General features: G+C 43.6%; 89 protein-coding genes and 7 pseudogenes (2 of these 96 cut by a window edge). 67 read left to right on the top strand and 29 right to left on the bottom strand.

Annotated elements, in window-relative coordinates:
- From ABR335_RS15155 to ABR335_RS15120, 8 genes and pseudogenes are all read left to right on the top strand, one after another.
- Window positions 1-778: pseudogene (locus ABR335_RS15155) on the top strand (ADP-ribosylglycohydrolase family protein) (it extends 141 nt beyond the left edge of the window).
- Between the two features lie 928 nt (window positions 779-1,706).
- On the top strand, window positions 1,707-2,318 hold the full coding sequence (locus ABR335_RS15150) for a hypothetical protein (protein WP_350346344.1): 612 nt from the start codon (window positions 1,707-1,709) through the stop codon (window positions 2,316-2,318).
- 51 nt (window positions 2,319-2,369) lie between these two features.
- Window positions 2,370-2,726: pseudogene (locus ABR335_RS15145) on the top strand (xylose isomerase); the annotation flags it as partial.
- 59 nt (window positions 2,727-2,785) lie between these two features.
- Window positions 2,786-4,285 carry a xylulokinase gene (gene xylB, locus ABR335_RS15140; protein ID WP_350346343.1) on the top strand — a complete coding sequence of 500 codons (1,500 nt, stop codon included), beginning with the start codon at window positions 2,786-2,788 and terminating at the stop codon, window positions 4,283-4,285.
- 342 nt (window positions 4,286-4,627) lie between these two features.
- Window positions 4,628-7,963 carry an Ig-like domain-containing protein gene (locus tag ABR335_RS15135; RefSeq protein WP_350346342.1) on the top strand — a complete coding sequence of 1,112 codons (3,336 nt, stop codon included), beginning with the start codon at window positions 4,628-4,630 and terminating at the stop codon, window positions 7,961-7,963.
- Between the two features lie 259 nt (window positions 7,964-8,222).
- Entirely contained in the window at window positions 8,223-8,582 is a 360-nt protein-coding gene (locus ABR335_RS15130) for a helix-turn-helix domain-containing protein (protein ID WP_013858322.1), read from the top strand.
- Window positions 8,521-9,333, top strand: coding sequence for an ImmA/IrrE family metallo-endopeptidase (locus ABR335_RS15125; RefSeq protein WP_225620947.1), 813 nt, complete (start codon window positions 8,521-8,523; stop codon window positions 9,331-9,333). The genes ABR335_RS15130 and ABR335_RS15125 overlap by 62 nt, the downstream gene beginning before the upstream one ends.
- On the top strand, window positions 9,330-9,971 hold the full coding sequence (locus ABR335_RS15120; protein WP_017551431.1) for a hypothetical protein: 642 nt from the start codon (window positions 9,330-9,332) through the stop codon (window positions 9,969-9,971). Before ABR335_RS15125 ends, ABR335_RS15120 begins: the two co-directional genes overlap by 4 nt.
- 381 nt (window positions 9,972-10,352) lie before the next feature.
- Here ABR335_RS15120 and ABR335_RS15115 read toward each other — a convergent pair whose 3' ends face one another.
- The 3 genes from ABR335_RS15115 to ABR335_RS15105 all read right to left on the bottom strand — a co-directional run bounded on the left by ABR335_RS15115 (window position 10,353) and on the right by ABR335_RS15105 (window position 14,179).
- Window positions 10,353-11,702 carry an MFS transporter gene (locus ABR335_RS15115; protein WP_341289421.1) on the bottom strand — a complete coding sequence of 450 codons (1,350 nt, stop codon included), beginning with the start codon at window positions 11,700-11,702 and terminating at the stop codon, window positions 10,353-10,355.
- Between the two features lie 117 nt (window positions 11,703-11,819).
- Window positions 11,820-13,358: an FGGY-family carbohydrate kinase gene (locus tag ABR335_RS15110; protein WP_035191022.1), complete on the bottom strand. Its 1,539-nt coding sequence runs from the start codon at window positions 13,356-13,358 to the stop codon at window positions 11,820-11,822.
- Between the two features lie 44 nt (window positions 13,359-13,402).
- Window positions 13,403-14,179: an SDR family oxidoreductase gene (locus ABR335_RS15105; RefSeq protein ID WP_350346341.1), complete on the bottom strand. Its 777-nt coding sequence runs from the start codon at window positions 14,177-14,179 to the stop codon at window positions 13,403-13,405.
- Window positions 14,180-14,421: 242 nt separating this feature from the next.
- On the opposite strand from ABR335_RS15105, the gene ABR335_RS15100 reads away from it, so the two are divergent.
- The 7 genes from ABR335_RS15100 to ABR335_RS15070 all read left to right on the top strand — a co-directional run bounded on the left by ABR335_RS15100 (window position 14,422) and on the right by ABR335_RS15070 (window position 21,625).
- On the top strand, window positions 14,422-15,546 hold the full coding sequence (locus ABR335_RS15100) for an ROK family transcriptional regulator (RefSeq protein ID WP_326244528.1): 1,125 nt from the start codon (window positions 14,422-14,424) through the stop codon (window positions 15,544-15,546).
- A 284-nt stretch (window positions 15,547-15,830) separates the two neighbouring features.
- Window positions 15,831-16,970 carry a zinc-dependent alcohol dehydrogenase gene (locus tag ABR335_RS15095; protein WP_350346340.1) on the top strand — a complete coding sequence of 380 codons (1,140 nt, stop codon included), beginning with the start codon at window positions 15,831-15,833 and terminating at the stop codon, window positions 16,968-16,970.
- Between the two features lie 223 nt (window positions 16,971-17,193).
- Window positions 17,194-17,658, top strand: coding sequence for an NAD(P)H-dependent oxidoreductase (locus ABR335_RS15090; protein WP_350346339.1), 465 nt, complete (start codon window positions 17,194-17,196; stop codon window positions 17,656-17,658).
- Window positions 17,618-17,815 (top strand): hypothetical protein, encoded by a 198-nt coding sequence (locus ABR335_RS15085; RefSeq protein WP_350346733.1) that lies wholly within the window; start codon window positions 17,618-17,620, stop codon window positions 17,813-17,815. The genes ABR335_RS15090 and ABR335_RS15085 overlap by 41 nt, the downstream gene beginning before the upstream one ends.
- Window positions 17,816-18,326: 511 nt before the next feature.
- Window positions 18,327-19,259, top strand: a complete 933-nt coding sequence (locus ABR335_RS15080; RefSeq protein WP_179234181.1) for an alpha/beta fold hydrolase — start codon at window positions 18,327-18,329, stop codon at window positions 19,257-19,259.
- Window positions 19,260-19,738: 479 nt separating this feature from the next.
- A complete protein-coding gene (locus ABR335_RS15075; protein ID WP_014096851.1) occupies window positions 19,739-21,016 on the top strand; it encodes an IS110 family transposase in 1,278 nt (425 codons plus the stop codon).
- A 387-nt stretch (window positions 21,017-21,403) separates the two neighbouring features.
- The gene (locus tag ABR335_RS15070) at window positions 21,404-21,625 is read left to right on the top strand and encodes a hypothetical protein (protein WP_017552069.1); all 222 of its coding nucleotides are present in this window, start codon (window positions 21,404-21,406) and stop codon (window positions 21,623-21,625) included.
- Window positions 21,626-21,910: 285 nt separating this feature from the next.
- On the opposite strand, the gene ABR335_RS15065 is transcribed toward ABR335_RS15070, so the two are convergent.
- The 3 genes from ABR335_RS15065 to ABR335_RS15055 form a co-directional block, all read right to left on the bottom strand.
- Entirely contained in the window at window positions 21,911-25,318 is a 3,408-nt protein-coding gene (locus ABR335_RS15065; RefSeq protein ID WP_350346338.1) for an SH3 domain-containing protein, read from the bottom strand.
- A 381-nt stretch (window positions 25,319-25,699) separates the two neighbouring features.
- Window positions 25,700-27,922, bottom strand: a complete 2,223-nt coding sequence (locus ABR335_RS15060) for a glycosyltransferase family 39 protein (protein ID WP_350346337.1) — start codon at window positions 27,920-27,922, stop codon at window positions 25,700-25,702.
- Between the two features lie 81 nt (window positions 27,923-28,003).
- Window positions 28,004-28,984 carry a glycosyltransferase family 2 protein gene (locus ABR335_RS15055; protein ID WP_350346336.1) on the bottom strand — a complete coding sequence of 327 codons (981 nt, stop codon included), beginning with the start codon at window positions 28,982-28,984 and terminating at the stop codon, window positions 28,004-28,006.
- Between the two features lie 399 nt (window positions 28,985-29,383).
- Here ABR335_RS15055 and ABR335_RS15050 point away from each other — a divergent pair, with 399 nt between their 5' ends.
- Window positions 29,384-30,859: a PTS transporter subunit EIIC gene (locus tag ABR335_RS15050; RefSeq protein ID WP_350346335.1), complete on the top strand. Its 1,476-nt coding sequence runs from the start codon at window positions 29,384-29,386 to the stop codon at window positions 30,857-30,859.
- Between the two features lie 5 nt (window positions 30,860-30,864).
- Here ABR335_RS15050 and ABR335_RS15045 read toward each other — a convergent pair.
- From ABR335_RS15045 to ABR335_RS15030, 4 genes and pseudogenes are all read right to left on the bottom strand, one after another.
- Window positions 30,865-31,086: pseudogene (locus ABR335_RS15045) on the bottom strand (PTS sugar transporter subunit IIB); the annotation flags it as partial.
- Between the two features lie 1,042 nt (window positions 31,087-32,128).
- Window positions 32,129-32,209: pseudogene (locus ABR335_RS16830) on the bottom strand (YjcZ family sporulation protein); the annotation flags it as partial.
- Between the two features lie 152 nt (window positions 32,210-32,361).
- Window positions 32,362-32,619: a hypothetical protein gene (locus ABR335_RS15035; protein WP_026684945.1), complete on the bottom strand. Its 258-nt coding sequence runs from the start codon at window positions 32,617-32,619 to the stop codon at window positions 32,362-32,364.
- Window positions 32,620-32,749: 130 nt separating this feature from the next.
- Window positions 32,750-33,532 (bottom strand): annotated as a pseudogene (locus ABR335_RS15030) (DUF2268 domain-containing protein).
- Window positions 33,533-33,658: 126 nt separating this feature from the next.
- Here ABR335_RS15030 and ABR335_RS15025 point away from each other — a divergent pair.
- The 6 genes and pseudogenes from ABR335_RS15025 (at window position 33,659) to ABR335_RS15000 (ending at window position 40,533) form a co-directional block, all read left to right on the top strand.
- The gene (locus tag ABR335_RS15025) at window positions 33,659-34,372 is read left to right on the top strand and encodes a class I SAM-dependent methyltransferase (RefSeq protein WP_035191120.1); all 714 of its coding nucleotides are present in this window, start codon (window positions 33,659-33,661) and stop codon (window positions 34,370-34,372) included.
- A 323-nt stretch (window positions 34,373-34,695) separates the two neighbouring features.
- Entirely contained in the window at window positions 34,696-36,111 is a 1,416-nt protein-coding gene (locus ABR335_RS15020; protein ID WP_014095994.1) for an ISLre2-like element ISBco6 family transposase, read from the top strand.
- Window positions 36,112-36,512: 401 nt separating this feature from the next.
- Window positions 36,513-37,220 (top strand): annotated as a pseudogene (locus ABR335_RS15015) (Rpn family recombination-promoting nuclease/putative transposase); the annotation flags it as partial.
- A 201-nt stretch (window positions 37,221-37,421) separates the two neighbouring features.
- Entirely contained in the window at window positions 37,422-38,660 is a 1,239-nt protein-coding gene (locus tag ABR335_RS15010; RefSeq protein WP_017552079.1) for a DNA methyltransferase, read from the top strand.
- Between the two features lie 15 nt (window positions 38,661-38,675).
- Entirely contained in the window at window positions 38,676-39,827 is a 1,152-nt protein-coding gene (locus ABR335_RS15005; RefSeq protein ID WP_017552080.1) for a DUF262 domain-containing protein, read from the top strand.
- Window positions 39,814-40,533 carry an MAE_28990/MAE_18760 family HEPN-like nuclease gene (locus tag ABR335_RS15000; RefSeq protein ID WP_017552081.1) on the top strand — a complete coding sequence of 240 codons (720 nt, stop codon included), beginning with the start codon at window positions 39,814-39,816 and terminating at the stop codon, window positions 40,531-40,533. Before ABR335_RS15005 ends, ABR335_RS15000 begins: the two co-directional genes overlap by 14 nt.
- A gap of 314 nt (window positions 40,534-40,847) precedes the next feature.
- Here ABR335_RS15000 and ABR335_RS14995 read toward each other — a convergent pair whose 3' ends face one another.
- From ABR335_RS14995 to ABR335_RS14965, 7 genes are all read right to left on the bottom strand, one after another.
- Window positions 40,848-41,117, bottom strand: a complete 270-nt coding sequence (locus ABR335_RS14995; RefSeq protein WP_230090509.1) for a hypothetical protein — start codon at window positions 41,115-41,117, stop codon at window positions 40,848-40,850.
- A 401-nt stretch (window positions 41,118-41,518) separates the two neighbouring features.
- Window positions 41,519-41,947: a PTS sugar transporter subunit IIA gene (locus ABR335_RS14990; RefSeq protein ID WP_014096203.1), complete on the bottom strand. Its 429-nt coding sequence runs from the start codon at window positions 41,945-41,947 to the stop codon at window positions 41,519-41,521.
- Between the two features lies 1 nt (window position 41,948).
- Window positions 41,949-42,770 carry a PTS galactosamine transporter subunit IID gene (gene agaD / locus ABR335_RS14985; protein WP_035182531.1) on the bottom strand — a complete coding sequence of 274 codons (822 nt, stop codon included), beginning with the start codon at window positions 42,768-42,770 and terminating at the stop codon, window positions 41,949-41,951.
- Window positions 42,754-43,554: a PTS galactosamine transporter subunit IIC gene (gene agaC / locus ABR335_RS14980; RefSeq protein WP_014096201.1), complete on the bottom strand. Its 801-nt coding sequence runs from the start codon at window positions 43,552-43,554 to the stop codon at window positions 42,754-42,756. The genes agaD and agaC overlap by 17 nt, the downstream gene beginning before the upstream one ends.
- Before the next feature lie 13 nt (window positions 43,555-43,567).
- Entirely contained in the window at window positions 43,568-44,038 is a 471-nt protein-coding gene (agaB, locus tag ABR335_RS14975) for a PTS galactosamine transporter subunit IIB (RefSeq protein ID WP_014096200.1), read from the bottom strand.
- A 217-nt stretch (window positions 44,039-44,255) separates the two neighbouring features.
- Window positions 44,256-44,960 (bottom strand): glucosamine-6-phosphate deaminase, encoded by a 705-nt coding sequence (locus ABR335_RS14970; RefSeq protein ID WP_017550174.1) that lies wholly within the window; start codon window positions 44,958-44,960, stop codon window positions 44,256-44,258.
- 55 nt (window positions 44,961-45,015) lie between these two features.
- A complete protein-coding gene (locus ABR335_RS14965) occupies window positions 45,016-45,744 on the bottom strand; it encodes a GntR family transcriptional regulator (protein WP_014096198.1) in 729 nt (242 codons plus the stop codon).
- A gap of 363 nt (window positions 45,745-46,107) precedes the next feature.
- Here ABR335_RS14965 and ABR335_RS14960 point away from each other — a divergent pair, with 363 nt between their 5' ends.
- The 23 genes from ABR335_RS14960 to ABR335_RS14850 all read left to right on the top strand — a co-directional run bounded on the left by ABR335_RS14960 (window position 46,108) and on the right by ABR335_RS14850 (window position 73,633).
- On the top strand, window positions 46,108-46,650 hold the full coding sequence (locus tag ABR335_RS14960; protein ID WP_014096197.1) for a helix-turn-helix domain-containing protein: 543 nt from the start codon (window positions 46,108-46,110) through the stop codon (window positions 46,648-46,650).
- 45 nt (window positions 46,651-46,695) lie between these two features.
- A complete protein-coding gene (locus ABR335_RS14955) occupies window positions 46,696-48,726 on the top strand; it encodes a hydantoinase/oxoprolinase family protein (RefSeq protein WP_035182528.1) in 2,031 nt (676 codons plus the stop codon).
- Between the two features lies 1 nt (window position 48,727).
- Window positions 48,728-50,470 carry a hydantoinase B/oxoprolinase family protein gene (locus ABR335_RS14950; RefSeq protein ID WP_017550171.1) on the top strand — a complete coding sequence of 581 codons (1,743 nt, stop codon included), beginning with the start codon at window positions 48,728-48,730 and terminating at the stop codon, window positions 50,468-50,470.
- A 103-nt stretch (window positions 50,471-50,573) separates the two neighbouring features.
- Window positions 50,574-51,935, top strand: coding sequence for a purine-cytosine permease family protein (locus ABR335_RS14945; protein WP_014096194.1), 1,362 nt, complete (start codon window positions 50,574-50,576; stop codon window positions 51,933-51,935).
- 186 nt (window positions 51,936-52,121) lie between these two features.
- Window positions 52,122-54,872 carry a sigma 54-interacting transcriptional regulator gene (locus ABR335_RS14940; RefSeq protein ID WP_350346332.1) on the top strand — a complete coding sequence of 917 codons (2,751 nt, stop codon included), beginning with the start codon at window positions 52,122-52,124 and terminating at the stop codon, window positions 54,870-54,872.
- 131 nt (window positions 54,873-55,003) lie between these two features.
- Window positions 55,004-55,444, top strand: a complete 441-nt coding sequence (locus tag ABR335_RS14935; RefSeq protein WP_179234186.1) for a PTS sugar transporter subunit IIA — start codon at window positions 55,004-55,006, stop codon at window positions 55,442-55,444.
- A complete protein-coding gene (locus ABR335_RS14930; protein ID WP_014096187.1) occupies window positions 55,422-55,904 on the top strand; it encodes a PTS sugar transporter subunit IIB in 483 nt (160 codons plus the stop codon). The genes ABR335_RS14935 and ABR335_RS14930 overlap by 23 nt, the downstream gene beginning before the upstream one ends.
- Window positions 55,905-55,925: 21 nt before the next feature.
- Window positions 55,926-56,726 (top strand): PTS mannose/fructose/sorbose/N-acetylgalactosamine transporter subunit IIC, encoded by an 801-nt coding sequence (locus tag ABR335_RS14925; protein ID WP_014096186.1) that lies wholly within the window; start codon window positions 55,926-55,928, stop codon window positions 56,724-56,726.
- Window positions 56,719-57,525 carry a PTS system mannose/fructose/sorbose family transporter subunit IID gene (locus ABR335_RS14920; protein WP_014096185.1) on the top strand — a complete coding sequence of 269 codons (807 nt, stop codon included), beginning with the start codon at window positions 56,719-56,721 and terminating at the stop codon, window positions 57,523-57,525. Before ABR335_RS14925 ends, ABR335_RS14920 begins: the two co-directional genes overlap by 8 nt.
- 20 nt (window positions 57,526-57,545) lie before the next feature.
- Window positions 57,546-58,601, top strand: coding sequence for an SIS domain-containing protein (locus tag ABR335_RS14915; RefSeq protein WP_350346331.1), 1,056 nt, complete (start codon window positions 57,546-57,548; stop codon window positions 58,599-58,601).
- 203 nt (window positions 58,602-58,804) lie between these two features.
- A complete protein-coding gene (locus tag ABR335_RS14910) occupies window positions 58,805-60,817 on the top strand; it encodes a BglG family transcription antiterminator (protein ID WP_350346330.1) in 2,013 nt (670 codons plus the stop codon).
- A 5-nt stretch (window positions 60,818-60,822) separates the two neighbouring features.
- Complete coding sequence (locus tag ABR335_RS14905; RefSeq protein WP_052749680.1) at window positions 60,823-61,338, top strand: PTS sugar transporter subunit IIA; 516 nt, start codon at window positions 60,823-60,825, stop codon at window positions 61,336-61,338.
- Window positions 61,339-61,344: 6 nt separating this feature from the next.
- Window positions 61,345-61,620, top strand: a complete 276-nt coding sequence (locus tag ABR335_RS14900) for a PTS sugar transporter subunit IIB (protein WP_035182513.1) — start codon at window positions 61,345-61,347, stop codon at window positions 61,618-61,620.
- Between the two features lie 26 nt (window positions 61,621-61,646).
- Window positions 61,647-63,038 carry a PTS galactitol transporter subunit IIC gene (locus ABR335_RS14895; protein ID WP_350346329.1) on the top strand — a complete coding sequence of 464 codons (1,392 nt, stop codon included), beginning with the start codon at window positions 61,647-61,649 and terminating at the stop codon, window positions 63,036-63,038.
- A complete protein-coding gene (locus ABR335_RS14890) occupies window positions 63,035-63,259 on the top strand; it encodes a hypothetical protein (protein WP_341289349.1) in 225 nt (74 codons plus the stop codon). The genes ABR335_RS14895 and ABR335_RS14890 overlap by 4 nt, the downstream gene beginning before the upstream one ends.
- Window positions 63,259-64,224 carry a 1-phosphofructokinase family hexose kinase gene (locus tag ABR335_RS14885; RefSeq protein WP_350346328.1) on the top strand — a complete coding sequence of 322 codons (966 nt, stop codon included), beginning with the start codon at window positions 63,259-63,261 and terminating at the stop codon, window positions 64,222-64,224. The genes ABR335_RS14890 and ABR335_RS14885 overlap by 1 nt, the downstream gene beginning before the upstream one ends.
- Window positions 64,214-64,849: a class II aldolase/adducin family protein gene (locus ABR335_RS14880; RefSeq protein ID WP_061086412.1), complete on the top strand. Its 636-nt coding sequence runs from the start codon at window positions 64,214-64,216 to the stop codon at window positions 64,847-64,849. The genes ABR335_RS14885 and ABR335_RS14880 overlap by 11 nt, the downstream gene beginning before the upstream one ends.
- 218 nt (window positions 64,850-65,067) lie before the next feature.
- Window positions 65,068-66,729 (top strand): sigma-54 interaction domain-containing protein, encoded by a 1,662-nt coding sequence (locus ABR335_RS14875; RefSeq protein ID WP_071452354.1) that lies wholly within the window; start codon window positions 65,068-65,070, stop codon window positions 66,727-66,729.
- Between the two features lie 223 nt (window positions 66,730-66,952).
- On the top strand, window positions 66,953-68,062 hold the full coding sequence (locus ABR335_RS14870; RefSeq protein ID WP_350346326.1) for a DUF917 domain-containing protein: 1,110 nt from the start codon (window positions 66,953-66,955) through the stop codon (window positions 68,060-68,062).
- A complete protein-coding gene (locus tag ABR335_RS14865; protein ID WP_350346325.1) occupies window positions 68,046-69,599 on the top strand; it encodes a hydantoinase/oxoprolinase N-terminal domain-containing protein in 1,554 nt (517 codons plus the stop codon). Before ABR335_RS14870 ends, ABR335_RS14865 begins: the two co-directional genes overlap by 17 nt.
- A gap of 15 nt (window positions 69,600-69,614) precedes the next feature.
- Window positions 69,615-70,931, top strand: coding sequence for a cytosine permease (locus ABR335_RS14860; protein WP_017550153.1), 1,317 nt, complete (start codon window positions 69,615-69,617; stop codon window positions 70,929-70,931).
- 30 nt (window positions 70,932-70,961) lie between these two features.
- On the top strand, window positions 70,962-72,056 hold the full coding sequence (locus ABR335_RS14855) for a DUF917 domain-containing protein (RefSeq protein ID WP_350346324.1): 1,095 nt from the start codon (window positions 70,962-70,964) through the stop codon (window positions 72,054-72,056).
- Window positions 72,056-73,633, top strand: coding sequence for a hydantoinase/oxoprolinase N-terminal domain-containing protein (locus ABR335_RS14850; protein ID WP_014096173.1), 1,578 nt, complete (start codon window positions 72,056-72,058; stop codon window positions 73,631-73,633). Before ABR335_RS14855 ends, ABR335_RS14850 begins: the two co-directional genes overlap by 1 nt.
- Window positions 73,634-73,802: 169 nt before the next feature.
- Here the strand turns inward: ABR335_RS14850 and ABR335_RS14845 are convergent, their stop codons facing one another.
- The 3 genes and pseudogenes from ABR335_RS14845 to ABR335_RS14835 form a co-directional block, all read right to left on the bottom strand.
- A complete protein-coding gene (locus ABR335_RS14845; protein ID WP_179234193.1) occupies window positions 73,803-74,786 on the bottom strand; it encodes an NAD(P)H-dependent flavin oxidoreductase in 984 nt (327 codons plus the stop codon).
- A 2-nt stretch (window positions 74,787-74,788) separates the two neighbouring features.
- Complete coding sequence (locus tag ABR335_RS14840) at window positions 74,789-75,145, bottom strand: MmcQ/YjbR family DNA-binding protein (protein ID WP_014096171.1); 357 nt, start codon at window positions 75,143-75,145, stop codon at window positions 74,789-74,791.
- A 750-nt stretch (window positions 75,146-75,895) separates the two neighbouring features.
- Window positions 75,896-76,413, bottom strand: a pseudogene (locus tag ABR335_RS14835) (DUF1648 domain-containing protein).
- Window positions 76,414-76,701: 288 nt separating this feature from the next.
- On the opposite strand from ABR335_RS14835, the gene ABR335_RS14830 reads away from it, so the two are divergent.
- Window positions 76,702-78,027 carry a ComEC/Rec2 family competence protein gene (locus ABR335_RS14830; RefSeq protein ID WP_350346732.1) on the top strand — a complete coding sequence of 442 codons (1,326 nt, stop codon included), beginning with the start codon at window positions 76,702-76,704 and terminating at the stop codon, window positions 78,025-78,027.
- A gap of 15 nt (window positions 78,028-78,042) precedes the next feature.
- Window positions 78,043-78,255: a DUF3006 domain-containing protein gene (locus ABR335_RS14825; RefSeq protein ID WP_026684799.1), complete on the top strand. Its 213-nt coding sequence runs from the start codon at window positions 78,043-78,045 to the stop codon at window positions 78,253-78,255.
- Window positions 78,256-79,279: 1,024 nt separating this feature from the next.
- On the opposite strand, the gene ABR335_RS14820 is transcribed toward ABR335_RS14825, so the two are convergent.
- Entirely contained in the window at window positions 79,280-79,798 is a 519-nt protein-coding gene (locus tag ABR335_RS14820; protein WP_061574755.1) for a hypothetical protein, read from the bottom strand.
- A 684-nt stretch (window positions 79,799-80,482) separates the two neighbouring features.
- On the opposite strand from ABR335_RS14820, the gene ABR335_RS14815 reads away from it, so the two are divergent.
- The gene (locus ABR335_RS14815) at window positions 80,483-82,138 is read left to right on the top strand and encodes an APC family permease (protein WP_350346323.1); all 1,656 of its coding nucleotides are present in this window, start codon (window positions 80,483-80,485) and stop codon (window positions 82,136-82,138) included.
- A gap of 126 nt (window positions 82,139-82,264) precedes the next feature.
- Here ABR335_RS14815 and ABR335_RS14810 read toward each other — a convergent pair whose 3' ends face one another.
- A complete protein-coding gene (locus ABR335_RS14810) occupies window positions 82,265-84,481 on the bottom strand; it encodes an Ig-like domain-containing protein (RefSeq protein WP_350346322.1) in 2,217 nt (738 codons plus the stop codon).
- A gap of 477 nt (window positions 84,482-84,958) precedes the next feature.
- Between ABR335_RS14810 and ABR335_RS14805 the strand changes: the two genes are divergently transcribed.
- Both ABR335_RS14805 and ABR335_RS14800 read left to right on the top strand, forming a co-directional pair.
- Window positions 84,959-85,927 (top strand): LCP family protein, encoded by a 969-nt coding sequence (locus ABR335_RS14805; RefSeq protein WP_014096162.1) that lies wholly within the window; start codon window positions 84,959-84,961, stop codon window positions 85,925-85,927.
- 341 nt (window positions 85,928-86,268) lie between these two features.
- Window positions 86,269-86,634 (top strand): DUF5684 domain-containing protein, encoded by a 366-nt coding sequence (locus ABR335_RS14800; RefSeq protein ID WP_014096161.1) that lies wholly within the window; start codon window positions 86,269-86,271, stop codon window positions 86,632-86,634.
- A 137-nt stretch (window positions 86,635-86,771) separates the two neighbouring features.
- Here ABR335_RS14800 and ABR335_RS14795 read toward each other — a convergent pair whose 3' ends face one another.
- Window positions 86,772-87,689: an aldo/keto reductase gene (locus ABR335_RS14795; RefSeq protein ID WP_014096159.1), complete on the bottom strand. Its 918-nt coding sequence runs from the start codon at window positions 87,687-87,689 to the stop codon at window positions 86,772-86,774.
- A 182-nt stretch (window positions 87,690-87,871) separates the two neighbouring features.
- Between ABR335_RS14795 and ABR335_RS14790 the strand changes: the two genes are divergently transcribed.
- From ABR335_RS14790 to ABR335_RS14780, 3 genes are all read left to right on the top strand, one after another.
- Window positions 87,872-88,783, top strand: a complete 912-nt coding sequence (locus ABR335_RS14790; protein WP_350346321.1) for a DUF4351 domain-containing protein — start codon at window positions 87,872-87,874, stop codon at window positions 88,781-88,783.
- A 1-nt stretch (window position 88,784) separates the two neighbouring features.
- The gene (locus ABR335_RS14785) at window positions 88,785-89,048 is read left to right on the top strand and encodes a hypothetical protein (RefSeq protein ID WP_014096156.1); all 264 of its coding nucleotides are present in this window, start codon (window positions 88,785-88,787) and stop codon (window positions 89,046-89,048) included.
- Window positions 89,049-89,178: 130 nt separating this feature from the next.
- Window positions 89,179-89,502 (top strand): DUF3870 domain-containing protein, encoded by a 324-nt coding sequence (locus ABR335_RS14780; protein ID WP_014096155.1) that lies wholly within the window; start codon window positions 89,179-89,181, stop codon window positions 89,500-89,502.
- A 268-nt stretch (window positions 89,503-89,770) separates the two neighbouring features.
- Here the strand turns inward: ABR335_RS14780 and ABR335_RS14775 are convergent, their stop codons facing one another.
- The gene (locus ABR335_RS14775; protein WP_350346320.1) at window positions 89,771-90,982 is read right to left on the bottom strand and encodes an acyl-CoA dehydrogenase family protein; all 1,212 of its coding nucleotides are present in this window, start codon (window positions 90,980-90,982) and stop codon (window positions 89,771-89,773) included.
- A gap of 4 nt (window positions 90,983-90,986) precedes the next feature.
- On the bottom strand, window positions 90,987-92,165 hold the full coding sequence (locus tag ABR335_RS14770) for a CaiB/BaiF CoA transferase family protein (protein WP_061577481.1): 1,179 nt from the start codon (window positions 92,163-92,165) through the stop codon (window positions 90,987-90,989).
- Between the two features lie 725 nt (window positions 92,166-92,890).
- Here ABR335_RS14770 and ABR335_RS14765 point away from each other — a divergent pair.
- The 7 genes from ABR335_RS14765 to celB all read left to right on the top strand — a co-directional run bounded on the left by ABR335_RS14765 (window position 92,891) and on the right by celB (window position 100,870).
- On the top strand, window positions 92,891-93,904 hold the full coding sequence (locus tag ABR335_RS14765) for an NADP-dependent oxidoreductase (RefSeq protein WP_014096152.1): 1,014 nt from the start codon (window positions 92,891-92,893) through the stop codon (window positions 93,902-93,904).
- Window positions 93,905-94,442: 538 nt separating this feature from the next.
- On the top strand, window positions 94,443-95,642 hold the full coding sequence (locus tag ABR335_RS14760; protein ID WP_017550182.1) for an MFS transporter: 1,200 nt from the start codon (window positions 94,443-94,445) through the stop codon (window positions 95,640-95,642).
- Between the two features lie 158 nt (window positions 95,643-95,800).
- Window positions 95,801-97,651: a BglG family transcription antiterminator gene (locus ABR335_RS14755; protein WP_350346319.1), complete on the top strand. Its 1,851-nt coding sequence runs from the start codon at window positions 95,801-95,803 to the stop codon at window positions 97,649-97,651.
- A gap of 124 nt (window positions 97,652-97,775) precedes the next feature.
- Entirely contained in the window at window positions 97,776-98,108 is a 333-nt protein-coding gene (locus ABR335_RS14750; RefSeq protein WP_350346318.1) for a PTS sugar transporter subunit IIB, read from the top strand.
- 17 nt (window positions 98,109-98,125) lie between these two features.
- Entirely contained in the window at window positions 98,126-98,455 is a 330-nt protein-coding gene (locus ABR335_RS14745) for a PTS lactose/cellobiose transporter subunit IIA (protein WP_350346317.1), read from the top strand.
- 33 nt (window positions 98,456-98,488) lie between these two features.
- The gene (locus tag ABR335_RS14740) at window positions 98,489-99,574 is read left to right on the top strand and encodes a DUF871 domain-containing protein (RefSeq protein ID WP_350346316.1); all 1,086 of its coding nucleotides are present in this window, start codon (window positions 98,489-98,491) and stop codon (window positions 99,572-99,574) included.
- A 12-nt stretch (window positions 99,575-99,586) separates the two neighbouring features.
- Window positions 99,587-100,870 (top strand): PTS cellobiose transporter subunit IIC, encoded by a 1,284-nt coding sequence (celB, locus tag ABR335_RS14735; protein ID WP_017550177.1) that lies wholly within the window; start codon window positions 99,587-99,589, stop codon window positions 100,868-100,870.
- A gap of 62 nt (window positions 100,871-100,932) precedes the next feature.
- On the opposite strand, the gene ABR335_RS14730 is transcribed toward celB, so the two are convergent.
- From ABR335_RS14730 to ABR335_RS14720, 3 genes are all read right to left on the bottom strand, one after another.
- On the bottom strand, window positions 100,933-102,345 hold the full coding sequence (locus ABR335_RS14730) for a glycoside-pentoside-hexuronide (GPH):cation symporter (RefSeq protein ID WP_350346315.1): 1,413 nt from the start codon (window positions 102,343-102,345) through the stop codon (window positions 100,933-100,935).
- Between the two features lie 282 nt (window positions 102,346-102,627).
- Window positions 102,628-102,804, bottom strand: a complete 177-nt coding sequence (locus ABR335_RS14725; RefSeq protein WP_350346314.1) for a hypothetical protein — start codon at window positions 102,802-102,804, stop codon at window positions 102,628-102,630.
- Window positions 102,805-102,813: 9 nt separating this feature from the next.
- Window positions 102,814-104,232 carry an amino acid permease gene (locus ABR335_RS14720; protein WP_350346313.1) on the bottom strand — a complete coding sequence of 473 codons (1,419 nt, stop codon included), beginning with the start codon at window positions 104,230-104,232 and terminating at the stop codon, window positions 102,814-102,816.
- A 478-nt stretch (window positions 104,233-104,710) separates the two neighbouring features.
- Here ABR335_RS14720 and ABR335_RS14715 point away from each other — a divergent pair, with 478 nt between their 5' ends.
- The 7 genes from ABR335_RS14715 (at window position 104,711) to ABR335_RS14685 (ending at window position 114,961) form a co-directional block, all read left to right on the top strand.
- Complete coding sequence (locus ABR335_RS14715; RefSeq protein ID WP_350346312.1) at window positions 104,711-107,017, top strand: helix-turn-helix domain-containing protein; 2,307 nt, start codon at window positions 104,711-104,713, stop codon at window positions 107,015-107,017.
- Window positions 107,018-107,204: 187 nt separating this feature from the next.
- Window positions 107,205-108,395 carry a glycine C-acetyltransferase gene (locus tag ABR335_RS14710; protein WP_179234202.1) on the top strand — a complete coding sequence of 397 codons (1,191 nt, stop codon included), beginning with the start codon at window positions 107,205-107,207 and terminating at the stop codon, window positions 108,393-108,395.
- A gap of 69 nt (window positions 108,396-108,464) precedes the next feature.
- The gene (locus ABR335_RS14705; RefSeq protein ID WP_014096140.1) at window positions 108,465-109,442 is read left to right on the top strand and encodes an L-threonine 3-dehydrogenase; all 978 of its coding nucleotides are present in this window, start codon (window positions 108,465-108,467) and stop codon (window positions 109,440-109,442) included.
- 377 nt (window positions 109,443-109,819) lie between these two features.
- Complete coding sequence (locus ABR335_RS14700) at window positions 109,820-110,248, top strand: MarR family winged helix-turn-helix transcriptional regulator (protein WP_017551894.1); 429 nt, start codon at window positions 109,820-109,822, stop codon at window positions 110,246-110,248.
- Entirely contained in the window at window positions 110,245-111,444 is a 1,200-nt protein-coding gene (locus tag ABR335_RS14695) for an MFS transporter (RefSeq protein WP_017551895.1), read from the top strand. Before ABR335_RS14700 ends, ABR335_RS14695 begins: the two co-directional genes overlap by 4 nt.
- 338 nt (window positions 111,445-111,782) lie before the next feature.
- Complete coding sequence (locus tag ABR335_RS14690; protein ID WP_017551896.1) at window positions 111,783-112,769, top strand: LacI family DNA-binding transcriptional regulator; 987 nt, start codon at window positions 111,783-111,785, stop codon at window positions 112,767-112,769.
- A 194-nt stretch (window positions 112,770-112,963) separates the two neighbouring features.
- On the top strand, window positions 112,964-114,961 hold the full coding sequence (locus ABR335_RS14685) for a beta-galactosidase (RefSeq protein WP_350346311.1): 1,998 nt from the start codon (window positions 112,964-112,966) through the stop codon (window positions 114,959-114,961).
- 285 nt (window positions 114,962-115,246) lie between these two features.
- Here the strand turns inward: ABR335_RS14685 and ABR335_RS14680 are convergent, their stop codons facing one another.
- On the bottom strand, window positions 115,247-115,343 hold the 3' end of the coding sequence (locus ABR335_RS14680) for an ABC transporter permease (protein ID WP_035182477.1). Its footprint extends 581 nt past the window's final position; 97 of the gene's 678 nt are visible here — the last part of the coding sequence; its start codon lies beyond the right edge, outside the window — the gene reads right to left on this strand; its stop codon occupies window positions 115,247-115,249.

Raw genomic sequence — 115,343 nt, 5'->3', positions numbered from 1 at the left:
CGATACGGCCAAATCAATGAGATTATCGGCGAATTTAAAACCCGGTGAAACGGCTGATGACACGGATATGACGATCTGTGTTTTGAAGGGGATCATTGCAAATCCCCAAAATCCAATCGGGGAAATCGGCAAGGAATTTACGCGTTGGTGGGAGTCGGACCCGAAAGATATTGGCATTACGGCCCAAACGGCTTTCAATTGTTATCAGGGCGATTGGTTTCAGGCAGCGGAAAAAGCCCATGATGAACTGGACAGGAAGAGTGCTGGAAACGGGACATTAATGAGATGCTTGCCTGTTGCGCTTGCTTATTCGGATCCGCAAAAAATAGATGAAATCTCAGCCTTGCAATCCAAAATGACGCATTATGACGATCTGGCATCTGAAGCATGTGTCATTTATAATCACATCGCCAGCAGGCTGATAAATGGTGAAGCGTTAAATCCAGCCATTCAGGCGGAAATCAAGCATACCAGGTAAGCATCAAGCGGGATGCAGCAACCAGACTGTCCGCCGGATGGATATGTCGTTCACACAATGGAATGGGTACTCAACTGGCTGCTGTCTTCGCACTCATTTGAAGAAGTTGTCACGGGTGCCGCAAACATGGGGAATGACAGTGACACCATCGCCGCAATCGCAGGCGGCTTAAAGGGAATGGAAATCGGATTTCGGCAAATCCCGTATCGGTTCACGGAAAAATTGTTATTGAAGGACGATCTCCATGCTTATCTAAAACGCCTGTATGAGATGAGGAACCAGGACTCACATGCCATGTAGGCAAATGGAGAAGGAGTAAACGAATTTTGACCGGCAGTTATTTTTTGCTTAGATGTTTCTGATATCCGAAATTTGACGGCGTTGACTGTCCTGAATTTGATGCGTATAATTATCCATTACTACAAAAAAACCTTTGATTAGGTTTGGTAAATGCTCATTAAAAAAAGTTCGGGATGCTAAGCTTGTTCATGGTTTTTCTTTTCAAGCGAATTAGATAGAAGAGCATATTCTTTAGATCATTTGAAAAAGTCTTTCAAAATAGACATTTCATCTTATTCAGCATGCACACCGTTTGCCGAATTCTGTATATGCCGAGGATCATGCAGGATGGTTTACGCATACCAGAAGATGGAACACGGAAAACATCTTTTAGAGAAAGCAAAGGAATGGTAGTCATTTTATGCTTAACAGCAGCAATAAAGTTTATATGTTCAATATTTCTCATTGTGAGATATAAACTGCATCATTTTATTTATTTAACAAGGTGGAGGAGGCCCTTTCTCTTGCGCCTAAGGGTAAAACGAGAGGACATTTTACTCGTCAAATTCAGGACATGCACTGCTGGCAACTTATAACGATTTCAGTAACAAGACTACCGTAGAATTCATTTTATGGGAGTTTGGCAGTTATCATTGTAACTATCCTATGGGTAAGGAAGACGAAATGATCGGGGTTCGTCGATATACTTCTTGTAAAAAAGTAACTGTCCTTTGAGACGGGGCTGTTAGTATCACCAGGGCGGTTAGAATAGGAAGCGAACTTATTACAAAGCAGAGTTTTTCTGGAAACTATTGCTAAATCTCGTTTTCTTCTATTTTAAAAAAACATAGACTTTGAAAGTTGAAACGCATACAACAAATTTATAAACATCTTGGGAGAATAGTCCTGCTTGAGGTGATTTAATTTTGGAAGAGAAGGGGGATATCAAATGGATTCCAACACTAGGCAATCAGGACAGAAAAACAAGAACAAAAAGCTTGTGATTTTAGTAAGCGGTTTCGCTTTAATAATTGCCGCTGTCTTTGCACTCGTAATATACAATAGTATTCAGCAGGAAAAAGCAAAAAGAATTGCTGCTGATAAAAAATATGTGCATGCTATGCATCAGTTTGTATCGGATGGATATAAAGCAGGAACAAAAGCTGAAGAAATGGTAAAAACACTTCAGGATGTGTGGCATGATGCTATTTTTGAAGCGACATATGAAATCGATGGGAAAATTCACGCTTCCGGTATGGACTTTAATGACGCAATTCAAGCACAATATACATCATTCGAAAAGAATGGAGACCTATCAAAACTGGAAAGTCATCAGGCTGCGTTAGAAGTTGATATGGATAAATTGAAAAATCCACCAGCAAAGTATAAAGATATTTACCAGGATATTGTTGACGCATACGGGTCTTTAAAGGAATTTACTGAAATGGCTGATGACCCAAGTGGTTCTTTGGACTCTTTTACAGACAAGGCCAATGAATTAGATAGCGAAGTTGCCAAGAAACTAAATGCTGTAGATGTTCAATTACCAGAAGAAAAGTAAAGGCTTGCCCCGTATTTTAGGCAGTATCATTCTTAAACCAGTTTTTTATTAGGCGGCCTTGGCAGGGGCGGATTGAACTTTGATGCGAAAACACGCCGCGCCTCGTTCACAGATGAAGATCTGTTTTATGCCCATATTGCCGGTATGGACAGCTTTGCCCTTGGATTAAAAGTAGCGAACCGGCTGATTGAAGACCGGGTATTTGATGCCTTTATCGAAGAACGGTACAGCAGTTATAAAGAAGGCATCGGCGCCGATATCATTTCCGGCAAAGCTAATTTCAAATCACTTGAAAACTATATTATTGATAAAAAAGAAATTACAAACCAATCCGGCCGCCTAGAACAACTGAAAAACACGCTGAACCATTACATTGTGCAAGAAGCCTATCAAAGTGTAAATGCATAAAATTCCGAACCGGTCTGCCTGGATGAAGGTCGGCCGGTTTATTCAATGGGGAGATTAAGATGAAATATGCAATCGGTGTCGACCTTGGGACAAGTTCTGTTAAAGTATTGCTTGTTGACCAAAATGGACAGGTGGTTTCATCTGTTTCCAAATCCTATCCGTTAATGCAGCCGCACCCGGGTTACAGCGAACAGGATCCGGAACAATGGGTCGAAAAAACAGTTCAGGCTTTGAAAGAACTAACGGAAAAATCCGAAGTATCCCGCGATGAGATTGAAGGACTCAGTTTTTCTGGCCAAATGCACGGGCTTGTGCTGCTGGACGAAAATCTGCAAGTCATCCGCAATGCCATTCTTTGGAATGACACAAGAACAACGGAACAATGCAAAAAAATCGATCAAGTACTGGGTGGTAAGCTGCTGGAAATAACAAAAAACCCGGCTTTGGAAGGATTTACACTCCCGAAGATGCTTTGGATCCAGCAGTACGAACCGGAAAATTTCCGGAAAACGCGTGTCTTTCTCCTGCCAAAAGATTATCTCCGTTATCGGTTAACCGGAACGATTGGCATGGATTACTCGGATGCAGCGGGCACCCTGTTGTTAGATATCGTTAATCAGTCGTGGAGCACGGATATTTTGCGCACATTTGACATCCCGGCCGGCATTTGCCCGCCGCTTGTTGAGACGGAAGCAGAAGTCGGCACATTATTGCCGGACATCGCTGCGACGTGCGGTCTTTCTCATGCGACCAAAGTGTTTGCCGGTGGGGCGGACAATGCCTGCGGTGCAATTGGCGCCGGCATTTTAGAAGAAGGCAAAGCACTTTGCAGCATTGGCACATCCGGTGTATTCCTTTCATATGAATCAGACAGCAATAAAAACTTTGGCGGCAAAGTGCATCTTTTTAATCATGGACAGAAAGATGCTTACTATACAATGGGCGTTACACTCGCCGCCGGATACAGTCTGTCCTGGTTTAAGGATACATTCGCAAAAGGCGAAGATTTTGCAACATTGCTGGAAGAAGCCGCGCATTCTTCGATCGGGGCAAACGGCCTGCTTTTCACGCCGTTTATTGCCGGGGAAAGAACGCCCTATGCCGATGCAAAAATCCGCGGCACTTTTACAGGCATTGACAGTTCACACACCAGGCGGGATTTTACCCGTGCAGTGATGGAAGGTATTGCCTTCTCTATCAATGAAAGTGTTGAAATTTTTCGGAACTATGGCAAGAACATCGATACCGTGGTATCCATCGGCGGCGGTGCGAAAAGTGACCTGTGGCTGCAAATTCAGGCTGATATTTTTCAAGCAAAAGTTATCAAACTTCAAAATGAACAAGGTCCCGGGATGGGCGCCGCCATGATTGCAGCAAGCGGATTGGGATGGTTTTCTTCCCTCAAAGATTGTGCAGCCGCCTTTATCCGGACAGGCCGGACATTTGAGCCAATACCGAAAAACGTCAAGCGTTACCGGGATTTTTACCAGGTTTATAAAGATGTTTATCCGCACACCGTCGCGATCAATCACCAGTTGTTTGATTTAAGGAAGGAATGAGGGGGCTGCAGCACATTCAACTTGATAAATGTACCGTATGTTGGCTTTTTTTCGAAAAATAGTCGTTTTACCCTCTTTTATCCGTTGAAACAGTTTTCAAGTGAAAAGTATTTCTGTAAAAAATTTACATTCGGTATTTTTCTAATCCCTGGGATTTTTTTCAAATTCCGGGGTTTTTGTTTATCCTATCTTTAAAAATTAAAAGGGGAAATTTGTGATAAACCCTAGACAATATTTAGAAAATATCGTAAACTTTAAACAAAGTGGTTTTCATTTCTTTTTTAATATGAAAGGGTTCTGCAAACTTGGGAGTGAGATCCACCAGATTAGGGGGGGAGTTATATGAAAAAAGTGAGATTCGTACTCTATGTATTGTTAACGTTCTCTTTGATCATTGGGTTGCCGGTAGGGGCACAGGCAAGCAGCGGGGATACGAATTACTATGAACTCATCAGCAATGAATTTCCTGATGGTTCAAACTCTGAATATACCGGTTCTTTCCGTATTAATAATGATGCCTATGCCGACAGCAAAAATCTCAGCCCGTCTGCATATCGTATGGATTATGTGGCACCGTTTGACACAGAGAAAAACCAAAATAAAGCTTTGAAAAAAGAGACAAAGTCGATTAAAAAAGACTATGTGAAAGGGGATAGCAAATCATTCTACGTCCAAAACATGGAAACCAACGATTTTTCATCCATTTCTGCAACGCTTCTTTATAGTGGCGCTCATGCCAACGTTTGGGTGAACAACAACGATATTACAGAGGATGAAGCAGCATTACTTGGAAAGGAATTCGATAATAAAATCTATCAATCAGATGTCGACAACTTTGGAATGCCATCTGATGTCGACCAGAATGGGAAGGTCAATATATTATGCTATGACATTCAAGATGGATTTAGTGGAAGCGGCGGTTATGTGGCTGGTTATTTTTCTCCGCGCGACCTGTATCAATACAGCTATTCCAACCAGTCGGAAATTTTTTATATTGATACCTATCCATTGATGGGTATGTCTGCGACGAAAGATGTTTCGCAAGCTTATTCTACCCTGGCGCATGAGTTTCAACATATGATTAATTTTAACCAGAAAGTATTTGTACAAGGATTGACCGATACGGATACTTGGATGGATGAGGGCCTCTCGATGGCGGCTGAACAAATTTACACCGGTGCGCCGTTGAATGACCGCATTGATTACTACAATGAAGATGCGGACATTACAAAAGGCCATTCGCTCCTGTATTGGGATTATGAGGGTGACACATTGGCAAACTATTCTTTATCATACCTGTTTATGGAATATTTAAAGGCCCAGTGTGGACAAGGAAACACGATTTATAAAGAATTGATTAGTGATCCACATACTGATTATCAAGCAGTGCAGAATATCATCCACAAATACATTGATCCGAACCTTAGCTTTGGCCAGTTTATGACAGATTTCCGTGCTGCACTTGTCTTGAAAGAAGACACCGGCCTTTACGGATTTAAAGGGGATACCGCTTTTGACGGGCTGAAAGTAAAAACCTACAGCGGCTCCTCAATCCATATAAAAGGCGGCGGATCCATCGTCAAAGCTTTAAGTTCCAAGGATGATTTTCAAGTTCCTTCTGACAAAGGAGACGATGTTACCTATACGCTTCTTGAAAAAGGTGATGCAGGCGCTGTAACGTCTCTTTCAAAACCGTCCGTTCAAACGGTGGGGGATAATGACACAGTGGTTACCGGTACGGCAGATCCGAACGTGGCCGTGAAAGTAGCGGTGAACGGAAAGGAAATTGGTTCCGATTCTACTGATTCAAATGGAAATTTTTCGGTCAGCATTCCTAAGCAAAAGGCTGGAACAGAACTGCATGTATATACAGAAGATGGCAAGGGCAATCAGAGTGAAGAAACCGTCGTCACTGTTCAGGACAAAACGGCTCCGGCAGCTCCGAAAGTCGGAGAAGTAAGCGAAACAAGTACTGCGGTTACAGGAACAACGGAAGCGGGGGCAAAAGTTACAGTAAAATCGGGCTCGAACATCTTAGGCACGGCAAAGGCTGATCATACCGGTGCATTCAAGGTAACCATCGCAAAACAAAAAGCGGGGGCGAAGCTTGTAGTCTATGCAGAAGATACAGCAGGGAACAAAAGCGCTGAAACGGTAGTAACGGTCATTGATAAAACGGCTCCGGCAGCGCCAAAAGTGAAAGAAGTAAGCGATGCAAGTACTGTGGTTACAGGAACCACAGAAGCAGGGGCAAAAGTTACTGTAAAATCCGGCTCAAACATTTTGGGTACGGCAACGGCTGATCATACCGGTGCATTTAAGGTAACCATTGCAAAACAAAAAGCAGGAACGAAGCTTGTCGTTTATGCGGAAGATGCGGCAAGGAACAAGAGTGCTGAAACGGTGGTAACGGTCATTGATAAAACGGCTCCGGCAGCGCCAACGGTTCAACCATTTGGCGATAACCAAACAGTGATTACAGGTAAAGCCGAGGCTGGGTCAACCGTAACGATTAAATCCGGAAAAACGATTTTGGGTACAGCCACAGCAAGTAGTAAGGGTAGCTTTTCAGTCAAAATCAAATCGAAGCAAAAGGCAGGAACGACTCTGACAGCTTACGCAACAGATAAAGCGGGAAATACAAGTGCAGGCAAATCGTTCAAAGTGGTAGACAAAACAGCACCATCAGCCCCGTCTGTCAATTGGTTTGGCGATAATCAAACAACGATTACCGGTAAAGCAGAAGCCGGCGCCAAAGTGACGATTAAACGTGGTAAAACGGTGCTGGGGACAGGGACAGCAAACAGTAAAGGCACCTTCTCAATCAGGATCAAATCGAAGCAAAAGGCAGGAACGACTCTGACAGCCTATGCGACAGATAAATCGAGAAATACAAGTGCAGGCAAATCGTTCAAAGTGGAAGACAAAACAGCACCATCAGCCCCGTCCGTCAATCGGTTTGGCGATAATCAAACAACGATTACCGGTAAAGCAGAAGCCGGCGCCAAAGTGACGATTAAACGTGGCAAAACTTTGCTGGGGACAGGGACAGCAAGTAGTAAGGGTAGCTTCTCAGTCAGGATTAAATCGAAGCAAAAAGTAGGAACGGTTCTGACGGCCTATGCGACAGATAAAGCGGGAAATACAAGTGCAGGCAAATCGTTCAAAGTGGAAGACAAAACAGCACCATCAGCCCCGTCCGTCGATCGGTTTGGTGATAATCAAACAACGATTACAGGTAAAGCAGAAGCCGGCGCAAAAGTGACGATTAAACGTGGTAAAACGGTGCTGGGGACTGGGACAGCAAACAGTAAAGGCAACTTCTCAATCAGGATCAAATCGAAACAAAAGGCTGGAACGACTCTGATGGCCTACGCGACAGATAAATCCAAAAATACAAGTGCAGGCAAATCGTTTAAGGTTGCAGATAAAACCGCCCCTGGCGTTCCAACAGCAGGAAAGGTCACTTACAAATCAACAAAGGTTTCCGGTAAGGCGGAAAAACATGCTACGGTTTATGTTTACAACGGTAGCCATTACGTCGGCAAAGCAACGGCAAATTCAAAAGGAACCTATTCGGTGCATATGAAGAAGCAAAAAAGAGGTTCCACATTAAAGATTTATGCAAAAGACAAGGCAGGGAATAAAAGCAAATACCGATATGTAAAGGTGAAGTAAGACGAAACGGCCTCCAGGTAGGGGGCCGTTTCTCCATATCCTGGAATGATAGATCGTTTTAGGTGAAAATTCCATCGCCTTCAGCTGGTGTTTTAAGCTGGGGATATTGGTCAATTATTACCAAATGCAATGAATAGTGTATTCGTATAAGGTATCCCAAACAAGGGAGATACTATGCTGCAACTTTTGTAGACGTCTACACTTTTTGCGTGGTTTTGTATATAATAAAGATATAGGAATAATTGAGGGAGTGTAATTCATGAATAAAGCCAATGAAGCGGCAATCAAAAAAGTGAGAGATTGGCTTGACACGGAAGGAAAATCCATTCAAGATCTTGCTGAGGAAGTAGGAATCAGTAAATCCTTAATGGGACATATTTTAACAGGAAAACGGCAATTTCTTCCAAACAGAATGGCTCAAGTCGCAAAAGTTATGGGGATTACCGTTGAAGAATTGTTAGCTGAAGATCGTTCAGAAAAACCTTATGTACTTTCTTTACGCGGGAAAGCCAATTCGAGGGCTGCCAAACGCCAGTTGGAAAATATGTTATTTGCAATTGAAGATTGTTTACGGATTGAGGAGATCAATCGTGCTACTGGGGAGAAACCATATGAGTAAGCTGAAGTTACAGTCGGAACAAGTTGGTGAAGCTTTCGCCGGGCAATTTTTAACTGATCATTTTGGCGCCGAAATATTTATCGGCCCGGGGATTGAGTTAAAACTTCAAGAAATATCACATGTTATTTTTCAAGATGTGCCGGACAACGAATATTTCGGCGCTACTGTAAATGTTGATTCGGAACAAGTTTTTGTGGCCATCAATACCCGGCAGCCTTTACGCATAAGATATTTTACAGTTGCACATGAATTTTGGCATTTATTAGGATATAAAGAAGTCATTAGTGAAGAAATTGACCATGAAAGAGCAGCTGACCGGTTTGCTGCAGCGGTAATGATGCCTGCCTCGCTTGTCCGTCTGCTATGGGGAAGACTGAAACAGGACTTTGGAGAAGAAAAAGCGATCATCATGATTGCTGACATGGCCGCAGCACCATACGAAGCTGTGGCAAGACGGATACTCGAATTAAAGTTATCAAAATCCCGCCGCTTGATAGCAATAAAAGAAAAAGAGTGGATTTCACTTCGTAAAGCACACCATCTCGCAAACAGCCCGCTTGATGAGCCTTTTCCCATTAAAAGCTTTAGCAAATATGAAAGCGTTATCGCTGAAGCTGTTGAAAAAAGATTATTAAATAAAGCAGAAGCATCTGGAAAATTGGCTCAAATCTCTCCGGAAACGGCGATAAGGTATCAAACGGAAACAAATCGTGAACGCACGATCTCACAGGAAGAGGAAGAAGATTTGTGAGAAGAGGGAAAGTCTTTATTGATACCAATATTATTCAACTCGCGGCTGTTTATAAAAAAAGCGATGTCATCGGGTGGATTAATCAGCTTTACGAGGATGTATACATCCATATCTCAGTTTTGAATGAACTCCTATTGAACAGATCAGTGGCGGAAAAACAAATTCATGAACAAAGGTGGCAACTTTTTGATCCGGATGATGTACAATGTCTTTCTCACGATGAATTTGAAATATATCGTTACTATGAACGATATATTGGAGAGAGCTTTAAGAGGCTTTATGAAAAAAAGAGAAATCTTGGAATGATACTTAAAAGCACAAGCAATCTTGGTGAAATTCACACATTGGCTGCTGCAATGTTATTGCAAGCTAGAATCATTTGCAGCAATGATTATGAGATACGAGAAATTATCCATGATGAAGAAATATGCACAGCAGCCAGTGAATACGATACCCCCGAGCTCATTATACAAGATACACTTGAAGATTTTTGTTTTTTTTGCGTACAACACAAAGTTGCAACCAAAAAGGAAGTGAGGCAACTCTTTAAAGTAGCTAATGCTGAAGATAACGAACCTAAGCGCCAAAGAAAGCTAAATGCTTTAAATGCAAGATTGAATGAACTGTCCGATTCATGAACTAGGGTTTGCTGAACGGATCTGATTTTGGCTTACATCCCATTTGTCAGCAAGCTCTGCCTTAATATATAAAAGAATACATCGGCGAAAATACTTGGTTATTCTTTATGCATTCAATCAGCTTTCAAATGCAAAGTTCTTTTAGTATTTTCTATATAACCCTTGCATTGAATATTTACTAAAGCCCTTCAAGTTTTTGCTAAGTCTAAGAGAATGTAAAATATTTTGTGTAAATGAATAAGTGAAGGTGAACTAGGGCGAAGCGGCCTCCGATAATGGGGGCCGCCCCAGTACAGATAAATCAATATGCGTGCTTGTGCCCTGTCACCGCTTGAAAATATCCCCCTTTGAAAATGAGGGGGATATAGAAGAAAAACCGGGTTATACTGTTTCTGCCGATTGAGAGTTAAAGATTTGACGGCGGCGCTCCAGTTCGATACTCATTTTTTCCCGTTGTTGGTCCAGTTTATAGAAACAGGTCGTGATGCCGATAAGCAGGCAGATCAACATGGGAATCCATATAAATGAAGCTTCAATATATTTTAAAGCAGTCGGGGTTTGTGTTGCGTTCGGGACATAGCCGCCCATTTTTAAGAATATCCCGATCAGCGCGCTTGCCAGCCCCATGCTTAATTTCACACAAAAGCCCTGAAAAGCAGCAATCATACCAGATATGCTTCTTTTTTTCTGATACTCCGAGTAGTCGATGACATCTGGTTGGATGGCAAATGTTGTCCCAAAAATGCCGTATATTCCAAGACCCGTTACGGCTAACCCGGCAATCAGTACAACTGGGAATGCGCTTCCAAAGTAGATCATTAAATCGCCGATAATGTAAATCGCTGTGCTTAACAGCAAGCAAGCTTTTTTTGATATTTTTTTCTGTAAAAATGGAAGAACAAGCAGCATGGGCAGGCCGGACAAAATACCGAAAAGCCCTACAAAAGTTAACCAGCTGGAACGGCCCAGATTATAGGTAAAATAATAGATAACCGTGGTATTACGGATCACAAATAATGCAAAGTAAAGAAAGTTTAAGATAAAGAACAGGATGCTCTGGCCGGTTAATCCTTTTAGATCCTCCAAAAACGAATGTTTTTCCTGTTTGACAGCCGGGGGTACAACTTCCTCTGTGTTCATAAAGGTAATCACAAATATCAATAAGGCGAGAACAGCATATAACGACATCGTAATGAGAAAACCTTTTTGTGTGCTTCCTTGCCCGAACAGGTTTACAAGTGGCGTTGTAATGGACATCACCAATGCTGTTCCCAATAAAGCGCAAATCATTCTGGTCGTTACAAGCCAGTTTCGTTCATGCACGTCTGAAGTCAGTCTTGGAACGATCGTGTTTAACGGAATATTGACAACGGTATATGCGATATTCAGCAAAGTAAACGTCACATAGGCCCAGACCAATTTTCCAGTCATTCCGGTAGCCGGCACGATAAACGTAAGGATGGTAAAAACAGTAAAAGGAACAGCTCCGATGATAAAATAAGGCCTCCCCTGGCCCCATCTCGTATGGGTCCGGTCAACGATCAATCCCATTCCGGTATCCGCAAATGCATCGATAATTTTCGTGACGAGCATCAATGTGCCGGCAGCGGCTGCTGTAATGCCAAAGACGTCCGTATAGAAAAACATCAGATAAGATGCCATTGTCCCGAACACAAGGTTACAACCTAAATCTCCTACACCATACCCCATTCTTTTTTTCCATTTCTCCATTTAACTCACATCCCCTTTTTTGAATTTCCGTTGGGCCGCTGTATCGTAATGGCGCCACAACTGGACATGATGGCGAGGCTGGAAAACCAGCCAATAAGCAAATCATGTCCGCTCTGTCTATCTTGTTGGTGATTCAACAAGGCGGGATATCGCTTTCATATCTTGTTTTAAATGTTGATAGGCAGATTGATAAACTTGATAGCAGGCATTATATTTTTCATGGTTTTCCGGATTTGGCAGGATCTTTTCATCTAACACCTGCCATTTTTTTGCGTCTTCGTAACTTAAAAGTCCTGTTCCGATTCCGGCAAGAATTACATCCCCCATATTGGCTTCAACATCATGGAGCGGGCAAATGACAGGGTAGCCGGTTACGTCCGCAAAAATTTGCCGCCAGACTTTAGATTTTGTTACCCCGCCGGCAATGTAGATGGAATTCCCCACATTTTCACCGGTTGCTTCCATGGCATTTCTTAAAGAATAGGCAACTGCCTCTAAGAATGCACGATAAAGATGTGCTTTTGTATGGGCAAGCGAGAGCCCAATAATTGTGCCCTTGGCATCTGAATCCCATATTGGGGCTCTTTCCCCCATAAAATACGGAAGGACGATAAGGCCATTACTGCCGGCAGGAATTTTCGATGCCTGTTCATTTAAAATATCATAAGCATTTCTGCCGCCGTGTTTCTCTGCTTCCAATTCAAACTGGCACAGGGTTTGCTTGAACCATTTGACGATCGCGCCTGCCGTATTGGCTCCTGCAAAACAATACGATAATCGTTTGGCGTCATATAAATAAGGCCAGACAATCAAACCTTTTCCTTTCGCAGGCTGGTCGGAGATAAGTGCAGCACACATCGAAGTGCCGATAGAAGCGGCGTAAATGCCGGATTCCAATACCCCCAGCCCGATGTTTGCGGCGCCGCAGTCGATTCCGCCGGCGATGACGGGCATACCTTCAGAAAGCCCCAGTTCTTCTGCTGCTTTTTTCGTCAATCCGCCAACGATATCCGTTGACTCTACAATCCTTTGCGGCATCATCGACATAGGAATTCCCATTTGATCCATTAATGTTTTTGACCATGTCCTTGTATTCATGTCAAAGATCCCGCCAATATTGCCTGCCGAAGAATAGTCAATCGCAATTTCACCAGTCAAATGGTAGATGACGTAATCGTTAGGCGGAAGAAAGAGTTTCGTTTTTTTCCAGTTTTCCGGTTCATGGCGCTTCATCCATAAAATTTTTGTGTAGCCGTAATATGGATCTGCCCCGTTATAAGTGATTTCCTGCAAGTTTTCTTCCCCGATATGCTCGAGCACCCATTTCGTTTCTTCATCAGCTCTCCTGTCCATCCAGATCATGCAAGGCCTTACAGGTTTCATGTTTTCATCCAGCGGTATGCCGGAACCTCCGTAAAGCCCGCTAATTGCAATCCCGGCAATCTTTTCTTTTGAAATGCCGGATTTTTGCACCGTGTTGCGGATAGAGGCTTTGGCTGCGTCTAGCCATACGTCCGGCCACTGCTCCGCCCATAAAGGCCTGGGGGTGATAATGTCATATTCTTGCAAGTCCTGGGCAATCAGATGGCCTTCTGTATCCATCAGCACTGTCTTTGTTCCTGAAGTTCCAATGTCTGTCCCAAGTAAATAATTCATTAAAAATAAACTCCTTTAATAATAGAATCAAAGTTTTGCAGGCATTAAATACAAGTGAAGGCGCCATCTACAATAAAATCAGCACCGGTTGTGAAGGTGCTCGTGTCACCTGCAAGGTATACACAAATCGATTGCAATTCTTCCGGCTTTCCCATCCGGTGAAGCGGTGCCATCTTGTTCCATTTTTCAATTAAAGGCTTCAGGCTTGGGGAGTTTAATGTCAGTTCTGTGCCCATATATCCCGGGCTGATACAGTTGACCCGCACATTTTTGTCCGCCCATTCAACAGCCAATGATTTCGTCAATTGGATAACGCCTGCTTTAGAAGCATTGTAGGAGCATTGCGGCTGCGGTACGTTGACAATATGTCCGGACATGGATGCTGTATTGATAATTGAACCGCCGCCTTGTTGAATCATTACTTTGCCGGCTGCCTGCGCAGTTAAAAAGATCCCCGTAAGGTTCACATCGATGACTTTTTTCCATTGTTCGAAGGCCATTTCTTCAGCCGGGACATTCAGGCAAATCCCCGCATTGCAAAACGCAACATCAATCCGCCCGAATGCATCCAATATTTTTGTGATCATTGCCTTTACATCCTCTGGTTTTGTCACATCGGCTTGTACTGCAATGGCCTGGACCGGATGATTTTCTTGCAGTTCTCTGGCGGTTTTTTCTGCTTCTTTTAAATCCACGTCAACAATTGCGATGTCTGCACCCGCTTCAGCAAAAGCAGTGGCAACGCTTTTACCAATCCCTCTTGCGCCGCCTGTTACGAAAATCTTTTTTCCATCCAATCTCATCTTTTCAATAATCCCCATTTGTGCTTACGCCCCTTTGATAAGTTATTTTATAAAATCATTTTATAAAACTTGTTTATATAATAAAACGCTTTTACGGGAGTGTCAATAGAAAGCGCTTAAAAACTGGATCCTAATATTTTAAAAAATTCTCAAAAATATCTGTACGATGCCATTCCTAAGTTGTGAGGCATTTGTCTGTATGTTATAGTGAATTTAAACAACTGTTTTTATAAATCGTATTTATATAATGGGGTCATCACATGGCGAATAGCATGACATTGAAAGATATAAAAAAGAATAATTATTCCTTGATCTATCACTTGATTTATCAGCATAAAAAACTTTCCAAACAAGAAATTGCGAATATGCTTCATTTAAGTCTGCCGACCGTTAGCCAGCATTTGACGCAGTTGGAGAAGAAAAATCTAATTCAAAAAAATGGATACTTCGAATCTTCTGTTGGCAGGCGGGCTGCAGCTTATACCATATGTCAACAGGCACGTATTGGGATCGGAGTTGAAATCCAAAAAGAGAAAGTCCGCATTTTGGCGGTTGATTTACGAGGCACAGTCTTTCAGCAAAAAGAGCTGTATCTGACTTATGCAAATGACGACCATTATTTTAAACAAGTTAGCCAGGAAGTACAGGCATTTATCGATCATTTTGATTTTAAGAAAGAGCAAGTGCTGGGAATTGGATTTGCAGTACAGGCCCTGACTTCTAACGACGGAGAAAAAATTTTGTACGGCAAAATATTGGATTGTACAGGATTGGATATCCATGTTTTTGCCCGGCATCTTGACTATCCTTGCAAGTTCTTGCATGATGCAAAATGTGCGGCTACAACAGAGCTTTGGATGAGAAAAGACATTGGAGATGCAGTATATTTATCGATCGGGACGCATCTTGGCGGGGCGATTATTATCAATGACCAAATTTATATGGGGAAAGATGGGCACAGCGGGACTGTCGAACATATGACAATTGATCCGAATGGTTCTTTGTGTTACTGCGGGAAAAGAGGCTGCATGGAAACGCTCTGTTCCATCCATGCACTATTAAAAAAAGAAGAATCCCTGGCATTTTTCTTCCAGCAAGTTCGTTCAGGGGTGCCTTCCTATGTGGAGAGATGGCATACTTTTATAGAACATCTGGCTTTTTCCATTAATAATATTCGCCTTGTAATCAACCGGGATTTTATTTTAGGCGGGTATATTTCCCCGTATTTAAAAGATGAAGATTTACAAATTCTCCATGAAAAGGTAAATGAGAAGACAGCTTTTCCAAGTGAAGAACCGTTTATTTTTATTAGCCGTTCCAATGAAGACGGTGTTCCGGTTGGTGCGGCCATTCCGTTTATCCAATCGTTTCTGGACAGTATTTGAAACAGGTGGAAAGTCAAAAACCATGTTGAAAATTCAAGATGAAACGGCCTCCGGATATGGGAGGCCGTTTCAGTATGAAAGAAATATGCTTGGGGTCTCCTATACAGAAAACTTATGCCCTGTACAGATTCAACCTTGGATGTCAAATGTTGTCCCGAAAATGCCGTATTTCCAAGATCGGTTAGATAATCAGGAATGCGCTTCCAAATTGATAAAAATCTCTTGATATACATAAGAATGAAAGAACATGGGTATAGGTCTGTATATAAAAGGAGGTTATGGCAGTGAAGGCAGTTACATTTCAAGGTGCGAAAGACATACAGGTAAAAGAAGTTGATGATCCGTCATTAAAAAAGCGGGATGATATTTTAATCAGGATTACCTCAACGGCCATTTGCGGATCTGATTTGCATATTTATAACGGAGCTTTGCCGGCGCGCCCGGGATTTGTGATCGGGCATGAACCGATGGGAATCGTTGAAGAGGTCGGCTCGGAAGTCACAAAAGTAAAAAAAGGCGACCGGGTTGTGCTGCCGTTTACGGTTTCGTGCGGGCATTGCTATTACTGCCAGCACGGGATGGAGTCCCAGTGTGACAACTCGAATCCGAATGAAGAGGTCGACACAGGCGGTTTATTTGGTTATACAGAGCGGTACGGAGATATTCCGGGCGGGCAGGCTGAGTACCTGCGTGTACCGTTCGGCAATCAAATGCCGTTTGTGATTCCCGAATCTTGTGAGTTGGAAGACGAGGCGTTGCTGTTCTTGTCGGATGTGCTTCCAACGGCATATTGGAGTGTTGAAAATGCTGGTGTGAAACAGGGAGACACGGTCGTTGTGCTCGGCTGCGGGCCGATCGGCTTGATGAACCAGAAATTTGCATGGCTGAACGGGGCCAGCAGGGTAATTGCAGTTGACCATGTGCCATACCGGTTAAAGCATGCCAAAAAAATGAATAGAGTCGAAGTTTATAATTTTAAAGAATACGATGAGATGGGAAAGTATTTACGTGAGATTACCAATGGCGGGGCTGATGTAGTGATCGATTGCGTCGGCATGGACGGAAAAAAATCGGCGATTGAAAAGATCGAGCAAAAGCTGAAGCTGCAAGGTGGCACAATCAGCGCGATTCAAATTGCGATGGAAGCGGTCAGGAAGTTTGGCACTATCCAGCTGACAGGGGTATACGGTTCGATTTACAATGCATTCCCGCTTGGCAGGCTGTTCGAACGCAATATCACCCTGAAAATGGGACAGGCGCCGGCTGTACATCTGATGCCGAAACTCTTTCAAGACATTACAGAGAAAAAGTTTGACCCAACTGAAATCATAACCCATAAAATTTCGCTGGATAAAGCAAGCGAGTCCTATCAATTGTTCAATGATCATAAAGATGGCTGCATTAAAGTCGTATTAAAACCATAAAAAATGCCGGCTCCGTATGTTTTCTTAAAAGCGGGGCCGGAATTTTTTTGAGATGCCTGTCACCACCCGATTTTGCCGGCAGTTGCCAACAGAACAAGGACCCAATTGGAAAAGGTATTCATGTCGTACTCCGTGTGAGTGCGTGGATGAAATAAATAAATAGATTGAATTTGAAGGCGCTTACCCATAAAATAATAGTAAAACATGTAAAGGAGCCTCAAAAATGTCGAAAGTATTGGTTGTAAAAGCCCATCCGTTTTCCGAAGAATACTCGCGTACAATGAAAGTGACGAATGTTTTTTTAAAGTCTTACCGGGAGCATCATCCAGACGATGAAATAGAAGAAATCAATTTGTATGATATCACCATTCCTGAAATTGACAGGGACCTGTTGGAAGCGTGGAATAAATTAAAACAAAAGGTTCCTTTTTACTCATTATCAATTGAACAGCAACACAAAGTGACGCTGTTTGATTCTTTTACTGCAAGTTTTTTGGAAAAGGATAAAGTAGTTATTGCAAATCCTTTGTGGAATTTAAGCGTGCCCACTCGTTTAAAAGCTTGGATTGATACCATTACAGTGGCAGGGAAAACCTTCAAGTACACAGACCAGGGATCTGTTGGGTTAGTGGAAGGAAAAAAAAGCACTGCACATTCAATCAAGCGGAAGTGTCTACAACGGCAGTGACCCTGCAAGCCAATATGTAAAAACGTTATTCACTTTCTTGGGCTTTAAAGATTTTCAACAATTATTTGTTGAGGGAATGGACCACTTTCCTGAACGGGCTGAAGATATTATGGAGGAAGCTATCAAAAAGGCGGTTGAAATGGGGAAAACATTTTAATGGTTATTTGGCTTGCTAAATAACAGGATCTGGCAAGGATTCTGATCACTCTTCCTGAAAGCTGAACCAATAAATAGAGCAGCTGAATCTTGCATTTTCATAAGTGCATGATTCTGTAATATTGGGACAGGTTATGCTGGAAAATCGGATTCGTTCAGCAACCCGGTAAAAGTACGGGAAAGAAGAATTTTTATGTTTTTTTCAATTATGCCAGAGGCTCAGGGTATCTTTTCATTTTGAGCAAATGTTAATTTTTATAAGCACGATTGAAAATTGTTTAAATGGAAATGTTTTTTGAAACAAAAGACATAAAGGTTTTATTAGATGCCTATGTCGTAGTGAACGCGCGGCATCAACAGAAAAATGAAAATCAGCCGGTGCATATTATTAGAGTTAGGGAAATGGAATTTTAGACCAAAAAATTTTGCAAGTCAAACCCAGTAGTATGTTTCTAATATTTTAAAAGTTTGATAAAAAGAAATTTAATGAGATGAGCAAAGGAGGGGTTGGTTTGGCTTTTCAAGAGTTGAGTTTTCAATCATTTAACGGAAAAGACAACGTAAAAGCGTGGATTTACACACCGATCCGTAAACCGCGCGGGGTTGTCCAGGTCGTTCACGGTTTTGGTGAACATTCACGGCGGTATTTACATATGATTTTAAAGTTTAATGAGGCTGGTTTTGTCGTTGCTGCAGATGATCATGTCGGCCATGGAAAGACAGCGTATGATTCCGGCAACTGGGGAGACTGGGGAGATAAAGGTTATATGACGATGGCGGAGGACGAGCATACGCTTCGAAAGATTGTACAGGAACAATATCCTGATTTGCCTTATTTCATGTTTGGGCACAGTATGGGGTCCATGATTGCCAGGGGTTATGCTGCTACCCATGGGGCTGGCTTGTCCGGTTTAATTCTGTGCGGGACTTCAGGCAGGTTCCCGAATGCAAGCAAACTGCTCCCTGTTTTGAAGAACCTGATCGATGAAGGCAAGGGGAAAGAAACCGATCCTTCTTATTTGGAAGAACTGATGGGCTGGATGACGGAACGGATTGAACAACCGAAAACGCCAAACGACTGGATAAGTTCCGACCCGGATATTGTGGCAGACCACGCAAACGATCCGTTTAATAATTTTACAACTCCGCCAAATATATGCTCACTCTACTATTTTGTCCAGATGATGGAGATGATTGTCGGAACGGAGTGGGCAGAAAAGGTGCCGGTATCGATTCCTGTTTATAACATTGCCGGTGACCAGGATCCGGTGGGACAATATGGGGAAGGGGTATATGCTGTATCGAACTGGCTTGTTCAAACCGGACATCACGTAAAAACAAAAGTTTATCCCGGACACCGGCATGAAATTCACAATGACCGGGATATCCGGGATGAAGTGGAAGAGGGCATCATCAGCTTTATCAACGGGATCATCGTAAAATGACGAGAACGGCGGTATAGAAAATAGAAATCGTTTTCTGTACCGCTTTTTTTATTTCCGATTTGTTTCCGCCAGAGGTCAGGGTGAAAATGCTTTGTTGGAGGTGGGAAAAAGAGGGGCCCAGGCCCGGCATCCAATAAATGTGCGCAATGAGAAAACAACGGCCGTAATGAATGATAAATGAATTGTGGTAGGAGAAGATCACATTGACTCAATTAAATCTGCGAAGAAAATAAGGTGAATAAGAGCCAGGTTGTACTTTTTATCCTTTGGGAAATGGAAGATGTTTCATTAATCTCTTTTTAGAATCCATTTCTAATAAGTTAACATTGAAAATGGATTAAACTTTTCATTACTTCCATAAGGAGCATTCCTGTTAGAAGGACTTTCGGGGACTTGAACAAAAAGAGCCCTCCTGGTATGATGCGGGGTGTCATCTCTTAACGAATGACCCCTAATTTGTAACCAAGGAGGACTCCATAATGGATTTTAAACAAAATCAGAAAATTAATCAAGTCACTGAACAAACACTTGTAGTGGGAATTGATATTGCCAAGCGTACGCACTACGCTTGCATTGTAGATGACCGTGGGCGAGTGCTCCAAAAATCATTTTCTGTGCCCCAAGCAGGAAATGGATTTGAACTGTTCTATCAGCGCGTTTTAGCCGCAATGAAAGAACACGAGAAATCGGAAGTCATTGTGGGAATTGAACCCACAGGGCATTACTGGCTCAATTTGGCCTACTTTCTTGAGGAAAGGGGTATCCCCTTGGTCATGGTAAACCCTATGCATGTAAAGCGATCAAAGGAGTTGGACGACAATTTGCCAACCAAGCATGACCGCAAAGATGCATTGGTTATTGCCCGTTTAGTTAAGGATGGACGTTTCAGTTACCCACGTATCTTAAAAGGCATGGAAGCCGAACTTCGCGTTGGGTCGACGTTCAGGAGTAAATTGACAGAGGAATTAGGGGCTGTCAAAAACATGATTATTCGTTGGTTAGATCGCTATTTCCCAGAGTTTGTACAGGTGTTTCCGTCTTTTGGGAAGATGGCTTTAGCTGCACTTGAATGTACACCATTTCCAAGTGATCTTTACCAGAAACAGCCCGATGAAGTTCTATCCCTTTTTCGTAAGGTTGAGGGGCTAAAATCCCCTCAAAGACCAAAAGCAGTCCGTCTTATTGAAGTCGCGGCTGGCTCTATCGGAGTAACAGAAGGACTTGAGATGGCCCGTATTGAAATTGCCACACTTGTCCGCCGTTACCATCAGCTAGAACAAGATATTGAAAGTATTACAGGGCAGTTAATTGAGCTTGTAAAAACATCTGTAGAGTATGAATGGCTATCAACGGTACCAGGACTTGGAGATACAACGATTGTCGACTTATTAGCTGAAATCGGAAGCTTTTCACATTATCAAGATCCACGCCAATTAATTAAACTCGCGGGATTAACGTTACGTGAAAACTCCTCCGGTCTGCACAAAGGGCAAAAACGCATCTCCAAAAGAGGCAGAAGAAAACTGCGTGCCCTCCTTTTCCGGGTAATGATGCCGATGATTCGCCATAATGAGGCCTTTAGAAAGCTGCATGAATACTACACGAACCGTCAGGTTAATCCGTTACGCAAGAAGCAATCCATTGTGGTTCTATGCGGTAAGCTATTAAAAGTGTTACACGGAATTAGCACGAAGCACAAACCGTTCGACGCACAGCGAATGATGAGGGATATTCCTGGTCTCGCAGAGGCTGAATAAGGCCTCACATCCTTAGTAAGACCTAGACAACAGGATGACACGGAGAAGCTGGCACTATTTTTTCCATTCGACCTCGAGTCCCTAAAGGAGCTTCGCTAGCCTCTGCCTTATGACTAGACCGAACGAAGGAATGTAGGCACACAGATGCCCAGAGACATGGGAGGGTACGTCATCATAAGTTACGCAGAGATCCATTGTGCATCGTATAATTTCCTATCACTACTTCCCATTATTATCCAGTAGTGACCGCGTAGCGTACCCGTATGTTGGAATAGTTTCACATAATATAAAAATTTTGTTAGGAAGCGTGTCAAAAAATATTTTTTTGACACCCCACAACGGCTTAAACCGTTGATACATCAACATTTTTAGAGGGAGGAATGCTGATTGGATGAAGACAGGAAAGAACTCTTAAAGCAATTAGACAATTTAAAAAAACAAATAAAAGAAGCAGAAGAAACCATAGATATTCTTCAGCGAGAGAACGATGAACTTAGGGGAGAAATTATGGCTCGAGATGAGCGTAATGATTTGGTTGTTGAAGAAATAGGATCAAAAATTGATAAACTTTTAGATTTTTTAATAGAGAGAAACAAAAATGAAAAATAAACGGGTATGTTTTATTTGAAGGAAAACCCATCATAGGCCGTTGACGGCAATGCTGGAAAAGGGCACTGAAAAAGTGATGTTTTATTTTTATCTATACAAGATATAGGACAAAAAAACGGTGAGACACTATGAATGCTGGTGTCTCGCCGTTTTTATGTTTTCTTTTGAACTTTTTCAGCGGCTTCCCAAAAAGGGAGAAGCTTTTACCATTTGTCATGCTCTTTACAAGGTCTTGAATAGCCTTCATTCGTAAATCCTTATGAACAGCTTAATGGCTGCAGGCAGTTACTGATAACTTGGAACTTCCAATGTGATATTGTAATTGTCTAATAGGTTGTATAAGTTATAGATTTCATCCACTTGTTTGTAAGCCCAGCCAATGTCTGTTGCATATTGATGGGAGGCATAGCCATATGTTGCAGCGACATCTGGATTCCATCTCATTTTATACAAGGTATCTTGACCGGCGCCAAGGTAATTGCTGCTGATAAATTTAGCTCCGCCAATGATGGCCGCTTCCGGGGTCGTCCAACCATGTTGATAGGCATACCTGGCTCCATTTTGGACGGCATTGCCATCATTCGCCCCAGTCCCATACATATTATAAACTGTCTTGCCATTATACTTGACCCCATTTGCCAGCTGGGAAGTGCCATTTCCTGTTTCAAGTAAGGCATGAGCAATCAGATAAATTTCATTGATACCATTTTGTTTTGCTGCAGTTAAAAATGCAGATGCTTTCCCGGCTAAAATGCCTTTACCCGCAAGAATTTTTTGGTTCACTTCTGTTGCATTCAGATTGGCGGTCGAAGTTAATTTCAAAAATTGAAGTGAGCGGACTGGATCCGAAACAAAGTTATTCGGATTTAAATAGTATTTCACTTCATTTTTCGTGGCATTTTTCCATGCTTTGTTATAACTGATTTGATACCATGTATAGCCGTCATCCCCTTTTACGGTGGATAGGATGGTGACCTTTGTGCCTTCTTTAAGCGTTTCGCCGACTTCATGATTCTTTGTACCCGCACCATCTCTGATATTCCAGCTTCCGTTTTGGACAACACCTGTTGTATGGCTTGTCAGCTTAATGGCATCACTTCTGATATATCGTTCATTTGTATCTGTTTGAGGCGAAACTTTCATTTGAATATTTGCAAGTTCATCCAGTGAAAGATCATATTTTTTTACAATCGATGTCACCTTGCTATTGGATTGTTGCGCATCGGAACTATTATTGCTGTCATCTGCTGTGCTTGCATCAGGGTCTGCATTTGACAGATAGGATGCGAGCACATAACCGGTTATGCCTCTCGCTTTCACTTTTACCCACGGGCCGGAAGCGGTGTAAACCGTCACTTTTTCGCCTCTTTGCAGACTTGCTAATATTTTGCCACTTCTGGAGGCTTTGGAACGCAAAACCAGATGGGAACCTTTGTCCACATTGACATATTTCGTCGTTGTTTGGACTGGGGTTGAAGTGCCTGCATTGCTATCGGGATTTGAGTTCGTCAAAAAAGATGCATGAACATAGCCCGTTTTGCTGCCGGCTTTTACTTTTGCCCACTCCCCGGAAATAGAGTACACCGTCACCTTTTCGCCTCTTGCCAGGCTTGCTAAAATGCTGGCCGTTTTGGAGGCTTTCGAACGTAAGATTAAATGGGATCCTTTATCCACATTGACATACTTCGTCGTTGTTTGGACTGGGGTTGAAGTGCCTGCATTGCTATCCGGATTTGAGTTCGCCAAAAAAGATGCATGGACATACCCCGTTTTGTTACCGGCTTTTACTTTTGCCCAAGCCCCGGAGATTGAGTAAACCGTCACTTTCTCGCCTCTCGGCAAGCTTGCTAAAATGCTGGACGAAGTGGAGGTTTTCGAGCGCAATATTAAATGGGAACCTTTGTCCACGTTGACATACTTCGTCGTTGTTTTGGCCGGAGTTGAAGTGCCTGCATTGCTATCCGGATTTGAGTTAGCCAAAAAAGATGCATGGACATACCCCGTTTTGCTGCCGGCTTTTACTTTTGCCCAAGCCCCGGAGATTGAGTAAACCGTCACTTTCTCGCCTCTCGGCAAGCTTGCTAAAATGCTAGACGAAGTGGAGGACTTAGAACGCAATATTAAATGGGATCCTTTATCCACATTGACATACTTCGTCGTTGTTTTGGCCGGAGTAGAAGTGTCTGCATTGCTATCGGGATTTGAGTTCGCCAAAAAAGAGGCATGAACATATCCCGTTTTGCTGCCGGCTTTCACTTTTGCCCACTCCCCGGAAATAGAGTACACCGTCACTTTTTCTCCTCTTGCCAGGCTTGCTAAAATGCTGGACGAAGTGGAGGCTTTGGAGCGCAATATTAAATGGGAGCCTTTGTCCACATTGACATACTTCGTCGTTGTTTTGGCCGGAGTTGAAGTGCCTGCATTGCTATCGGGATTTGAGTTCGCCAAAAAAGAGGCATGAACATATCCCGTTTTGCTGCCGGCTTTCACTTTTGCCCACTCCCCGGAAATAGAGTACACCGTCACTTTTTCTCCTCTTGCCAGGCTTGCTAAAATGCTGGACGAAGTGGAGGCTTTGGAGCGCAATATTAAATGGGAGCCTTTGTCCACATTGACATACTTCGTCGTTGTTTTGGCCGGAGTAGAAGTGTCTGCACTGCTATCGGGATTTGAGTTCGCCAAAAAAGAGGCATGAACATATCCCGTTTTGCTCCCGGCTTTCACTTTTGCCCAGTCCCCAGAAATGGAGTAAACCGTCACCTTTTCGCCTCTAGCCAAGCTATCTAAAATGCTGGCCGTTCCGGAGGCTTTCGAACGTAATATTAAATGAGAGCCTTTGTCCACGTTGACATACTTCGTCGTTGTTTTGGCCGGAGTAGAAGTGTCTGCACTGCTATCGGGATTTGAGTTCGCCAAAAAAGAGGCATGAACATATCCCGTTTTGCTCCCGGCTTTTACTTTTGCCCAATCCCCGGAAATAGAGTAAACCGTCACTTTTTCGCCTCTTGGTAAGCTGTCCAAAATGCTGGACGTTCCGGAGGCTTTCGAGCGCAATATTAAATGGGAGCCTTTATCCACATTGACATACTTCGTCGTTGTTTTGGCTGGTTTTGAAGTACTTGTATTGCTGTCTGGATTTGAGTTTACCAAAAAAGATGCATGAACATAGCCCGTTTTACTTCCGGCTTTTACTTTCGCCCAATCCCCGGAAATAGAGTAAACCGTCACTTTTTCTCCTCTAGCCAAGCTTGCTAAAATGCTGGACGAAGTGGAGGTCTTCGAACGCAATATTAAATGGGAGCCTTTGTCCACATTGACATACTTCGTCGTTGTTTTGGTTGTGCTCGTTGTCGTTGCCGTACTGCCGGGTTTTGTGCTGGTTAAATATTCCGCGCTAACATACCCCGTTTTTGTCCCGGATTTTACTTCTGCCCAACCATCAGACACATTGTATACCAATACAGCTGTTCCTTTTTTTAAGCTGTCCAATTTGGCGGCACTTTTTGAAGGCTTTGCTCTTAATGTCAAGCTTGAATTCGCATCAACATTGACATATTTTGTCTCTGTTTTTGCTGCGGCTTGTACACTTGAACTATGTAGGAATTTTGTCAGTGAAGCGCCCTGTACCGTTTTATCAAAAGCAGGAGTGGATAATACTGCAAAACAAAGTGGTATGACTAAGCCTTTTTTCATTTCAATCTCCTTTCCAATTGGATCTTTTGCCAGCTCCAGGGTTCCTGAAATTTAAAATTTCATTCTTTTGGCCCTTGTTCTATCAAAATACCCTAAATCCTGTCAAATCCGTCTAGTAAAATTATCGTCTTTTTTTGGTATTTTTCAAGGGGGACAGGCCAATTTCATTGAAAAAATAAACCGAAAGTCGCAAAGTGTGAAAAAATCTCTTTTGGCAAATGCCGGGAATCATCCTCCCAGCGTTGAATTGGAAGAAACCCCATTAAGAAAAACAAGAATGCATCAGTGATCATTAGCCAGTCATTAGACTAAAAGACGGTGAACGCAATGAATGACAGCGTTCACCGTCTGTAACTTTTTGGATAGTCTTCACGATAGAGCTTACTTCGATTTTGGCTGTGTCAAATCATAAAGGGTAACGCCATCAACTGTTTTTGATTTAAAGTTCTTTTGAACCCAACTGGTGATCGATGAGCTTGTATTGGAACCTCTGCCCATGGCGCCATTTGGGGCATTGTTTTCAACCTTTTTGCCATTTGTATTGCCATCTTGCAAGTTTTTGCCCATTTGTTTCATATTGCCGAAGGAGCCTCTTCCATTATTGATAAAGTAGTGGATCTTCCCTTGCCGGACATATTTTTTAAACGCGGAAAGGGTCGGGGCCGGGTCACTTCCTGTAAAACCGCCGATGTCCATCACGGGTTGATCTGTTGCAAGCTGATAAGTAGCCGAAGATTGCGCACCTACCGTTGCAGCGACCCAAGTGTATGTTGAAGCACCTTGTTTTAACAACTTCACAACCTTTTTACTTGTAGATTCAGACCCTCCAGGAGATCCACCTCGTTGCGCGTTTCCATTATTCTTGGAATTGCTGGATCCCGGCATTTGCGGTTGCCCGGTATTGGCGTTGCCGGCGTTCGGTGGTTGCCCGCCGTTCGAGTTGCCGCCGGAATTCGGTGGCTGCTGCTGTCCGGTATTCGAACTGCCGTCGTTTGGTGGCTGTGGTTGTCCGGCATTTGAGTTGCCAGAGTTTGGTCCAGCATTCGAACTGCCGGAATTTGGCATTTGTGTCTGCCTAGTATTTGAATTGCCAGAAGGCCCCTGATTTCCTCCAATATTTCCGCGGGAACTGCTGCTTATGTTCGGGCCGGCAGATGGCATCGATCCGGTATGAGCGGTGCGAATGGTCTGAATCGTATATGCCAAAGGTCCCGCGAGACAAGCGATGAGCGCAGCGACAACAGCACCGGAAGCCATCCTTTTGCCAAGAGATGGCCCGAACGCAATGGCGATTGCAGCTGCCAGGCCAATGATAAGGATGGCAAAGCGCAGCCATGGCAGCCAGGTTGGTGTACGGTTTAGCAAGACAAAAGCCCAAACGGCCGTGAATAAAGTTGCAACAGATAGCGCCAGACGGCCTGCCCATTCCTCGCGCCGATCCCAAAGAACGTCAGCACTGATCCCTATGATGGCACCAATAGAAGGCGCAAGTGCAACGGTGTAGTATGGGTGAATGGTTCCGGACCCGAAACTAAACAAAATGCCTGTGACGAAGAACGTAGCCGCCCATATCAGGAGAGCCGGCATGGCCCGGTCACTTCTCCAGTTCCGGCGGATAACCCACATGGAAACAATCAGAAGAATGAGGGCTGCGGGAATAAGCCAGGAAATTTGTCCGCCCATTTCCGAATGAAACAGCCTTGTAAATCCGGCGCTTCCACTGAAGCCACCGCCTTGCCCGCCGCCATTTCCGGATCCATTCCCGGTAATCCGGCCGAAGCCATTGTAACCGAAAATAAGATCTAGTACGCTGTTTTTCTGGGAACTGCCAATAAACGGGCGATTCGCAGCCGGCACAAGTTCCACAATCGCAACCCACCAGCCCGCGGACAGGATAACGGTGATGGCACTTACAACGATTTGGGCCAGCCTTTTACGTACGGATACAGGCGCAAAGAGCAAATAGATGGCAACAAATCCCGGAATGACAAAGAAACCCGCCAGCATTTTCGTTAAAAAGCCAAAGCCAATGAGAACAGAAGACCATACAAGCCACTTGGTTTTTCCGTCTTCCAGTGCCCGTGTGAAAAAATAGGCGCTGGCCGTGAGTAACAGTGTGAGGAGGGCATCCGGATTATTGAAACGAAACATCAGTGCTGCGACCGGCGTGACCGCAAGGATTCCTCCGGCAAGCAGGGCTGCGCGTGCGCTGAACCAACGTCGGACCGTTATATAGAGGATCCATACGCATGCAACGCCTTCAAGTGCTTCGGGGACAAGGATGCTCCAGGCATTCAGCCCGAAGATCCGTGCTGACAGATCCATTACCCATAGAGCAGCCGGAGGTTTATCCACGGTGATAAAATTTGCCGAATCAATTGAACCGAAGAAGAAGGCTTTCCAGCTCTTTGTTGCTGCTTGAACAGCGGCACTATAAAATGAATTAGACCACCCTGATTTGTTAAGGCCCCATATATACGCAACAGCGGTGAAAAGCAGTAAGACAAAGAGAGCAGGCCGTTCCCAAGCCGGATCCCCAGGCCGCCCCCGAAGTAATGGATAAAATTTATTTCTCCTATTTTTTGATGCAAGTGATTGTTCCATCTTTGTCTTCCTTTCTATCTTGAATGTCCCTCGTTTTCTAAAAAACGTTTTTAAAAGGAGATTAGGATTTTTTTATACGATTCACCCATTTGATGGCTTCTCCAAAGTTGCTTCTAAATGGTACTTCGGGCGGCGTTTTACTTCTTTGTAAATTTTTCCAATGTATTCACCGATGATTCCTAAGCATATCAACTGTATACCGCCAATCAGCCAGATTGATGTCATGAGTGACGTCCATCCGATTACGGTGTGCCCCATCATATCTCGTACAAATGAATACAGGCTTGCGATCAGTGAAATAAAGAATATGGCCAGCCCGATGAATGTAATATAACGGATTGGTATGACACTGAGTGACGTGATCCCGTCTAAGGCAAAGGCCAGCATTTTTTTCAAGGGATATTTTGACTCCCCTGCGAACCGCTCTGAACGGTCATAGTAAACTTTAGTGGATTGAAAGCCAATCATTGGAATGATACCGCGCAAAAAGAGATTCCGTTCTTCGTATAACGACAGCTGCTCGAGCACTCTTTTGCTTGTTAGCCGAAAATCTGCATGGTTATATACGATATCTGCTCCCATAATTTTCATCAAGCGATAAAAGCCTTGAGCTGTAAATCGTTTAAAAAAAGGATCAGTTGTGCGTTTTTTCCGTACACCATAAACGACATCACAGCCCTCGTCATATTTTTTGATCATCTCTGGTATCACGTTCACATCATCCTGAAGGTCAGCATCAATTGAAATCGCGATATCTGCATGGTCTTTTGCATGCATAAGACCCGAAAATAGTGCATTTTGATGGCCGGCATTATGGGCAAGTTTTAATCCCCTGACAAAAGAATTGGGATGGAAGTACTGCCTGATTAATGCCCAGGTCCCGTCCTTGCTTCCGTCGTCCACCAATAAAATCGCACTGTCTTTGGCAATGGAACGGTCTTTCATCAATTGGCGCATCACCGAGGAAAGCCGGGATATCGTCTCTGGCAGGACGTCCTCCTCGTTATAGCAAGGAACCACAATATAGAGAACCGGGATTGTGCCATGCGCGTTGGAATGCATTTCGCTCCCTCCCTTTAAGTTTTGAGGTTCATTACAGAAACCTAGTCTAGAGGACTTCTTTTAAATTTTTCTTAATTTCATCTGAATGTTTCGGTAGGAGGGTTGCATTAAACTGAATTTCTCTGCAAGAATGATAGATTGATGCGGAGACGAAAAAACAAGGAAAAAAGGCAATACTCAACTCCTGATCATGCTAAGCACGGGATCATCGTAATTTGATATGGATGTCCAGATCTCTATGATCGAACACTTTTACCTTATTGGCTGCCGGCATTTCCTCAATCACGCCGTTCATTTTGCCAGGCAGGACCGGTACAGGATATTTTTAAAAAAATATAAGCACACAATCATGAGAGCCCGTTTATTATGTTAAAATACTTTTCAAAGGGGCCATGATCCATGAAAGAAAAAATGTTGAATGCAATGCAGACTTTTTCGAGAGCCATTGTGGTTCCAATCATGTTTTTGCCTGTTGTCGGGATCCTATTAGCGGTCTCTTCGATTCTTTCTAATCCGGCAGTTGTTGGAGCACACGGGTTTTTGATAAAAACAGGCAATTTCATTGGAAACGGTCTTTGGCCCATTTTAAATAATCTGAGCCTTGTTTTCTGTGTAGGGATGGCAGTGGGAATGGCCAAAGAAAAGAAAGCGGAAGCATCGCTGATCGCTTTATTTTCCTATTTGGTTTTCCTGGGTGCGAATCATGATTGGCTGTCTTTAACCGGTAAGTTAATCAAATATCAAGCAGCTTCGGATTTAGTTGGTACCGGGCAAACGGTTATTTTAGGATTTCAAGTCATCGATATGGGCGTTTTCCTAGGGATCATAATGGGTGTTGTCGTGGCGCTTGTTCACAACAGGCTGTATGATAAAGAAATGCCAGGAGCTTTTGGGGCATATGGCAATACCAAACTTGTCTTTATGGCATTGGTTCCTCTCGTGCTTTTTTTAGCCGTCCTTTTGAACTTTATTTGGCCGTTTATTCAAAGCGGGATTACGGCGGCAACAAAATCCATCAATCAGTCCGGGTCTTTCGGTTTGTTTATATACGGGTTTTTAAATCGCTTTTTAATCCCGACCGGCTTGCATCACTTAGTCTATACCCCGTTCAGTTTTTCCAATATTGGAGGGGAGCTTACCATCAATGGCAAGCCTTATTTCGGGGCTACAAATATATTCATGGCGCAGTTAACCGACCCCCATATCAAGGTATTTGATGCCTCATCCAAATATTTACAATACGGAATGGTCAAAATTTTTGGCCTGGTTGGTGCCGCCATCGCGTTTTATCGGACAGCCAGACCGGAAAATAAAAAAAGGCTAAAAGCCATTTTGATTCCGTCGGTTGTTACATCCGCCGTGGCCGGTATTACGGAACCATTAGAGTTTACATTTTTATTTGCCTCCCCATTCCTCTGGTTCATTCATTCTGTCATGGACGGATTATTTCAAGTCATTACGGTGCAATTAGGGGCAAGGACATATGGGGCAGGCGGATTAATCGATTTTCTATCGTATAACTTGCCGGCCGGCATTTCGAGAACGAGGTGGCCTGTATATTTAGCTGTCGGTGTCGTGCAATTGGCAACCTATTACATCGTGTTTGCCGTTTTGATTAAAAAGTTCAACCTGAAGACGCCAGGAAGGGAAAACGCAAAAACAGAATTATCCATCGAAAAAGATGGCCGCTCTAAAAAATCCGCGGATGGTCGGCATTTGGCAGGCGAAATTATCCGCGGGCTTGGCGGGGCTGAAAATATAGAATCTGTTGGAAATTGCTTTTCCCGCTTGCGGATAAATGTAAAAAATAGCGGAATTGTTGATGCTAGCTTCAGCAAAGTTTCAGGTTCGCGGACAATGAGCAACACATTATGACTGTCATATTTTCCCGCTTTGAAGTTAGCGATAGCAGTGTCCGTATCAATAATCGACATTCCGGTACCTGCAGGCTTGCTCATCCGCATCGCCGCTTTTTGAACTTCATCTTTACTGACCTCATCGTCGACGACCATCAACCGTTTTGCTTTTGTATGTGCAGCCCATTGTGTCACAACAATTCCGTGAATTAAACGTTGATCTATACGTGCCAGTACTAATCCCATTTTTATAATCTCCTTTTGTGAATTCGTTTTCTTCCTTGGTACATTTCAAGACTACCACCTTAAGAAAACGCCAACAATACATTCAAGCGATGTTAGGAAAAGGACGGGAGGATGGGGAAAAGTGTCGAACGGACGGGAAAATTCCCGATCCCAGGGGTCTCGTCCACCCAATCATTTAATGGGCATTTTGATAATAAGAAAACCCTGGAAACAGAAACCGGGAGCACAATGTGTACCCCCGGATCCGTTCCGTCTCTCATGATAAGCTGTATAAGGCAGCCAGTCCCTTTTTCCGTGCAACGGCGAGCATGTGAGGGGGGCATGGAAAACGGGCTTTCAATGCCGGAGATCCTTACTTCATTGAACGGCTTACCAAAATGAGATGACAATTTGATGATAAGAAAACCCGGAAAACAGAAACCGGGAGCACAATGTGTACCCCCGGTTCCGTTCCGGCTCTCATGATAAGCTGTATAAGGCAGCCAGTCCCTTTTTCCGTGCAACGGCGAGCATGTGAGGGGGGGCATGGAAAACGGGCTTTTAAATGCCAGAGACTCCTACTTCATTTAACGGCTTACCAAAATGAGATGACAATTTGATGATAAGAAAATCCGGAAAGCAGAAACCGGGAGCACAATGTGTACCCCCGGATCCGTTCCGGCTCTCATGATAAGCTGTATAAGGCAGCCAGTCCCTTTTTCCGTGCAACGGCGAGCATGTGAGGGAGGCATGGAAAACGGGCTTTTAAATGCTGGAGACTCCTACTTCATTTAACGGCTTACCAAAATGAGATGACAATTTGATGATAAGAAAACCCGGAAAGCAGAAACCGGGAGCACAATGTGTACCCCCGGATCCGTTCCGTCTCTCATGATAAGCTGTATAAGGCAGCCAGCCCCTTTTTCCGTGCAACGGCGAGCATGTGAGGGAGGCATGGAAAACGGGCTTTTAAATGCCGGAGCCCTTACTTCATTGAATGGCTTACCAAAAACAACCGCCGTAGCCCATATCCTCCATATCCGCCACCGTAACCACCGACATATGAGGCACCGATGATGATCAACAGGATAAACAATACGACGACTAAAGCGAAACCGCCACTGTAAACGCCGCCATCAGACATATTTTTAACCTCCTTTCGAAATTGCCATAACATACTATGTGAAATTCTCCATAAGGGAAGGGCGTTTTCCGTAAATGCGCAGACGGCTTAACCCGATTACCCGGCCGGGCTGCGCGAGTTCTATCTGCTCCTAAAAATACTGTAAAAACTTCTTACCAGAAGAAGAAAGGAATTAAAGCCAAAGCAGCGATTGAACCGATGGCGATGCCCCAGCCAAATCCCCATCCCCAACCCCAGCCTCCGTAGCCAAACCCGCCAAGATTGCGGGGGCTTCCAAGCGGCCGAAGGAACACTCTGTTTCCGCTCACATGATGAATAATGCCTCTATAGATCCGTCCATCAACCGTCCGAATTTGGACCGCTCTGCCCCTGTATCGATGGCATAATGCATGGAAGTGACGAAATGACATAAACATATCCTCCAATCCTTTAGGAATGGTACAGTATATGATTTTTGCCGGCGGATACGGTGGACAAAACGATCAGACTTTTTGTGGAATTATCGTGCGGGATTTTGAAACCCGGGTGCAGGGATGAAAATTACATGGAATCGATTTGTGCCAAAACCTTTGCATCGGTTTTGAGCACATCTTTTACGGAGAGGCCGGTTTTTTCAAGATATTGCTTGACGAGTTAGTATCCGACGCAATAACCGGACATTTTCGGATAGACACGTGAACCGTACAAAATCTCTTGATGTTGCTGTTTTGTTTTTTTAAGGTTTCTATGCGGGTACACGTATTGTCTCCATATCTTTTCCATTTCGTCATTGGAATAAGAAAAGGCCCAGGATGAAACGTATTTACGCCCGAATTTTTCCCTAACTGCATTTTCTGCCAGCCCTTCTAAAATAATCGTATCCAATAAAACATAATCGGCCTCCTCTTTCGGGTATTTTGTAAGCCGGCAAACATGGTTATACTCATGGACAAATAATGACCTGATTTCTGTTTCGCTGTTCCGGGCCGAAACAAATAAAAATAATTGATCTTTAAAGGCTAATCCTGATTTTCCGTTAAATTCTTTTTGAATCAGTAAATTGGCGGAGTCAGACGGAAAAATATAGATCGGAACATCCGGCCCATTCCATTCTTTTTTGCAGCAAAGAAATTCATTTTTTACGATTTCCCAAACATGCCGGTTTTGCAATTGCCGGACAATCCCGGCTCCGTTATCTTCCGGCTGGTACATGCCATGATAAGCCAGGTAGTCATAAATTTCCGCAGCACTTGCGCCTTTAAAATGCGCTTTAAACTTTTCGCAAATCGCTACAGGCTGGTGATATAATTGGCGCAGCCACTTGTCCGTTTTAACAACCCCCATATGCCTTCCTCCATTGCTTTTTCTTAACCAAAGTATGTTTTTAAACGATAACGGTTACCGATTTCTGCAATGGTACATACGGTATATAAACGAGCCAGCTGTTTGAATGGCAAGGGAGGGGTTAGAGTGGATCGGGAATATACTTACCTGAATTGTTTAGCAGAACTGGGAGTCGGCGGAGCGCATCCAGGCGGTTTCAAGCTGACACAGGATATATTATCGACTGAACATATAGGAAAAAAAACAACAGTGCTTGATGCGGGCTGCGGCACCGGCCAAACTGCTGCATACGTCGCGCAGCAGTACGGATGCCAAGTGACAGGGCTGGATCATCATCAATTGATGGTGGAAAAAGCCAGGAAAAGAGTCCGGTCATTAGGTTTGCCGATACAAATTGTGCACGGGAACACAGAGGCTCTCCCGTTTGCAGACAGTCAATTTGATTTGGTATTGTCAGAGTCGGTGATCGTTTTTACCGATATGCCCAAAACGGTTCAGGAATTTCAGCGGGTGCTGAAGCCCGGCGGATGTTTAATTGCGATTGAAATGGTTTTGGAGCAGCCTGTTTCGCCCCAAAGATTAGCACACATCAAAGACTTTTATGGAGTATCCCGAATTTTAACCGAGGAACAGTGGGTGCAGCTTTTTCAAGAAGCAGGGTTTCAATCCATCCATTCTGAAAAATATGATTTGCAATTTGGAGTTCAAAATGTCCCTGATTTTTCATTGTCGGAGGGCGTGGATGTGCAGTATTTTGAGATGCTTGAGCATCATATGATTATGTTTGAGTCAACCAAAGAGATCCTCGGCTTCCGGATTTTCAGATGCAAAACGGTTTAGGGTGCCGATCTGGATGGCAAGTTTTTCGACACAAAATAAGGAAGCTGGAATATTTGCAGGTTTGTCTTTTTAGGAGCCGGAGGAGTACGCGTGCATACCGGCTCCTTCATTTTTCGGTCCGTACACTTTTTATGGGCAATTTCAAATTCATAGATGGCCCGTTTGAGGAGAAATATTTTATGGGGGATGGGGGCGGACCGGATGGCATTGGAAGTATGTGTAAAATTTTACTCGAAGGGGCAAATGAGTGGAAAAAAATGGGAAGACGCTCTATCATCTAATTGTACACTTCAAGATGAACATCTAGAGAGAGAGGTCTTCCCATGGATATTATATCAATAATTGCTGGATTATTAAAGGATACAAAGAGTCTTATCGAATTTGAAGAACAGCTTAAACTTCTGATGCAGAAGGCTTTTACACAATGGGTTGGGGAAATATTTGAAGAGTTAGATAAAACAATTAAACAGGAGAAGTTAGAGGAGGGCTGGGTGTACTGCCGGAGTGATAACAGAAACATTCAGTTTCTATTTGGAAGTGTGACCTTTAAACGCTCATTAATGCATGACAAGAGAGGAAATTCCCATTATCCTCTGGATGAATGGTTAGGGCTGGTACCACACCAACGATACAGCCCGTTAGTGGAATTAAAGGTGGCAGAGTTGGCAAGTGAGAACACCTATCGGGAAGTAGCTGATATTTTAAAAGAGTGGACAGCAGTGAGTCTTAGTCACACAACTGTAGGGAACATGGTAAAACACGTAGGGAAAACTCAGGCGGAAGCCGATAAGGCACTTGTAGAAGAGCTAGAAATAGCTGTTTCCCTGCCTGAGGGGAAGAAGGTAGACTACCTGTTTTCTGAAGCAGATGGTGTATTCGTTCGGGGACTAAAAAAGAAACAGAGTATGGAAGTCCACCACGCCATTCTCTATGAGGGATGGGAAACCAATGGAAAAAGGGTCTCCCTGCGTCAGCCCACAGTCATCATGACGACGGAAGACATTCAGACATTTTGGGATGAAGTCCAAGCCACAGCTGCCAACACCTACTCCCTCGAAAAAACGCATGTCATTACAAACAGTGATGGAGGTGCGGGATACACAGCTGAACGGTTTCAAACAGCTTTCTCACAGTCGGAATTTCCGGTGCTCAACCAGCTGGATACCTACCACGTTGCACAAGCCATCATAAGGACATTTGGGGGCGGAAAGAGCGAGATCAAGGAGCAAATTAGAAAAGCGATTAGAACGCATGACCTGGACCAATTCACGTTATATTTGGATACGCACGAAAGCACCTTGACGGATAAAAAGGCTCTCAAGAAAATCAAGGAATTCCGTTCGTATATCTTGAAAAACTGGGACCGCATTTTTGACTGGAGAGACAGGGTGAAAAACGTGCCGGAAGGTGCGAGAGGCCTAGGAGCGATGGAATCGAATCAAAGGCATATCTCCTTCAGGATGAAAAAAAGGGGCATGCATTGGAGTGAACTTGGCGCAGAAGCCATGGTGAAAATCAAACAAGGCATACTCAATGGGACATTGAGAGAAGCCTATCTGAAACACCGTTCAAGAAGCGAGAGAAAGCAACGGAACTTGAAACAATTCATCAGGATGTCTCAACTACTCAAGCAGCCTGTACGCCCGTCAGTGGGCGTAAAGCACGGATCAGTTGCCCTGCATTCAAGCAGTTCATCGGCAATGGGACATTTAAGCAAAATATTAGAGCTTTCGTTTTAAGCCTGGATCAGTGGTGACTGATCGTTGAGGCGCGCGAAATTTACGAGACTCCTGCGGGAAAAGCGAGCCAGGAGAGACCCCGCAGCGAGGTACGAGCGAGGAGGCTCACCGGTCGCCCGCGGAAAGCGAGTGAATTTCGCGCGCCTCAACATCCCCGTTATCCATCTTTATACGGAAATATTACATCTTTTCCGAAAATTACACCGAGCAAGTAAAGCACGGTAGCCGAAAGTGTACAAAAAGAGTGTCTTGGAATACCCGATATTTAAACCTTGTCGAGAAAAACTTGACACATACCATTGTAAAAAATGGTTGACATCAGAAAAGGTTTCAAATAATATCAAATTAATAGATTTATTCTATAAAACCCTCGCAAAACAACCTCGAAAGGAAGGATCCTCATGACAAAAGAATACCTTGATCTCAAAATGGACTTTATGTTCAAACAGCTTTTCGGTCACCCGAGCCGGAAAAACATCACCATCGCCTTTTTGAATGACTTGTTGAACCGGAAAGGGCAGGACAGAATTGTCGATGTCCAGTATGAGAACACCGAACTCATTAAATCTGACCCGGACGGCAAAACAGGTCTGCTTGATATCCTCGTTTACACATCCAACCATGAGAGAATAAATGTTGAAATCCAGGTGGAAAATCAGCACAATATGCGGGAACGAGTGCTTTATTATTGGACAAAACTTTTCTCTTCCACGTTAGAGGCCGGACAAAATTATACAGAACTTGTTCCTACAATCATGATTTCTATCTTAAATTACCTGCTTTTCCCGCACCAAACCAAACGATTCCATAACCGCTTTCATGTTTATGAGGATTTGGAGTTTTTTATGTGGAGCCCGCATCTGGAATTTCACACATTTGATTTGACAAAGTTCAAGTCAAAGTGGAAAAAATATAGACGAGGGATGAAAGCGAAACCACCGGCAGCCTATCCATGGCTGATGATGCTTTCTGCTGCAGATTACCGGAAAAAGACGATAGACACCGACATTTTGCAGGAATTGGAGGAGTTAGCGATGAATGAGCAGGAAGTACTTGATGCGATCAAAGAGTGGGAAAGCTTAAGTGCGAATCGGGAAAACAAAGTGATGTTAGTATAGTTTTATGGACGTCCCTTAGATTTTTATTGAGTAAACAAGAGGAATTATTTAAAATACAGCTTAAAGACAGGGAAGAATCTGCTCATTTTTGGTGAAGGAAGATGGATCCGTGTTCAGCATATTGTTCTTAAAAATTAAAGGGATATGGTACACTATAGTGAAGAAATAAGTTGTAGATTTGAGGTTGATTCCATGAAAAACTTTCCTCGAACAACGAAATTAAAGAACAGAGATAATACTATATATAAATATTACCCGGGTTTTTCTGAGGATTTTGTTGAGGATATCATAAAGATTTTAAAAGTAAATACTAATGGAATTATTCTTGATCCTTGGAATGGGAGCGGAACAACTACTTATGTAGCATCAAAATTAGGGATTCCATCTATTGGTTTGGATATTAATCCGGTTATGAGTATTATTGCTTCTGCTCGTTTATTTAACATTGAAACCAACCCCTATAATGCAAATTATCTTTTAAAATCATCGGATAAATTTAGAACAAATGTAGAGGAAAATGATGCATTATGTAATTGGTTTCATAAAGATACTGTAAAAATAATTAGAAATATAGAGCGAACTATATTTAATGGCAAATACCTGAGGGAAGTCATCGTGAATAATGATTATTCAAATTTACAAGCATTTTATTGCTTAATCCTTTTTAATGTTTTAAAACATTTAGCCCATGATTTGAAATCTTCCAATCCAACTTGGATAAAGAAGCCAATATTAACAGAAAGGAAGAGTTTTTCAAAAGCAGAAATAGACGAAATATATCTGAATGAATATAACCGTTTAGTTCAAGTATATGAGCATAATAACGTCCATCAAAAAGTGAAACCAAAAATAATCATTGGCCGTTCAGAATCGATCCCATTAGATAATTCGAGTGTTGAAACAATAATTACTTCACCTCCATATTGTACTAGAATTGATTATGCAATTATGACCAGTTTGGAGTTAGCTATATTTAATATTAGTGAAATTGATTTTGTTAAATTAAGACATTCTTTGATTGGCGCGCCTGTCATTCATAAGCAAACACCGAAAGCAATTCGAGAGTGGGGACCAACATGTTTGGAAACATTATCAAAAATAGAAAATCATCATTCCAAAGCTTCCCGAACTTACTATTTGAAAACATATTTACAATATTTTCATTCCATTTTTCTATCTTTAAAAGAAATTGATCGAGTAATGAAAAATGAAGGGAAATGTATCATTGTTATTCAAAATTCCTATTATAAGGATATCTTTATAGATTTGAAACAAATTTTTATAGAAATGATAAAATACTTAGGTTGGCGATTAGTGGGTACTTATGAATTTATTAATCCAAATAATTTGGCTGAGATTAACCCAAGAGGGAAAGAGTATAGAGAAAGCTCGATAACAAAGGAATACGCCGTTATTTTTAGAAAATGGTAAAAAGGAAGTGAAAAAATGTCACAAATAGAACTGCTAACGATAATTGACGATAAAATTGAACAAGTACGTACAAAAAGCTTGGATTTATCATTTAATGAAATAGTGGATATGTATCGCGACGGAGAATTTGAAATTTCTCCGGCATATCAAAGACTTTTCAGGTGGTCAGAAGAAAAACAGTCTCAATTTATAGAATCTTTAATATTAGAAATGCCTATCCCACCTATTTATGTTATAGAAAAAGATGAGGGTCAGTATGAATTAATTGATGGTTTGCAAAGAATATCAACATACCTACACTTTAGAGGGGAATTACCTAATCCCAACAACCATTCAAATGATAAAACGGAAGAAGAAAACGTCGGTTTTTTAACATTAACCGGCTGCGACATTGTAAAGGAATTAAATGGGTTAACATATGAAAAATTGCCAAAAACCTTACAAATAAGACTAAAAAGAAGTTTTGTGCGAGTAGAGGTTATTCGGAAAGGGAGCGACCCGAGGCTAAGATATTATATGTTTAAACGTTTAAATACTGGCGGGGAACTTTTAAGTGAACAAGAAATCCGTAATTGTACAATTCGTTTACTAGACGATACTTTTAATGATTTTATTATCAGGTTAAGTAGTAATAAGCACTTTCAAAATACTATCAGTCATTTGAATGAGGAAAAAATCGAAAAAAAGGAGGATCAAGAATATGTTCTTAAGTATTTCGCATATAAATTGGATAGGGAAAATTATAAAAAGAATATAAGTTCTTTCCTTACAACTTTTATGGAAAAGGTATCTGACGAAAGCCATGAAGAGCATATCAAATTTGATTATGAAAAGGAGAGAAAAGAGTTCGAGAAAACTTTTGGAATATTAGATTTGTCTCTAGGAGAATACGCTTTTGATAAACTTCGAAAGGGAAAGTATATTTCTGGAATTACTTCCACTCATTTTGATGCTTTTACAATGGGAATTCAATCCTACTTAAATATTATTGATACAGAAGATAAACAATTAATGGAACAGTTGGGTGAAGTATTTAAGGCTATTAAGTTAGATCAGGAATTTCTGGATAATGCCTCCGGTGGGGGTAAAAATACAAAAAATTATTTATCTAAGAGAATTGAAGTAGTGCAAAAAAGAGTTGGTGAATTCTTAGATGGACGAAGCTAAAATAATAAATATACGTGAAGAACTTGAGAATGAATTAACTTGGAGAGAAAATGAACTAAAATTGCTAAAGAATCAGTTAGTAAAAATTCAAACAAAAAAAGAACAAAACATTTATAGAAAGTCACTTGTAGTTATGCTGTATGCTCATTATGAGGGGTTTTGCAATTTTGCCTTTCAAACCTATATTATGGCAATTAATGAAGAAAGTTTATTACGAAAGCAAGTGAATAATTATTTAGTAGCAGCATCCATGCATCAAGAATTTACATTGTTTGAAAACGAACAATTTAAAGAACAAACATTTAAGAAAATTTTTGGTCAAAAACCAATTGAAGATAGAAAACTCTTTAAACTGTCAAAAAGAAAATATTTGCTTGATGCATTGGAAAATTTTCTTGAACAAAAAATAATAATACCCGATAAAGTAATAAATACGGAAAGTAATCTTCGGCCCTTGGTACTTAAAAAGCTACTATATAGTCTTGGATTACCTGAAAATTCCTTTTCTAGATACGAAGAACATATCACCGAATTGGTGAATATCAGAAACGCAATCTCACACGGTCAGAAAAAAGGTGGGATAGATGAAAGTACATTTGAAAGATTAGAGAAAACGACAAGGGATATTAATAACGCTATTATTATATTAATATATGATGCATTGAGAAAGAAATTATATTTAAAAGACCATTCCATTGTATTTTAACGAAGAAAAAACAGGAAGTTTCATTAGAGCCTCCTCTGCCAAAAAATAAACCCTTGAGCGAGGCTCTGGAAATTTATTATCTCGGTTTTATTGGCCTTTTTCCGGATTTTCAAATTCACTAGAAATAAAACGGCCATTCTTTTCCAAAAAAGGTATATGTATCTTTTCCTCACAAATGGGTGTTTTTTTCACTACTCTTTGTTGAAAGGAGAAGCTACAAATTATTCACATATCCCCCTGTGAATAACTTAATTCGCTGGTACACCATATTTGCCATGATATGCATAGATGCAATGATTATCATCCGTAAAGATTCAGAGGCAGTCGTAATCACCTTCGAAAGAAACCGTCTTTCTTGTTTTATTCAACGTTGCTTCTGCCTCTATATGTGATGTATCCACGGCGGCTGCTTCCTCAACCGTTTCAACCACGCCTTCCCCTTTATTATATTCAACCACCAATAGCCGGGCTTTTTCCCAAAGATCATTTGTTGCCATGATTTGATCAAAGCGAGCAAAGGAACGGTAACTCGGAATTTTCTCCGTAAATCCACACATGGCGGCAAATAGCGGGTTTGATTTCACTTGTAAATAGACGCTCTCAACCATCACTTCAATATTGAAAAGGGCCAGTTCAAAAGCACGAAAAACGGGCATGAAAGGATGCGGTTTTCTCCCTGCAGGAAAAAAATCCAGCGGGAAAAAGAGCGGAGACATTAATGTTTCCCTAAACTGGAGGAATGGGCGTGAATGAGCAGGAAGTACTTGATGCGATCAAAGAAATCCCCAAATTTTAAATGAACCCGACCTTAAAGGTGCCCTTCTTTTTGGTTTAAAGTATCTCTTCAAACTCAACTATAAGATGTTTGCGGTGAACAAAAAAAGCGTACCCACCCCATTGCCGGTTGTTGGGAACGCTTTTTGTTTATAGGAATTTATTTGCTTTTAACTGCTTTGGCATTGATATAGCCTATCCCCGGTCTTTTTTAAATCCCTTCACCTTCTGATGATTCTGCAGCTGTTGCTTTTTTCTCGCCAAAATAGGTGGCCGCTTTCCTGCTTAATTCGACAATTTGACGGGCTATTTCTATAGCTGGATTTTCCTCATTTACAAAGATGCTTTCCAACAGTGCCCCCACATTGCAGCCGGCTGTAACAGCGGCATCTTTCCGGTTAGCAGACAGAGTGGCCGCCTCTTTATAAGGGGTGCCGCCTGCCAAGTCGCAGAAAAAGAGATATGTGTCATACCGGTTGTCTTTTAGTTCCGCCTCCAATTTTTCCCGCAGGTTTTCGTTTGACTCACCTTCCGGGAAATCAATGTAAGCGATGTTTTCCTGGATGCCTACCAACAGTTTGATGGTGGATTGGATGCCGGACGCAAAATGGCCGTGACCGGTGACGATGAATTTTATCATTTTACAACACTCCTAAGAAGCTCAGTACAATCGCCATGATAAAAGTGGCAATGATCAAAATAACTGGGCTGATTTTTTTAGCTTTTAACAGCCAATACATCAGAAACGTATAGGCGAATGGCAGCAGTTTCGGGAAAATCCGGTCAAGAAAGTCTTTTTGCAGCGAAATCGTATGGCCGGCGCTGACTGGAATTTTCGGCGCAAGTTCGATATTGACATATGTTGCGATTAAGCCGCCAATGACTGTTACGCCGAGAATCGTTGCTGCTTGAGAAATGACGCTTGAATTTTCCCGGATTTTGCTGATTGCCCTTGTTCCAAGTGAATAACCGATACGTGCCCAGAAAATGCGGCACAGGAAGATGGCGACATAAGCAAGGAAAAAGACAATTGGGCCGATCAAACTACCTTGTTTTGCAAATGAGGCGGTAATCCCGGCGAGAATTGGCAGGATGGTAAACCAGAAAATTGCATCGCCAATTCCTGCAAGCGGTCCGAAAAGTGCAACTTTCAATCCTTTAATGGTCGAACGGCTTTCTTTTCCTTCTTCGAGGGATAAAAGCAATCCCATCAGAAAAGGAGATGTATGGCAGTTCGTATTGATGAACTCCAGATTATCCTTCATCGTATTGGACAATCCTTCTTTATCGTTTTTATAAATTTTGCGCAAAGCCGGCAACATGGCAAGAAGCCAGCCCGCTGCCTGCATTCTTTCATAGTTGAACGCCGATTGAAGCAAAATGGAACGCAGGCCGAGTTTGGTTAAGTCTCTTTTCGTTAAGGCTTTTGTTTGTTTGGTTTGTTGATTAGATTCCATCTTCATCGTCACCCCCAAAGCGGGCTGCATTTGCAATTTGTTCCTGCAGTTCGCGTTTTTCCCGTGAATGAAAGTACTCGTAAACCGCGGCTGCAACCCCGATTACCGCAACTGGCAGGAGGTTGCTGAAATTGATAAAGCAGGCAGCTAAAAATCCAATCAATAAGTAAGGCATGTAGTTTGCTTTTAACATGACTTTTAGCAGCAACCCAAACCCAACAGCTGGCAAGATGCTTCCGGCAATGCCAAATCCGTGGCTGAGCCAACCCGGCATCGCTTCGACGAGCATTTTCATTGGAGTTTGTGCCAGGTAAGCACTTAAAAACACGACAACACCGTAAGTCAATCCGACAAGTAAAATTGGTAGCAGCGTTAGCCTGGTATAAGCTTTAATATTGGCTTCAGCTGCGTATTTGTCTGCTTTTGCCATGAAGACGGAGAAAATTGAATAATAGAATAAAATAATATATTGCATTAAGAAACTGAAAGGCAGCGCCAGGCCGATTGCCGTGGCAGGGCTTTTTCCTGTCGTGTGGGCAATGACCACTGTCATAACCCCTGCCAAAATGGGGTTTGGCGGCTGGGTCCCGCCGGCCGGTGTTAATCCGGCAAAAGCAAGTTCGGTCAGACCCGCTGCGATAAGTCCCATTTTAACATCGCCCAAAATGATCCCCGTTACGGTACAGACAATCATCGGTCGGAAAATATACAAACCTTCCAGCCAGAAATCGAAACCTGCGATAATGGCAAAAATGGTAATGAGTATGCCTTGCGTTAATGTGATGTCCATTTAGAGCAGCTCCTTAAAAGGTGTATTTTTTCTCACCGGGGACGTCTTGAATATAAACATTTACACCTAATGCCTGGATCGCTTTTAAATCTGCTTTGTCCTGTTCGTCCATATATACTTTTTTCGTAATTTCATCCTTTCCTTGTGAGAAGTGCATATTGCCGATATTCAGTTCTTTTATTGGCACACCGCCTTCGACAAGCTTTCTTGCGGATTGCGGTGTTCTTACAACTATAAAAATTTTTTGGCGTGGTGAAGCTTTTCCAATAATATCGATCGTTTTTTGCAAGGTGAAAAAGCGAATCGAAACGCCTGCAGATTCAGCAGTGGCTGACATTAATTCCTGCTGAAGCGGGTCATTTGCAGTTTCGTCATCCGCAACGATCAAAAGATTTGCACCCAAACTCGATGTCCAAATTACGCCAACCTGTCCGTGTACGAGGCGATTATCAATTCTTGTCAATAAAATATTTGGTGTGGCCATTTCTATTCTCTCCTTTGTCGTTTTATCATGTTGTCATGACAAGTAGTTTTATAAGGTGAAGCTGGTAGTAAATTGCTTTATCTTTTGTTTTATCCAAATAGCCGATAAAGCTATTTACTTGAAGAACTGTAAAATTGATAAAGAGCATTTGCTGTTACAGGTATTGGCAAAGCTTTTTAAACGATCTTTTGTCATGTTGTCATGACAAGTTATCCCGTTATTGGAACCGGGAAGCAGCTGCTTCATCCAAGACAACGGTAAGAGCCGGATGAAGTTGCAAAATTGATGCAGGGACACTTTCCGTTACGGGCCCTGTGAGTGCTTTGTGAATCATTTCAGCTTTTTCCGGGCCGTTTGCGATGAGTAAAATGCGTCTGCTGTTCATAATTGTTTTCATCCCAATTGTGAGTCCGTGGGAAGGGACGTTTCCCACGCCACCAAATTCATCTCCATGCTGTTGTTTGGATGCTTCTGTTAATTCCATGCGGTGTGTAACTGAACCAAACGGCGTGCCCGGTTCGTTAAAAGCAATGTGGCCGTTTTTTCCAATGCCGAGCATGCAAAGATCCAATCCACCTGCCTTATGAAGGTTTTGTTCAAAGAAAGGAAAAGTTTCTGCATACAGACGATGAATTTGATTTTCCGGAATATTTAATGGTCCGTAAAAACGCTCCTGCAAGTATGCATTGCAAGTGCCTTCTAAGTCAATTGGAACTTGATCATATTCATCGATGTTAAAGAAATGCCAATACTTCGGCAGCTCATGTTTGGAAAAGTATTGGACCAATGTATCATAACATTCTATTGGAGAGTTGCCGGTTGCAAGCCCGATATTTGCATGTTCTGATTTTAATAAATCCAAAATGGCTTCAGCCGCCGCTTTCCCAACGCCTTTTTTGCTTTTTACAATGTTAATTTTCATCTCAATCCTCTCTCTCATCAAGGTTAGAATGTTTAAGAAAACTCACCTCCTTTAGTTATGTATCCAGTAAGTACAGCGGAAGCTCACCTTTCACGATGGCTTTTGTAAACTCAAAAGGGTAGCCGCCAGAGAGACCTTGAGTCATCATTTGCATCGCCGGATCTCCTTTTTCAGCTTTTAACATTTTTGCCTGTTCTTTATTCAGGAGCACTGCACGGAATTCCCGTTTAAAGGACATGTTTAATAGATGGTAGTTTCTTTGTAGAATATGGTGCAGACTTTCCGACTCAAGATCCTCATTTTCAAGTCCCGAAAAACGGTCTGCCGGCAAGTACGTTTCTTCCAACATAACAGGGTCCCGGTCGGCCAACCGGATCCTTTTGATCGCATATATTTTTTTCCCGACTTTATATTCCAGGGCGCGTGCAATGTCTATTTCTATTAAATCTCTAATCTGGAAATCTGCAACAATTGTGGAAGGTTTTCTTCCCATCTTTTTGATCGCTTCAACGACATTGATAAAGTTGACTTTATTTTTAGACGCCTCATTTTCAAATGGAGCGACAAAACTTCCTTTTCCTTGTTGTTTGTAGATTCTTTTCATCTTTTCCAATTCATCGAGTGCCTGGCGTACAGTCGTCCGGCTTACCTGATAACGTTCACACAATTCTTTTTCAGTCGGGAGCTTATCATGCGCCTTCAACTTTCCGCTGTCCATTTGTTCTATTAAAATATCCAACAGTTGTGCATACAGCGGCACATAACTTTTTTTATTAATTGGCATTCGCCTCTCTCCTTTTATTGTTATGTTGTCATAACAACTGGCTAACTTTATTAAAACGCTTTCTTGCAGAAAAGTCAATGGATTTTTATTAGAATGCTGGCAGTGGCAAAAAGCAGCTTACTTTCGGCCCATCCAATTTCAATAATTCGCCCCGCTTCATTATGCTGATTTCCAAATGACTGCGGCAAACCTGTACGGTTCTTTTTGCCAGCACCATTTACATGGGGAACAAAAATATTGGTTCAAAAAAGATAAAATATATTGACATTTTTATCTGTTGTGATAATATGGACTACAAATAATTTTAGTTATACTTCATTTTTTTTAACCTGACTAAACATCGACAGATCAGAGAGGATAATCATGATTGAAATTCACAAAAAAATTCGTGAGCTAAGGTTACAAAAAGGACTGACTCTAAAACAATTAAGCGAAAAGACTAATTTAACCATTGGTTTTCTTTCACAAGTTGAAAGAGGGACATCTTCACTTGCCATTACTTCTCTAAAAAAAATTGCAGATAGCTTGGGCGTGGAAATTTCGTACTTTTTCAACCCGACCATCACAGCGCATTATGCCGTAAAGAAGGAGAACCAGAAAACTTTTACAGTGGAAGGGAATGCAACAAAATATATCCGGTTAAGCGGAAACTTTCACAATCGAAATTTGGAGTGTATGCTTGTCACGCTGCAGCCATTTCAAAAAGATGATCAGACATTCAGCCATATGGGCGAGGAGTTTTATTATGTTTTAAAAGGTGAAGTGATATTTAAAATTGACAACAATGAATACCACCTTATGGCAGGTGAATCCATTCACTTTCCTTCTGAAAAAACCCATCAGTGGGAAAATCCGACAGGCGAGGAAACAGTTCTTATAAGTGTATTAACTCCGGTTCTTTTTTAAGAATTGGAGATTTCAATATACCTTTGAAAGGAGCGTTCATATTTTATGAAAGTTGCAACGGATATTGGGGGTACGTTCACAGATCTTGTATACGTCAATGACAGAGGGGATTTAGGTATTGCAAAAAGCCATACGACGCCGCCAAATTTTGAACAAGGTGTAATGGACGTTATACAGCAAGCCGGAATAGAACCGGACGCCATCAAGACATTCATTCATGGAACAACCGTCATTATTAATGCACTGACAGAAAGGAAAGGAGCTAAGACAGGCCTTATCACGACAAAGGGATTCAGAGATGTATTAGAGATTGCGCGCGGGAACAGGCCTGATCTTTATAATGTAAGGTATCAAAAACCAACCCCGTTTGTTGAGAGATATCTAAGAAAAGAAGTAGAGGAGAGGTTAAATTATAAGGGAGAAGAATTAACACCGCTTAATAAAAATGAAATCAAAGAAATTGTAGATTTTTTTAAGAAAGAAAAAGTTGAGGCCATTGCAGTATCTTTTCTGCATTCTTACGCGAATCCAGTCCACGAACAAGAAACGGTGGCGTATATTAAAGCATTATGGCCTGAAGTATTTGTAACAGCTTCCCATGAAATCACAAAGGAATGGCGGGAGTACGAAAGAACAAATACCGCTGTTTTCAATGCATATGTAAAACCAATTGCGACCTCTTATGTGAACAAACTGGATGAAAAACAAAAAAGAAGCAATAACTATATTATGCAATCAAATGGCGGGACGACTACTTTTGAAAACGCCAAAAATATTCCCATCCATATTGTAGAATCCGGCCCTGTTGCAGGCATATTCGGGGCGGCTGTCCTTGGTAATATACTGGGCGAAAAAAATATCATCGCATTTGATGTTGGTGGGACTACAGCAAAGTGTTCACTGATCGAAAATGGTGAAGTAAAAGTTTCAACAGACTATTATATTGAGCGTGATGACCGGCATGCCGGCTATCCAATTAAAACGCCTGTTGTGGATATTGTAGAAATCGGGAATGGCGGGGGATCGATCGCCTGGATAGATGATGCTGGATCTCTTAAAGTAGGGCCTAAGTCTGCTGGTGCTTTGCCGGGTCCTGTTGCTTACGGGCAGGGCGGTACAGAGCCAACAACGACCGATGCAAATTTATTAACCGGAAGACTTTCACCAAAGAATTTTGATTATACTGTAAATATGGACAAGGTCAAAGATGCGATTGAAACTAAAATTGCAAACTATTTTAATATCAGTGCAGAAGAAGCAGCACTCGGGATTATTCGAATTGCCAATTCTAACATGCTCAATGCTTTAAAGTTGATTTCTATACGCAAAGGATATAATCCGCGGGAATTTTCATTAATTGCTTTTGGCGGAGGAGGATCTATGCACGCTGCTGCCCTGGCAAAAGAGCTTGGGGTAAAGAAAGTCATTATTCCGGTCGCTTCATCCGTTTTTTCTGCATGGGGGATGTTAATGACGGATTTAAGGCATGACTATATTCAAACTTACATTACACGCTTAACTGATTTAGATCCGGCTGTCATTAATCGTGAATGGGAGAACCTGGAAAACAATGCTTATCATGAGTTTCTTTATGAAGATGTTAAGAAATCTTCTGTCATGTTTACGAGATTTTTAGACATGAGATATTTGGGGCAGGAGCATACAGTAAAAGTGCCAGTACCGAATGGACGTTGGAATAAAGAAACCTTGGAAACCATCATTCAAAGTTTTCATGAATTGCATGAAAAAACTTATACTTTCAAGTTGGAAAATGCAGAAACGGAAATTGTGAATCTGCATCTGACTGCAGTGGGGATTGTAGAGAAGCCTGAATTAGAAAAAGAACATCGTGATGGTGAAGTAAAAGATGCCATCAAAGAAGTACGCCCGGTTTATTTTGAGGATACGGGTTGGGTGCAAACTGATATTTATGATCGGGATAAGCTGCCGACTTTAAAGACGGTAACGGGACCGGCCATTATAGAAGAAAAGGCTTCTGTCACAGTGCTTTACGAAGGCCAAACGCTGGTTGTCGATGAATATGGAAACCTTATTCTTGAAATAGGAGTGGAGTAACATGATCACTACATCCAAAAAAATTGACCCATTTACGTTGGAAATTGTAAAAGATTCTTTGCTTGCCATTGGAGATGAAATGTTTATAGCGCTGGCGAGAACTTCCATGAGTCCGATTGTATACGAAGTTCTTGACTATGCCAGCGGTTTAACCGATGCGAAAGGCAACCTTCTAACACAAGGAAACGGAGCAACCGGATTTATTGGCATGCTAACCTTTATGGTTAAGGAGACGTTAAATAAATTTGGAGAACAGGATTTAAACCCCGGTGATATTATCATTATTAACGATCCTTATAAGGGCGGGGGTTCGCATTTATCCGATGTCGGCCTCGTCATGCCGATTTTTTACAACGATAAGCTCATTGCATTTTCTGCGAATAAAGCGCACTGGACCGAGGTGGGCGGGAAGGATCCCGGTTCCTTCACAAATGATTCAACTGAAATTTTTCAAGAGGGCTTGCAATTTCCTTGTGTAAAGCTTTTTGAAAAGGGACGAGTCAATCAGGCTGTTGTTGATATGATTGAATCAAATGTGCGCTTTCCCGACTTGTCACTGGGGGATATGTGGGCACAAGTGGCGGCTTTGAAAACCGGAGAAAGGCGTGTTAGGGAGCTTTGCCAAAAACATGGCGAGGAGACTGTGTTGGCTTCAATTGAGCACTACTTGGACCATGGCGAGCAGCTATCCCGGCTCGAATTAAGCCAGTTGCCGAAAGGGACTTTTGAAGCTGAAGATCTCATTGATACAGACGGCATTGGGAACGGCCCCTTTAAAGTAAAAGTAAAGGTGACGATTACTGACGATGAGTTTATTTGTGACTTCAGAGGAAGCCATCCGCAAGTTCCAGGGCCGGTTAACTGCTCGTTAACGGCATTAACTTCTGCGGTCAGGGTCATTTTTCTGGCGGTTACCAATCCATCCCAGGATATTAACGACGGTGTGTTTCGTCCTTTAAAAATTCTTACGGACAAAAAATCTATCTTATCTGCAGAGAGGCCGGTTCCGGTTTCTAATTATTTTGAGTCTATGATTATGGGGGCTGACTTAATATGGAAGGCACTCGCACCGCATTTGCCTGACAGGTTATCGGCCGGCCATTTAACTTCTGTTTGCGCAGTTACGCTTTCTGGCATTCATCCCGATTCAAAAGAACCATTTTTAATTGTTGAGCCTTCAGTTGGAGGATGGGGTGCCGCCAAAGGGGCAGATGGTGCCAGCGGCCAGTTTTGTCTTGGGGATGGTGAAACTTATAATGTACCGGTGGAGGTAGCTGAGACAAGATATGGCGTTCTTGTTGACGAATACCGTTTGCGTAATGATGGTGGTGGAGCCGGAGAATATATCGGGGGGAGAGGCGTCATTCGTTCTTACCGGGCGCTCTCGGACGGCCAGACAGCAACGATTACTTACGGCAGGCACATAACGCCTCCTTGGGGGATGAATGGCGGAGAAAACGGGTCGGTTAACCAATTTTATGTTGAAAAAGCAAATGGGGATATTGATGGCCCGTATGGTTGCTACCCGAGATATCCATTGCAAAAAAATGATGTTGTAAAATTAATGACTGCAACCGGCGGCGGGTATGGAAATCCGTTAAAACGGCCGGCGCAAAAGGTTATCCAGGATGTAAAAAATGAATATATCTCAATCGAAGAAGCAGAGCAAGTTTTTGGTGTCCGTGTAAACCCGGTTACTTTTGAATATGAAGAAACAGAAACACGAAAAGCATTTGGTAAATGATTTTGAAGCTTCCAACATGAAAATTCAGAAGGGGAAAAACGAGCAATCATGAAAGTGAAATGATTGCTCGTTAATATACCGGGTACTTAAAGGGGGATTTATATTGGAGGATACAAAAAACAAAGGATCTGTTGCGACTGATGAGGCATTGATCTCGGTTCCCTTGTCTCAAAGGCAAAATTGGCTTACGCCAGCCATGATTTTTGGAGGGTTGGAGTTTACCATCCCGGTTTTGATGATTGGCGCCCAATTGACCTCTTCCTACAGTTTAGGAAAAATATTTTGGATTTTGGTTGTTGCTCTTGTCCTGTTTCAGTGGATTGGCAACACGATACAAGGGTATATAGGGGCAAAAACAGGCAGGGCATCCTCTGTCATTGCGCGATCCAGTTTTGGAGCAGTCCAGGCCCGTTTTATCGTTGGTTTAACCATTTTTATTGTCTCGTTAGGATGGTGGGCACTACAGACTGCGGTCGCAGGAAACGCCATTTCTGCGATGGTTCATGTAAATTACGAAAAAGATTGGGGAATGTGGGCAGTGATTACAGTCATTGCGGGATTCATTTTTGCTATCCCCTCAATTATTGGTTACTCATCCATGAAGTGGACAGATTATATTGCGGTACCGGCCGGCCTATTGCTGGTTGTCGGCTGTATCTTCTATGCATTGAGAAATACCGGCTGGCATGAAATGATCAACTGGAGCCCGGCAAATTCAAGTATTGGTTTTCTTGCAGCTGTCAGCCTTGTAATTGGCGTCAATGTTTCTCAATGGGTCATTGCTTCAGATTACACAAGATATGCAAAACCGAGTTGGAAGGATAATTTTCTTATTCCATTGGGCATCATTGCAGTCGGGTTTCCTCTGTTTTTTGTAGGTTCCATTATGTCGGTAGGCGTTGGAAATGCCGACATTGTAAATGTCATGATGAAGTTGGGATTTCCTTTTTGGGGCTTTTTGATTCTTTGGCTGGCAACATGGACCAGCCAACTTGTAAATAACTACAGTATGGGATTAGCGCTGGCAAATATGTTAAATATTAATTCCGGAAAAGGCAGGGCTATTTTGACTTTTATTGGAACGATCATTGCGATCATCATTGCACTGGCAGGGATACTGGATTATTTTACAGATTTCCTGTATATGACTGCCCTGGTCTATCCTGCGATTGGCGGAGTCATGATGTCTGACTTTTTCATCGTAAGAAAGCAGCAATGGGAAGATAATAAAGGATGGAACTGGATGGCAACCATTGCTTTAGTGATTGGTGGATTGATTGGATATTTAACGCAATATGTTTATCCATTCGGGTTACCGGCTGTGCAATCCTTAATCGCATCCGGGGTCATTTATGTGATTGCGATGAAAATAAAGGCGGCGGTAAAACCGGACCATTTTACGTCGTCATTATTCAGTCAAAATCCTGAGACGCCTGAACCGCAAAGTGATATTCCGACTTTATAAATTTTAAAGAGGTACAAATCTCGCTCTGTTGTAGAAGAGATTGTGCCTTTTTTCTTTGAAAAACAGCCTCAATAAAACTGCAATGTACAACAGTATAAAAAGCAAAAAAATTATGTTACGATATTTTTAAAGAAAAATGATTTTAAAAATGATCTGTCTTTTTGAGCGAAGTAAGGAGGGTGCTTGATGAAGAAAGAAAAGGTAACCGATTATTTAAGAAAGGCAACCGAAAACTTTTCATTTCATGATGATTTGGATTTAAGCCCGTTTGAAACGAATGAAATCGCGGCATTTTTCTCTTCCAAGCGCACGACCATCAGCCGCATTTTAAATCAGGGAGTTAAAGAAGGCGAATTGATTAAAATAAATACCCGGCCGGTTTATTTTCTCCACAAACGTACCTTTGAGAAAAATTTTGGAAAGTTAAAAGGAAGCGTGTTCAAAAGTTTTCAAGCATTAAGCGAATATATACTGGAAGACTCTGCTGAGATGATTTTCCGGAGGTTAATTGGTTACGATAAAAGCCTAAAAGAAGTATTGGAACAAATGAAAACAGCTATTTTTTATCCTGATAACGGATTGCCGATCATGTTGCTTGGCCCGACCGGCATAGGGAAAACTTATTTGGCCCGGTTAATGTATGAATATACGAAAGCAAAAAAACGGATCAAACAGGATGCCCCTTTTTACGTGTTCAATTGTGCACAATATGCCAATAACCCGGAACTGTTGACCAGTTATTTATTTGGCCATGTAAAAGGTGCCTACACAGGGGCGGATAAAGACAAGGCCGGTTTATTGGAGAGGGCGGATGAAGGCATACTATTTTTGGATGAGGCGCATCGGTTGAATAGGGAGGGACAGGAAAAACTTTTTACCTTTATGGATCAGGGGATTTTTTACCGGCTGGGGGACACGGAAATTGCACGGAAAGCTAAAGTGAGGCTCGTCTTCGCGACAACCGAAAAAACAAGCAGTTTTTTGGAAACGTTTTTGCGGAGAATCCCGATAAAAGTCTATGTCCCCAGTTTGGATGAAAGGGGACCTTTTGAAAAAAGTCAGCTGATTGAACATTTTTTTATGGAGGAGAGCCAGCTTTTTCAGTTGCCGATTGAAGTCAGCCACCAGACATTGGATGCACTTAATAAATATCATTATGAGGGAAATATTGGTGAATGCAAAAATATGATTAAGTACACATGTGGTTGTGCTTATGCCAAAGCAGCAAAAGGATCGGACAAGATAAAGGTCACGCTGCAGGATCTTCCAAAAGAAATGCTAAAAAATGTACCGCAATTGTTTCACCATTTTACAGCCAATGAAGGGAATGTGATATTCTTTTCGGGGCGTAAACAATCCGTCGGGGAAATGAACGAGCTGGCAATTGATAAAATCAGACATACGTTCAAGAATTGCTTAAAATATTACCAAAAGGTGAAAGAAGGAAATATTGAGGAACAAGTTGCCAATCAAAAAATGTGTGAGGATATCACTGTATTGCTGGATCAATTGATATTTACCAGGCCAGATGACAATATCAATATCATGATGGGATTCACATTGCAGACCATGCAGGAATTTTTCAGGTACTTGGAAACGAATCACCATATTAAGTATGAAGGCAACAATGTGTATGCTTTGTCATCCTATTTGTTTTTTAAAACCGGGCTCCTCGCCTTAAACCATCAGGATGAAGTGCTTTCCGAACAATTGCTGGACGATGTGAAGCAGCGTTACAAGAAGGAATATCAGATTGTTTTGATGGTTAAAACGTTTATTGAAAACAGAATAGAGTTTCAATTAGGCAACGAGGACATCATTATAATGACGTTGTTTCTTTCAACAACGAAAATCTCCCATGATGAAAGCAGGATAAAAGCGATGGTCATTGCACACGGTTATGCAACAGCCAGCAGTATCGCAAATGTGTGCAACAGAATATTGGGTGTGAATGTTTTTGATTCACTTGATATGGAGATCGAAGCAACGACAGATGATATTATTGAAAAGTTGCGCCATTATCTCGAAATCAATGAGACGAACAACGGCCTGATTATTTTTGTTGACATGGGATCGTTGAATCAAATTCAAAATCAAATCCAGGAATATATAGATGGGCCACTGTTGTTTATTGACCAGGTGACGACAATGCCTGTGCTGGAAGTGGGACATTGCCTGATGAAAGGGAATACCATTCATGAAATTGCGGAGCATATGCAAACTTTAGAAAGGCCGAAAGTGAACCTGCTCCATCCGAAAAAGAAAAAAGCATATGCCATTGTTACTTCATGTTTTACAGGAATTGGAACTGCCATGCAAATTCAGAAACTATTAGAGAAGAGTATTAAGGACTTTTTGGAAGTGCACATTGTTGCCCACGACTTTGACAGACTTAAAAAGAATGGGATGAATGAAGCCCCTTTTCAACTATACGATGTGTTGGCAATTGTGGGGACAGCGAATCCCGGGATTAATGGGGTGAATTTTATTTCATTGGAAGATATTATTTCGGGCAAAGGGGAAAATGATGTTTTTCGTATATTTGGTAAAATCGCAGCGCCTGATATCATCCGCCGGGTAAATGACAATATTATCCTGAACTTTTCTCTGGACAAGGTGATTGAATCCTTAACCATACTGGATACCGAAAAATTAATTAAGAATGTGGAAAAGAGTATCATTCAGCTTGAAAAACAGATGAACAGAAATTTTTCCAATGATAAAAAAATTGCACTCTATGTTCATATCAGTTGCATGGTTGAAAGATTAATCCGCTTGAGCCCGATTACGGAATATCCTGACCAAGACTTATTTGAACGGACGCACACGCACGAGATTCATGCGATTAAAAGTGCGCTTAGTGTGCTCGAGGATGATTATTGTGTGCAATTAAACATTCCTGAAATCGGTTATATATTCAATATTATGAATGGATAGACCTTTTGTTTTAAGGGTTTATGGGCATTTGGAAAAGAAATGCAAAAAGCATGTCACTAAGTTGGCATGCTTTTTGCATTTTTAAAGATTAGAAAAATCATTGAAAAACTTTTGAAATGGGGAGCGGTTTTATGAGACGTTTTTTATTTGCTACACACGGAGATCTATCTAAATCTTTTATAGATGCTGTTTCGTTGATAGTCGGAGATACTTCAAATGTTTCATATTTTCAAATGACCAAAAATAAATCCGGCGATTCGGCGAAAGATGAATTAAAAAAGATATTAAAGAACAAAAAGGAGGAGGATCACTTTATTGTATTGACGGATATGTTTGGTGGAAGTGTCTGTAACATCTGCACGGAATTGCTGATGGAACTGCAAAATTTTGAGTTGTTGACGGGTGTGAACCTGCCCATGACTTTGACGGTGCTGCTGGCGGGTGAAGACACCAGTACAGAAGATCTGATTTCTCTAGGCTTACAGGCAGGAAAAGATGGAATCGTGCATTTGAATCAATTGTTAGCATCACAGAAAGGAAGTGCCAACGATGATCTCTTTAGTGAGAATTGACGACCGTTTGCTTCACGGCCAGGTTGCTTATGGGTGGACATCATCATTAGGCGTGAATGTCATCCTGGTTGTAAATGATGAAGCCAAAAATGATCAAATGAAAGCGATGGCGCTGAATCTGGCAAAGCCGAACCAAGTCAAACTGTATATTCGCGGAGTGGAGGAATCCGGCGAAATTGTCCGGAAATTTGCCGAGGCAAAAAAAAGCAAAGTACTTGTTTTGGTCAAAAACTCCGCAGATGCACTTTCATTGGCCCAAGGTTCCGGCGGGGCGATTCATTCGGTCAATGTCGGCGGAATGCGCTATTCAGAAGGAAAACTTAAGTTAACAGATTTAGTGGCAGTAGATCAACAGGACTTGGAAAACTTTAAGAAAATGCAGGAACTCGGAGTGGAACTGGAATTCCGGTTATTGCCACGCGACAAGAAGAAAACATTGAGTGACTTGCTCAAAAACTAATGTGATTGGGGGTTGGGTTGGATGCTGATCGATGCATTAATGTTGGGGATTGTTGCCGGCATCGGAATCTTGGATGGGCGTATTTTCGGAGTCATGATGCTGGAACGCCCGCTTGTGACAGGATTATTGGTTGGCCTAGTATTGGGCGATGTAAAGAGCGGCATTATGATTGGTGCGCAATTAGAGTTGATTTGGATGGGAATTGCTGGCATCGGCGCCTCAACGCCACCGGATGTCGTCACAGGCGGTGTGCTTGGCACAGCATTTGCCATTTTGTCGGGACATGGCGTAGCTGTTGCACTGGCACTTGCGGTTCCAATTGCAGTACTGGCACAATCGCTTGGCGTGCTGGTACGGATTATGAACGGTTACTTCCTTCACAAGGCCGATAAGTATGCCGAAGATGCCAACTTTCGCGGCGTCACTTTGATGATGTGGGTCCCGCCAATTCTGTTTTTCTTAAGTGTTTTTCTTCCAACCTTCCTGGCGATTCTGATGGGGGCAAAGGAGGTAACAGCCTTAATCAATGCGGTGCCGAAAACCATTTTGGATGGTTTAACCATTGCAGGGAATTTGCTGCCTGCAATCGGGTTTGCATTGTTATTGGATATGTTGTTCTCAAAAAAAATGGTGGTCTTTTTCTTCCTCGGTTTTCTCGCGGCTTCTTATTTAAAATTGGATATTACGGCGATTGCTCTATTTGGCACTTGTCTCGCCATTATTATCTATGTTGTGATGAACCGTGATGAAAAAAGCAGCAACACCCAGGCCGGCCCAAATGACTTCGATAACTTAACGGAAGGAGAGATTGACTTTGAGTGAAGCCAAAATAACCAAAAAAGAACTCCGTCAAGTTTTTTGGAGATCGTTTGCCTTGCAAGGGGCCTTTAACTATGAAAGAATGCAGAACTTAGGTTATACGTACGCCATGATCCCGGTCATCCGGAAATTATACCGGAATCATGATGAACAGGTATCAGCATTAAAGCGGCACTTGGAAATGTTTAATACAACCCCTGTTGTGGCTCCGGCAATCATGGGCATCTCCGCAGCGATGGAAGAGCAGAATGCCAATGACCCGAATTTTGACGAAACTTCCATTAATGCGGTCAAGGCATCGTTAATGGGCCCTTTAGCTGGTATAGGTGATTCCCTGTTTTGGGGCACATTCAGGGTCATCGCGGCCGGAATTGGCATCTCTTTTGCGCAACAGGGAAATATTCTCGGGCCGATTTTGTTTTTCCTTTTGTACAACATTCCAAACTTTTTAGTAAAAATTTTCGGCCTGCAATTCGGATACCAGGTTGGCGTAAATTCTCTGGAAAGAATCCAGAAGCAGGGGCTGATGGACCGCATCATGTCCATTACCACCACGATCGGTCTTGTTGTCGTCGGCGGAATGGTTGCAACGATGTTAAATGTTACGACTCCCCTGAAATTCGATATAAATGGGGCGAAGGTTGTCATCCAGGATATATTGGACAAAATCCTGCCCAATATGTTGCCGCTTCTTGTAACATTTATAATCTATTATTTGATGAAAAAGAAAGTGAGCATTACATGGCTGACAGTCGGCATCCTCATAGCAGGCATCCTGCTTCACTGGGTTAAAATATTATAAATATGAAAGGAAGATAAAACATGAACATTGAAGATTACATGAAAGAAACACCTGTAAAAATGAAGGAAATTATTCAAGGGGCAGACGAATTATTTGCGGAAGTCCGAAAAGAAAAATTTAGCCGGATTGTAGTGACAGGATCAGGGACAAGTTACCATTCTGCTGCTCAGACGAAAAAATTGATGCAGCATTTTCTGGGCATTTATGTTGATGTGTTTTACCCATTCCAAATTGACAAGGAAACATTTCTTGATGATGCTTCCAAAACATTGTTGATCGGTATTTCACAGGGAGGAAGCAGTTATTCAACATACCATGCCATGAAAACCGGTAAGGAAGCAGGATGCAGCATTGCTTCAATGGCAGGCACAGAGGGAGCCCTCATTGACGAAATTTCGGACTATATTTTAACCGTCCGTTGCGGGGAAGAAACGGCCGGCGCAAAAACAAAGGGATTCTACTGTACAAAACTGAATCTTACGTTATTTGCATTACAGTTGGCGAAATCATACGGAAGAATATCAGCGGAGGACTATGCAGCTGAAATCACCCAATTAGAGGCATATGCCGACCATTTCCTTGCCATTTATGAACAATCATTGCAATGGGTGTCTCAAAACCGTGAGAACTTGGCTGCAGCAAAAGATATCCGCGTGGTCGGGACAAAGGAAATTTACGGTGATACGTTGGAAAGTGCATTAAAACTGCTGGAAACAATGCGTATTCCTGTAACCGGCTATGAATTTGAAGAGTTCGTCCATGGTATTTACAATGCTGTTAACGAGGACTCTACCATTATCATTCTCGATACAGGAGAAGAAGGCCGTGTTGAGACCTTGATCAATGTATTATCTGATTGGACAAACCACATTTATGTGATTGGCAAAAATGGGCGGGAAACGCCAAAAGATTTAAAAGCAGACTTTTTGAATCACCCATTTTATAAAACTTATGAGTACATCATCCCGGTTCAACTGGTCTGTGCGTATGTCCCGCAGTTAAAAGGGATCGACCCAAGTACGCCAAAGGACAAGGATTTCCATAGAAAACTGGGGAGCAAGAAACTGGACCGGTGATTTGTTCAAGTTGTTCTTTTAAGAAAAAATAGCGGCATAACGCCGCTATTTTTTGTTTTCAAGTTCTGCAGGATCATCATGCTTTCTCCGCAAGGTTTAATTGTTTCGAATCTTCATCACAGCCGGAATGTAAGCGCTTTATAATGTTGTGATGAAGTTGGCCAGGGGCCGAACGTATAATGAAAGTGGAAGGAGGCATGGGAATGAAGTTGATGGATAAAGAAGTGCTGAATTTCATACTGGCGCACCAGGAAATTTCACTTGAAACAGTCGGGCAACTTCTTTCAAAGAAAGAAGAGGAAATACGGAAAATGATCGAGCAGATTAATTCAGTGCTTCCGGGAGGATCAATCAAAATACAGGATAACAAGATTCTTGTTTCCGGTGCTGGCATAGAAGAAAGTTTTGATATGCTGACATTGCAGGAAAAAAGTTTTTTGCAGGAATATGAAGTGGAACTGAGAAGAAACTTGATCATATACAGGCTGCTCACCCATCATGATCCTTCCTCGTTGCAACAATTATCAGAACAATTTTTCGTAAGCAGGAACACAGCTTTTACAGATATTAAAAAGATAAAGGAATTATTTCGGCATGATCCTATTCAATTGAGTTATTCGCGGAAAGGCGGATACCAGTTTAAGGGGCCGGAAATGATTATCCGAAATAAACTGATTCAAATCACAAGAGACCTGATCAAAACTGTATACGGGAAAACGAAAATGATAACGTTTCATCTGCTTTCTGAAACAGATATTCACTTGATGAGAGAAAAGCTGGAGGAAATTGAGCATAATATCGAAATTCAATTAACCGATGAGCAAGTAAATGAATTGCCGTATATTTTGTGTGCGATACTGGCGAGAGCAAAGAATCATCCAATTGAATGGTCTTTTCAAATGCACCGGTATGATATTCGGAATACAAAAGAGTACCCGGTCATCAGAGATGCCTTTCAGGACTATCCATTTCTCAAAGAACCGGATTTGATCTATCTTACTTTGCAAATTTTATCTTCTAATATGATTGAATCAGCGTTTCGATTATCTGACAGTGATGAAATTTCTTTGGCCGTTGATAGATTTGTTGATCGCTTAAAATCAAAACTTGCGATTGGGTTTATTAAAGAATCAGATCTAAAGGAAAAGATTTTGCTGCATATTCAGCCTGCCATCTTTCGTAATTTGCTTGGATTCCAAATTAACAACCCGCTTAAAACAAAATTTATCAAAGATCATGGCTTTATTTATCAAGTTGTTTCCGAGTCAGCTGCCCCTTTTGAAAACTTAATTGGCCATGCCTTATCTCCCGAAGAGCGGGTGTATCTGTCCATGATTGTTTTAGGGTGGATGTATCAAACAAAGGAAAATGCAAAATCCATTTTCAAAGCAGTGGTTCTCTGCCATAACGGTACTTCGATTTCCAAATTGCTCCTTGAAAATTTAAAAGAGATGTTTCCGGATTTCGAATTTATCGGGGCTTATTCTTTCCGGCAGTTTGAAAGCCGTCCGATTGAAGTGGATTTTATTTTTACAACGATTCCATATAAAAGCAAGGCGACGACTATCGTTGTGCCGCCATTCCTGGAACAGGAAAGCCGGCAGCAATTGAAAAAACTTGTTCAAAAGCTGCTTGATCTCGACACCAAGAAAAAGGCAAAAGGGATCGTTTATGCGATTAAAGACTTTATTCCTACAGATAAAATGAATCTTGTAGAAGAAACGGTCAAGACCTTTTTTGAAGGTGACAGAAAAAATGAAACTGGTGAAGAAAGTGATGCCTCGGGTCTGAAATTAACGGAACAAAATATCTCCATTTTATCATATGAAATTTCATGGGAAGAGGTGGTGGATACTATATTTGCACCATTACTGGAAAGAAACGCAATAGAACCGTGCTATCTTAAAGCTGTTAAAAGCGCGTTTTATAAACATTATCAAACGATGCTGATTGGTCCCGATGTTTACCTGCCACATGCGAGACCTGATGAAGGGGTCAACTATCCGGATATTCAGATCGTCCTTTTTAAGAAAGCTGTGATGTTTCCAAATCATAGGCCGGTTTCATTAATGGTTGCATTAGCACCTTCAGCAGATAACTCTCATGTTTTAACTTTATCCAAATTAAATGATATTTTTCTTGATTCAAAGGCGCTTAGGCAAATCAAGTCGGCAGCGTCTCCTAAACAACTGCTCAAAATCTTTGAAAGGAGGTGAGGCGGTTGAATAACGGCAACAGTGTTCCCCAGTTTTTTGTGGAGGAGATCCACCATAATTTTGCTGAAATGTTTCAGGAGGCGTTTATCGTTTTAGATGCGGATTACAAAACTCAAGCGGAATTTTTCTGTGCATCCAGCGCGATTCTTAAACAAAGGGAATATGTAAAGCCTTCCTTTTGCAAGGCTGTCATGGAAAGGGAAGCCTTATATCCGACAGGCTTGGCGAACGAGTATATTCAATTTGCAATTCCGCATACGGACGCTTTTCATGTGGAAAAACCGTTTGTTTTTGTCACAAGGCTAAAAAATAATATCCCTTTTATGCATATGGGAACGACTGATATTCCGGTTCAGGCCAAAGTCATTTTTATGCTGGGAATTAAAAATCCGGAAAAACAAGTCGGCTTACTGTCGGATATTATGAAATGTTTCAATGACGGGGATTTTGTCCGGACGATCCTGTCCATTCAAGACACACATGCAATGGCGGATTACTTAAAAAAACAATTTGGAGGTTGATGAAAAATGAAAAGAGTTATTGTCGCTTGTGGTTCAGGTGTGGCAACCAGCCAGACAGTGGCTTCAAAGGTGAAAAGAATCCTGCAGGAAAAGAAGATCAGCGCCGAGGTGGAAGCAGTTGATATCAAATCGCTGGACCGCCATGTGAAAAATTGTGACGTCTATATTGCGATTACAAAGCCGAAAACAGATTATGGCGTTCCCACGCTAAATGGCATTGCGTTTCTTACCGGAATGGGCATGGACAAAGAAGTGGAGAAGCTGGTAGAAGCCTTGAAATAAACCACAAATAAAAGGAGTGGATCGCCGTGGAAGTGTTACAGCATGTTGTTCAGTATGTATTAAATATGGGCGCTTCAGTATTCGTTCCAATCATAATGTTGATTATTGGAATTTGTGCACGGATGAAACTCAGAGAGGCAATTGGCGCAGCCATTATTTTCGGTGTGGCATTTGCCGGTATGAACCTGGTTGTAGGTTATATGTTAGATGCCATTAGCCCGGCGGCACAGTCTTTTGCAAAAAATACGGGCATTTCCCTGACTGCAATTGATGGCGGCTGGACAACCGCCGCATCGATAACCTGGGCTTGGCCGCTCGCCTTTTTGGTTTTCCCGCTCCAGATTGCGATCAATATTGTAATGTTGCTGTTTAAATGGACCAAAACGCTAAATGTAGATATGTGGAATGTGTGGGGGAAATGTTTTGTAGCTGTCATGATTTCCTATATCTCCGGGAATATTTATTTGGCCTTTGTGGTCGTTGCGATTCAAGTCATCGTAGAATTGAAAATCGGCGATATTTGGGGGAGGGAAATTGAAGATTTAACCGGAATACCCGGCGTAACCGTTCCGCATCATATGACCTTAATTGCCAGTCTGCTTTATCCAATCGATAAGCTGTTGGATAAGGTCCCATTTATGAATAAGAAAATGGACGCAGAAGCATTGAAAGAAAAACTCGGCGTTTTTGCAGAAAATCATGTCATGGGTGCCATTATCGGCTTCTTACTTGGTTTAGTTGCGGGCTACGGCATCTCTAAATCCTTGATTCTTGCTATTCAGGCTGCAACTGCGCTAACACTTTTTCCAATGGTTTCAAAACTATTTATGCAAGCGTTATCCCCGATATCTGAAGCCATTTCCGAGTTTATGAGGAAGCATTTTGGCGACCGGGAAATCTTTATCGGGCTTGATTGGCCGATACTGGCTGGACGAAATGAAATTTGGGTATCTGCCATTATCTTAATTCCGTTTGAACTGCTTTTCGCTGTTATTTTGCCAGGGAATAAAGTTCTGCCATTCGGCGGCATCATCAACTTATCGATCGCAGTGGCAGTTGTGCTGCTTACAAGGGGAAATCTGCTCCGAATGATTATATACGGGATTGTGACAACCCCTGTATTTCTTTATATTGCAACATTCTTCTCCCCTTATATTACAAGGCTTGCTCAAGAAACGGGAGCAGTGAAGGTTGCAGAGGGGACGATGCTGACATGGAGCACAATTGAAAACGGGGAGTTTAAATTTGCTTTCGCAGAGGCAATGGCAGGGAAATGGTGGGGCATGCTACTTTCGGTTTTATGGCTCGCACTCTTTGCACTGTTTTACTACGGCAGGAAGAAAGATAATGCCGCTTATTTCGGGCAAAACCATAAGGAACATGTGGCAGATGTTTTTAAAAAGGAGCAGTCTTTATGAGCCATCACCAGTTAGAAAAATGGTTTTGGAGAAGCATGCTGATTCTTGCCGGTATCCTTCTCGTTTTAGGCTTTTTAAGCGGCAATTTGATGATGTGGATCATGGCACTTACGATTGGTATTTTGGTCCGCTATTGTGCGTACGATTTGCTCTTCGCCGATTTTGACGCAAAAGCAGAAGAAATCAGACAACGCTATCTTAAGAAGAAGGAGGCGAAATAATGATATATACCATTACGCTGAACCCAGCCATTGATAGAGTCATCCATATTAATGGCGAACTAACAAGGGGAAGAAATAACACGGTCTCTAACACAGCCTTTGATATAGGAGGGAAAGGGACACATATATCGGTTGTTTTATCCGCCCTGGGCCAGCCAAATATTGCAGCCGGGATGGTCGGTGAAAATCGGAAAGATGAATTGATAGCTTTATTACGGGAGAAACAGGTTGAGTCAGCTTTTTACGTGGTCCCCGGGCAAACCGTCCGCGAAAATTTTGTGATAACCGATGACTCACAGAAGGGTAGCTATATGATTACCCATGCCGGCCCCGTTTTAAAGAAGGAAGATCTTGAAGGGTTTGCAAAAAATTTTATCAAAAGATGCAACCCCGGCGACATCGTGGCAGTGGCAGGTAATCCGCCAAAAACAACGAGACCGGAAGAGTATGAATGGGTCTTAAGGAAAATAAAGGAGACAGGTGTCCAATTGGTGGTCGACGCTTCGGGGCCCTATTTGAAAGCTGCCATCCAGGCAGAACCGGACCTGGTCAAACCCAATCAATTTGAATTTGCTGAGCTGATGCAATTGGAAATCAATAGCATTGAAGATTGTATTGCCGCTTATCAAAAGTCAGAACTATCGAAGATTCCTTACTTTATTGTTTCGTTTGGGAAAGATGGATCTTTGCTATTTTACAACAATCTTGTATATAAAGTCACTCCGCCGGATGTTCATACTGTAAATGATACGGGATGCGGGGATGCATTTGTCGGTGGATTGGTCTATGGCATGTCCTGCAGGTATGATGTTCAGAAAATGTTGAAGTTTGCTACAGCTGTCAGTGCCTCAAAGGCAATGCAGGCAACAAGTTCCGGATTTGATATTAAAGAAGCCGGGAACATCGAGCAGAATGTGAAGTTTGAAAACATCGAAAAATCAGGGAGGAATTGCTATGTTATATGAAGCGGAAAGAAGAGATCTTTGTACAGTTGTGAAAACAATGTTTGATAGGTTTAACACAAATGCTGCAGGTGGGAACGTCAGCGTCCGGATGAACGGTAAACATATTATTATGACGCCGACATTAATGTCGCAGGAGAAGCTGTGCAATTTGGAACCTTATCAAATTTTAGTTGTTGATATGAATGAGAATATTGTAGAGGGAGACGGCCGAATTACAAGGGAAATCAATATGCATATGGCCTGTTATCATGAGAATGAATCGATCGGCTGTGTGCTCCATGCCCATCCAAAGGAATCTTTCGTTTTTGCGACTTTGGGAATGGATATGCCGAATTTAACCGAGGCTACACAAAAGCTCGGAAAAATCCCAACATTGGAATACCGCCCGGCAACAACAGTAGAACTGGCAGAAACTGTCCGAAAGCACATTATCTCGTTAGGGGAAAAAGTAACACCGGCAGCCATGCTGCTCAATAGGCATGGTATCCTGATTACAGATGAAACCCTACACAAAGCCTATGATATGCTTGAGAGAATTGAGTATAACGCATATGTTGCAAGCAAAGCCCTTGTCTTTGAAAAATTGGGCATCGCCGCAATCCCTGATGAGGTCTCTGCTCATTAAGACTGGACCATGCCCAAACAAAACAAAAATCGAAAATCAGCTCTTCCTATGGCAGCTGGCAGGCGATCCATAGGGAGAGCTTTTTATATGAGTATCGTAACACATAAAGGGGAGGAGCGGAACATCAATCTAATTGGTTATTTTGGTAACACGGATTTGTGAAACATTTAATTATCGTGCTATGATTACAGGAAAGTAGTTTTTGGAGGGAGTTGCAGATGCCATACACGGAATTTGAACAGTCATTAAATGAAGCCTTTTTTTTCGCTACTCCTGGTTTTGTGGAGATAAAGGAAAAGGATGCGTTGTTACAGTGTGAGGGTTTGGATCAAGCGTATATAAAAGAAATGTTCAAATCGGGCGTAAGAATGGATGCGGGACGGGAAGAGGCGGAAGCCGTTTGCTATTTTCCGATTGTTCAGGAGATGAAAGTGGTCTCTGTCTTATTGTTGCGGCCGAAGCAGGGCGAGAAAGAAAGGTTTGCCCGTGACATCCAATACTTGAAGTTATTGTCAGAACTGGCCTGCCAATGGGTGGCTGAGAAATTAGAAAGGGAAACATGGCAAAAAATGTTCGGGGAGATCCATCTCGAAACCCGGAAACTGATTCAATCCATTACCGAGCCTTTTTGTCTAGTGGACCAGGACGGACTAATCCAGGAAATGAATGAACATATGGCTTCGCTCTTTCGCAAAAGAAGAACCACCTTAATGGGTGAAAAGATTATGCAATATATCACAAAGGAAAAATGGGAAAGCATCAAAAGCAGGAACGAAAAGGATGAGATGGTGGTGCAGGTGCCGGGAAACCAGGGGGAAGCCTATTTTGCCACCATTCAACCGGTAAAAAGCAAACAAGGGATTGTCTCGTATATGATCCTTTTAAAATCAAAGAAGACAGAAAAACCGGAGCAGGCCGGCCGGCGCCTTTACCATTTTGAAGATATTCTCGGCGTCAGTGAGATACTAAAACAGACGATCCAGTCAGCAAAAAGGGTGTCTAAAAGCGATGTAACCATCATGCTGCGCGGCGAGAGCGGAACGGGAAAAGAAATGTTTGCCCAAGCCATCCATCATGAAAGTGAGCGGAAAGATCAGCCTTTTGTTGCCTTAAATTGCGCGGCGATACCTGAAAACTTGCTGGAAAGCGAACTGTTTGGCTATGAAAAAGGGGCCTTTACGGGAGCGGAAAAAGAAAAACCGGGGCGCTTTGAACTGGCCAATCACGGCACGCTGTTTTTAGACGAGATCGGGGATATGTCCTTGTATCTGCAGGCAAAAATACTCCGGGTGTTACAGGAAAAAACTTTGGAAAGGATTGGCTCAAACAAAAGCAGGAAGATCGATGTCCGCATTATCACAGCAACACACCGGAATTTGGAGGAATTGATCAGAAAGGGAGAATTTCGGGAAGATTTGTATTACCGGATCAGCGTGATTCCCATTTATATTCCGCCACTCAGGGCAAGAAAAGAAGACCTGCCTATCCTGATTGAGCATTTTATTCAAAAGTTTTCAAAAGATTTGAACAGAGATTCGAAAAATTTAGCGGCAGAAACACTCGACAGGCTTATGCAATATGATTGGCCGGGAAATATCCGGGAGTTGCAAAATGTGGTCCGCCATTTTGTGGAATTGCAGATTGGGGACACGGTAACATTGGAAAGCCTCCCATCCTCTTTACAAAGAGGGGCAAAATCATTTCCTCCATCTGTAAAACCGAAACGGACAAATCATTATCAAACCAGACTGGAGAAAAGGAAAGTGCTGGAATTGTTGGAGCGAAACGGCTGGAGTACAGAGGGAAAGAAAAAAACAGCAGCGGATTTGGGCATCAGTTTGGCTACCTTGTACCGGTATTTAAAGAAGATACAGGGATAAAAATGAGAATTATGAGAAACCATGCGAAAAGATGAGAAAAAACGAGAAAACTCAACATTTTACGAGGAAAAACGGCAAAACTGGACGTGCTTTTCTCAAACTGTAAAATGAGAAAAATGATTTTTAAACTTTGAAAATGTCCGAATACATTGCGAAATGAACGATTCTGTCCGTTTATATTTTTGGCACGATATTTGCATTGTATTTGGTGAGGGGTGAGGTCGTGAGCTGGTTCATTCACAAGGAAGACATTGCTTACATAAGCGCCGGCGCAAAATTTTTATCCAGCGGAGGCGGCGGGGATACGAAAATAGCAGCGTATTTGCTTTTGTCTGCTATGGAAGAAGATGACGTGATAGAAGTAAAAACCGCAGTTGAAATGGCAGACGAGTGGGTCGTGCCGGTCGCAGCCGCAGGGTCCACGGTGTTAATGAAAGAAGATCTGCCTGCAGGGGAAGAAATTGTAAAAGCTTTGAAAGAATATGAATCTGTGTCAGGCAGAAAAGCAGACGCTGTGATTTCAATGGAGATTGGGGGGATCAATGCATTAACCCCTTTACTGGCTGCGTTCAAATGCCATCTTCCGGTCATTGATGGCGATGGGATGGGCAGATCCTTCCCCGAACTGGAGATGGTGCATTTCTATCATGCTGGAATCCCGGCCGTTCCGCTCGCCGCCTGTTCAAAAGACGAAACGCTCGTAATAAATGAAGCAAAGCATGTCTCGCGCACTTTGAAAGAATTTATGTTTCAGCAGGATGGGTATTGCCATTTTGCCTGCTTCGGGGCTAGTGGGTCCCGTATGAGGGCGGCCATGGTACCGGGAACATTGAAGCTGGCACTGGAAATTGGAAAAATACTTGCCCAAAACGCCTCTATCTGGGTGAAAGTGCAGCAGTTGCGCCATGCCTTTTTTCAATCTGTATACGGGGAGATGGAGATTGCGTTTGCCGGGAAAATCCGGGCCATCAATCGCTGGTTTGAAGAGAAAATGCTGGTGGGCGCGTTGGAACTGGCCGGGCAGATGGAATACCATAAGCAACGCGCAAAACTGTATTTTCAAAATGAATTTCTTTCTTTTCAAATTCCGGATGCGTGCCATTGTACAACCCCTGATTTAATCATTTTCGTTCATTATGAAACCGGGCTGCCTGTAGCTGTATCGGAACTCCGTGAAGGGATGATGGCCATGGTTTTAACGGTAAAGGCTCCGGGACTGTATCAGACGAAAAAAATGCTTGCACAAACGGGTCCTGAAATGTTCCGGATTCCAAATCAGTTTCTTCAGAAGGAAACGGCCGGGAGGAGGCAGCAAGGTGAAAATTGGCATTGATATTGGCGGGACCAACACGCATGCCGTTTTGGTTTCCGGTGATGGGAAGCTCAAAATGGTTTCCAGTTCTTTGACCACCCCTGATGTCTATACAGGCGTATATCGATCAATGAAGGCCCTGCTGCAAAAATCAGAGATCAGGGCAGAGGAAGTAAAAGGGATTTATATCGGAACAACAGAACTAATGAATGCCGTATACGATGAGAAGGTTTTAGCAAAAACAGCTCTAATCCGCATTGCGAGAAGGCCTGTCAATATCACCCCGGCGCTTAAATGGCCGGCAACACTTCGGCGTTTGATCACAGAGCCGTATTTTATGGAAAGTGATCATGGCTACAACAAGAGCGGCGGCCGGATCGCGGATTTCAAACCGCTCGAACCGCTTTACCAATCCATTGCTGATGGAAAAATTGATGCCGTCTGCATCGTGGGCAGCTATTCCCCTTTGTATGAAAATGAGGAAGTTGCGGTAAAAAATGAAATCCGGAAAAGATTCCCGGAAATGCCTATTACGGTTTCCCATCCATTTGGCACCCTTGGGTTTGTGGAACGGGAAAATGCCGCTTTGCTCAACAGCTTATTATCGAAAGTGATCGAAAAAATACTTGCCAATTTAGCGGATGGCTTCTCCTCTCTCTTGCTGGAATGCCCTTTTTGGCTGACGCAAAATAACGGATCGTTAATGTCTGTTGAACAAGCGATGAAATTCCCGGTCCTAACGCTTGCTTCCGGAGCGGCCAACAGTTTGAAAGGGGCAGCGAAACTTTCCGGGCTTCAAGATGTGATTGCGGTGGATATCGGCGGAAGCAAGGTGTATGCTGCACGTGTTGTCGGCGAGGATTTGCCTGAAGTCATGGGCTCTTCCGATTTCCCCGGCTTGGAAGCAGGGCTTGAGATGCCGGAAATCATTTCCCTACCTTTTGGCACAGGGAACAGGCCTGTTATCCGGAAGGGGGAAGTGGAGCTGTTGCCGCTGCTTTCGAATGATATTAAGCAATACGGCATTGCCTGGGGAGGAGATGCACTGACAGTCAGTGATTGCTTTCTTAAGCTCTTTCCTGATGCTTTTTATGACCCCGAACTCCAAACAGAAAAATTAAAATATGTACCAACGAATGATTGTGCGATGGTTGTCCAATATGTGGTGCAAAAAATAAAAGAAATCCTGGACCGGTTGCAAAATGAAGAAAAAAACCTCCCCATTGTACTGGTCGGCGGGGGCAGCCCGCTTTTTAACCCGAAATTATTCGGAAAGTACCAAAAAGTGCTGAATCCGGCCGGCTATCCGTATAGCGGGGCAATCGGGGCTTGTGATGCGACCATCAGCGAAGTGTCAGATAAAGTGTACTGGTTAAATGACCGCTCAAAAAAAGAAGTGGTGGCCGAAGCAGCTTCTGCCTGCAAATTAGAAGCCATCAAAAAGGGCGCAGATCCTGATACCGTCAAACTTACTTATATAGAAGAGTATCCTTTTGAGTACATGAAAGGGGAAATTCTCCGGATCAAAATAAAAGCTGTAGGCGAGCAAATTTTATAAAACGGAGGCTGCAAAATGCAAAAAAAATCAAGTCTTGGTGATGATTATGCTCTGTCCCGGGTACCGTCGTCCGGCCGCCAATCGTTGTGGAATATCACCATTGTCCGGGTTGGCTCATTAGCAACGATTTCACAATTTATTCTGGGGGCTTCATTAGGATACGGGATGAACTTTTGGCAGGCTTTTTGGGCAACGATGTTCGGCAGTGTCATCCTTGAAGTCATTAGTTTTCTGCTTGGCTATGCGGGTGCAAAAGAAGGGATGTCAACCAGCCTGCTATCTCGGTGGACGGGCTTTGGCAGGTACGGGTCAAGCATCATTGGCGCTGTAATTGCCATTTCTTGCATCGGCTGGTTTGGCGTACAAAACGCTGTCTTTGCCCAGGGGATCGTACAATCCACGAACGGGGCAATCAGCCTGCCGGTTGCGGCCGCGATTACAGGCTTGGGTGTAACGGTTCTTGTCATCTTTGGTTTTAAAATTTTAAGTGTAACAGCATCCATCGCTGTTCCTGCTTTTCTATTGGCAGTGGCAGTTGGCATTTATGATGTGCTCAACAAATCCTCTATTACGGAGTTAGTGGCAAGCGCACCTGCCGGAAAACCGCTGACAATGGGTGTTGCCGCAACAATGGTGGCGGGCGGGTTTATTATCGGAGCCGTGATTACGCCGGATTTCAGCAGATTTGCCAAAAACGGGAAAGATGTTTTCTGGATGACGATGATCGGCACCATTGTCGGTGAGCTTGGGATCAATATGATTGCCGTACTCATGGCGCTTGCTGCCAAAACAAGTGACGTGGCGAGCATCATGATGCAAACTTCCGGGTGGCTGGGCGCATTGGTTGTTGTTTTTTCCACCGTTAAAATCAATAACTTGAACTTGTATTCCTCATCACTCGGCTTTACGAATATCTTTGACAGCATATTGAACGTCAAATTGAATCGCGGCCTCGTGACGCTCGTCATCGGCATCATCGGGACGTTATTGTCTGTGATGGGCATCCTCGGCCGCTTTACGGATTTTCTTGTTTTTCTCGGGGTTCTGGTGCCGCCGATTGCTGGCATCATTGTCGTGGATTACTTTGTACTGAGAACGCACAAGAAGGAATTGGATGCCAGCCGGATGAAAGGAACCTTGCCGGAGACAGAAGAAAATGTAAACTGGGTTACGATGATTTCCTGGGCTGCGGGTTTTGCAGTCGGATACTTTGTGAAAATGGGGATCCCGTCCATCAATTCATTGGCGGCGAGTGCAGCGGTATATCTGGCAGGCATGCTGATTGTCCAGGCCGTCAGGAAAAACCCCGCTGAAGAAAAAATTGCATCTTAAAGAACCTGAATATTGGAGGCCTAAAAAGTAATGAGAAAAATCGGAATACAGGAAATAGAAGATATCGCAGTTGGAGCCGCCTTGCTGGGCACAGGGGGCGGCGGTGACCCGTACATCGGGAAGCTGATGGCAATCCAGGCAATTGAAGAATACGGCGAGGTCACTTTATTGGATGCGGAAGAAGTGCCGGATGATGCCCTGGTGGTTCCTTCCTCCATGATGGGCGCACCGACTGTCATGCTGGAAAAAGCGCCTAGCGGTGAGGAAGCGTTCGTTGCTTTTCAAAAATTGGAAACGTATCTTGGCGATAAAATTTATGCTACTTTTCCCATTGAGGTCGGCGGGGTCAACTCCATGCTGCCCTTTGCGTTAGCTGCGAAACTGGGGTTGCCTGTTGTCGATGCGGATGGAATGGGGCGGGCTTTTCCGGAACTGCAAATGGTGACATTTTATCTGGACGGGATAGCTGCAACGCCGGCCGTTTTAGCGGATGAAAAAGGAAATACCGTTGTCCTTTCTACCATCGATAATGTTTGGACAGAAAGGATTGCCCGGGCAGCAACGGTCCAAATGGGAGGATCTGCGATGACTGCCATGTACGCGATGAAAGGGAGAAATTTAAAAGAAAGCGGCGTCCGCAATATTTTAAAACTCGAAGAAACCATTGGCAAAACGATCCGGAAAGCAAAGGAAAACAACGCAAATCCAATTCGGGAAGTTGTCAAAAGCGTCAAAGGGTTTCCGCTGTTTTCCGGCAAAGTGAAAGATATTAACCGTAAAACGGAATCCGGATTTGCAAGAGGGACAGCAACGTTTGAAGGCATGCATGAAAATAAAGGAGAGACGCTTACGCTTCGGTTTCAAAACGAGCATCTTTTGGCCCGGACGGAAGAACGTTTATTGTGCATGACCCCGGATTTAATCGCTGTTTTGGATGCGGAAACGGGGCTCCCGATCACAACAGAGGGAATTCGTTACGGCGCCCGGTGTGTTGTCATTGGAATTCCGTGCCATCCAAAATGGAGAACAGAAAAAGGACTGGCAACGGTCGGCCCGAAATATTTCGGATATGATGTGGACTATGTTCCGGTGGAAGAACTTGCAAAAGAAGGAGTGCGTTCATAATGGGAGTTTACCGTGTTGGAATCGACGTTGGCGGCACACATACAGATGCCGTTTTACTGGATGAAAAGAATACTGTGATTGCGGAAACCAAATCGCCGACAACGGAAGACGTGGCAACAGGCATATACCATGCGATGCATAAGATCATCAGCGATGCCAATGTCCCGCGCGATCAAATACACTATGCCATGCTTGGCACGACACATTGTACAAATGCCATTGTAGAAAGAAAGAGATTAAATCATATTGCGGTTGTGAGGATCGGCGCGCCGGCCACATTGGCTGTGAAACCGTTGATCGGCGTTCCGGAAGATTTAAGGGAAGCGTTAGGGAAACACGTTTATCTCGTTCGCGGCGGCCATGAGTTTGACGGCCGGGAAATTACAGCGCTCGATACCCATTATCTTTTTCAAATTGCCAGGGAAGTGAAAGGAAAAGTAGATTCTATTGCGATCACTTCCGTCTTTTCACCTGTTTCCCAGGACCATGAGCACAGGGCAAGCGAAATTTTTAGGGAAGTATTAGGAGATGAGGTTGCGATTTCGTTATCGTCCGAAATTGGTTCCGTCGGCCTGCTTGAACGGGAAAATGCAACCATTTTGAATGCAGCGGTTGTCAATGTTGCCAAAACAGCCGCAGAAGGATTTATTCAGGCACTCGAAAATGAAGGTATCAAAGCACGCGTCTTTTTCGGGCAAAACGACGGCACGCTGATGTCGGTTGATTATGCCGTAAAATATCCGATTTTTACGGTTGCTTGCGGACCGACCAATTCACTGCGCGGCGCTTCTTATTTAAGCCAATTGTCTGATGCGATCGTGGTCGATGTCGGGGGGACGACTTCGGATGCCGGCGTACTTGTCAACTCTTTCCCCCGGGAGTCATCGCTTGCCGTTGAAATCGGCGGAGCGCGGACAAATTTCCGCATGCCGGATCTCATTTCAATCGGTCTTGGCGGCGGGACAATTGTACGAATCCGGGATAACGGGGAGTTCACAATCGGGCCGGACAGCGTCGGTTACAGGCTTCCGGAAAAAGGTTTGATTTTCGGGGGAGACACCCTCACCACCACCGATGTGGCAGTAGCACTTGGAAAAGTGGAACTGGGCGACCCGGAAAAAGTAGCGCATCTTGACAAAAAAGTGATGCAGCAGGTGTATGGCAGAATGGTGGAAATGGTCGAAGAAGCCATCGATAAGATGAAAACAAGTGCGGCACCGGTTCCGGTCATCCTTGTTGGCGGCGGGAGTGTATTGCTGCCGGACTCTTTAAAGGGCGCATCACGGGTCATCCGCCCGGAACATTCCGGTGTTGCCAATGCGATTGGTTCTGCGATTGCACAAGTCAGCGGCCAAATTGAAAAAATTTACGTTCTTGACGAAATAGGCAGGGAACAGGCATTGGAATCTGCCAAATCCCAGGCGAAGCAAGAAGCGATCAAAGCAGGGGCAGATCCCGGCAGCCTTGTCATCGTGGATATAGAAGATGTGCCGCTCGCCTATCTTCCGGGAAATGCGACAAGAATCCGAGTGAAGGCAGCCGGGGAGCTGGGGCGGATGCCAGTTGCCTCGATTTAAATTCTTGGATGTTGAAGCCGGGAAAGCACGTGAATTCTAACTGGTGCCGGATAGGAATGAGAAATCTGCCAAAGATGGATCTTTGGCAGATTTTTAGCAGGGGGGTCAATTTTTCTCCAACCAAACGAGTGTTGGGCAGGGAGCCCCGTCAGGTTTGTCAATCGTTGCTTCACGATGATCTATGGGTTTGTTCTTTCATAATATGATCTAATCGGGATAACCCTTTTTCTGCAGTATGCATCATCTCGTCAAACAATTCCTGCACTGTCGGAATCGTATGAATAAGGCCGACGACCTGTCCGGCCCAAGCATAACCTTTTTCTTCATTCCCGTCATAAATATAGTTGCAATTTGCGCTACCGCTAATCATCTCTTTCAGGTCTTCGTAGGATGCCCCTTCCTGTTCACGTTCCATAATATTCAAGGCAAAGCGGTTTTTCAAGACCCGGCCCGGTGCCCCTAATGTTCTCTTAATCACTACTGTATCCGTTTCTTTTGCATGCACGATTGTTTGCTTATATTTCTCGTGTGCATGAATACATTCTTTGGTGGCAATAAAACGGGTCCCCATTTGAATTCCTTCTGCGCCAAGAGAAAGGGCAGCCAATAATCCACGTCCGTCGCCAATGCCCCCGCCGGCGATTACAGGAATGGATACTTCGTCTGCAACCCGGGGAATGAGCAACATGCCGCCAATGTCGTCCCGGCCTAAATGGCCCCCGCCTTCCTGCCCGACGGCGATCACTGCGTCTGCACCCAATTGTTCAGCTTTTTGTGCTTGTCTTGTTCCAGCCACAAGGACAAGTGTACGAATGTTTTCTCCTTTTATCCTTTCGAAGACCGGTTGCGGGTTACCGCCACTGATGGAAATGGCTGGAACCTTTTCTTCAATGGCCACTTCAAGCAACTCCTCGTACCGGCCGTTATACCTTGCGATTGCAAAGTTTACACCGAAGGGCTTCCCGGTTAATTTTCGTACTTTGTGAATTGCATTGCGAAGTTTTTCAGGTGTTCGCAGCGTCGCGGCAGTGATTTGCCCCAGGCCGCCCGCATTGGAAACAGCAGCAGCTAATTCCGCATATCCGAGATAAGCAAGGCCTCCTTGGATAATGGGGTATTTTATTTTTAATATCTCCGTAATGCGAGTTCTCATTTTTACCGGCCCCTATTTGACTGAATTCCTTTTTTCTTCGTTAAGTGATAGCTTTGCCTTATCATATCACAGATTTCTTCCTCCGGGACGGTGCCGTCAAGAATAACGGAATTCCAATGTTCTTTGTTCAGATGGTATGCCGGAACAACAGCGTGGTATTTCCGGCGATAAAAGTCCAGCCAGCCGTTTTCACCTTTCACATTGATCCAAATATGGCCGTTTCTTTCAAAAATCCAGGCAAAGACTTTTTTATTTTTTTTGTGGCGCATTAATGTCCAATTCTTATCTTTAAAGGGGTAATCTTCATACGTGTTTTCCAGTTTTAAACAGTAATGGATAGCGTCCTCTCTTGTTTTCATTTATGATGCTCCTTCAACATGCTGTTATTTATATTATATAAAAATGTTAGGGATTACCGTCATTTTTTCCTGCTTTCTTAACGTAGGCGTGCTCTATGTAAAGGAAGGTCACCGAATTTTTCTGCCTTCTTAACATAGGCGTGCTCTAAGTAAAGGAAGGGCGTCGATTTTTCCCGCTTTCTTAACGTAGACGGCCCTATGTAAAGGAAGGACGCCGATTTTTTCTGCTTTCTTAACATAGGCGTGCTCTATGTTAAGAAAGGTCATCGAATTTTCTTGCTTTCTTAACGTAGATGCGGTCTATGTAAAGGAAGGGCGTCGAATTTTCTCACTTTCTTAACGTAGGCGTGCTCTATGTTAAGAAAGGTCACCAATTTTTCCTGCTTTCTTAACATAGACATGGTCTATGTAAAGGAAGGACGCTGATTTTTCTTTCTTTTTTAACGTAGACATGCTCTAAGTAAAGGAAGGACGCCGATTTTTCCTACTTTCTTAACATAGGCGTGCTCTATGTTAAGAAAGGTCATCGAATTTTCTTGTTTTCTTAACGTAGATGCGGTCTAAGTAAGGGAGGGACGCCGAATTTTCTCACTTTCTTAACGTAGACATGCTCTATGTAAAGGAAGGACGCCGAATTTTCTCGCTTTCTTAACGTAGACGGGTTCTATGTTAAGGAACAGCGCCGTTTATTCGTATTTTTTGCTTTATATTGGTTTGAGTGGTGAAACTTTTTCAGCGTTCATCCTTCCTTTATCGTATTGTTGTTATTTTATTTTTTTGCGTCACGATTCCTGATGCAATTGGAATTCCCATGCCAATGATTACGATAGGTAAAAACCATTTACCAAACCCGTTTCCCCATCCCATTGCAATCACAATGGATTCCAATAAGATTAAAGCAAAGAAAATCAGACAAATATTTTTCAATTGATTTAGCAGTTTCCGGCTATGCACATAAAATTGTTTTGCATTTGATTCATTTAATCGATCAGGATAATTATAAATATGAGGGAATTTTTCCAAAACCTGCATCAATAGCGCAAGGATTGCCCCCACGCCGGGTAAAATCAAAAGTTCCCATTTTGATCCCCAACGATCGACTTTACCGGAGGCATCATAATGTCCGGGAACTTTTTCTGGAAGTTTCCCCAAACGCTAACCAGAAAAATAATCGAACCAAAGAAAAATAAATAGCCAATTATGTCCCAAAACCATTCGCCTTTTGTCTTGGAAATTTTCAATTTGGGCTGCTTCCGGGAGTTTGGCATGCCATTTCCCTCCAATCCAGTTTCTGATTCATTTCCGTCCAGCCATAAAGTTTTTTGTACATGAAAAAGCCCCCAAGTGCAAGGTTTTTTACATTTCATGAAACCCTTACATTATAGATACGATAAAAGTAACCAAATTCCTTATCAAATTTGAATTTGGTTTTTTATCCGGGCTTCTCTCCGAAGCGGATCGTGTATGGTAAACTAATGATGTCTTTGCCACTTTGAACGGGATTCCAGTTTTCACCATTTGAGTCCATATGAAAAGAAGGGGAATAAAAATTGAAAATGAACCGAACAGGCGCATGGTTTCTACTACTATTCTTAATGCTTTTTTGCAGTGGTTGCGGCCAAACCCAATCCACTAACAGCCAGCCAGTAAAAGAAAAGCAAGTGCAGCATATAAGTGCGGCAAAATCAGAGAGTAAGGCCGACAGTAAAACCGTTAACAAAACAGACAGCAATCATAAAAGTACCGCATCACTTCCAAAAGGAAAACTAAAGGTTTATTTTTTTGATGTCGGGCAAGGGGATAGCATGCTCATCCAAACACCAAAAGGAGAAAATGTGTTAATTGATGGTGGGAATAATGACAAAGGTGATGATGTTGTCCGGTATCTTCGCCAGCTGCATGTCAGCCAATTGGATGATGTGATTGCCACCCATCCGGATGCCGATCATATCGGGGGCCTGGATACGGTTCTGGAAAACTTAAAAGTAAAAAATGTATATGCGCCGCGGGTCGTGAATACAACCAGAACCTATGAAGATTTTTTGCTGGCTGTGAAAAATAGCAGACTTAAAATCAAGCAGGCAAAAGCGAATGTTGATCTTGGGTTGCGGGGGGCATCGATGAAGTTTGTCGGTCCTGTAAAAGATTATCACGAAGAGATGAATGACTGGTCGGCTGTTGTAAAACTTTCCTATGGGGAGAAAGGCACTTTTCTATTCACGGGAGATGCCCCTATCCGTTCTGAAGAAGAAATGATTGCAACGCACCAAGATCTTTCATCCCAAGTATTAAAAGTGGGGCATCACGGTTCAAAGACTGCTACAAGTCAGGCGTTTTTGGACGCCGTAAAACCGAAGTACGCGATTATTTCGGTAGCGAAGGTGAATTCGTACGGGCTTCCAAATGACGAGGTGATCAATCGTTTAAAGTCGAATCATATTCAAATTTTCCGGACAGACGAAATGAAAACCATTTTAGCGGTGACCGATGGGAAGTCTATTGAATTCCAGCCGGTTCCGTCTTTAACGCCGAATCATTCGTCTTCGGAAGCGGGAAATGCAACGGCTTCCGGCAAGGCTGCTCCGCCAGTAAAGCAGCCATCCCAGCAAGCCACTTCTAACGGGACATTACAGGCGAAGCTTGATGATCCAACGCCTCAGCAGTATGGTAAAATCAATTTAATGGTTACAGGTTTGACAGGCGCAACGTATCAGGCCACTTTTCATTATAAAAGCAAAGACACCGTCTATCAGGGAACGGTAGGGACGCCGCTTTCGGTTCGAATCAGCAGAGCGGCTCCTGGCTATGAAGTGCGGATTGATATAAAAGCTGTTGTAAAAGGGAAAACATATACCACCCATACTTCTTTTACCCCGCAATAAAGGAGGCCATTTTTGATGAAATATATTGTGGATCGGATCGAAGGGGAATTTGCTGTTTGTGAAAAAGAGGACCGGACGACTGTGGATATCCGTCTAAGTGAGCTTCCATCCGGTGTCAAAGCCGGAGACGTTCTCGTCGTCGAAGATGGAACACTGCGCATTGACAGACAACAAACAAAGGAACGAAAAGCCCAAATCGAAAAATTGGCAGATGAGCTTTTTGAATAGGTAGTAGGGGATTTTCTTCATCTGCTGTATCATCATGATAATTGGCACAGCCTCATCAGTGAGAAAGGCTTAAACAGCTTTTTTTGATGTAAATAGCGAAAGGAAGAAAACTCTTATTCAAGATTTCTTCCTTTTTTCTATGGAAAATATTCAGCTGCTTCAAATTTATCGGCTTCCTGCCGGGCCGGGCGGGAGTATAGATATCGCATCTATAATTGAGCACCCAGGGAGCTGATGTAGAATACATTTTCATCTTTTCCAGTGTGGTTTTTCTTTCCCATATCTTAGAGCTTGCTGAACGAATCCGATTCTGAGTTTGTCTGCAAGCTCTGTCTCAAAATATAGAAGAATTCTTTTGCGAAAATGGGTGATTTTATCTTCTCCATACGTTGAATTGGCTTTCGAGTGCAAGCTTTTCACTGGATTTGTTATAAAACCCTAGCATTTAATGGTTGCCAAAGCTGTCAGCAACCTTGCTAAATCTAGGCATTTTGCTTATTCAGCAAGCCCTATCTTAGGTAAGTCGGATTTTCATGATAAAACGTTTCTAGTCAGCCAGCGTACGCTTGTTAATAAACTGCCGATTTTTTTGAACTTCAGTATGGGTAAAGCTTTCTTTAAGAGTGCCGGGGTTGCATATTTTTCCAGCTTCATGGAGAATCTTATCCAATGCGTTGTCTGTATTGGATTCATCGGCGAAGGGGAGGAACGCATGACTGTATACACGTTAGTCTTGTATCCTAACAGCTTAAAGTGGTGAAAAAGGAGAGATCCGGGGGCGTAATCAGTGATATTCTATCCAAAGAATAATTCGTTCGTTACGCGTGTCCCGGCGTTAAGGCGTCAAGCGTGAACCGTGATTCGTTCGGCTCAACCAATTGTAAATAGCGGGTTTAAAGCGATTTGATATGCTCAAATCTAAGCAGCAAGCCCCCGGTTCCCCTTTTCCTTGCCGGCATGATATCCGGCGGCAAAAGACGGAATCCAAGCTCCGCCCCTTGCCGCCGGGTCTCATGCCGGGCGTTTACTGGTATTCCTCTACAAAATCCAGGTCAACCGTTGCGCTGAAATTGGCTTTATCAATCAGTATCGACAGACGGTTGGCTTCTTTTTCCGTTTTTTCAGCCTGCTTTTTAACGGCAGGGGGATCAAACAGTGCTTTTTTGTAGGTAACATTTGCGTCAAAAGCGCCTCTTGCTATCCGATCCACTTGTTGGCTGTTTCCAAATTCCTGAAGCATTTCGGCCTCGGCGCGAAGTTGTTTCACAAGCTCCAATGCTTCCACGATGGATACTTTTTCACCCTTCCATTCAATCGTTGTGCGTAAGTTGGATGCTGCCAGTGCCTTTATGACCGCCCGGTAGTGGTTGCGAACTTGGTGAATTTCCGTGCCCACCTCTTGAAATGTTCGTGCATGCGGCGTATATTTTTCCCCTTTTTCAAATTCAACGTAGGCAATCTGGTTTCGCTCCTGGATCAAGTCATGCAGTTTTTTCGATACCGCATTTTTAAGCAGCCGTGCTTCCGCGACCGTGATTTGCATTTAACGCCCCACTCCCCTCTGACTTTTTCTATTTGCTATTATTATACAATTCCTGCTTTTAAGAGTGCAATGGTGGATTTGTAGTTCTTGCGGCAGTCATCTCTTTTTATTTAGAGGTTGCTGAACAAGCGGCATTCTCAAAACTAAAAATGATTTCGTAGATTTTGTCGAACTTTAAATGAAAGGGTTATGAAGGAAATACAGAAAAAACTTTGCACTCGAAAGCATTTTAACGGTTAGAAGAGGACAAAATCACCCCCTTTTTGAGATACTTCTTCTATTGGTGGTAAACATTCAAGCCGGCTTGCTGGGTAAATCGGTTAAAATGCCTAAATCCGATTCGTTCAGCAATTTCTATTATGGATCGATTTTTTTTGTGCCAACTGTTGAATCCGAATTAAAAGGAGAGCCGGCCCGTCCATTTACAGTCTGAAATCTGGCCGGGAATCCACTTGCTTCAAGATGGAAAAGATATTGTATAGATTCTATTCGAATTATTGGGCATTCGTATTTTTTAAAGATAAAATGGAATTATGTATTTATAAATTTTGTCATTATTAGAGGAGGCGGATGAGTTTCTCTCGCTTTTGCCGGGGTAAAATAAAATTTTCATCAAATTTTTCATATCATGCTTTTTGAAATTTTCAACTTGGCCAACACAGAAAAAAGAAAGAAGGATCCTGTATGAACAAGATGCATCGTAAGTTGGGAACTTTTGCGCTTACCATGACCGGCCTTGGGTCCATCATCGGATCCGGCTGGTTGTTTGGTGCCTGGAAAGCAGCAACGATTGCCGGCCCTGCAGCCATTTTTGCCTGGGTGATCGGGATGGTTGTTATTTTGTTTATTGCCCTTTCTTACAGTGAACTGGGGGCCATGTTTCCGGTAGCGGGGGGAATGGTAAAATACACCCAGTATTCCCATGGCTCTTTTGTCGGTTTTCTTGCTGCATGGGCGAACTGGATTGCCATTGTTTCCGTTATTCCGAGTGAGGCGATGGCTTCTGTTCAGTATATGAGCTCATGGCATTGGAGCTGGGCGCACAGTTTGGCCCATAACGGAATGCTGACGCCAAAAGGGCTCGGCCTTGCTTCTTTGCTGTTGTTAATCTATTTTTTTCTGAATTACTGGGCAGTCAGTTTATTTGCTAGGGTAAACTCACTTATCACAATATTCAAAATTATTATTCCGGGGTTGACGATTTTTGCACTTCTGATTGTCGGGTTCCATGGCAGCAATTTTACATACGGCCAAGCTTTTGCCCCGTATGGATGGTCAAGTGTGCTTACGGCGGTGGCGACATCCGGGATTGTGTTCGCATTTAACGGCTTTCAAAGCCCGATCAATATGGCGGGCGAAGCGAGAAAGCCGGGCCGGTCGATCCCGATTGCAGTCGTGGGATCTGTTTTAATTGCAACGGTGATTTACGTTCTGTTGCAGATTGCGTTTATCGGGGGTGTCAGCCCTTCTGTCCTGGCACATGGCTGGAATCATTTGAATTTTAACTCCCCGTTTGCAGATCTTGCCATTGCGTTAAATATTAACTGGCTCGTAATTGTCTTGTATTTGGATGCCTTTGTTTCTCCATCCGGCACCGGGATAACCTATACTGCAACAACGGCACGCATGCTGTATGGCATGGAGAAAAATGGATATTTGCCGCGGTTTATCGGCAAACTGCATCCGGTTTATGGCATTCCGCGCCCGGCGATGTTTGTCAATTTAGTCATCTGTTTTATTTTCCTGTTTGTATTTAAAGGATGGGGTTCACTGGCAGAGGTTATTTCTGTTGCTACGTTGATTTCTTATATCACCGGGCCTGTAACTGTCATGGCATTAAGAAAAACCGCGGGGTACTTGTACCGTCCGCTCCAGGTGAAGGGCATGCAGATCATCGCGCCATGCGGATTTATTTTTGCTTCGCTGACGCTATACTGGGCGCGGTGGCCGCTTACCGGGGAAGTTTTCCTCATTATTATGATCGGGCTTCCCATTTATTTTTACTATCAGGCGAAAAGGAAATGGCAGTCTTTTTCGAAAAATTTCAAGTCCGGCATTTGGATGGTCGCCTATCTGATTGTGATGATGGGCATCTCTTATTTTGGAAGTGAGAAATTTGGCGGCCTTAACATGATTCCGTACGGCTGGGACATGGTCCTCATTGCTTTCGTTTCGCTCGGTTTTTACATCTGGGCAGTGAAAAGCGGATACGAAACACCCGACCTGCTTGAAGCTGCAAAATTAAACAAAGCATTGAAAGAGCACGACATGGGTGTGGATGATGATGAAAATGGAAACGGGAAACGAAACCCGGCTTATTCAACGGATTGGCCACACTGATTATCGTAGAATTTGTCTAACAGGGGAATCCCTTCAAACACGTACAAAAAGCAGCAACCCATTTATTATTGAAAAACTGAATACCAAAAAAGCGCAGCTGAACCACTGCGCTTTTTTGATGCCTTTTTATTTCACTTTCACCGTCCGGTATCCACTGCTGTTGCCGGACTTATCCGTAGCTTTTACTTTGATCGCAGTCCCTTTTTTCTTCGGGCTGATTTTTATTTTGTAACTACCATGTTTATCAGCTTTGGCAGAGCCGATTTTTTTACTGCCGGTATAAGCGGTGACCGTTGCATATGCTTCCGTTTTTCCGGTGATATAACGGGAAGTATGGCTGACAGTGTTAACAGACGGTGTACTTGGTGCAATTCTGTCAACCACCGTCACGCTTTTTGTTCCACTTTTGCCATAAGTGTTTGTAGCATACACATAAATTTTTGTTCCGGATTTTTGTTTAGGAATAGAAACTTTATAGTCGCCTTTGCTGTTGCTTTTGCCTTTATAGGTTTTGGAACCGATTTTGACATAAACGGTGCTTGATTTGCTCGTCTTCCCGCTAACGGATGTGCTTTTATTGCTGACTGTGTTCACAGACGGCGTTGCAGCCGGTGATCCGACGGTCGTTACTTTTGTTCCACTTTTCCCATAAGTGTTTGTAGCATACACATAAATCTTTGTTCCGGCTTTTTGTTTAGGAATAGAAACTTTATAGTCGCCTTTGCTGTTGCTTTTGCCCTTATAGGTTTTGGAACCAGCTTTAACATTAACCGTGCAGTTTGCGTCTGTCTTGCCAGATACACTTGTACTATTGGTACTTACCGTATTAATAGATGGTGTAGATGGGTACAAAGGTGCATTGACGGATAAAACGTACTTGCCGGTATTATAATCACTGCTAATTTTTAAATAGTATGTTCCCGCTGGCAGGCTCTCACTTTTGTTCCATTGTTTAGGTGTTTTAATGGAGCCGTAATAAATATCGTCATCCCAAAGGGCGGTTCCCTTTGAATTTGTGAGATGAAGATCGACCCCCTCCATATAGGAATCTATATTCATCGTAACTTTTACAGCTTTTGGCAATGTGAATTTATAGCAATCTGTATGATCACTCTCGCTCAGAAAACCGGTTATTTTTTGCGTATTAAGGGAAATCTGCTGGGCCTGGGTCGTTCCATTATTGGGTTCCGATTCATTGTTTCCGGCGGCAGTAAACCAGGTTGACAAATGATAAGTGCCGGTTTCAGGGCTGTGAATTTTGATATAATAGGTTCCGGCCTCTAAATCAGCATCTTTCATCCATTGCTTGGGAGTCTCTTTGGTTCCGTCATAAACAGATTCTTCGTCCCAGATGTTGTTTCCGTTCGCATCTATAAGATCCACATAGGCCCAATCTATACTGGAGTCAAGACTGATTTTAAGGTTTCCTGCTTTTGGCAGTCTTACTTTATAAACGTCCGTATCGTCACTCCAGCTCAAAAAACCGGTGACTTTTTGGCCGTTTGACAGCTCCTGTGCCTGAGATGTACCGTTATTTGGCTCCACTTCATTATTCCCTGCTGGTGTGTAATTGACATATAAATTGTATTTACCCGTATAACCGCTGGAATTAGAAATCTTGATATAATAGGTTCCTGCCTCCAGATCAACACTCTTTGACCATTGCTTCGGCGTTTGAGAGGATCCACCATATATGTCTTCATCTATTCCCCAAACGTCATTTCCACTTTCATCCAGAAGATCCAGAGAAGCATCATAAATGTTTGAATCTACGTGAACATCAATGGTGCCTGCTTGTTTCAAAATGAATTTATAGCAATCCGTATCATCATTTAAGCTAAGAAAACCGTTGATTTTCTGGGTATTGAGTGTAATAGGCTGTGCTTGTGATGTGCCATTGTTCGGCTCTGTTTCATTGTTCCCAGCAGTATTAAATCCAACCTTTAAATCATATTTTCCAGTATAGTCACTGGATTGGGAAATCTTGATGTAATAGGTCCCGGCCTCCAAATCAGCTTGATCCGACCATTGTTTTGGCGTGGAAGCAGATCCATCGTAAATGTCTCTGCTATAGCCCCATACACTCTTTCCATTTTCATCTGTCAGATCCAAGATAACAGCTTCGATATACGAGTTTAAATTGACTTTCACTGTACCAGCCGAAGGCAGTGTAATTTTATAGACTTGCTCAGCATTTTTGTTACTTATTGTGTTAGTAACTGTCGTATTAAAGTTTAAAGTTTGCGTGGTGCTCGCAGAAGCATGACCTGTTTGTAAAACAAGTGCTGGTAAAATTAATGCAATTGCCAAGACCAAGTAAATGGTTTTCTTTATAACCTTCACTATTCAACCCCTCCAGTATCGACAAATTAAAAATAAGTGGGAAAACACGTCTCCTTTCTTTGCAAAATTAAAAAAACCAATTCTATTATAAAAGAAATTGGAAAAATAAACCACAATTTTTATAGGACTTTTGTATGAGGGATTTATCGTATTTTTAAAGCTACAAATCCTGTTTTCCAGAGTAGTTCGGGAATTCCGGGGAAGTCAGTTAGTACCAGCGGGGCTGCAGCTGGGTTCCGTTTAAAAGTGGGGATTTTCAATCTGAAAAAAATATGAGAAGGTTCTTCATAGGACAGGAAACTATGGCCCCATTGTTTGGTAACAGACAAATTTTCAACTTATGGCATCATGGGGAAGGTGAGACATCGTATGAATAAGTTGCCAGCTACAACAAAATTTTGTCGAAATGTATCGTCTTGGATGGAAAAATGTTATATAATTTAAATAGTTTACACATAAACGATTTTGGGGGAAATGATGAAAAAACTGAGGATCTTTTTATCCATTTTACTGGTGGTTGTTGTATTGGGCGGCGGGGTGGCTTATTTTGCTTACCAAAAGCTGCAGCCGGAGAACCATTTTAAAAACGTGCCGACCGTCTCTAAAACTGGGAACAACCCGGGCAGCCAAAGCACAACAACGCCCAAAATGAAGGAAAACGTATTCAATGTCCTCTTACTCGGTTCAGACGAACGGAAAGGGCAGAAGGTGGGACATTCGGATTCGATTATCTTGCTTCATGTCGATCTGAATAAGCACAAGTATAACATGGCCAGCATTCCCCGTGACACACGCGTGTATCTTGATGGCTACGGCTATACGAAACTGACAAGCGTGCAATATATTAAACAAGCAACAGGTGGCACAACAGCCGGGATTAAAGCCGCTATCAATTCAATCAGCCAATTGACAGGCGTACCGGTCAACTATTATGTGGAAACGAATTATGAAGGCTTGCAGTCGATGGTGGATGCACTGGGGACGATTGATGTGGATGTGCCGTTTGATGTAAAACTGACACACCCCTGGTACCCGGAAAACAAAGGAAGAGTAATTGCACAAGGTACGCAGACGCTTGACGGAGAAATGGTGACAGAGCTTGTACACGAACGCTATTCGTTGAAAAACGTGGACTATGACCGCCAGCTGCTGCAGGAAAAAGTGTTGATCGGTATTGCCAAAACCGCACTTCAACCGAAAAATTTAACGAAACTGCCAAAACTGGTGGACAAATCATCTGAATTTGTCATTGCTACCAATATGTCAAAAACAGATATCGCGAGTCTTGGTCTGCTTGTAAAAAATCTTAACACAGATAAGCAAGTGACCTATTACCAGCTGAACGGCACATCGAAAAGTATGTACGACGATATTTTAAAAAACAACAACTCGGAAATCGTCCTCGACCAGACGGCATTGAAAAAGACAATGGAGCATTTTGAATAAAAGGATTCGGAATTGGGATTGTGATTTGCATGATGGAGCTGGGATAAGCGGGGACAATTTAGGTTTCAAACGAATTTTATCCACTTGAATTTTTTGGAAAGTGAACGGCCAGAAAAAGCGGCCATCTACTTTGCGTGGAAAATAAACAGATTGCTACGTAAGCTAATAGGGTTAATTACTTTTTCTGTATGTAAAGGCCCGGTATTTTGAAGGCAGACAAGAGCAAGGTTCCAGATAAGGTTGCTTTGTTTTTACGGAGGCATGATGGGAGGGGCCGGGTCATAAATATTTTATAAGTCTGGTGTACAACGCCGGAAATCTAATTCAGTGGGGGTATCATAATGGCAACAATTTTATACGCCGTCTTTATTGCAATTGCGCTTTATGTTTTAAATGGCATGGCATTTATGAAGTTGGCCCAAAAAGCCGGGCGCGGAGACATTGCCTGGATGGCTTGGGTCCCGGTCTGTAATGTGATCCAGCAGCTTCTTTTGATTAAGAAAAGCGGCTGGTGGGTGCTCATTCTGCTCGTCCCGGTTGTGAACTTTATTTTTATTATCATTTGGCAAGTGAAATTGCTTCAAGCATTCGGCAAGCATGGCGCCTATGTACTGTTGTATATTTTTATTCCCATAGTTTATCAAATTTTATGGATCGTTTGGGCATTTTCCGACGAGACGAAGTACGTGGAAAGGGAAGCAGTGTAAGGATGATAAAAAGATGCCGGCGTTTGGTACGGCATCTTTTTATTATCATGAAGCTAAAGTGGGAAAGCTGCTCTGTTGTTTTAAAAGGGAAACGATCACGAGGCCCACTGCTGTTTTTGGATCCAACAATATACCTGTTAAGGCAAATCATTGCCGGCAGCAAAATAAATATCATACCAGTCTCGGCGGGTAAGACTTACTTTTGATGCTTCTGTAATTTTTTTCAGCCTTTCCGGGTTCATTGTTCCGGCAATGACTTGGATTTTTGCTGGATGCCTTAAAATCCACGCGGTCGCGACGGCCTCTTTGGACACGCCTTGTGCTTGTGCCAATTGGCCAAGTTTTTCGTTCAATTCCGGGAATTTTGGATCATCGATAAAGACGCCCTCAAAGAACCCGTACTGGAACGGCGACCAAGCTTGAATGGTGATATCATGCAGGCGGGAATATTCCAGAATTCCACCGTCATGGTTGATGCTGCGTTCGTCTTTCATATTGACGTGCATCCCGAAGTCAATCATTCCGGTATGCGCGATGCTGAACTGCAACTGGTTGACAATCAGTTTTTGAGAAATGTATTTTTGGACAAGTTCTACCTGGTACGGATGGAAGTTGCTGACCCCGAACTGGCGGACTTTTCCGGCATTTTGTAGTTCTGAAAAAGCTTCGGCAATTTCTTCTGGTTCCATTAACGGATCAGGACGGTGAAGCAGGAGTATATCCAGGTAATCGGTTTGGAGCCGTTCTAGGATGCCGTCAACCGCTTTTAAAATATGCGATTTGGAAAAGTCATACATCTTGTCGCCAATGCCACATTTTGATTGGAGAACGATATCTTCCCGCTTGATGGAACTGTTTTTCAGCGCATTTGCAAAAATTTTCTCTGATTCTCCTTTTCCGTATATATCGGCATGGTCAAAGAAATTAATGCCGTGCTCGACTGCTGTTTCAATCATCGTTTGCGCTTCTTTTTCCGACAACCCGTTCATCCGCATGCAGCCTAACGCAACTTCTGATCCTAATATACCGCTCTTGCCAAGATTGATACGATTCATCTTCATCCCTCCTGTAAAATGCTTCACATTTTATTATGGATTTGGATCATCTGCAAAGTCAAAGAAAAGCACTCGCATAACCAGGGGACGCCGGATCAAATTTGCAAATTGAAAAATCTACTTGAAAAACGAACGTTTGTCCTTTATAATAAAGCTGAAAAATAAGAAAAGGAGTGCTGCCATTGGATCTGGTAATGGAAAAACATGCCGGTTATCACGTGCATGATCGTTTGTTTAAAGAGCTGATCCAAAACTTTTTTCAGGAGTTTATGGAGGCGTTTTTCCCGGATGTGTCAGCGGATCTCGACTACCGTCGGGTGCGGTTTTTGTCGCAGGAACAGTTTACGAACTTTCCAGGCGGTGAGCAAAAACGGGTTGACATCCTCGCCGAAACGAAGGTAAAAGGGAAAGACACCGTGATTCTCATCCATGTTGAGCCGCAGTCGTATTACGAAAAGCCTTTTCCTGAACGCATGTTTCGTTATTACATGATGATCAGTCTCCGGCACCGGAAACCGGTATTGCCGATTGCCGTTTTCAGTTATGAGGAGAAAACAGAGACCCCTGATACGTACACCTTTGCGTTCCACAACATTGAAATTCTTCGTTTTCACTATTTATCCATTCATCTGATGAAACAAAATTGGAGAAATTATATCCGGAGCAACAACCCTGTTGCCGCGGCATTATTAAGCAAAATGGGGTATACAGAAACAGAACGGGTGCAGGTCAAACTGGAGTTTCTGCGGATGCTGGCCCGGATGGAACTCGACCCTGCAAAAATGAGGCTGTTACACGGTTTCTTTGATTATTATTTAAAATTGAACGAAAAAGAGGAGGCGGAAGTAATGGAAAACATTAAAATGCTGGATCCGGACGAAGCAGAGCAAGTATTGAAGCTGCCGAATTCTTACTTTGACCGCGGGTATAAGAAGGGGAAAGAGGAAGGCAGAGAAGAAGGAAGAGAGGAGTTATTACAAACCATTGTTTCCAGAATGCTCAAGAATGGCCTGGAACCACAATTGATTGTTGACATGACCGGCCTGACCCAGACAGAAGTGGAAAAAATAAAACAGCAACTGGAGCATTCATAAGATGGAAGTCAGACTGCCTGGTGTGGATGGAAAAGAAGTTGTTTTAGACTTGCCGAACTATTATTATGACCTCGGATATAAAAAAGGATTTAAAGAGGGATTTAAAGAAGGATTTAAAGAAGGAGTAAAGGAGAGAAGAGAAGAAGAAAGAACACGATTGATTATCAACTTGCTAAAAAATCAAGTGGATGTGAAGGCCATCGTCCAAGCATCCGGCTTGAGTGAGGACGAGATCATGAAAATCAACAGGGAGAACAATTGGTAAGAACACCATTGTACTTCAAAACTGCCAGCCTGCAGTAGGCGGTTTTGAAGTACGCTCGTTTGCCTGTACAAGGAATTCTCCGCCATGCTGCTGAATAAAGAATAAAGCTTTACACGAATGGGGGATGTTGATGCAAACTGCTTTTATTGCGGGCCATGCGAAGCTTCCGTCCGGGATGGCGGCCCAAAATATTTATGATACTTTGACGATAACGGCGGAAATTGAGATGAGGTACGGTGTCATTCTCGATGTCTCCTGTACACTGGCTACGGAGCACGGAAGGAAATTTATTTCCCATCTGCTTAGGGGTTACAGCTTAAATGATGGCATTGAGGAACCATTGAAGCAACTGCAGGAATTTTACTTAGGCAAAGCTTCAAATGCCTTAATTTCTGCTTTTAAAGATTTGTATAAACAGTATCGTCTCGTATTGAAAACAAAACAGGGGGAATAGCCCCCTATCCAAATCGTGCTTTCACCATATTCTGAGCCCTTTAGTCAAACTTTATAGGCAAGTTTTTTATAGAAAATGAGAAAAAACTTTGCACTCGAAAGCCATTTTTGCAGATATCCATTCTATGAATGGCAAACATTGCAGCACTTGCTGAATGAGCCGGAAAAAAAGCCACAACGGATTCGGCCAGCAAGACTGTTGCCGCTTATGACGCCGTTAAAAATTTCTATACCGAGGCTACTGGTATTTCATTGAAGATGTTGCGCCGTTACGATTCCTCCGCACCGCTTTCTGTAAACGGCCAGCCCGGCAGCATTTTGCTGAGCGGTTTGTCCGTACGATAACCGAGGACGTATTCTGCCTGCATGATCGTGTGAATTTCGCGGGTGCCTTCGTAAATGACCGGTGCCTTCGAGTTGCGCAAGTAGCGTTCAACCGGGTATTCGCTTGAGTAGCCGTACGCGCCATGAATTTGGACGGCATCGTTGGCGGCTTCATTGGCGAAGTCGCACGCTTGCCATTTGGCGAGCGAGGTTTCGTGGGTGTTGCGCTTCCCTTGGTTTTTCAGTTCGCCAGTGCGGAAAACGAGGAGACGGCTCATTTGGTAGCCTGCTTCCATTTTCGCAATCATTTGCTGGACAAGCTGGTGTTTGCCAATTTCATGCCCGAATGTTTTCCGCTCATGGCAGTATTTGACGCTTGCTTCAAGGCAGGCCTGGATTAACCCGCACGCGCCGGCTGCCACGGTAAAGCGGCCATTGTCGAGCGCCGACATGGCAATTTTGAACCCTTCGCCTTCTTCTCCAAGCAGGTTTTCTTTTGGCACCCGCACATTGTCAAAGAACAGTTCCCCGGTGTTTCCGGCTCGGATCCCGAGTTTGCCTTTAATGGCTTTTGAAGAAAAACCTGGCATTGTACGCTCCACGATAAATGCGGAAATGCCGTGATGCTTTTTCGCTTTATCAGTGTAAGCAAATACGAGAAAATGGTCCGCGACATCGCAAAGCGAGATCCATGTTTTTTGCCCGTTTAAGATATAAAAGTCCCCGTCTTTTTCGGCCGTTGTGCCAATGCCGGCAACATCCGAGCCCGCGCCAGGTTCCGTGAGGCCGAATGCCCCGATTTTCTCGCCTTTTGCCTGCGGGACAAGGTATTTCTGCTTTTGTGCCTCTGTTCCCCACTGCAAAAGGGTCAGGCTGTTTAAGCCAGTGTGGACGCTCACGGCCGTTCGGAAGGCGGTATCCCCCCGCTCGAGTTCTTCGCACACAATCGCGAGCGCGTTATAGTCCATGCCGCTTCCGCCATATTTCTCCGGGATGCAGACCCCCATCAGGCCGAGATCCGCCAGCTTTTTCAACAGGCTTGTTTCAAAATGGTGGTTTTCATCCCATTCGCGAATAAAAGGCATAATCTCTTTATCTACAAAATTCCGTACGGTTTTCTTTAAAAGTTCCTGTTCTTCCGTCAGTTCAAAATGCATGATTTCATTCCTCCTTGTACGCTTCAATTTCTTCTTGTGAAAATCCGATTCTGCGTAAAATCTCTTCTGTGTGCTCTCCCGGCATGGGCGGGTGTTGCACGTACCGGACAGGGGTTTCAGATAGCTTCAACGGGCTTGCAACAAGTTTGATTTCCCCGGCAATCGGGTGCTCCATTTTAATCAACATTTCCCTTGCCTCAAGCTGCGGATCGGCCGCCACCTGCTCGAGGTTTTGGATTGGACCGCACGGAATTTTCCGCTTCTCCAATGCTTCCCGCCAAAAGGAAACCGGTCGGGTTCGAAAAACTTTTTCCAAAATCGGGATCAATGTCTCACGGTTTTCTACCCGTTTCGGATTTGTCGCGAATCTTTCATCCGATGCAAGTTGCCCCAGGTCGAGCAATTCACAAAGCGTCTGAAACTGGCGGTCGTTTCCAACGGCGATCGCAATCTCCCCGTCGCTCGTTTGAAAAGATTGATAGGGAACAATATTGGGATGCCGGTTGCCTAGCCGTCCGGGAATGTTACCCGACATAAGAAAGTTGCTGGCAATATTAACAAGGGCTGTTGTAGCTGAATCGTAAAGCGAAAGGTCGATTTTCTGCCCTTCCCCCGTATGCTCCCTTGCCAAAAGGGCAGCCTCTATGCCGATGCAGGCGTAAAGCCCTGTTAAAACATCGGTAATGGCGACGCCTGTCTTCAGCGGCGGCCCGTTTTCTTCGCCTGTGATGCTCATCAGCCCGCTCATCGCCTGGATGATAAAATCGTAGCCGGGCAAATCTTTGTACGGGCCGGTTTCCCCGAACCCCGTAATCGAACAGTAGATGAGCCGCGGGTTGAGTGTCCGGAGCGTTTCGTATCCAAGCCCAAGTCGCTCCATCGTACCGGTTTTAAAATTATGGATGACAACATCGCTATTTTTCGCCAGCCTGCGAATGATTTCTTTTCCGCTTTCACGCTTTAAATCTAGCGTAATGCTTTTTTTATTTCGGTTGGTGCACAAATAGTAAGCGCTTACGTTTTGCTGAAACGGTGGTCCCCATCCCCGTGTTTCGTCACTGCCGCCGGGTGCTTCGACTTTGATCACCTCTGCACCGAGATCGCCAAGGATCATCGTGCAGAAAGGCCCGGCCAGCACTCTTGTTAAATCAAGCACTTTTATCCCGGACAATGCGGATTTCAACCTATCCACTCCTTTCAAAAAGTAGAAAAAGCCAGCATTGCATCCATGAGGCACGGATAAAATGACTGGCTTTTTCTGCCGGACAGCTTATCTTGCGGGATAAGCAGGCAGAATAAACAGTTATGTCTTTCTTTAATTGGGGCTTGCTGAATAAGCAAAGTTCCTCGATTTGGCAAGGCTGCTAACAGCTTTGGCAACCATTTAAATGCAAAGGTTTTACCACAGATCCAGGGAAATGCTTGCACTCGAAACCCGATTCAACGTATGGAGAAGATGAAATCTCCCCTTTTCGCAAAAGGATTCTTCTAAATTTTTGAGACAGAGCTTGCAGACAAATTGGGTACAAACTTAGAATCGGATTCGTTCAGCAAGCCCTAATTGGATTACCCCCGGCTGGCTTTGTTCACGCATTCCGGGAAGGTAACATCGCACAAAGCTTGGCGGATGTTATGTATATAGGATAATCCAATCCAGCGAAATTGTAAATCGTTTTTGAATATTTTTATTAGAAAATCAAAACAAACAGTCAGATTGGCCATGCTGATAGCGGCGGCCTATCCATACAGTCCTAAAGTGCATTCGCATAGCGCGTGATCGTTTCGGATTTCATTCTTATCCAATGTAGGTTGAATGCCAATATCCGGAAAAACTTGATTGTTTTATTTTTGACCGCGGAATTGGGGAATGTTAAATTATAGGAAAATGGTTGTTCAGGAGGGATTTTCATGGATGGGAACAAAAAACAGATCCGGCTGGCAAGAAGGCCTGTTGGAACGCCAACAATGGAGGATTTCGCTTTTACCGAAGCGCCAATTGGCACACCAGGTGAAGGCGAAGTGCTAATTCGAAATGTATATATTTCCGTTGATCCGTACTTAAGGGGAAGAATGGAAGATGTGAAATCGTATATCCCGCCTTTTCAGCTGAATGATGTCATTGTAAGCGGCGTGATCGGACAGGTTGTCGCATCGCAGTCCGCCCAATTTAAAAAGGGCGACATCGTGATCGGCACGCTTGGTTGGGAAACGTATTCTATTGCGCATGAAAAAACGATCCGGAAGCTGGATCCCGATCTTGCACCCATAACGACCCATCTTGGCATTATTGGAATGACCGGGCTCACTGCGTATTTCGGTCTGCTCGATATTGGGAAGCCGAAAGCAGGTGAGACAGTGGTTGTATCGGGTGCTGCAGGGGCGGTTGGCTCCACTGTCGGCCAGATCGCAAAAATCAAAGGAGCGCGTGCTGTTGGAATTGCCGGATCTGAGGAAAAATGCCGCTATCTGACAGAAACGTTAGGGTTTGATGCAGCCATTAATTATAAAACGGAAAATGTCAGAAAGGCACTTAAGGAAGCATGCCCTGACGGTGTTGATGTCTATTTTGACAATGTCGGCGGTGAAATTTCCGACGCGGTCTTTCCGCTATTGAACGATTTTGCGCGCATTCCGGTATGCGGTGCCATATCCGCTTACAATAAAACAGAGCCGGACGTCGGGCCGCGTGTACAGCAATATTTAATCAAAACGAGTTCGCTGATGCAAGGTTTTACAGTCGGCCATTACAGTTCCCGCTTTAAAGAAGCCGGCGCCCAGCTTGCTGCCTGGTTGAACGAAGGCAAATTAAAATATGAAGAAACGATAACAGAAGGTTTTGATTCGATCATTGACGCTTTTCTCGATTTGTTTAAAGGAAAAAATATCGGAAAGCAGCTGGTGAAAATCAGCGAATTTGAATAATGTAGAAAGAAACAATCATCATGGGTGTATGGCTGCACCAGTCGGGACATAACGATGCATTGATTAGGTATGGGGCGAGGATAGAGGCTGCCGTACTTGACAATAAGTTATGTCCTCTTTTGTGCATTCAACCAGTTATATGGAATTTCACAATAAGGCCGGGCATTGTTCTTGCTTCTTTTATATAGAAGAATTCCTGATTATGCTGTAAAGTCGGCCAAAAATTTGGACCGTGGCTGAATCCGCGTTTATAAACCGGAGTGTAATGAGAGAAAGGCAGAGCAAGATGTCTTTTCCCCAACGGTTTCTGTTTCCCGCGTGTTTCTGGAATTTAACAGATGTTCAAAAAAGCTAAAAGCACAATGAAAAACCGAACAGGTCTCATGCAAATCTTCCTTTTTATTGGCGGAGTTTTCATGATTTCACCACAAGAATCCGGCTGTGCGGAGGGAAAATCGTCAAATATCTTTACCTTGCACACGCCTGGTGATTCCGGTATGATAGGGGCACAATGGTGTCGGCGCAGGGGGATATAAATTTGAGAGAACTGCTAACTAACCGGTTTGTCCGGATGATCTTTTTATCGGAACTATTTTTGCAAGCCGGGATCTGGGTACGGAATTTTGCCGTCCTGTTGTTTGTTACAGATAAAACGAACGGAAATCCGCTTGCGGTATCAATGATTTCAGTGGCAGATTATTTGCCCATTTTCATCTTTAGTTTTATCGGCGGGGCATATGCGGATCGCTGGCAGCCAAAGAAAACGATGATCTGGTGCGATTTGCTGAGTGCCGCCTCGGTTTTTGTCGTGATCGGGGCGCTTATATTTGGGTCGTGGCAGGTGATCTTTTTTGCCATGCTCGTTTCTTCCACTTTATCGCAGTTTTCACAGCCGTCAGGTTTAAAGCTGTTTAAAATACATCTGGAAGAACGCCTGATTCAGCAGGGGATGGCGGTCTACCAGACGATTTATGCCGTGTTCATGATTTTTGGCCCTGTGATCGGCACGTTTGCTTATCAAAGGTTAGGCATTGATCTTTCGATAACCATTACCGGCGTAGCTTTCCTGCTCTCCGCAGCGGCCTTGTCTTTTATTCCGCGCGATGAAAAGGTAAAAAAAGCTGAAAATGCGACAAATATTTTCCAGGAAATGAAAAGCGGGGTTCGTTATGTGCTTGCAAAAAAGGAACTCAAGCTGCTTGGCTGCGGATTTCTTACTGCCGGGCTCGGCGTTGGTCTCATTCAGCCGATGAACATTTTTCTTGTAACCGATCGCCTCGGCCTGCCGAAAGAATACCTCCAGTGGCTCGTAATGGTAAACGGGATCGGCATGATTGCAGGCGGCGCGTTTTCAATGTTTTTTTCGAGATCCGTCTCCCCGCTTAAATTGCTCTTTACCGGGTTGCTCGCGAATGCCCTCGGGCTTGCGGTGATCGGCGCGTCAACTTCTCTTTGGCTGACGCTTGCTGCGGAGCTGGTTTCCGGCCTGTTCTTGCCAAGCATTCAAATCGGGATTAGCACGATGGTTTTACAAAATACGGAAGCGGACTATATTGGCAGGGTGAACGGCACGCTTTACCCGCTTTTCACGGGGGCAATGGTGATCACGATGAGCCTTGCCGGCCTGGTGAAAACATGGCTGTCAGTGACGGCTGTTTTTGAAATTGCGGCGTTATTTTTTATCCTCGGCCTCTGCTTTGCCTTCCCGTTAATGAAAGAACGATCACATGCGAGGTGAAGTCTTTGCGGTAGGGGCAAGAGGCGAATAGTTTTTCAAAAAAGTTTTCCAAAAGAGGATGCTTCGAAACGGCGGAAGCACCCTTTTTCGTATATCATTCTGTAAAATATGGATGGACAGCTTCTTTTAAACAGGGCAGTGAAAGGGGAATAGAAGCTTTGGTTTCGAATCGGCAAAAACAAATATTATGGTTGTTACAAAAGTCAGCAGGCCCTCTGAATGCGAAGGCCATTGGGGAACGGCTGGGCATTAGCGACCGGACGGTAAGGGAGGAAATTCGGCAAATCCAACAGAAGAGCGATGCGCTTGGCGTAAAATTGAAAGTGCTCAGGGGAAAAGGATATCTCCTTGAAAAAGTGGACTATCGTCGTTTGCTCCAGTTAGAGGAAAACGGGCTTTTTGCAGAACAGGAGGAAAGGGTCAAGTACATTTTAAAGCGTTTGCTGCTGGAAAAAGATTATGTGAGGCTGGAAGATTTGGAAGCAGACCTATATGTTTCAAAGTCGACACTTCATACTGATTTGAAAAAGGTAAGAAAAATATTAAAAAAGTACGACTTAACTCTGGCTAACCGTCCGCATTACGGAACAAAAGTGGAGGGCGGTGAATTCAAAAAAAGGCTGTGCCTGGCGGATTCCATTTTTGGCTGGCAAAATAAGCCGGGTCAACAAAATACCCCGTTCAATCAGGATTTATTCCAAAAAGTAAAGCAAATCTTGATTCGCATTATTTCCAAATACCGGATACGCTTTTCCGATATAGAATTGCAAAATTTGGCAACCCATATTACCCTTGCATGCAAGAGAATCGAGGACGGGTTCACGATTGAGCCGTTGCCATTTCACTTTAAAGAATCCTACACTTTTGAAAGGAAAGTGGCAAAGGAAATTACCGGGGAAGTGGAAAAATCGGTCGGTATCCCGTTTCCCCCTGCAGAAATAGACTATATTCTCGTCCATTTACTGGGGACAAAACTGATTTCCAAGCAAGTATCCGATGAGATTGATGATATTGTTAACACCATCCTCCATAAACTAAAGACTCAGTTTCATTGGGATTTCAGCAATGACAAGGAATTCAGAAATGGGCTGACATTGCATCTGCAAACATCCTTGAACCGGATGAAATATAAGATGAATATCCGGAATCCGTTGCTGAACGAAATGAAAACCAAGTTCCCCATCGCCTTTGAAGGGGCAGTCGCTGCGGGCGAGTGCATTGAAGCGGTTATCCATAAAAAGGTGAATGAGGACGAAATCAGTTATCTTGCCATTCATATTGCCATCGCGCTTGAGCGAATGAGAAAGAAGAAGCATGTTCTTGTTGTGTGCGCGACAGGGTTGGGCAGCGCCAAAATTTTGTCCTATCAGCTGGAAAACAGATTTGCAAATGAGATGGAGATTGTGGACACGATCAGCTATTACACTCTCTCTGATTATGATTTGTCACGGGTAGACCTGATTGTCAGTACGGTCATGATTCCCGATCATTTAGAAGTGCCTGTTGTGGTGGTCAGTCACTTTTTGGAAGAGAATGATGCCATCCATATCCAACGGGAAATCGGCCGTCTGAAAGGGAATGTGCAGAAATATATGGCGCCTTCCAAAATATTTATCCATCAGGAGCTGGACAGCAAGGAGAAAGTCATTCAATTTTTATGCAAAAAACTGGTTGAACAGCATGCCGTTCCGGAAAATTATGCAACACTTGTTTTGAAAAGGGAAGCGATTGCATCCACTGCTTTTGGCAACCTGGTCGCAGTCCCGCATCCGCTTGAACCGGTTACCCACCGCACCTTTTGGACAATTTGTACACTTGCCCGGCCGATTCAGTGGGATGAAGACAAAAAAGTGCAGTTGGTTTGTTTGCTTAATGTCGGAAAAGAAGGCGGCAATCTGAATGCGATGTATAAGTATTTAACCGGGATCGTCCAAAACAAAGCAGCCGTTCAGAAGATCATCAAAAGCAACACAGTGGAAGAGTTGATACAATGCATGGAGGCGGGCTGATTGCTTTTTGCAATTGGCTTTTTTGTTTGATTTTTTCCACTTGCAAGCGGAAAAAAACCGGAATAAAAGTAAAACTTTTTCAAATTATAATGAAAGTGTCAAGAAAAGACAGGAGGAGAGCATCATGGGAGACGAAAAAATCCGGATCTTATTGGTTTGCTCGGCAGGCATGAGCACCAGCCTGCTGATGGAAAAAATGCAAAATTCCGCCCGGGACCGGGGGATCAACGCAGAAGTAATGGCCATGTCCTCAACGGAAGCGGATAAATTTTTGACAAAGGAACATGTGGATGTGCTGCTTTTGGGCCCGCAAGTCCGTTATATGAAAAAGAAATATGAAAAAACGCTGGCAAAAACGGATATTCCTTTGGCCGTCATTGACATGAAAGACTACGGAAAAATGAATGGTGAAAAAGTACTGGATACTGCGCTGCAACTTGTAAACGCCGGCAAATAAGGAAGGGGGTGTGCAATTTGGAAGAACAGCAAACAATGGATGTCGTCATGGATTTGATTGTTCACAGCGGCAATGCCAAAAGCATTGGGATGGAGGCGCTGGACGCTTCAAAGCAAGGGGACTTTCCGCTGGCCCGGCAAAAGCTGGAAGAGGCGGATGAGGAATTGCTGGTGGCCCACCAGGCTCAGACCAATCTTTTAAAACAGGAAGCATCCGGCCAAACGGTTTTCGTATCACTTCTTATGGTACACGGTCAGGATCATTTGATGAATGCCATTACCTTTTTAGATCTGGCAAGGGAACTGGTAGAAGTCTATCAAAATATGAAGGTCACGACAAAAGGATAACTGCAGCCATTTACAGAGAGGAGCGTGTGCCGTTTGGGACAAATCGGAATTTCCATTTATCCGTCGCGCAGCCGTTTTGAAGAGGACAAAGCTTATTTGGATCTGGCAAAAAAATACGGTTTTACAAGAATTTTTGCAAGTTTGCTGGAAATACAGGGGGATCAGGAAGAAATAGTTCAGAAATTTAAAAACATTATCCGTTATGGAAACACAATCGGCATGGAGACGATACTCGATATCAATCCAGGTTTGTTTGAACAATTGGGAATCCGTTACGATGATCTCGGCTTTTTTAAAGATCTTGGGGCATCCGGCATCCGTCTTGATCTGGGATTCACCGGGGCTGAAGAAGCGAAAATGACGCAAAATCCGTACGGCCTCAAGATTGAAGTCAATATGAGTTCAGGGACAAGGTATATCGATCATATTATGAGTTACAGGCCGAATACAGAAAAACTATATGCCTCCCATAATTTTTATCCGCAGAGATACTCGGGCCTTTCACAGAAACATTTTGAACAAACGACAGCCGTTTTCCGGGAATACCCTATTCATACTGCAGCGTTTGTTACTTCCCTCTACGGGGATCTCGGGCCGTGGCCGGTCCAGTCCGGCCTTTGCACATTGGAACAGCACCGCAATCTCAGCCTGCTGAACCAGGTGGCGCATTACCGCATCATGGGAACCATTGATGATATTTTGATTGGCAATGCGTATGCAACGGAAGATGAGTTGCGCGCCATGTCAGCGGTTTATTTGAATGTCCATCCTTCTTTGGAAGTGGAATTGCAGCCGAATCTGTCAAACATTGAACATCAGATTTTGCAGGAAGTTCACCAGTACCGGGGGGATTGTTCCGAATATATGATCCGTTCTTCTGTGACAAGAAGAAAATACCGGGACCACGACATCGAGCCCGGTGATACGCGCCCGATTCAACGCGGGGATCTGTTAATTTGCAATGATCGTTTTGGACAGTACAAAGGGGAGCTTCAGATTGCATTGAAAGAGATGGAGAACGAAGGAAACCGCAATGTTGTCGGCCGTGTGAAAGAAGAAGCCGTTTTCTTATTGGATTACCTGCAGCCTTGGTCCACTTTCAAATTGATCTTTTCATAGGGGGTAAAAGAGATGCTTGAGAAAATTGAGGCCATTGCCGGCGCGATTGGAAGCCAGAGACATTTACGGGCGTTGAGAGACGGAATTTTGCTCAGCATGCCGCTGATTATTATCGGTTCTTTTTTTCTCATACTGGGCAATCTGCCGATAAACGGCTACACCGATTGGTTAGCAAAGATTGAGCTAGCACCTGTCTTCAATAAAATTGTAAACGGTTCTTTCGGCCTGATGGCGATTATCGCCGTGTTCGGCATTGCCAGGAGCCTTGCCGACCATTATGAAGTCGACGGGGTAAGCGCAGGGGTTGTGGCTTTGGCCAGTTTTGTCATTGTAACGCCGGATGTGGTGGCAAAAACCGGTTCGGGCATTCCATATGCTTTTGTAGGCAGCGGCGGGTTGTTTGTTGCCATTTTAATCGGACTGATTTCGACTGAAATTTTTAGATTTTTTGTCCAAAAGAATTTTACCATTAAAATGCCTGAAGGGGTACCGGTAGCGGTTGAAAAGTCATTTGCGGCCTTAATTCCCGGGTTCATGGTCATCCTCGTTTGGAGCTTGGTCTACTTGCTGCTTGGTTTAGCCGGTGTGGACAATATTCATACTTTATTAACCGGTATTTTAGGAAAGCCGCTTGGTGCGTTGGGTAGCAGTTTATGGGGAACGTTAATCATCATTGCCTTAAACTCCCTGTTCTGGTTTGTCGGCATCCATGGGGCGAATACGATCAATCCGGTCATTCAGCCGATTTGGCTGCAGAACACGGATGCCAACCGGATTGCATTTCAGGCGGGGCATGCGCTGCCGCATATTGTAACGAATGAGTTTATGATGAATTTTGTCTGGATGGGCGGCGGCGGCACCACGATCGGCCTTGTCATTTGCCTGTGGCTGTTTGCGAGAAGCAAAAACAACAAAGCGATGGGCTCGCTTTCTGTCGCGCCGGGTGTTTTTAACATCAATGAGCCGGTACTGTTTGGGCTCCCGGTCGTACTCAACTTTAAACTGCTCATTCCTTTTGTGCTAACGCCTATGATTACTGCTGTCATCACTTATTTTTCAATGGCAACCGGCCTGGTGGCAAAACCTGCAGGCATCGTCGTTCCGTGGACAATGCCGCCTGTGATCAGCGGCTACCTCGCAACCGGAGGGAAAATCAGCGGGGCAGTCATCCAGCTCATTACCCTGGCTTTATCTGTCGGCATTTATTACCCATTCGTTCGTAGCATGGATAAGGCTGAGCTGAGAAATGAACCGGACGAACAACAGGAACCAACGACGAAGGATAGCATTGCTTAATCCATTTAAAAGGCGCTTGTCCTATTTGGCAAGCGCCTTTTAATGGAAATAAAGGAGCAGTATTATTTTGCGCTTAATTTATGCTCAAGCTGTTTTACAATTTGTGCGTGTTTTTCTTCTGTCAGCCTGATTTTGAAAAAGTAGAGCAATGCTGCAATGACGATTAAAATCATCGGGCCGAAGAAAATGAAAAGTTTAAAGGTAAACAACCCATGGCTTGAGATATCACTTGGAAGGGCATTCCCTGTCATACCAGCAAGTACGGCCGCTATCCCAACAATCCCGTTGGAAAAGGCGCCGGCGAGTTTATCAAGCAAAGGGCGTACGGCTAATGTGACAGACTCATTCCGGTTCCCATTTTTTAATTGCCCGTATTCCACACTGTCGGTAATCGTCATCAGCGCAGCCAGGAAAATCATCGGATAAGGGAAAAAGTACAGTGAAACGGCAACCAGAACAGGAATTAAATGTTGCCCGGCCGTTAAAAACAGCACATAACCACAAAGCATGAATATAATGCCGCCGGTGTAAATGGTTTTACGTTTCACCCATTTCACCATTACCGGGAACAGGGCGACAGAAATCATGCCTAAGATGGCCGTAATGACGCCGACTAAATAGTAATCACTCTGTCTTCCTAACACATATCTAAAATAGTAAATTAAAAGCGAGTTTGTAATCGTATACCCGAAAGCAAAAAGAAAATAAGAGAGTGCGAGCCACATTAACTGGTCATTTTTGCCGAGCACTTTAAAAACATCGCGAAGGCGAATCTTTTCAGTGTTTTCCCGGATCAAGTTCTTTGTTTCTTTCGTTCCCCAAATGGTGGCCATCGCCCCTAAAAAGGAGACAAGCGCAATGACAATTGCAAAACCGAGCCACCCGGCGCGTGTTTCCGTATCACCTGAGGTACCGGAAAAAATATGGGAGAAAAAAGTAACGAGCGGTACAACCGCGATGACAACGCCCTGGGCTCCTAAAGTAGAGCCAAAACGGGAAATTGTGCCGAATTTGGCCCTTTTATCCGAGTCAATCGTTATGGCCGGCAGCATCGACCAGAAAGAAATATCTTTAATAGAATAAAATACATCAAGAATCACAAAAATAATGCCAAACAGAATCAAATAAAGATACGGGCTTTTTGTTGTTAAACCGCCTAAATTGGTAAAAATAAGAATCAACGCGATAGAGCTTACAGCCGCCCCGACAAACAGCCATGGCTTAAATTTTCCGTAACGCGTTTCCGTATTGTCGATGATGCCGCCAATAAACGGATCTAACGTGATTTCGGCGATACGGATGACGACGATCATGGTGGTTACAATCCCGATCATTTTCGCCCCCAACCCCGAATGGGTGCTGTCGAAAAGCTGGCTGGTGACAAAGATCATAAAATAGGTGCTTAAAGCGCTGTAAAAAGCATCATGGCCAAAAGCCCCGAATGCATATGACAAATACTGTTTCAACTGTTTCAATCTTAACGCCTCCTACCTGGTTTAAAAAGTACATCCTGTCCGCCTGCGTAAAACTTCGAAATTTTTACTAAAAAGTAATGAGGTTTAAAACGAGATTAATAGAAAAAACCCATAAAAGCGCTAACATAAACCGCTTACAAAGTAAAGGATATGCCAATCACACGGCGATGTCAAGTGATTTTTAGTAAAGTTTTACTAAAATATGTGGCATAATTTTCTCTCCGAACCTGTTTCAAAAAGAGAAAGCCTCCTTCCAAAAGAGGCTTCCCTTTTTCAACTCTTCTATTCCCTTTTAGGATCCCCTGTAAAACGTCTGTCTCTTTTCTTATGATCGTGCGTTTCCCCGGCGTCTTCCCGGACAAATGCAAGTCCGTAGCCGGTCGGGCTGATTTCAAGTGTTTCCCGCTGGTTCTTTTTCGATGGCGGGTTCAAGTTTGGGTCAAATTGATTGGTTTCCATAAATCCTCCTTAAGTGGATTCCGGGGTTTTCTGTTCTGTACGGCTCCCCGCTTTTTTCCATACGGCATAAGCAGCTGTAATGAGCAAAAAGAAACATAAAGCGGCATAAAATCCCATCCGGAAATCGGCCACGCGTAGGCTCATCACAAACAGTACCATTATGGCAAAAAGCGAGGCATACGCGCCCGGAACGCCCCAGATCAGTTTTGATTGATACGTTTCGTGTTCACTCCGCTTTTTTCGCCAAACAAGAAATGTAATTAAATTCAACGTCCAGTTCAAAAAGGTGATATAGGACGATGCTGAAACCAAATAGTTATATAAAGCAGCAGGCAGGAGAAAGGACAGTCCGACAACGAGCAGGCAGCCCGCCCCGGCTGTCAGCCATGCGTACCGGTACAAGCCGTTTTTAGCATGTTTTAAAAACAGGTGCGGTCCTTTTTTTGCCTCTGAAAGCGAAACGATTAACTGGACAGACGTATAATAACTGGCCGCCATGACGGAAAAAGCTGCAAGCAGGATTACAATATTGAAAAAGGAAGCCGCACCACTCATGCCGATCACATCCAATGCATGAACAAAAGGTGATTTATGGACGGAGACGGTATTCCATGCAGTCAGCATTACAAGCACGAGCATCGACAACACATACAGGCCGGCCGAACCGAAGACCATGAACCCGGCTGCACGCGGAATCTGGATGCGCGGCCTTGCCACCTCCGTGGATGCCATTGCGACCGCGCTGATCCCGGAAAAAGAAAAGATGACAACCAGCATGGATTGAAGCAGCCCGGAAATGCCTTTCGGGAAAAAGGCATGCGGGCTTGAAAAAGGGTTGCGGGCCGCCATCCCGTTCTGCGTGAATAGCACCCAGGCCCCAACGGCTATAAAAGCAATGAGTGCTACCACCTTAACAACTGCCATTCCCGATTCAATCGGTCCGAAAATCTCCATATTCATGGCATTCAGCACAATAATCACGGCCATAAAAACGATTGCGAGCACGGGAAGCGGCACTTTCGGCAGCCAGTAGTGCGCAAAAACGCCCATCGCGATTGCTTCCGACCCGATCGCCAAAATACTTGAAACAAACAGCGCCCAGCCAATTAAAAAGCCGGCATACTGCCCTAGAAAATGTTCAATATAGACCCGGAAAGACCCTTGCTGCAGGCGGTTTACATTGATGCTCGTCATTGCCCCGAGTACCTGCATCATGAGAAGGCTGCCGATCAAAAAAGCAAGCGAAACGGACGGCCCCGCTTCCCTGACAGCAAGCCCCGAACCTAAAAAGTACCCGGCTCCGATCACTCCACCGATCCCAAGCCCGGCCAAACTGTACTCATTTAATTTGCCGCCCCTTTTTCTCGCCGTTTTCCGCTGGTGCTTGGACACTGCTCCGGCATTGATCGTTTTTTGAATTTTGCACACCCTCTTTATCTGCCTTTTCCGTTATCATGCGCCGCCACGGGGGGATCCATACGAAAAATCGTGTCGCTTTAGGTTTTGCCCGGCTTCTAAACCGGGGAGTAAAGAATAACCATGCGATTCGCCGGCAAACCTTCGTTCATTTCCTGGCCTTTTATGCCCGGTTGCCGGCGCTTTTTCCCGGCATAGGTTTTTTTCACCCGGCGCGGAACTTTCCAGCGTCGTATGCGGTTTCCCTGTTTTAATGAAAAATCGAGTATAATAAGGGCAAAGAGGCCGGTTTGGTTTGCACCCTTACTTTGCGGCTGAAGCCAAATATTATTTGATTTTTTAGATCGCATCCTGCAAACCGCGGCCCTTCCTGCAGCATGCTTTTTTTCATAAAAATGCGCAATGGCAGGTTCCTTTTCGCCATTCCAGCCATCAAAAACCTCGCGCTACTGCAGCCGGGGGAGCTTGAAAAACGTGAAAGGTGATATTCATGAATGATCCGTTAAAAGATTATCAAATCAATTTGCAAAATATGGAATACGACCCGCCCCATATCGGTTTGGGGATTGAGCTGCTTCTTGTCATAAAGGGTGAGCTAGAGGTGACGGTCAATCAACATGCGTGCCATTTATCGGAAAATCATCTTTTGCTTATAAACGCCAATGATATCCGTTCGATGAAGGGCAACAAGGAAAATGTGGTGTTATCGCTGCAAATCCCGCTGGAAATGATCGAGGCATATTATCCTGCCATTCATGAATGCCGGTTTGATTGTGACTCCTCCAATGAAGACAATGGGATGTATATGTTTTTTGACCAGATCCGCCAGCTGATGGCAAAAATTTTCATTGCCCACTACCAGCAGAAAGAGGGCAGTGAAATTGAGATTTACAGTATGATTTTTCAGATTGTGCTGATATTAATCCGGAATTTTAAAACCACCTATCTTGGCCGCCATGCCCACTCCAGGATCAACGATGAACGGATGAAAGAGATTCTCGCTTACATTGGGAAAAATTACCGGAAACCAATTACACTCGCGGAAATCGCCAACCGCCATTACTTGTCGCTTTACTACTTATCCCGCTATTTTAAAGAACAAGTGGGCGAAAGCTTCTCCCAATATATCAAACAGCTCCGTTTAAAATCGGCGGTGCGCGAGCTTGTTTATACGGACCACCCGATTACCCGGATTTCCCTGAATAATGGTTTTCCAAATGTAAAGGCATTCAATAAAGCTTTTAAAGAAAAATACCGGCAAACGCCCTCTGAATATCGCCGTCTTCACCAAATTGAACTTTCGGATACGGAGGAAGATTGCGGAAAGAAAAAATCTACATTGCTGACATCGCCCCAGTTTTTCATGGAAGTCAGCAAATACATTTCGGAGCGGGAAAAAAGCACGATGCTGACGGAACTGGCTGTTTCCACCGTTTATATCGCCCTGCCGCCGGAGCCTATGTTCACCAGCGAAAAAGGTGCAAAAATACTGGCAATCGGGAACCTGGAATATGCTTTACATGAAGAGGTGCAGGCGGAGTTGAGGCTCATCCAGGAGGAAATTGGATTTGACTATGTCTATTTTTCCAATCTGTTTTCGGACAGCTTTGCGATGACAACACCCCTCTATCAAATTGGCGGGCAATTTTACCAGATGGATGCCTTGTTGAATAGCTTCCAACGGCTTGGGCTTGTGCCTTTCATTCGCGTGGAGGTAGAAAAAGAAGCAGCAGACAGCGCCGGATATTTGAAGAAGCTGGATGCCTTTTTACAGCACAGCCTTCAATACTTTGGCAGTGCTTTTCTCGGAAAATGGCGGTTTGAATTGGTTTTCCGGGAGTGGGGCGGCACACAAAAAAACTTTTACCACGCCTTTTATCAAACAGTGAAGAAGCGGGCTTCTGCTGTGAAAGTGGGCCTGCATGTGCCGGTTTCTCTGGAAGCCTCTAAAGCTGCCTTTTTAAAGCAAATTTCCGGCGAGTGTGAGTTCGTTTGTTTTACCTGCAACCCAAATGAAAAAGTGGATTTTACCGATATGAATAACCGCACTTTTGAAGGTGTAAAAAGCTTCGTAAAGAAAACGTGTAAGCAATTAAAGGATCGTTTATCGTCTGCCGGTTTGGCCAAGGTGCCAATTTTTCTTACGGACTGGAATACACTTTACGGAAATACGATGGATTTAAGCGGTACTTTTTTTCGCTCGGCCCTTATTTTTAAAGAAATGCTCGATGCCATGAAAGAAATAGACGGCTTAGGATTCTGGATTGATACCCATTCCTTGGAAAAAAACAATACAGGCCGGGGCCATATTGCGATGAACGGCATTGCCCTTTTGTATTATTACCAAATCAAACGCCCTGCTTATTTTAACTTGCAGCTGATGGAAAAAATGGCGCTGCAGATTTTAGCTGAAGGGGAGGATTTTGTCATGGCAAAAGGGGAAAACGGTTACCAATTGGCCGTGTACAACCCTTCTTATATCAATCCTTCTTATTCTGTCGAAAGCTACTTTCTCCATTCTGTCACAAAGGAAAAGAAAATGGTGATTTCAGGGCTGCCGCCCGGGCGTTACCAAATCCGGAAGCATATTCTGGATCAACATCATGGGGAATTTTATACGAGTTGGATCAATTTGCAGCATCAGGATATTTACGATCCAGAAATCATCACGTTTATCAAGCAGGGAACCCACCCTGACCTGCAAATTTATGAGAAGACAGTGGACTCGGCGCTGTATTTGCAATCCACTCTGACCTTTAATGCATTTCATCTTTTCGAAATCAGGCCATTAGGTTAAAACTTAACGGCCTTTTTTTGCAATTTATCCGGCAATAACAGAAAGGAAAGGCAAATATGGAGGATACACACAGCAAAAATGGAAATGCAAGTGAAGGAAAAGTCATTTAAAATGATAAAATAAAAGCGCTTTCATTCGCGGATTGCGGAAGATAGATTGAAAAATGCATGAACGGAGGTTTTTTGTCATGTCCGGAAAAGTGTTAGAGAACATATTAACCCCGCAACTGGAGGAACTGCGTGAAAAGGGGCTGTACAACGTCATTGATACATTGGAAGGCCCCAACGGACCGGTTGTGAAAATTGACGGCAAAGAAGTAATTAACATGTCTTCAAACAATTATCTCGGGTTAGCAAACGATGAAAGGCTGGTCCAGGCAGCGATTGATGCGACAAAGCAGTACGGTGTCGGGGCCGGCGCTGTTCGAACCATTAACGGAACAATGACCATACACGAAGAGCTGGAAAAAAAGATTGCTGAATTTAAGCATACGGAAGCGGCGATCGCCTTTCAATCCGGATTTAACTGCAATATGGGTGCAATTTCAGCGGTCATGACAAAAAAGGACGCCATTCTTTCTGATGAATTGAACCATGCGTCCATTATTGACGGTTGCCGCTTGTCCGGTGCAAAAATCATCCGGGTGAAACACCAGAACATGGATGACTTGTGGCGGGCTGCAAAAGAAGCGGTTGAAAGCGGCGCCTACGAAAAAATCATGTATATTACCGATGGCGTTTTTTCCATGGACGGGGATGTCGCGAAGCTTCCGGAAATCGTGGAAATTGCCGAGACGTTCGGTTTATTGACGTATGTCGATGACGCCCATGGCTCAGGCGTAATGGGAAACGGCGCAGGAACGGTAAAGCATTTTGGCCTTTCCGATAAAATTGATTTCCAAATTGGCACCCTTTCAAAGGCGATTGGTGTTGTAGGCGGCTATGTGGCCGGCACCCGGCAACTGATTGACTGGCTGAAAGTGCGCGCCCGCCCGTTTTTGTTTTCGACAGCCATGACGCCGGGATCTGCCGCAGCCTGCATAAAGGCGATCGACATCTTAATGGATTCAACAGAGAGAGTCGACCGGCTGTGGGAAAACGCGCGGTATTTAAAAGAAGGCTTGAAAAAAATCGGGTTTAATACCGGGCAATCGGAAACCCCGATTACGCCTTGTATCATCGGCGAAGAAACGGTCACGCAGGAATTTTCGCGCCGTCTTATTGAGGAAGGGGTTTACGCCAAAGCCATCACTTATCCGACCGTGCCAAAGGGAACCGGCAGAGTGCGCAATATGCCTACTGCCGGCCATACGAAAGAAATGCTCGACCAAGTGCTTGCTGTATATCAAAAAGTCGGCGAAGCGCTGAGCGTTATCTGAAACGGCTGTGTGGCGCCCTTTCCAACAGGGGCTGGACCCATTTTCATTTTTAACGGGAGGTTGTTTGTGATGAAAAAAATACTTGTAACCGGCAGCCTGGGGCAAATCGGTACAGAATTAACGATCAGGCTCCGGGAACTTTACGGAGCAGAAAATGTCCTCGCCACGGATATCCGCCATGTGGATGACAGCCCGGTTGTAAACGATGGCCTGTATGCGACACTGGATGTCATGGACGGCGAGCGGATGCAAAAACTGGTCAATGACTATCAGATTGATACGATCATCCATTTGGCGGCGCTCCTGTCCGCAACAGCTGAGGAAAAGCCGCTTTTCGCCTGGAATTTGAATATGGGCGGTCTATTGAATGCGCTAGAGGTGGCGCGGCATTCCAACTGCCAGTTGTTCACGCCAAGCTCGATCGGCGCTTTTGGCCCGTCAACGCCGAAAGACCATACCCCCCAGGACACCATTCAGCGGCCAAATACGATGTACGGTGTTACGAAAGTAAGTGCGGAATTGCTCTGTGATTATTATTTTACAAAATTCGGCGTGGATACCCGCGGCCTCCGCTTTCCCGGCCTGATTTCCCACAAAGCGCTTCCGGGCGGCGGGACGACAGACTATGCGGTGGATATCTATTATGAAGCGTTAAAGCACCAAAAGTATACATCTTATATTGCGAAGGGCACGTATATGGATATGATGTATATGCCGGATGCGATTGATGCGATTATCAAATTAATGGAAGCGGACCCGTCTGGATTAAAACACCGAAATGCCTTTAATATAACGGCCATGAGCTTTGACCCTGAAGAAATTGCCGCTTCAATCCGAAAATATATACCGGCGTTTACGATGGATTACAAGGTTGACCCTGCCAGACAGCAAATTGCCGATTCCTGGCCAAACAGCATTGACGCCACAGCGGCCAAAGAAGAATGGGATTTCAACCCCCAATACGATTTAGACCGCATGACAAAATCGATGCTGGAAAACTTAGCGAACAAACTGGGGGTCGAGTGCAGGTTGATGGAGTCGGTTTGAGTTTTTGCCTGGTTACATGATGAAAATCACAAAGAGGATAGATGAGCAGCATCAATGCTCTATCTATCCTCTTTTTGTAACCGCCGCATGATATGGCATGTTATTTTGTTGCTTCGACACCATCAGTGGCTCGGAGGATTTTTTCAGGAACTGAACCGTAGGGTACAACCGCCCATTGACAACGATTGAATTAACCTTTATATTTAGTCTTGCGAAATGTTGCTTAGGGTAACGAAACTGTTTGTATGATGCCTGCGCTTCTGATGTGGGCGCGGGTGGATGGTGAAGGCGTGTTGATTACGAAAATGATCTCGCTGTGGCCAGTGCTTTCTAATAAGGGTCAGGGCGGATGTTCAAGAAATTGAAGGAGGTTTTGGATGCAAGGGCTGTTTTACCGCTATATACGCTTGTACCGCGTACTGATCAAGAAATTGAACGGCTTATTGGCACAGTTCGGGTTGTCCTATTCGCTCTGGCAGGTGACGTTTTATGTGCGGAATTTCGGCCCGTGCACACTTGTGGAAATTTGCAAGTATTATCAAGTTGAAAAACCGAATGTGACAAGGATTGTCCAAAAGCTGGAAGAACAGGGAATCGTAGAACAGATCCCGGGAAAAGACCGCCGTGAAAAAGTGATTCGGATGACGGAAAGAGGCGAAAACCTCTACCGGCAGTGCCGCGCGGAAATTACCGGATTGGAACAGCAGGCAATGAAGGGGATTCCGGAAGCGGAGCAAGAGATGGTATTCGAACTGCTTCCGCAAATCAGAGACAATTTAGATCACAAAGGGGAGGAAACAAATTGAGCAGGCCGAAGTTATGGACAAAGGATTTTATAATTGTTTCGACCGCGAACTTTTTTCTGTATTTTACATTTTACTTATTGATGGCGACCGTTACGATTTTTGCGACTGACCGGTTTCATGCATCACCAAGCGCGGCCGGCCTGGCATCAGGGATTTTCGTCGTCGGGGTCCTGGTTGCGCGGCTCTTTGCCGGCAAATCGATTGACCGCATCGGCAGGAAAAAGATGCTTTATGCTGGTTTTATTGCGATTATCATCATTTCATTATTTTATTTTGTGACGAATCAACTAGGTGTTTTACTGGCTGTCCGCTTTTTAAACGGCGCAGCGCTTGGGATAGCTTCAACTGCAACGGGAACCATTGTTGCCGGGATCATACCAAATGAACGCCGCGGGGAAGGCACGGGTTATTATGCATTGAGTGTGACACTTGCCGCGGCTGTCGGGCCTTTTGTCGGCATGTTCCTCATTCAGCACGCAAGTTTTAATATGGTATTTGCTTTATGCCTTGTGCTATTGGCTTTGAGCTTTATCTCCGCCCTCTTTTTAAAGATGCCGAAAGTGGTACTTTCAAAAGCGGATCTGGAAAAGATGAAGGGGCTCAAAATCAGCAATTTCTTTGAGCCGAAAGTGTTCCCAATTGCCATCATCAGTGCATTTGTCGGGCTCGGCTACTCCAGCATCCTGTCTTTTATGACTTCATATGCGAAAGAAATGAATCTTGTTGATATTTCAAGCTTTTTCTTTATTGTTTATGCTGTAACGGTGCTTGTGTCCAGGCCGTTTACGGGAAGATGGTTTGATACAAAAGGCGAGAACTTTGTCATGTATCCTTCGTTTCTTTTGTTTGCGGCAGGGCTCGTGCTGCTGAACCAGGCTGACAGCGGACTATTAATTTTATTGGCCGGAATTTTCGTCGGGCTTGGGTACGGCACTTTCTCGGCAAGCGGGCAGGCGATTGCAGTCAAAGTATCGCCGAAAAACCGGATTGGGCTTGCAACTTCAACGTTCTTTATTTTTCTTGATGCCGGTGTCGGGGTCGGGCCGTTTTTGCTCGGGCTTTTGGTTCCGTTCGCTGGTTATCACGGCTTGTACGCCATCATGGCTGTTGTCCTTGTCCTTTGCGTATTTCTTTATTATTTTGTCCATGGGAAAAAAGCTGCATCTATGCAAGGCGTGGTGGAAGAAGCAGAATAATTTGTCTGAACACAAACCCGGGGATTGCCCCCGGGTTTGTGTTTTTTAGTGACTTGCCTGGGTCAAAAGCGAAGTGAACGAGAGCGGGATAGTCCGGTGGAAAGCCAGTGCAGGATCGGCCGGCAAAGACTTGGGAAATCAAAAAAGAAGCAAGGGGCAGGCTCTTTTGATTGCGCAGCGGAAGGTTCCTGTTTTTTCATAAGATAAGTTTAAAAATATTTTATAAAAAATTTGATTATATCTAATTGTTCCGTTTACAATAAACGTAAGCGGAATATTTTTACGTAAAAATAAATAAAAATTTACATAGAGTTTTCGCAAAGGAAAAGGTGGTTATTATGGCGACAATGGCTGATATTGCTAAAATGGCGGGGGTATCCATTGCAACCGTGTCCAGAGTCCTGAATTATGACGATAAGGTCGTTGCATCTGATGAAACAAAGCGGAAAATATTTGAAGCAGCCGAAAGTCTGAACTATACAAAACATATGAACAAAAAAACTGCGAGAAAGGAAAAAATAGCAATTGTACAATGGAGCTCGCAGGAAGAAGAACTGAATGATATTTACTATATGTCCATTCGCTTAGGAGCCGAAAAATGCGCACAGGAACATGGCCTGATCATCTCTCGGATTTATGCCGAGTACGAAAAGATCCCGGGTGATGTGGAAGGAATTTTAGCCATTGGGAAATTCTCAGAACAGCAGATTCAAGTTCTTCAATCTTTTCATAAACCGATTTGCTTTGTGGACACTTATTATGAGGTGGGAAGTGCTGATCAGGTCATGATAGATTTTGAACAGGCAGTTAAAGATGTCATTGATTACTTCGTTCAACAGGGACATCAGCGGATTGGATATATCGGGTCGCTTGCTGAGGATGAAACGAATTCCGGAATTGATCCGCGCAGTCTTGAATATACCAAATATATGCAAAAGTTAGGGCTCTATCGTAAAGAAGATGTTTTCGATTTTAAAGGGAAATATGATGTTCGTGCCGGCTACCAGCAAATGATTTCTGCCATTCGGAACTTGGGGGATCATTTGCCGACAGCTTTTTTTATTGCAAATGATCCGATGGCGATCGGCAGTTTAAAGGCCCTTCATGAAAATAACATCCGGGTTCCGGAACAAGTGAGTCTGATCGGCTTTAATGACGTAAGTGTGTCCCAATATACGGTCCCCGCCTTGAGCACCGTAAAAGTGTATACCGAAGTTTTGGGCGAAGAAGGGGTGACACTGTTGCTAGAACGTATAAACAGTCGGGAAATCCCTAAAAAAGTCAGACTGGGGACAAAACTTGTTATAAGAGAAAGCAGTAAATGAAACGCTTCCCTTGCAAAATATTTACGTAAAAATTATGTAAAAAATCAGCTGAAATGTTTAAATTTTTATTGATTTTTGCGTAAAACGGTGCTAGGATGGGGTTATGAATGATACCGTTTTCACCAAAGTGGAAGAAGGATGGAAACATTGGGTGGCAGTGCACTTAAATAACGGACAACTTGGAGGAATGCGTGATGTTAAAAAAACAAGAAAAATTTTATTATGGCGGGGATTATAACCCTGAACAATGGGATGAATCTGTGTGGAAAGAAGACATGCGGCTGATGAAAAAAGCCGGCGTCAATTATGTAAGCATCAACATTTTCAGCTGGGCAAGGCTGCAGCCGGATGAAGAAACATATGATTTTTCAACGCTCGATAAAATCATGGATATGCTTGCGGAAAACGGCATCGGGGCGGATCTGGCCACTGCCACTGCGGCCCCGCCGGCATGGCTGTCGCGGAAATATCCCGATTCGCTTCCGGTTGACAAGGACGGGGCGCGCTTTCTGCCGGGGTCGCGCCAGCATTATTGCCCGAACAGCAAAGACTACGCGCGGCTTGCGGCGAAACTGGTGCGCAAAATTGCGGAACGGTACAAAAATCATCCCGCGCTTGTCATGTGGCATGTGAACAATGAGTATGGCTGCCACATTGCCGAATGCTACTGCGACAACTGCAAAAAAGTTTTTCAAACATGGCTCAAAGAAAAATACAGCACGATCGAGAACTTGAATAAAAGCTGGTCAACGGACTTCTGGAGCCAGCGTTATTATGAATGGGAAGAAATCTGTCTCCCGGGGAAAACGCCGACTTTTGCCAATCCGATGCAACAGCTTGATTACAAAGCCTTTATGGATGATTCGCTGCTTGCGCTTTATAAAATGGAACGCGATGTCCTGAAAGCATATACGCCGGATGTGCCGGTGATGACAAACTTAATGGGGCTGCACAAACCGGTGGACGGATTCCACTGGGCGAAAGAAATGGATCTTGTGACATGGGATGCCTACCCGGATCCGTTTGAGGACATCCCGTATGCGCAATTCATGGCCCATGATTTGACGCGCAGTTTGAAAAAACAGCCGTTTTTGCTAATGGAACAGGCAGCCGGCGCGGTGAACTGGCGGGCGCAAAACGCTGTGAAAGCACCGGGTGTGATGCGGCTTTGGAGTTATGAAGCGGCTGCGCACGGAGCGGATGGCATCATGTTTTTCCAATGGCGCGCATCCCAGGGCGGCGCGGAGAAATTCCATAGCGGGATGGTGCCACATTCCGGGGATGAAGAAAGCCGGAATTTCCGGGAAGTGGTGCAACTCGGTAATGAGTTGAAAAATTTGGAAAAGGTAACGGGTTCAGCATATGCAGCCGATGTTGCGATTGTTTTTGACTGGAAAAACTGGTGGGCATTGGAGCTCGATTCAAAACCTTCTTCGCTTGTAACCTATATTAAACAGCTTCTGCCGTTTTATAAGGTGCTTCATACCCGAAACATCGGTGTCGATTTTATTCACCCGGATGAGGCAATGGACCGGTATAAAGTAGTTTTTGCGCCGGCAAGTTACAGGGTGACAAAGGCATTTGCGGATAAAGTAAAAGACTATGTCGAAAAAGGCGGTTATTTTGTCAGCAATTTCTTCAGCGGCATTGCGGATGAAAACGACCGTGTGTATCTTGGCGGCTATCCGGGCGCGTACCGGGATATTCTTGGCATTTATGTTGAAGAGTTTGCGCCGATGAAAAAAGGGGCGGTGCATCAAATCCGGACCGGGTATGGCGATGCGGCTATTCGCGTGTGGGAGGAAAAGATTCACTTGAAAGGTGCCGAAGCTTTGGCCTGGTTCAAAGACGGCTATTTGGCCGGGTCGCCTGCTGTCACCGCGCATCATTACGGAAAAGGAAAAGCTTATTATATTGGGACACAGCCGGATGAGCAATATTTGTCTTCTCTTTTAAAAGACATTTTACAGGAAGCGGATGTCCGACCAGCTTTGGATGCACCTCGTGGCGTGGAAGTGGTGGTGCGCAAAAATGGAAATGAAAAATACTTGTTCCTGCTTAATCACACAGATCAGGTTCAGTTTGTGAATGCATGTGGCACGTACCTGGAACTGATTAACGGGGATACTGAATCAGAAACGGTCCGGCTCTCACCCCGGGACGTAAAAATTTTGCAGGTGGTTGAAAAATAGGGTAGCACGAAGGGGAAAGTCTGTCTTTCGTACTTACCTGCTGATGATCAGGAAAATGCTCATTTTTCGGTTGCTTTCTTGAAAAAACGGTATTTCAGAAACCGCCTGTATTTGGAAACCACTCCGGTCTTTTAAGGTGGACGAACTGCAAAGTCACCGGAGAAGGCGCTCATTTTCGAGACGTATTTTGCGATTTCCGGCAGAAACGCCGATATCTCAGGCGAACTGATTCGTCCCGGCGATACCATATCAAAAAGGATACCCCGCGTCACGCGGGGTATCCTTTTATGCTGCCTGTTCTACAGTCTGTTTGCGTGTTTTCTTTTTTACCGGGGAAAGGCGGCGTTCAATCCAGCCCATGATAAAGTCGGCAACGACAGCC

Origin of the sequence: Heyndrickxia faecalis, assembly GCF_040267745.1 — a bacterium.
Classification (GTDB): Bacteria; Bacillota; Bacilli; order Bacillales; family Bacillaceae_C; genus Weizmannia; species Weizmannia faecalis.
Note: the sequence above shows the minus strand (reverse complement) of the source record. Positions and strands in the feature narration are given on the sequence as shown.

What these genes read in the sequence shown, in the direction of transcription:
- ABR335_RS15055 (WP_350346336.1), bottom strand. Translation starts at nt 28,984, where the DNA reads ATGCATTCCAACGCGCATGGCACAATCCCGGTTCTCTATATTGTGGTT.
- ABR335_RS14775 (WP_350346320.1), bottom strand. Translation starts at nt 90,982, where the DNA reads ATGCATTTTGAACTGACGGAAGAACAGGAACTTTTAAAGAAAACCGTA.
- ABR335_RS15035 (WP_026684945.1), bottom strand. Translation starts at nt 32,619, where the DNA reads ATGTCATTTCGTCACTTCCATGCATTATGCCATCGATACAGGGGCAGA.
- ABR335_RS14860 (WP_017550153.1), top strand. Translation starts at nt 69,615, where the DNA reads ATGCAAAAAAAATCAAGTCTTGGTGATGATTATGCTCTGTCCCGGGTA.
- agaC (WP_014096201.1), bottom strand. Translation starts at nt 43,554, where the DNA reads ATGGACATCACATTAACGCAAGGCATACTCATTACCATTTTTGCCATT.
- ABR335_RS14830 (WP_350346732.1), top strand. Translation starts at nt 76,702, where the DNA reads ATGAACCGAACAGGCGCATGGTTTCTACTACTATTCTTAATGCTTTTT.
- ABR335_RS14940 (WP_350346332.1), top strand. Translation starts at nt 52,122, where the DNA reads ATGAAGAAAGAAAAGGTAACCGATTATTTAAGAAAGGCAACCGAAAAC.
- ABR335_RS14935 (WP_179234186.1), top strand. Translation starts at nt 55,004, where the DNA reads ATGAGACGTTTTTTATTTGCTACACACGGAGATCTATCTAAATCTTTT.
- ABR335_RS14765 (WP_014096152.1), top strand. Translation starts at nt 92,891, where the DNA reads ATGGATGGGAACAAAAAACAGATCCGGCTGGCAAGAAGGCCTGTTGGA.
- ABR335_RS14805 (WP_014096162.1), top strand. Translation starts at nt 84,959, where the DNA reads ATGAAAAAACTGAGGATCTTTTTATCCATTTTACTGGTGGTTGTTGTA.
- ABR335_RS14715 (WP_350346312.1), top strand. Translation starts at nt 104,711, where the DNA reads ATGAATGATCCGTTAAAAGATTATCAAATCAATTTGCAAAATATGGAA.
- ABR335_RS15115 (WP_341289421.1), bottom strand. Translation starts at nt 11,702, where the DNA reads ATGGAGAAATGGAAAAAAAGAATGGGGTATGGTGTAGGAGATTTAGGT.
- ABR335_RS15090 (WP_350346339.1), top strand. Translation starts at nt 17,194, where the DNA reads ATGTCGAAAGTATTGGTTGTAAAAGCCCATCCGTTTTCCGAAGAATAC.
- ABR335_RS15020 (WP_014095994.1), top strand. Translation starts at nt 34,696, where the DNA reads ATGGATATTATATCAATAATTGCTGGATTATTAAAGGATACAAAGAGT.
- ABR335_RS15135 (WP_350346342.1), top strand. Translation starts at nt 4,628, where the DNA reads ATGAAAAAAGTGAGATTCGTACTCTATGTATTGTTAACGTTCTCTTTG.
- ABR335_RS14875 (WP_071452354.1), top strand. Translation starts at nt 65,068, where the DNA reads ATGCCATACACGGAATTTGAACAGTCATTAAATGAAGCCTTTTTTTTC.
- ABR335_RS14955 (WP_035182528.1), top strand. Translation starts at nt 46,696, where the DNA reads ATGAAAGTTGCAACGGATATTGGGGGTACGTTCACAGATCTTGTATAC.
- ABR335_RS14750 (WP_350346318.1), top strand. Translation starts at nt 97,776, where the DNA reads ATGGGAGACGAAAAAATCCGGATCTTATTGGTTTGCTCGGCAGGCATG.
- ABR335_RS14785 (WP_014096156.1), top strand. Translation starts at nt 88,785, where the DNA reads ATGGAAGTCAGACTGCCTGGTGTGGATGGAAAAGAAGTTGTTTTAGAC.
- ABR335_RS14965 (WP_014096198.1), bottom strand. Translation starts at nt 45,744, where the DNA reads ATGCCAATTAATAAAAAAAGTTATGTGCCGCTGTATGCACAACTGTTG.
- ABR335_RS14915 (WP_350346331.1), top strand. Translation starts at nt 57,546, where the DNA reads ATGAACATTGAAGATTACATGAAAGAAACACCTGTAAAAATGAAGGAA.
- agaB (WP_014096200.1), bottom strand. Translation starts at nt 44,038, where the DNA reads ATGGCCACACCAAATATTTTATTGACAAGAATTGATAATCGCCTCGTA.
- ABR335_RS14800 (WP_014096161.1), top strand. Translation starts at nt 86,269, where the DNA reads ATGGCAACAATTTTATACGCCGTCTTTATTGCAATTGCGCTTTATGTT.
- ABR335_RS14960 (WP_014096197.1), top strand. Translation starts at nt 46,108, where the DNA reads ATGATTGAAATTCACAAAAAAATTCGTGAGCTAAGGTTACAAAAAGGA.
- ABR335_RS14705 (WP_014096140.1), top strand. Translation starts at nt 108,465, where the DNA reads ATGAAAAAAATACTTGTAACCGGCAGCCTGGGGCAAATCGGTACAGAA.
- ABR335_RS14930 (WP_014096187.1), top strand. Translation starts at nt 55,422, where the DNA reads ATGATCTCTTTAGTGAGAATTGACGACCGTTTGCTTCACGGCCAGGTT.
- ABR335_RS15010 (WP_017552079.1), top strand. Translation starts at nt 37,422, where the DNA reads ATGAAAAACTTTCCTCGAACAACGAAATTAAAGAACAGAGATAATACT.
- ABR335_RS15005 (WP_017552080.1), top strand. Translation starts at nt 38,676, where the DNA reads ATGTCACAAATAGAACTGCTAACGATAATTGACGATAAAATTGAACAA.
- xylB (WP_350346343.1), top strand. Translation starts at nt 2,786, where the DNA reads ATGAAATATGCAATCGGTGTCGACCTTGGGACAAGTTCTGTTAAAGTA.
- ABR335_RS14950 (WP_017550171.1), top strand. Translation starts at nt 48,728, where the DNA reads ATGATCACTACATCCAAAAAAATTGACCCATTTACGTTGGAAATTGTA.
- ABR335_RS14700 (WP_017551894.1), top strand. Translation starts at nt 109,820, where the DNA reads ATGCAAGGGCTGTTTTACCGCTATATACGCTTGTACCGCGTACTGATC.
- agaD (WP_035182531.1), bottom strand. Translation starts at nt 42,770, where the DNA reads ATGAAGATGGAATCTAATCAACAAACCAAACAAACAAAAGCCTTAACG.
- ABR335_RS14840 (WP_014096171.1), bottom strand. Translation starts at nt 75,145, where the DNA reads ATGAAAACAAGAGAGGACGCTATCCATTACTGTTTAAAACTGGAAAAC.
- ABR335_RS15075 (WP_014096851.1), top strand. Translation starts at nt 19,739, where the DNA reads ATGGATTTTAAACAAAATCAGAAAATTAATCAAGTCACTGAACAAACA.
- ABR335_RS14970 (WP_017550174.1), bottom strand. Translation starts at nt 44,960, where the DNA reads ATGAAAATTAACATTGTAAAAAGCAAAAAAGGCGTTGGGAAAGCGGCG.
- ABR335_RS14725 (WP_350346314.1), bottom strand. Translation starts at nt 102,804, where the DNA reads ATGGAAACCAATCAATTTGACCCAAACTTGAACCCGCCATCGAAAAAG.
- ABR335_RS14710 (WP_179234202.1), top strand. Translation starts at nt 107,205, where the DNA reads ATGTCCGGAAAAGTGTTAGAGAACATATTAACCCCGCAACTGGAGGAA.
- ABR335_RS15050 (WP_350346335.1), top strand. Translation starts at nt 29,384, where the DNA reads ATGAAAGAAAAAATGTTGAATGCAATGCAGACTTTTTCGAGAGCCATT.
- ABR335_RS14890 (WP_341289349.1), top strand. Translation starts at nt 63,035, where the DNA reads ATGAGCCATCACCAGTTAGAAAAATGGTTTTGGAGAAGCATGCTGATT.
- ABR335_RS15105 (WP_350346341.1), bottom strand. Translation starts at nt 14,179, where the DNA reads ATGGGGATTATTGAAAAGATGAGATTGGATGGAAAAAAGATTTTCGTA.
- ABR335_RS14690 (WP_017551896.1), top strand. Translation starts at nt 111,783, where the DNA reads ATGGCGACAATGGCTGATATTGCTAAAATGGCGGGGGTATCCATTGCA.
- ABR335_RS15065 (WP_350346338.1), bottom strand. Translation starts at nt 25,318, where the DNA reads ATGAAAAAAGGCTTAGTCATACCACTTTGTTTTGCAGTATTATCCACT.
- ABR335_RS14795 (WP_014096159.1), bottom strand. Translation starts at nt 87,689, where the DNA reads ATGAATCGTATCAATCTTGGCAAGAGCGGTATATTAGGATCAGAAGTT.
- ABR335_RS14845 (WP_179234193.1), bottom strand. Translation starts at nt 74,786, where the DNA reads ATGAGAACTCGCATTACGGAGATATTAAAAATAAAATACCCCATTATC.
- ABR335_RS15060 (WP_350346337.1), bottom strand. Translation starts at nt 27,922, where the DNA reads ATGGAACAATCACTTGCATCAAAAAATAGGAGAAATAAATTTTATCCA.
- ABR335_RS14825 (WP_026684799.1), top strand. Translation starts at nt 78,043, where the DNA reads ATGAAATATATTGTGGATCGGATCGAAGGGGAATTTGCTGTTTGTGAA.
- ABR335_RS15130 (WP_013858322.1), top strand. Translation starts at nt 8,223, where the DNA reads ATGAATAAAGCCAATGAAGCGGCAATCAAAAAAGTGAGAGATTGGCTT.
- ABR335_RS15000 (WP_017552081.1), top strand. Translation starts at nt 39,814, where the DNA reads ATGGACGAAGCTAAAATAATAAATATACGTGAAGAACTTGAGAATGAA.
- ABR335_RS14820 (WP_061574755.1), bottom strand. Translation starts at nt 79,798, where the DNA reads ATGCAAATCACGGTCGCGGAAGCACGGCTGCTTAAAAATGCGGTATCG.
- ABR335_RS15100 (WP_326244528.1), top strand. Translation starts at nt 14,422, where the DNA reads ATGGCGAATAGCATGACATTGAAAGATATAAAAAAGAATAATTATTCC.
- ABR335_RS14900 (WP_035182513.1), top strand. Translation starts at nt 61,345, where the DNA reads ATGAAAAGAGTTATTGTCGCTTGTGGTTCAGGTGTGGCAACCAGCCAG.
- ABR335_RS14885 (WP_350346328.1), top strand. Translation starts at nt 63,259, where the DNA reads ATGATATATACCATTACGCTGAACCCAGCCATTGATAGAGTCATCCAT.
- ABR335_RS14880 (WP_061086412.1), top strand. Translation starts at nt 64,214, where the DNA reads ATGTTATATGAAGCGGAAAGAAGAGATCTTTGTACAGTTGTGAAAACA.
- ABR335_RS14855 (WP_350346324.1), top strand. Translation starts at nt 70,962, where the DNA reads ATGAGAAAAATCGGAATACAGGAAATAGAAGATATCGCAGTTGGAGCC.
- ABR335_RS14925 (WP_014096186.1), top strand. Translation starts at nt 55,926, where the DNA reads ATGCTGATCGATGCATTAATGTTGGGGATTGTTGCCGGCATCGGAATC.
- ABR335_RS15110 (WP_035191022.1), bottom strand. Translation starts at nt 13,358, where the DNA reads ATGAATTATTTACTTGGGACAGACATTGGAACTTCAGGAACAAAGACA.
- ABR335_RS14910 (WP_350346330.1), top strand. Translation starts at nt 58,805, where the DNA reads ATGAAGTTGATGGATAAAGAAGTGCTGAATTTCATACTGGCGCACCAG.
- ABR335_RS15150 (WP_350346344.1), top strand. Translation starts at nt 1,707, where the DNA reads ATGGATTCCAACACTAGGCAATCAGGACAGAAAAACAAGAACAAAAAG.
- ABR335_RS14685 (WP_350346311.1), top strand. Translation starts at nt 112,964, where the DNA reads ATGTTAAAAAAACAAGAAAAATTTTATTATGGCGGGGATTATAACCCT.
- ABR335_RS14815 (WP_350346323.1), top strand. Translation starts at nt 80,483, where the DNA reads ATGAACAAGATGCATCGTAAGTTGGGAACTTTTGCGCTTACCATGACC.
- ABR335_RS14990 (WP_014096203.1), bottom strand. Translation starts at nt 41,947, where the DNA reads ATGATAAAATTCATCGTCACCGGTCACGGCCATTTTGCGTCCGGCATC.
- celB (WP_017550177.1), top strand. Translation starts at nt 99,587, where the DNA reads ATGCTTGAGAAAATTGAGGCCATTGCCGGCGCGATTGGAAGCCAGAGA.
- ABR335_RS14780 (WP_014096155.1), top strand. Translation starts at nt 89,179, where the DNA reads ATGCAAACTGCTTTTATTGCGGGCCATGCGAAGCTTCCGTCCGGGATG.
- ABR335_RS14850 (WP_014096173.1), top strand. Translation starts at nt 72,056, where the DNA reads ATGGGAGTTTACCGTGTTGGAATCGACGTTGGCGGCACACATACAGAT.